Below are 83611 nucleotides of genomic sequence, written 5' to 3'. Positions count from 1 at the left end.
CCCCCACCACCGCCCCCGCCCGAGCCGGAACAACCGGTGGAAGACGAGGACGCGGTCAAGCCGCCGCCCAAACCGGTGGAGAAACCCAAGCCGATCGAAAAACCGAAACCGGTCGAGAAACCCAAACCGGTGAAAAAGGTCGAGCCGCCGAAAGCGCCGCCCGCCCCTGCGCAACCGACTGCACCTGCCACCCCGGCCACTCAGAGCGCGCCACCGGCACCTGCGGCGGCACCGGGTCCGGTGAAAGAGACGGCGGCGATTTCCGGCCTCGCCAGCCTCGGCAACCCGCCGCCGGAATACCCGTCGCTGGCCCTGCGGCGCAACTGGGAAGGCAGCGTGGTGCTGCGGATTCAGGTGCTGGCCAACGGTCGCGCGGGCTCGGTGACGGTGACCAAGTCCAGCGGCAAGCCGCAACTGGATGACGCAGCGGTCGCGGCGGTGAAGGCCTGGAAGTTCATTCCGGCCAAGCGCGGCGACACACCGATCGACGGCTTCGCCACCCAGACCATCGATTTCAAATTGCCGCAATGACGGCGCGACAACCGAACTCACAACCGAACTCACAACCGATTAACGCAAGCGAGGTGTAGCCATGAACGATTCTTTGTCTTCGATGATTGTCCCCGGCGTGCTCTGGGGGCTGGTGCTGTTTTCCGTGGTCAGCTGGGCGATCCTGCTGGTCAAGTCGGCGCAATACCTGCGCCAGAAAACCCAGAACCGGCAGTTCAGCAAAGCCTTCTGGGGCGCGCCGGATTTGCTCACCGCCGCCGAACACGCCAGCCAATATCCGGGCTCGCTCGCGCGAATCGCCAGCAGCGGTTTCGAAGCCCTGCTGGTGGAAGAATCCCCGCGCACCACCCAGCAACTGGCGCACACCATCAACCGTTCCGACCGACTGGAACGCAATCTGCGCCAACAGATCCAGAAGGAACGCCGCTCGCTGGAAAACGGCCAGGCGATTCTCGCAAGTATCGGCAGCACCGCGCCGTTCATTGGCCTGTTCGGTACCGTGTGGGGAATCATGGAAGCCCTGCAAAGCATCGGCGCCAGCGGTTCGGCCAGCCTGGAAACCGTGGCCGGGCCCATCGGCCACGCGCTGATCGCCACCGGTGTGGGGATTGCCGTCGCGGTGCCGGCGGTGCTGATTTACAACTTCTTCCTGCGGCGCCTGAAGCTGGCCTCGGCTGACATGGATGACTTCGCCCACGACTTCGATGCCCTCGCCTCGCGCAGCGCGTTTTCCATCAGCCGCCAGGCTATCGCCAAATCCACGGCCGCCGTGCGGGAGGCCAGCTGATGTCCTTTTCCACTCAAGACAGCGATGAAGTGCTCAGCGAAATGAACGTCACGCCGCTGGTGGACGTGATGCTCGTGCTGCTGGTGGTGTTCATCGTCACCGCGCCGCTGATGACCAACGCGATCAAGGTCAACCTGCCGAAAACCGACGCCGTCGCTCCCGCCGAAAAGAAAGATCCGGTGGTGGTCAGCGTGGATCAGGACGGCAAGTTCTTCCTGGCCAAAACCGAGCTGGCGCCGGAATCACTGGAGGCCAGCCTCAAGGAGGTCAAGGCCAAGGACGCCGAAGTACGCGTGCAGCTGCAGGCCGACTCCGCCGTGAATTACGGCCAGGTCGCCAAAGCCATGGCGTCCATCGAGCGCTCGGGCATCACCAAGATATCGGTGATGACCACCCGCTGACGGCGGTGCCGGGCGCGCAGTGAGGGACGCGCCCGGCACCGTTGGCTGAATCCCGTCGCAATCGGCCGACCGAAAAAACGCAACGCGTCTTCGGAGGGGATCGGCTTGCTTGAAGAAAGTGGTTTTCGCGGCGCGGCACCACCGTGCTCCGCGCAAAGAGGGCTCACAAGGCCATTTCGATAAACGTCTAACAAAGTCGGAAACAACCATGCTGATGAACACTCCACGCTTCACGCTCAAACCCTTGGTGGCGACGATTTCCCGCCACCGTTTCGTTCCGTTGTACCTGGTGGCCATGGGGATGGGCGCCGGGGTTCAGGCGGCCGAGGACGACAACAACGTCCCGGCCGCCGCTGCGGTGGTCGCACCGACCACGCAACTGCAACGGGTCGAGGTGACCGGTTCGGCGATCCGTCGGGTCGACGCGGAAACGGCGGTGCCGATCACCGTGCTCAAGGCCGATGAGCTGCGTAAACAGGGCGTGACCACCACCGCCGAACTGGTGCAGCGCATCACCGGCAGCCAGTCGATCAACAACAGCGCAGGCTCGGTCGGCGCGGCCACCGGCGGCGCCTCGTTCGCCGACATGCGCGGCATCGGCGCGAACAAGACGCTGGTGCTGCTCAACGGTCGCCGGCTGGCCAACAACGCGCTGTCGGGCACCAACTCGGCCGGCGGCGCGGTGGATCTGAACATGATCCCGTTTGCCGCGATCGAGCGCGTGGAAGTACTGCGCGACGGCGCCTCGGCCCTGTACGGCACCGATGCCATCGGCGGCGTGATCAATTTCATCACCAAAAAATCCATGACCGACGGCCAGCTCACCCTCGGCGGTGAAACCCCGACCCACAGCGGCGGCGGTGCGACCAAGGACATGAGCGCCAGTTGGGGCTACGGCGACCTGGAGCAGGACCGCTTCAACGTGCTCGGCGTGTTCAACTACAACAAGCAGCAGAACCTCGACGCCAACGACCGCTCCTTCGCCCGCGACTACGTGCCCGGCCGTGGCCTGGACCAGACCTCAGGCACCGCGTTCCCCGGCAACTACAGCCAGAATGGCAACGCCACCAATCCACTGGCCAACAGCAATTGTAACGGCCCCAACCTGGTGGCCCGTGACGGCCTCTGCCGCTTCAGCACCCGCGAATACATCGACCTGGTGCCGCAGACAGAGAAGACTTCGTTCTTCGGCAAGACCACCGCCAAACTGGCCGACGATCACAACGTCAACCTCGAATACTTCTGGTCGCGCAATAACAACGCCACCGCCGTGGGACCTGCGCCATTGACCGGCCTGAGCCTGGATTCGTCCTCGCCCTACTACCCCGGCAACGGCATCACCCCGGCGCCCACCGGTTTCGCCCTCGACCCGACGCAACCGGTGGACGTGAACTGGCGCGAAACCGCCGCCGGCCCCCGCGAATCGAAAGACCAGAACACCAGCCAGCGCTTTTTGCTGAGCTTCGACGGTCTGGTCGGCGGCTGGGACTACAACGTCGGCGCCTCGTACAACCAGAACAAGATCGTCTCCAGCGTCACCAGCGGCTACGTCAGCGATCAGGCGATGATCAGTGGTCTGGCCAGCGGCCTGCTCAACCCGTTCGGCCCGCAGACCAGTGCCGGTCAGCAGTACATCGACCAAGCCATGTACCACGGTGCCTATTCCACGGCAGTCGGTCGGGTCGCCGGTTTCGACGGGCGGATCAGCCGCGAGATCGGCGACTGGTTCGGCGCCGGCCCGGCCGGTCTGGCACTGGGCGGCGAATACCGCAAAGAGAAATTCCATCAGGACTTCGAGTCGTTCGCCGGTGATATCCAGAGCCTGGGCATCGACCCGGCCGGCAGCGTCGAGGGCGACCGCAGCGTGAAAGCCGCCTACGCGGAAATCAACGTGCCGGTGCTCGACAGCCTGGAACTGTCCGCCGCCGTGCGTCACGACAAATACAGCGATTTCGGCAGCACCACCAACCCGAAATATTCGTTCCGCTATCAGCCACTCAAGGAACTGGTGGTGCGCGGTGCCTACAGCGAAGGCTTCCGCGCACCGTCGCTGTATGAGCTGTATTCACCGCGCAGCATCACCTACACCCAGGGCTACTACAACGACCCGGTGCTGTGTACCGGCGGCGTGGTGCAACCGGGCGGCAACGGCGGGCGCGATTGCGGTCAGCAGTTCCTCAACCAGATCGGCGGCAACGAAGACCTGGCACCGGAGAAAGCACGCAACGTGACCTTGGGCTTCGTTTATCAGCCGGTCAACAATCTGTCCGTGGGCCTGGACTTCTGGTGGATTCACATCTCCAACCAGATCCAGCCGTTCCCGGAGTCCACCGTGTTCGATCAGGCCGGCAGCTACCCCGACCGCTTCGTGCGCAACGCCGACGGCACGCTCAATTACATCGTCACCGGTAACGCCAACCTGGGCATCGTCGAAACCAACGGCGTTGACGTGTCGCTGGACTATCGCTTCCCGAACACGCCGTACGGTCAGTTCGGTCTGGGCCTGCAAGGCACTTATGTCGACGAGTACGACTTTCAGAGCACAATCAAGGGCCCGTTCACCGACAAGGTCGGCGACTTCAAGGGCGATGGTGTGATTGCCCGCTGGAAACACAACCTGACCGGTTCCTGGACCTTCGGCGCGGCCCGCGCGGCACTGACCAACCGCTTCACCACCGGCTACAACGACTACGACCGCGAGACCAACGCACGGGTCGCGTCGTACTCGGTGTGGGACCTGTCGGCCGGCTACACCTTCGACAAGGTGCTGGACGTGGATGCGGGAGTGAAGAACCTGTTCGACCGCGACCCGCCGTTCACCAACCAGGCCTACAACTTCCAGAGCGGCTATGACCCGCGCTACACCGATCCGCTGGGCCGCACGCTGTTTGCGCGCATGACGTACCACTTCTGAGTCCCGGTCGGGGCCGCGCAAGACTCCGGCCGGCCCCTTCCCCTTGCGAATTCGCATCCCGCAGCGGCCACCCGCCGCTTCGGGTTTTTCCGGCTCAGAGGAACGACTTCATGACAATCATGCGCAACATGGCCGGCCTGCTGCTCGGCAGTGCGCTGCTGTGCAACGCGGCATCCGCGCTGGCCGGCGGCAGCTACGCGATGACAGTGTATGGCGAGGCGCCAAAATACCCCGCGGGTTTCCAGCACTTCGATTTCGTCAATCCCGACGCCCCGAAGGGAGGCTCGCTCAGCCGCGCCTCAATGGAAATCGGTCAGTACAACTACATCACCCCGTATGCCGATCAGGGCATTTCCGTGGTGCAGGTCAACGACTGGGTGTATTCGCCGCTGGCGTTCCGCTCGTTGGACGAGCCCTACACCGTCTATGGTCTGGTGGCGCAAACCATGGAGCGCGATACCGACGGTCTTTGGGTGCGTTTCAACCTCAATCCCGAGGCACGTTTCGCCGACGGCACACCGATCACCGCCGAGGACGTGCGCTACACCTTCGAGCTGTTGATGACCAAGGGCAGCCTGAGTTATCGCCAGCAATACGCCGATGTGCAGGACGTGCTGATCGAAGGCCCGCGACAGATTCGCTTCACCTTCAAGAACAACCTCAACCGCACTCTGGCGCTGGATCTGGCATCGCTGCGGCCAGTGCCCGAGCACTGGTGGAAAACCCGTGATTTCGCCAACGGCGGCGGCTTCGAACCACCACTGGGCAGCGGCCCGTACCGGGTGAGCAAGGTCGATGCGGGGCGCAGCATCGGTTTCCAGCGCGATCCGGATTGGTGGGGCAAGGACTTGCCGGTCAGTCGCGGGATGTACAACTTCGACAGCCTGACCGTGAACTTCTATGGCGACACCGACGTCGCCCGACAACTGCTGCAGGCCGGGGCGTTCGACTACAACCGCGAGTTTTCTTCATCCGGCTACGTGGTCGGTTACGACAGCCCGGCCCTGCGCGACGGTCGCCTGCAACAGGCGATTCTCGCCCCGGACAAACCGACCAGCGCCCAGGGGTTTGTGTTCAACCTGCAGAACCCGCTGTTCAAGGATCGCCGCGTGCGTCAGGCGCTGAGCCTGCTGTGGGATTTCGAGTGGACCAACAAGCAGATGATGCGCGGCTTCTACGTGCGCCAGAACAGCTACTGGCCGAAGAGTGAAATGGCCGCCACCGCCCTGCCCGACGCCGGAGAACTGGCGATCCTCGAGCCGCTGCGCGGACAGATCCCGGACGAAGTTTTCAACCGGGTCTATCAGGCGCCGAAAACCGATGGCAGCGGCTACATCCGCGACAAGCAGTTGCAGGCGCTGAAACTGCTGGCGGAGGCCGGATGGACGCCGAAAAACAACCGCCTGGTAAACGCCGCCGGAGAGCCATTCGAATTCACCTTCCTCGACGGCCAGGGCGGCTTCGACCGCATGCTGCTGCCCTACAAACGCACCCTGGCGCAGATCGGCATCACCCTGAATCTGCGGCGCATCGATTCGGCGCAATACATCAACCGGCTCAACGCCCGGGACTACGACATGATCGTCACCAGTTTCCCCCGCAGCGGCGATCCGATCGTCTCGCCGGGCCGCGAGTTGTACAGCCTGTATGCCTCGCAGAGCGCCACACAAGTCGGCAGCTCCAATTCGATGGTACTGGCGGACCCGGCGGTAGACCGGCTGATCGACGGCCTCGTCCAGGCCAATACCCGCGACGCCATGGTGCGTTACGCCCGCGCCCTCGACCGGGTGCTGCAATGGGGTGACTACATGATTCCCAACTACTACTCCAAAGGCACGCCGACGGTGTATCAGAACCGCTTCGGCAGGCCGTCGGTGCAACCGATTTACAGCGAAGGCCTCGACACCTGGTGGGAGGTCTCGGCCAAGCCGCTGACCAACCAGCAGATGAGTGCCCTGCACCAACTCGCGGGGGGCCAGTGACATGTGGCGTTATCTGAGTCGACGTCTGTTGCTGATCATCCCGACGCTGCTGTGCATTCTGGTGGTCAACTTCGTCATCGTGCAGGCGGCGCCCGGCGGTCCGGTGGAGCAGGCCATCGCTCGCCTGCAAGGCTTCGGCGGGCACAGCATGGGCGGCGCCAGCGAAGTGACCGCGATCGGCGGTGCCGGGCGCAGCAGCCGAGGCCTGGACCCGGCGCTGATCGAAGAGATCAAGCACCACTACGGTTTCGACCGACCGATGCACGAACGCCTGTGGCTGATGCTCAAGAACTACGCGCAACTGGACTTGGGCAGCAGCTTCTTTCGCGGTGCGAAGGTGACCGATCTGATCGTGCAGAAACTGCCGGTGTCGCTGTCCCTTGGCCTGTGGGCGACCTTGATCACCTACCTGATTTCGATCCCGTTGGGGATCCGCAAGGCGATCAAAAACGGCAGCGCGTTCGATGTCTGGAGCAGCACGGCAATCATCGTCGGTTACGCGATGCCGGCGTTTCTGTTCGCGATTCTGTTGATCGTGGTGTTCGCCGGTGGCAGTTACGTCAACTGGTTTCCGGTACAGGGGCTGGTCTCGGACCACTTCGACAGCCTGAGCCTGTGGGGCAAGGTCGGCGACTACCTGTGGCATCTGGTGTTACCGGTGACGGCGCTGGTGATCGGCGGTTTTGCGACGTTGACGATCCTGACCAAAAACAGCTTCCTCAACGAGATCAGCCGTCAGTACGTGATTACCGCACGCGCCAAGGGCCTGACCGAAAGACGTGTGCTCTACGGCCATGTGTTTCGCAACGCGATGCTGCTGGTGGTGGCTGGTGTGCCGTCGGCATTGATCGAGGTGTTTTTCGCCGGTTCCCTGCTGATCGAAACCATCTTCAACCTCGATGGCCTCGGGCGCATGAGCTACGAAGCGGCGGTGTCACGGGACTACCCGGTGGTGTTCGGCACGCTGTTCCTGTTCACCCTGTTCGGCCTGTTGATCAAGCTGATCGGCGACCTCTGCTACACCCTGCTTGACCCGCGCATCGACTTCTCGGCGAGGACTGCCTGATGTTCACACTTTCCCCTATGGGCCGGCGGCGCATCGCGCAATTCAAGGCCAACCGTCGCGGGCGCTGGTCGCTGTGGCTGTTCGTCGGACTGTGCCTGATCTGCCTCGGCGGCGAACTGATCGCCAACGACAAACCGCTGGTGATCCGCTACCACGACGCTTTTTACTTCCCGATCCTCAGCGATTATCAGGAAACCGATTTCGGCGGCGAATTGCCGTTCCAGCCGGATTACGCCAGCAATTACGTGCACCAACTGATCGAGGATCAGGGCGGCTGGATGCTGTTCCCGCCGATCCCGTTCAGCTACGACACAGTCAATTACGACCTTACGGAACCGGCGCCGAGCCCGCCATCCTCCAGCAACTGGCTGGGCACCGACGATCAGGCGCGGGACGTGTTGGCGCGGGTGATTTTCGGCACGCGGATTTCGATTCTGTTTGCGCTGATCCTCACCGCCGTCAGTGCGCTGGTCGGCATCGTGGCCGGGGCGTTGCAGGGTTATTACGGCGGCTGGGTCGACTTGCTCGGGCAGCGGGTGCTGGAGATCTGGTCGGGGCTGCCGGTGCTGTACCTGCTGATTATTTTGTCGGGGTTCGTCTCGCCGAGTTTCTGGTGGCTGCTGGGGATCATGGCGCTGTTTTCCTGGCTGGCACTGGTGGACGTGGTGCGCGCCGAGTTCCTGCGCGGGCGCAGCCTGGAATACGTCAAGGCCGCACGGGCCCTGGGCCTGACGGACAGCGAGCTGATGCGCCGGCACATTCTGCCCAACGCCATGACCTCCACCCTCACCTACCTGCCGTTCATTCTGACCGGCGCCATCGCCACCCTCACCGCGCTGGACTTTCTCGGCTTCGGCATGCCCGCCGGCACCGCGTCGCTGGGTGAACTGATCGGCCAGGCCAAGCGCAATCTGCAAGCGCCGTGGCTGGGGCTGACGGCGTTTTTTGCCCTGGCGCTGATTCTGTCCTTGCTGGTGTTTATCGGCGAAGCCTGCCGTGACGCATTCGATCCGCGATCCTGATCCCCGGAGCTGAAATGACCGACAACCTGATTGAAATTCGCGACCTGCGCGTCGCCTTCGCCGGGCATGAAGTGGTGCACGGCGTGAACCTCGACATCCGCCGTGGCGAGTGCCTGGCACTGGTCGGCGAATCCGGCTCGGGCAAGTCGGTGACGGCGCACTCGATCCTGCGTTTGCTGCCAACCAAGACCGTCAGCAGCACGGGCAGCATCCGCTACAACGGCGTGGACTTGCTGCACGCCAGCGAACAACAGCTGCGCGGCTTGCGCGGCAACCGCATCGCGATGATTTTCCAGGAGCCGATGACCTCGCTGAACCCGTTGCACACGGTGGAGAAGCAGATCAGCGAAGTGCTGGAGATCCACAAGGGGCTCAAAGGTCGCGCCGCGCGCCAGCGCACGCTGGAGCTGCTGGAACTGGTGGGCATTCGCCAACCGTTGCAACGGTTGAAGGCCTATCCGCACCAGCTCTCCGGCGGCCAGCGACAACGAGTGATGATCGCCATGGCGCTGGCCAACGAACCCGAATTGCTGATCGCCGATGAGCCGACCACGGCGCTGGACGTGACCGTGCAGCAGAAGATTCTCGAGCTGCTGATCGAGTTGCAGCAACGCCTCGGCATGTCGCTGCTGCTGATCAGTCATGACCTCAATCTGGTGCGGCGCATCGCCCAACGGGTGTGCGTGATGCGCCACGGGGAAATCGTCGAACAGGCCGATTGCGAAACGCTGTTCCGCACCCCGCAGCATCCTTACAGCCGCCTGCTGATCGAGGCCGAACCATCCGGCGCGCCGGTGCCAAGCTGCTACGATCACAACCTGCTGGAGGTGGACGATCTGAAAGTCTGGTTCCCGCTGCCCAAGGCGCTGTTCAGCCGCACCCAGGAATACATCAAGGCGGTAGACGGCGTGAGTTTTCGTCTGCAACGGGGCAAGACCCTGGGCATAGTCGGCGAGTCCGGCTCGGGCAAGTCGACGCTGGGCCAGGCGATTCTGCGGCTGGTGGAATCCGAGGGCGATATTCGGTTCGGCAACAAGCAATTGAGCCTGCTCAATCAGCGTTTGATGCGCCCGTTGCGCCGGCAGATCCAGGTGGTGTTCCAGGACCCGTTCGGCAGCCTCAGCCCACGGATGTCGGTGCAGCAGATCATCGCCGAAGGCCTGCTGACCCACGGTATCGGCACGGCCGAGGAACGTGAGGCGGCGGTGATCCGCGTGCTGGAGGAAGTCGGCCTCGACCCACGGAGCCGCCATCGCTATCCCCACGAATTCTCCGGCGGCCAGCGCCAGCGCATTTCCATCGCCCGGGCACTGGTGCTGGAACCGGCGCTGATACTGCTCGACGAACCGACCTCGGCGCTGGATCGCACGGTGCAGAAACAGGTGGTGGAATTGTTGCGGCAATTGCAGATCCGTCACGGCTTGACGTACCTGTTCATCAGCCATGACCTGGCGGTGGTGCATGCGCTGGCGCACGACTTGATGGTGATCAAGGATGGAAAAGTGGTGGAACAGGGATCATCGCGAGAGATTTTTGCAGCGCCGCAGCACGCTTATACGCAAGCGTTGCTCAAGGCTTCGGGTTTGGTACAGGTACAGAGTGCCGAGCGAATGGCTGTGCTTTGAGAACCATCATCGGCGTCGATGTTCACCATCACGTCAATGAAGTTCTCATAAAAAATCCCGGGCGTAACATCGGCTCCATACCAACCAATAACACCCCGGAGCACAAAATCATGAAACGCCAAGTCATCCTCAGCATTGCCCTTTCGGTTCTGGCCTTCAACGCTTTTGCCGCCAAACCTGCCCACACCATGATCGCTGAAGGCGGTTCGGATCGGTTGATCGAACAGCGCGTCGCTGAAGGTGGTTCGGATCGCCTGCTGGAACGCCGTGTTGCCGAAGGTGGCTCGGATCGCCTGCAAGAACGTCGCGTCGCTGAAGGTGGTTCGGATCGTCTGCAAGAACGTCGCGTTGCCGAAGGTGGTTCGGATCGCCTGCAAGAACGTCGCTTTGCCGAAGGTGGTTCGGATCGCCTGCTGGAACGCCGTGTTGCCGAAGGTGGTTCGGATCGTCTGCAAGAACGTCGCGTCGCTGAAGGTGGCTCGGATCGTCTGATCGAACGCCGCGTTGCCTGAATGAATGGCTCCACCGCAGTAACCCAGAGAAAACCCGGCTCCCGTCAGCCGGGTTTTTTTACGCCTTTTTTCCTCGTCAGTCCTTGGCCATGCAACGTCGATAGCGCTCGTCGACCCGCTTGGCGAACCACGCGGTGGTCAGTTTGCGGGTGATCTTAGGGCTCTGCAGAACGATCCCAGGCAACACCGCCCGTGGCAATGATTTGCCTTCTGCCTTATCCGCCAGTTCGAAGACCCGTTGATACAGTTTGGTCTCCTCGAATCCCAAGGTGTTGCCCTTTTCCAGTTGCTCGCGGATCACCGGATTACGCATACCCAATGACTTACCGAGTTTGCGCACCGCCAGTTCGGTGGTGCCCGGCATGATCGAGTCGTAGCGGATCAGGTCACCATCCAGCGCCAGCGGAACGCCCGAGACGCGACTGACTGCATTCTGAAACGCCGCATTGCGACTGGCGTACCACCCTGCATTGAAGTCGGCAAAACGGTACAGCGGTTCGCGATAACTCACCGGATAACCCAACAAATGGGCGATGCCGAAATACATGCCGCCTCGGCGGGTGAACACTTCGTGGCGAATGGTGCCGTTCACCGGATACGGATACCCCTTGGCGTGCTGCTCGGCGAACTCGATGCTGACCTGCATCGGCCCGGCGGTGTGCACCGGGTTGAAACCGCCAAACAGCGTGCGCCCCATCGGCACCATGCCGATGAAGTCATCGAAAATGGCGCTCAGGTCTTTCTCGGTACGTGCTGCGCTCAGGCGTTCGCTATAGCTCTTGCCGTTGGGCGAGCGCACCTGCAAGGCGCCGCTGACCAACAGGCTCGGGATGTGCACTTTGGCGGCTCGGCGGTCGATCTCGTCGCGGGCGATCTTGCCCAGGCCGGGTACCGGTGGGTCGACTTGAAAGTTGGATTCCTGCTCGGCGACGGCCAGCACCGAACACAGGTTTTGCGTGGTCGGGCTGATGCCCTGGGCGGCGAACGCGGTGTAGATGTCCGTGGCCCAGCCCTGGCGGTCGGCGGTTTTCGCCGGCAGCAGGCGCACGATCTGCGCCTTGACCTCGGCCGGCGCGCGCGGGGCCGGCTCCTGGCTGCGCTGCCCGGCGCAACCGGCCAGCATCAGCAGCGCGGCGAGGCTGAGAAATAATCGAGGGCTTTGCATAACGCTCCATGAAGTCCGTTGAGCCGGGTTTACCCTACGCCCAATCCCGGGTTGCAGGATAGGACTACGGGCCGGCGACGCTGTTCCATCGCCCCGTCTGGCAGGCCGACTGGCCGTGCCCGCCCGCTGATCCATACTTGCTGCTGCACACTCAGTGGCAAAGGGCACGCGAGGAGGACAGACCATGAACCGCAGTGACGTTCTGATCATCGGCGCAGGCCCCACCGGATTGGTACTGGCCCTGTGGCTGAGCAAACTGGGCGTGCGCGTGCGCATCATCGACAAGAGCTCCGCGCCGGGCACCACTTCTCGGGCGCTGGCGGTGCAGGCGCGCACCCTTGAGCTGTACCGACAACTGGATCTGGCCGACGCGATCGTGCGCAACGGACACCGGGTGGCGGCGGCGAATTTCTGGGTCAAGGGCAAGCCCGTGGCGCAGCTGCCGCTCAATCGCATCGGCGAAGGCCTGACGCCTTACGCCTTCCTGGAAATCTACCCGCAGGACGAACACGAGCGACTGTTGATCGACCGCCTCGAAGACTACGATGTGACCGTCGAGCGCAATACGACGCTGGAGAGTTTCACGGAAAACGGCGACGGCCTCACCGCGCATTTGCGCCTGCCGGATGGCGAGCAGGAAATCTGTCAGGCCTGCTATCTCGCCGGGTGTGACGGCGCCCGTTCAGTCGTGCGCAAAACCCTCGACACCGGTTTTCCCGGTGGCACTTATCAGCAGATTTTCTACGTCGCCGATGTGCGGGCCAGCGGCCCGGCGCTCAACGGCGAGTTGCATCTGGATCTGGACGAAGCGGACTTTCTCGCGGTGTTCCCGCTGGCCGGCGAAGGTCGCGCGCGACTGATCGGCACGGTGCGCGACGAACGTGCGGATCGCGCCGAAACCCTGGAGTTTTCCGATGTCAGCAGCCGCGCCATCGAGCATTTGAACGTGCACATCGAGGACGTCAACTGGTTCTCCACTTACCGCGTGCATCATCGGGTGGCGGATCACTTTCGCAAGGGCCGGGCGTTTCTGCTTGGCGACGCGGCCCACGTGCACAGCCCCGCCGGCGGTCAAGGCATGAACACCGGCATCGGCGATGCGATCAATCTGGCGTGGAAACTCGCGGCGGTGCTCGGCGGCGCAGCCACGCCAAAGCTGCTCGACAGCTACGAAACCGAGCGCATCGCCTTCGCCCGGCGGCTGGTGTCGACCACCGACAAGGTCTTCAGCTTCGTCACCGCCGAAGGGCGAATGGCCGACCTGTTGCGCACAAGGCTGGCACCGTTCGTGATCCCGAAAATGGCCTCATTCGAGACCAGCCGCGAATTCCTGTTTCGCACGGTGTCGCAAATCACCGTCAACTATCGGGGCATGGCGTTGAGTGAAGGCGTGGCCGGGCATGTCCACGGCGGTGATCGCTTGCCGTGGGCCCATGATGGCGAAGGGGATAATTACGAACCGCTGCGCAATCCATGCTGGCAGGTGCATGTCTACGGCGACACCAGCGACGAGATGATCGCCTGGTGCAATGAACATCACCTGCCGCTGAACGTGTTCGACTGGCGTCCGGCATTTGAAACGGCGGGACTGGGGCGCAATGGCTTTTACCTGTTGCGCCCGGATACCTATGTGGCGATTGCCGACAACAGCGCGGATCCGAAGGTGATCGAGCGGTATTTGCGAGATCACGGGATCCGTCCGTTTTTCAATTGCCCCTGAAGGATCAGATCCCGGCCAGGGCCAGATCCATCGCAAAGTAGGTGAAGATCAGATCCGCACCCGCGCGTTTGATCGCACCGAGGCTTTCGCGCACTACGCGATCTTCGTCGATGGCCCCGGCCTGGGCGCCGAACTTGATCATCGCGTACTCGCCGCTGACCTGATACGCCGCCAGCGGCAGGGTCGAGACTTCGCGGATGTCGCGGATGATGTCGAGGTACGCGCCGGCCGGTTTGACCATCAGCGCATCGGCGCCTTCCTGCTCGTCGAGCAACGATTCGCGCAGGGCTTCGCGGCGGTTCATCGGGTTCATCTGATAGCTTTTGCGGTCGCCCTTCAGTGCGCTGCCACCGGCCTCGCGGAACGGGCCGTAAAGCGCCGAGGCGAATTTGGTCGAGTAGGCCATGATCGGAATCTGCGTGAAGCCGGCATCGTCCAGCGCCCGGCGAATCGCCCGCACCTGGCCGTCCATCGCGGCCGACGGCGCGATCACATCGGCACCGGCACGGGCCGCAGCCACAGCTTGCTTGCCGAGGTTGATCAGGGTCTGGTCGTTGTCGACCTCATGGTTGTGCATCACGCCGCAATGGCCGTGATCGGTGTATTCGCAGAAGCAGGTGTCGGACATCACGATCATTTCCGGCACCGCGTCCTTGGCGATCCTCGACATGCGCGACACCAGCCCGTTTTCGCGCCAGGTGTCGCTGCCGTTGGCGTCCAGGTGATGGGACACGCCGAAGGTCATCACCGACTTGATCCCGGCCCGGGCATAACGCTCGATCTCGCTGGCCAGTTTGCGTTCCGGAATGCGCATCACGCCGGGCATGCTCTTGATCGGCACGAAGTCGTCGATCTCTTCTTCGACGAAGATCGGCAGCACCAGATCGTTGAGGGAAAACTCGGTTTCCTGGAACAGGCTGCGCAGGCTCGCATTGCGACGCAGACGGCGTGGACGTGCTTCGGGGAACTGACTGGACATGGGGCCTTTCCTGAAAACAGCGGATGAGACGAAAGTCGTAGGGGGCGAAGCTTATGCCTTGCGGGGGATAAGGTACAAACTTGGATCAATCAAGAGTGCATTACCGGGGGCGCAACAATCGCCGGCCTTTGCGCCGGCGAATCTGGCTTTCAAAGCCGCAATTGCCCCTCAATGCACGTGACCACGGAGCCGCCGATCCAGATCTCGTCCCCGAGCCGGTTTATCCGCAGCTGTCCCGCCCGGCCCATGCTCAAGCCCTGGCTGACGGTATAGGAATCGGGCGCCAGCCCCTCCGCCAATAACCATTGGGCAATCCCGGCATTCAGGCTGCCGGTGGCCGGATCCTCGGGCATGCCATCACCGGAAATAAACGCACGCACCTCAAATTGGGCTGCGTCACCGTCGCGCTCGGAATCCCACGCCGCGATGATGCCCACCGCCAGGCCCTGCATCTGCGAATGATCCGGTTGCAAGTTCAGCACCTGCTGCCGATCCTTGATCATCACCGCGAGCCACCCCGCGCCGTTGTCCACCCATTGCGCGCGGACAATCTCGTCACGGGTGATTCCCAGACCGCGCTGCACCCGCTCCATGACGTCGGTCTCAACCGGCCCGGACCTCAGGAGCGGCGGCGCGAGGAAAGCGAGTTCCGATCCGTCGCGCCTTATTCTTACCAGCCCCACGCCGCACTCCTGAACGATCTCCGCTCCCTTGGGCACGCCGCCCGCTTCCAGCCAGGCGTGGCAGGTGCCCAAGGTCGGATGCCCGGCAAATGGCAGTTCGCTCAGTGTCGTGAAGATCCTCACGCGATAGTCGGCGCGAGGGTCCTGTGGTTCAAGAATGAAGGTGGTTTCACTCAGGTTGGTCCAGTTGGCAAAGGCCGCCATGCGCTCATCGCTCAGGTTACCGGCATCAAAGACTACCGCCAGCGGATTGCCCTTCAGAGCAGTGTGGCTGAAAACATCGACTTGCTTGAAATGGAACGAATCCATGCACCGTCCTTATTGAGGAATCGTCAGACCACGCACCACCGCCGGCCGCGCCAGAAAGCGCTCCAGCACCCGGGTGACGTTCGGGAAGTCCTTGATGCCGACCAGATCGCCCGCCTCGTAGAACCCGATCAGGTTGCGCACCCACGGGAACGTGGCGATGTCGGCGATGGTGTAGCGCTCGCCCATGATCCAGTCGCGCCCTTCGAGGCGGGTATTGAGGACGCTTAGCAGACGTTTGCTTTCGTCGACGTAGCGGTCGCGGGGACGCTTGTCTTCGTAGTCCTTGCCGGCGAATTTGTTGAAGAAACCTAGCTGGCCGAACATCGGGCCGATGCCGCCCATCTGGAACATCAGCCACTGAATGGTTTCGTAACGCAGCGCGCCTTCCTGGGCCAGCAACTGGCCGCTTTTGTCGGCGAGGTAAATCAGGATCGCGCCGGACTCGAACAACGGCAGCGGTTTGTCATCCGGGCCATGGGGATCGAGGATCGCCGGGATCTTGTTGTTCGGGTTCAGCGACAGGAATTGCGGGGACATCTGATCGTTGGTGTCGAAGCCCACGCGGTGCGGCTCGTAGGGCAGACCGATCTCTTCAAGCATGATCGAGACCTTGACGCCGTTGGGGGTCGGCAACGAATAGAGCTGAATCCAGTCAGGGTACTGCGCCGGCCATTTCTGGGTAATCGGGAACGCGGACAGATCGGTCATGTGTAGCATCCAGTCACAAAATGAAAGGCCTGAGCATAATCCACGTTTTCCGCGCTGGCTCGGGTTCTTTTTTCCGTGGACACCACGCTTACTTAATTCCGCAACATCCTGTCGCTAACCTTCCCTCAAGCCTTTGGGCGATGCCATTAGAGTGCACCCCGGCAAGCGGATCGAACCAAAAGGCCTGCGGGGGCTCCAAGAAAGCCAATCAAGACAGGGAAAAACACCCGGCCCCGGCAGCCCGCGGTGTAGAGGTTTGTCAGCCTTAACCGAACACGCTGAAGAATCCTGATCTCATGACGAACTTGATGAAAGTCGCCAGACGCTTCAAACATCGCGCCTATGTGGCCCTGCCCTCGCTGCTGGCGGTGAGCGCGCTGTTCCTGTCCCTCGAATCCAGCGAAAGCCGCGCGCAACCGGTGGACGGCACCCAGACCCTGATCTTCCTGCGTCACGGGGAAAAACCCGCGGGCGGGCTCGGCCAGCTCAACTGCCAGGGCCTGAACCGCGCCATCGAGCTGTCGACCCTGCTGCCGGAGAAGTTCGGCAAGGCCGACTACGTGTTCGCCGCCAACCCGACTCGCAATGTCGAGGAAGGCGAGCTGGACAACTCCTACAGCTACATTCGCCCGCTGATGACCATCAGCCCCGCCGCCATCAAGCTCGGCCTGCCGGTGAACATCGAGTTCTCGGCCAACGACACCAGCGACCTGGCCCGGGAACTGACTGCCGACAAGTATCACAACTCGACCATCTACACCGCGTGGTCGCACGGCTACCTTCCTGAATTGATCAACAAGGTTGCCGGCAAGGCAGTGGGCGAAAAACAGACCATCACCGAGGATTGGGCGTCTGGCGACTATGACTCACTGTACGTGCTGACCCTGACCTGGCACAACGGCAAGGCCAGCCTGCAGAGCCACAGCTACAAACAGGGGCTGGACAACGGCAAGGTCACATGCCCGACCTGAGTGCCTTGGAGCCCCTGCCGGGGCTCTCGCTTCAGCGTTTCTGACTCAACCGCTGGCGCAGATACTCGATCACTGCCCCACGCTCTCCGGCAAACTCGATCCGCGCGCCCTTCTTCTCGCGTTGAAACACATACATCGGGTCGTAATATTCACGCAGCAAGCCTTCGATCCAGCCCCGGTGCAAATCCACCGCGCCGCTGCGCGCCTGCTCGGCCAGTGCGTCTTCCATCAACAGCAGCATCCGTCGATGGCGTTCGCCGCCCAGACGTTTCTGCACATTGTTCAGGCTCTCGAGCAAGCGTTCAGAGAACAGCGCAAAACCCTGCTCGCCATGCACCGCCGAAAACTCGGCCGACAGATCCACCACGTAATCACGCAGGATGCGCTGCACCCGATCGTCAAAACTGTCTTCCAGCCAGACCATCGGGTAGTGCTGCATGCCCTGATACAACGGCAGCGGCAGCGCGCAACTGCCCACCACCCGGCTCTCGTCTTCGAGGACGAACTGGTCGATACCGGCGTCGCGTTTCTTGAGGAGGTCGATGGCCAGGCGGTTTTCGAAGTCGATGTTCGATGGCTGGCCGGTGGCGCGCTTGCCGAAGCTGGAGCCGCGATGGTTGGCGTGGCCTTCCAGATCCAGACCGTTGCGCAATTGCACCAGCAGTTCGGTCTTGCCGGTGCCGGTCATGCCGCCCAGCAGCACGAAATCACATTGGGTCACCGCTTGTTCGAGGGTGTCGATCAGGAAGTTGCGCAGTGCCTTGTAACCGCCACCGATGCGCGGATAGTCGATCCCGGCCTCGCTCTTGAGCCACTGCTGGGTGATCTGCGAGCGCAGGCCACCACGAAAACAATAGAGATAACCGTCAGGATGAGCCCGGGCGAACTCGGCCCAGGCCTCGATGCGTTCGGCCTTCACCGCACCGGACACCAGATGGTGGCCCAGTTCGATGGCCGCCTGCTGACCATGCTGTTTGTAGCAGGTACCGACCTTTTGTCGTTCGAGGTCATTCATCAGCGGCAGATTGACCGCCCCGGGGAACGCGCCCTTGTGAAACTCGACCGGCGCGCGGGCATCCATCAGCGGCCGGTCGTTGAGGAAAATGTCGCGGTAATCGGTGCAGTCGCGGAGCATCAAATCACCTCGACTGCGTGGGTCTGTCGCTCGACCAGTTCGCCGATCGGCGCCAGATTCAGGCCCAGCTCTGCGGCCACGGCGAGGAATTCGGCGTTGCCTTCCGGGGTCACGGCCAGCAGCAGGCCGCCGCTGGTCTGCGGATCGCACAGCACCCGCTTGTGCAGTTCCTGCACGCGCCCGAGCTTGCTTGAGTAGCTGTCGAAATTGCGCAAGGTGCCGCCCGGTACGCAGCCCTGATCGAGGTAGTACTCGACGCTGTCCAGACGCGGCACCCGGTCATAGGCGATGCGCGCGGTGAGGTGGCTGCCGTCGGCCATTTCCACCAGATGCCCGAGCAGGCCGAAACCGGTGACGTCGGTCATCGCGGTCACGCCGGCCAGTTTGCCGAAACGGCTGCCGGGCTTGTTCAGCGTGCACATCCAGTCCCGAGCCACGCCGATGTCGGCGTTACGCAGCTTGCCCTTCTTCTCCGCGGTGGTGAGGATGCCGATGCCCAGCGGTTTGGTCAGGTACAGCAGGCACCCGGCGGTGGCGGTGTCGTTGCGCTTCATGAAGCGTTTCTCCACCAGACCGGTGACGGCCAGGCCGAAGATCGGCTCCGGCGCATCGATCGAATGGCCACCGGCCAACGGAATACCCGCCGCGTCGCACACCGCGCGACCACCGCGAATCACTTCCCGCGCCACTTCCGGCGCCAGCACGTTGACCGGCCAGCCGAGGATGGCAATGGCCATCAACGGGTCACCGCCCATGGCGTAGATATCGCTGATGGCGTTGGTCGCTGCGATCCGGCCGAAGTCGAACGGATCATCGACGATCGGCATGAAGAAGTCGGTGGTCGACACCACACCGCGTTCGGCATCGATTTCATACACCGCCGCGTCATCGCGCGAAGCGTTGCCGACCCACAGTTTCGGGTCGAGGTTCTGTGCGCCGCTGCCGGCAAGGATCACTTCCAGCACCTGCGGCGAAATCTTGCAGCCGCAACCGGCACCGTGGCTGTATTGGGTCAGACGGATGGGTTCGCTCATGGGGCAACCTCTGGCTGGGAATGGGGCGGATTCTAGCAGAGGGGATTGCCGAGCAAAAAAAACCGCCCTTTCGGGCGGTCAAAGTGCTTCGACCATGATCAGAAGCTTTGGCTGAAGCTGATGGTCATTGCGCTGTCGTTGTTGTCGCTGGACACCTGGCCCGAATAGCCGATGCCGAGCTTGCCGGTCGGGCTGATCTGGAAGTCCACGCCGGCTTCGAGCAGTGCGCTGTCCTTGGCGATCGGCACGCCCTGGGTGCTGAACGAGGCACCGCCGTCGATGAAGGTCAAATCGGCATCCGGCTTGGTGTCGCCGTAGGCATGCCGCCAGCCGATGGCTGCGCGCGGGGTCAGTTGACTGCCGTTGGCCAGGGTCACCAGCTTGCCGATGCGCACACCGAGGGTCGAGTAAGTGATGTCCTGATCGGCATCGCCTTTCAGACGCCCCACCCCGCCTTTTTCCTTGGCGGTGTCGCTGTCGTAGTTGACGTAGGCCAGGCCGGCGAACGGTTCGATGGCCACGCCTGCCGCATTGATGGCGTAACCCACCTCACCGAACACCTGGGCACTGCGGGCATCGTAGTCAGCCTTCAGACGGTCGTTGTAGCTGCCGACGCTGACGTCGCGTTTGGTCTCGATGCTGTGCCAGCTGTAGGCCGCGCCGAGGCGCACGGCCAGTGCATCGAACTGCGAACTCAGGTACGCCGCCAGGTGGTAGCTGTCGACCTTGGCATCGGAGTTGCGATCGTGGGCGTTGAGATTGCCACGGGTGTAGCCCGCGGCCATCCCGGCACGCCACTGATCGTCCAGTTGCTTGTCGGTGCCGAGCATGAAACCGCCGAGGCTGCGATCGACTTTCGCCGTGTTGCTGTCGCCGCCCATGTCGCCCCAGGCGCCGATGGCGCGGGCCCAGCCGACCATTTCACCGTGGCAACCGTTGCTGCTCAACTGGGTATCGCTCGGTGCCAGAGTCCGGCGTGGATCGTCCGACACGCTGCAAGTCGGTTGACGCATCCGGTCGTTGACCGCTTCACGCACGAAACGTGAATCTTCAAGAACCGCACTCGCAGTGCTGGCATGGATCTCCCCGGACAGACTGTCGAAGGCGTGACGCGCACCGGCCACGCTGAGGTTGACGATTTCGTTCTGCAACGCAGCGCCCGCCGGACCGTTGCGCATCAACGCCGAAGCAGTGTTGCGCTGGTTGCCGGTGGCGGCGACGTCGGCGAACGAGTTGCCGTTGCGGCTGACCACCAGGTTCACCGCGTCAGGGCTGTATACCAGCGCCGCGTCGAGGAACGCATATTGCGGTAGATCGGCTGCGCTGAAGGTGCCGGTCACCCCTCCGCCAGCAGTGATCAGCGAATACACGGTGTTGCCGGTGAACGGCGCCAGGCTGTTCACTTGCAGGCCACCGCCCAGGGTTGCCGTGCCGCCGACGGCCAGAGGCGTAGCGGTTGGCGAACTGACGGTCAGGGCCAGCACACCGTCGGCTGCATTGGTCAGATTGCCCGCCACACTCAAGGTGCCGTCACCGCCACCGGAGGCCACCACGCCGTGGTTGACCACCGAACCGACGCTGCCGTTACCGCTCAGTCCCGCGCCGTTGGCCACGGTCACTTGCCCGCCCAGAGAAGCCCGCGCCGCACGACTGCCGACCTGCAGCACGCCTTGATCCACCGAAACGGCGCCACTGAACGGCTGATCGCCGGTCAACAGCAAGGTTCCGGTACCGCGTTTGGCCAGCGCACCGGTACCGCTTAGGCGACCGTTGAACTTGCCATCGGCGTTCTGCTGGAACACCAGCGCCGCGTTGTCGATGATGTTGCCTTGCAGGCTGGTGCTGTTACCGATCAGCGTACCGCCGCTGACGGTGGTGCCACCGCTGTAGGTGTTGGCTGCGGTGAGGATCAGCGTGCCGGCGTCGAGCTTCTCGATACCACCAGTGCCGATCAACGGCACATCGATTTGCGCGCTGGCACCGGCGTTAACGCGGATCGGTGCCGGTGTACCGCCCGCGCCGTTGACCGGCGTGAGCGTATCGCCGGCGTCCGGCACCAGGCTGTATCCGTTGACAAGGAATTGCAGCCCCGTGAATTGCTGATTGCCCTGCACGGTGACCGTACCACCCTGCCCGCCGAACACCGCGAATTGACCACTGGAGCCCTGTGCCTGGGTGCCGGTCGGGTCGGTCCAGTTGGTGCCGGGTCCCCACACGCCGTTGCCACCACCGATGGTGCCATCCGGATTGGTTTTGCCACCGTTCCAGAACTGCACCTCACCCGGCGCATTCTGCACCAACAGGTTGATCTGATTGGCCAGTGCGGTTTGCAGGGTCAGGTTGGCTGCCGAAACCGGCAGGCTGCCGAAGACCAGACCGTTGTTGGTCAGGTTGCCGCCGTAGGTAAACAGTTGGTAGACCCCGGTGCCGAAGCCGCCGGCATTGCTGATGTTCAGCGTACCGTCGAGGGTCAGGTTGCCGGCGACGTTGACCACGGTGGTGGAGCTGGCGGCCGAGCCGAGGCTGAAATCCAGGTTGGTTCCCGACGACAACGCCAGCGAACCGACGGACAACGGCGTCGTGCCGCTGCCACCGAGCAGCGTGGCACCGTCGGCCAACTGCACAGCCCCGCCGAAATGACCGCTGCCACCGATTTTCGCTCCACTGGCGACATTGACACTGGCGCTGTTGAGCACACCGTTGACGTTGAGCGTACCGGCCTGCACCGCCGTGTTGCCGGTAAAGGTGTTGTTGCCGGTCAGCAGCAACGCGCCGGTACCGGTTTTGGTCAGACTGCCGGCGCCGGTGAGATTGCCGGTGTAGCTGCCATCGCTGTTCTGCTCGAAGGTCAGCGCCGCGTTGTTGACGATAGCGCCTTGCAGGCTGCTAGTGTCGCCACGGGTGTTGCCGCCGTTCAGCGTGGTGCCACCGCTGTAGGTGTTGGCACCGCTGAGCAACAGGTCGCCGCTGCCGTTTTTCACCAGACTGCCGCTGCCGGTGATCGCACCGATCAGCGTGGTGTTCTGGTTGCCGGCCAGGGTCAGTTGCGCACCGAGGTTGATGGCGTTGGACAGTTGCAGCGCCGAGGTGCTGTCGAGAGTGCCGTTGCCCGACACACTCAATGCACCGCTGCTGATCGCGCTGTTGTTGCCCAGAATCAGCGTGCCACCGGCGAGCTGAGTACCGCCGCTGTAGGTGTTGCTGCCATTGAGGGTCAGGCTCGATGGACCGGTCTTGATCAGGCTGCCGCTGCCGCTGACCACACCGCCGAGAGTCAAGGCGTTGGAACCGGCGACGGTGAGCCCGCCATTGAGCACCACATCGTTGGCCAGGCTGACGGCCGTGTTGCTGTCCAGCGCCGTGCCGTTGGCGGCGGTCAATACGCCAGTGCCAAGGGCCGCGTTGTTGCCGACCACAATCTTGCCGCCGTTGAGCGCGGTGCCGCCGGTGTAACCGTTGGCGGCGTTGAGCACCAGAGTGCCGGTGTCGTATTTGCCCAGTGTGCCGGCGCCGTTGAGCGCGACGCCAATGGTCGCCGTAGCGTTCGGATCGACCCGCACGGTGGCATTGCCCAGCGAACCGTTGACCAGATTCAGCGAACCCGCCGTACCGTTCTGCAGGCTGTAGCCGTCGGTGACGAACTGCATACCGGTGATGGTCTGGGCGCCGTTGACGGTCACGTTGCCTGCCGCGCCCTGGAACACCGCGAAGTTGTTGGTCCAGGCCTGGTTGGTGGTGCCGTTCACATCGGTCCAGTTGGTGGTCCCAGTGCCCCAGATGCCGCTGCCGCCATCGACCGAACCGTTGGCAACAAGCTGGTTGCCGTCCCAGAACTGCACGGTGACGCCCGGTGCGGTAACCAGCAGGTTGATCTGGTTGGCCAGTGCGGTTTGCAGGGTCAGGTCGCCCGGCGTGACACTGCCCGGCACGGTGCCGATCAGCATGCCGTTGTCGGTCAGGCCGCCGGTGTAGTTGATCAGGCGATACACGCCGCTGCCGAATCCGCCGATATCGCTGACGTTGAGGGTACCGTCGAGGGTCAGATTGCCGCCGACGTTGACCAGCGCGTTACCGCCGCCGGAAACCGGTGCGCCGAGGCCAACATCGAAGTTGGAGTTGGCGTTGAACACCAGCGAGTTCACCGACAGGGTGCTGCCGGTGGCGCCGGCCAGATGACCGCCATCCGCCACGGTCACCGCCCCGCCGAGCGAGCCGCCGCCGGTCAGGGTGCCGCCGCTGTTAACCAGTACGCTGGCGCTGTCCAGCGAACCGCTGACGTTCAAGGTGCCGGCGTTGACCGTGGTGTTGCCGGTCAGGCTGTTGAGGCCGGTCAGGGTCAGCGTTCCGGTGCCGAGTTTGCTCAGTTCGCCGGTGCCGGTGAGCACACCGTCGAAAATGCTGCTGGCGTTGTTGCCGCCAATGCTCAGGGTGTTGCCGCCGCCGATCAATGCGGTACCGCTGCCGGTCAGGCTGGCGAGGCTGCCGGAGCCGCCGAGGTTGAGGGTCGCCGCAGCGCCGAGATTGACCCCGGCGTTGCTGCCCAGTGCCGAGTTGCCCAGGGTGGTGAGGCTGCCGGCCTGCACGTCGAAGGTGCCGCTGAAGGTGTTGTTGCCGGTCAGCGTCAGGTCGGCCAGACCGTTCTTGGTCAGTGTGCCCGCGCCGGCGATCACGCCGCCGAGCGTCAGGTTGTTGTTGCCGGCCACGCTCAGGTTGGCATTGACGTTGAGGTTGTTGGCCAGCACCAGCGGCGCCGTGGTGTCGAGGGTCGACGCACCCGCCACGGTCACCGCACCGGAACCCAGGCCCGCCGAGCTACCGAGGGTCACGGTGCCGGCATTCAGCGTGGTGCCGCCGCTGTAGGTGTTGATGCCGTTGAGGGTCAGGTTGGACGCGCCATTTTTGATCAGGCCACCGGTTCCGCTGACTAAACCACTGAGGGCCACGTCGCTGTTGCCGATGTTGGTCAGGTTGGCGTTGAGCACCACGTTGTTGCCCAGCGACACCGAGGTGTTGCTGTCCAGCGCCGACGCACCGGCCACCGTCAGGTTGCCCAGACCGAGGGCGCCGTTGCTACCGGCGGTCAAGGTGCCGGCATTGAGGGTGACGCCGCCAAGGAAGTTGTTGGACCCACTCAGGATCAGGTTGGCCGCGCCGTTCTTGGTCAGGCTGCCGGCGCCGTTGATCGCACCGCTCAACGTCAGATCGTTGCTGCCGACGATGCCAAGGTTGCCCGCCAGGTTGATCGCGTTACCCGCGCTGAAGGCGCCGCTGGCATCCAGAGTGGTGCCGTTCGCCGCGTTCAGGGTGGCCGAGCCCAGCGCGCTGTTCGACGCCAGAATCAGACCGCCCGCGTTCAGTGCCACCGGCCCGAGGAAAGCGTTGTTGCCGCCGAGGGTCAGGCTGGCCGCGCCGTTCTTGATCAGGCCGCCGGTACCGGAAATGACACCGTTGATGGTCAGCGCATTGCTGCCCAGCAGGGTGAGGTTGCCATTGAGCGTGGCAGCGTTGGCCAGGGTCACGGCGGTGTTGCTGTCCAGTTGTGTACCGGCATTGGCGATCAACGCGCCAGTGCCCAGGGCGGTATTGCTGCCGACCACCAGGGTGCCGCCATCCAGTTGCGTGCCGCCGGTGTAGCTGTTGGCGCCGTTGAGCACCAGGGTGCCGGCGTCGAGTTTGTTGAGGATGCCGCTGCCGTCGATGTTCACACCGACCGTGGCGGTCACGCCCGGATCGACCCGCATCGCCGTGGTGCCGCCGGTACCGTTGACGGCGGTCAGCAAGCCCGACGAACCGTTGATCACGTTGTAGCCATCGGTGAGGAATTGCATCCCGGTGAACAGTTGCGTGCCGTTGACCGACACCGTGCCGGCCGTGCCCTGGAACACCGCGAAGTCGCCGGCCCAGGTCTGATTCAGCGTGCCGTTGGAATTGGTCCAGTTAGTGCCGCCGGCATCCCAGGTGCCAGTGCCGCCATCCACCGTGCCGTTCGGAATTGTCTGGCTGCCGTCCCAGAAACGCAGGTTGGTATTCGGCGCCGACACCACCAGGTTGACCTGGTTGCCAAGAGTCTGCACGAGGATGTCGCCGAGGCCGTAACCCACCGGCACGCCGGCCACGGTCAGGCCGTTGTCGGTCAGTGCACCGATGAAGTTGAACAGGCGATAGACGCCGACACCGAAACCGCCGGCATCGGTGACGTTGAGATTACCGTCGAGGGTCAGGTTGCCGCCGATGTTCATCAGCGAACTGGTCGATGGCGTGGCGAGGCTTGCGTCGACGTTGCTGTTGGCGGTGAGCACCAGCGACGCGGCCGACAAGGTGTTGCCTGAAGACAACGCCAGATGGCCGCCATTGTTGATGGTGATTGTGCCCAGCGCAGAACCGCTGCCTGTCAGGGTACCGCCATTGTTGACGTTGACCTGATTGCTGGCCAGCGAACCACTGAGATTCAGCGTACCGCCATTGACGTTGGTGTTGCCGGTGATGCCGTTGGTGCCGGTGAGGTTCAGTGTGCCGGTGCCGACTTTGGTCAGGCCGCCACCGCCGCCGAGATTACCGTCAAAGGTACTGGTGCTGCTGACACCACCCACGGTCAACGTGTTGCCGCCACCGATCTGCACGCTGCCGCTGCCGCTCAGTCCGTTCAGGCTGCCGTTGCTGCCCAGGTTGAGACTCGCGCCGGCACTGATGTTGGCGCCGGAAGTATTGCCGAGTGCGCCGCTGGTCAGGGTGCTGACGCTGCCGGAGAGGATATTCAGCGCACCGGTAAAGGTGTTGGTGCCGCTAAGTGTCAGATCATCCAGGCCACTTTTGATCAGGTTGCCGGCACCGTCGATCACACCGCTGAGGTTCAGACCGTTGTTGCCGGCCACGGTCAGGTCGGCATTGAGCGTGATGTTGTTGCCGAGGCTGAGCGGACTGCTGTTATCCAGCGTCGCCGCACCACCGACGGTCAGGCCGCCACTGCCCAACGCAGCGGCCGAACCCAGTGTCAGCGTACCGGCGTTGAGGGTGCTGCCACCGCTGAAGGTGTTGGTGCCGTTGACGGTCAGGTTGGCCGCGCCGTTCTTGATCAACTGGCCGGCGCCGCTGATCACGCCGCCGAGGGTCAGATCCTGAGTGCCGCCGACGCTCAGTGCCGCATTGAGCACGACCGCGTTGGCCAGACTGACCAGCGGCGAACTGCTGTCGAGGGTTGCTGCGCCGCCGACGGTCAAGGCGCCGGTGCCGAGGGCCGAACTGTTGCCGGCAGTCACTGTACCGGCGTTCAGCGTGGTGCCGCCGACGTAAGTGTTGGTGCCGTTGAGGTTCAGGTTGGCCGCACCGTTTTTCACCAGGCTGCCGGCACCGGCGACGGTACCGGTGAGGCTCAGGTCTGCGCTGCCACCCACGTTCATCGCACCGGCCAGGTTGACCTGGTTGCCCAGCGTGACGGCGGTGTTGGTGTCCAGCGTGGTGCCCGCCGCTGCGTTCAATGCGCCGCTGCCGAGCGCGGTATTGCTGCCGACAATCAGCTTGCCGACGTTGAGTGCAGTGTTGCCGAAGTAGGTGTTGGCGCCGTTGAGAATCAGGTCGGCGGGGCCGCTCTTGGTCAGGCCACCGACACCGGAGACCACGCCCGCGAGGGTCAGCGCGTTACTGCCGCCGATGGTCACGTTGCCGCCGAGGTTGACGTTGTTAGCCAGGCTCGTTGCGGTGCTGGCGTCCAGTGTGGTGTTGTTGCCAGCGTTGAGCACGCCGGTGCCGAGCGCGGTGTTGGAGCCGACGACCAGTGTCCCGGCGTTCAGCGACGTAGCACCGGTGTAGGTATTGTTGCCGGTCAGGGTCAGGGTCGAAGAACCGGTCTTGATCAGGTTGCTGCCACCGCTGATCACGCCGCCGAGGGTCAGCGGGTTGCCGCCGCCGGCAGTCAGGTTGGCGTTCAGCGCAATCGCGTTGTTCAGCGTCACGTTGGCGCTGCTGTTGAGCGTTGCGCCCGCCCCGCTCACGGTCAGCGTGCCGGTACCGAGTGCCGCACCGTTGCCGACGGTCAGACTGCCGGCGTTGAGCGCGGTGCCGCCGGTGAAGGTGTTGGCGCCGTTGAGGGTCAGGTTGGCGGTGCCGTTCTTGATCAACTGACTGGCGCCACTGAGCACGCCGCCCAGGATCATGCCGTTGCTGCCACCGATGGACAGGTTGCCGTTGAGGGCAACGTTGTTGTTGAGAATGACCGAGGTGTTGCTGTCGAGGGTCGCGGCATTCGCGACGGTCAGGTCGCCGCTGCCCAGTGCGGCGGCGTTGCCAACGGTCAGGGTGCCGGCATTCAGCGTGGCACCACCGCTGAAGGTGTTGGCGCCGTTGAGAATCAGGTTGGCCGCGCCGTTCTTGGTCAGTCCGCCGCTGCCGCTGACCACGCCGCCAAGCGTCAGGTTGGCGTTGCCGGCGATGTTCAGGTTGCCACCGAGGGCGACGGCGTTGCTCAGCGCCACGGTGGTGCTGGCATCGAGGGTGGTGCCCGCCGCCGTGGTCAGCGCGCCGGTACCCAGCGCGGTGTTGGAGCCGACGATCAGCGTCCCGTTGTTCAGCGCCGTACCGCCGGAGAAGGTGTTGTTGCCGCTGAGGGTCAGGTTCGCGGTACCGCCCTTGATCAGGTTGCCGGCGCCGCTGATGACGCCGCTCAAACCAAGTGCCTGGGTGCCGCCGATGGTCAGCCCGCCCGCCAGCGCCACAGCGTTAGCCAGCGTCACCGCCGTGGTCGCATCCAGTGTGGTGCCGGCCGCAGCGTTCAATGCGCCTGTGCCGAGGGCGGTGTTGCTGCCGACGAACAAGGTGCCGCCGTTGAGCGCGGTGGTGCCGCTGTTGGTGTTGTTGCCGGTCAGGGTCAGGCTGGCGCTGCCGCTCTTGGTAATCGCGCCAGTGCCGGAGACGATGCCAGCCAGGGTCAGGGCATTGCTGCCGAGCACGTTCAACGCACCGGTGATACCGACGTTGTTGGCCAGGGTCACGTTACCGGTACTGTCCAGACTGGTGCCGGCGGCGGTGTTGAGCACCCCGCTGCCCAGAGCGTTGTTATTGCCCACGTGCAAGGTGCCGGCGTTCAAGGTTGTGGTACCGCTGTAACCGGTGTTGGCGCCGCTGAGCGTCAGACTGCCGCTGCCGGTCTTGGTCAGGCCGCTGGCGCCGCTGATCAGCCCGCCCAGTGTCAGGGCCCCGGTGCCGGTCGCCGTCAGTGTGCTGTTGAGGGTGATCGCGTTATTCAGCGAAATCGGGCTCGATGCCGAAATGCTGGAAGAGCCGCCAACGGTGATGCCGCCGGTACTGAAGGCCTGGTTGTTCCCCACCTGCACCACACCGCCATTGAGTACGGTATTGCCGGTGTAGGTGTTGATCCCGTTGAGGTTGAGCTGGCCGCTGCCGACTTTGGTCAGGCCGCCGCTGCCGGACAATACGCCGCTGAGCGTGGTGGCGTTCACGCCCTGTACCGTCAGACCACCAGCGCCAAGGGAAATCAGGTTGCTGATGTTCAATCCGGCATTGCTGGCCTGCAGGATCCCGCCATTGGACGTCAGCACACCGCTGCCGAACGCGCCGTTGTCATTGAACAGCGCCACACCCCCATTGAGAGTGGTGGCACCGCTGACCAATGGCCCCTGCAAAGTCCAGGTACCGCTGTTGAGGGTCAGGTTGTTGAAGTTGACGTAAGTCGCGCTGGATGCCGTACCGGTCCCGGTGGTTCCGCCGCCGACACCGATCGGGTTTTGCAGGATCAGGGTATTGGTGCCACCCGCACCGCCATCGATCGTGCCGGTCGGAGCGAAAGTCAGGTTGATACCGATCAGGCCACCGAGGCCGACGGTGACTTGCACACCGTCGCCGACGTTAACGCTGGAACCGGTGATTGCGTAGAACGTGTTGGTGCTGCCCGCCCCCATCGACACGCCGCCGGTGATGTTGCCGGCGTTGGTGAAGGTGTTGCCCGCCGCCGACGTTTCGAACGCGATCCGGCCATTGATCGTGCCGCTGGCGCTGTTGGTCATGTTGACTTGCGAACCGCCATACACCCCGACCACCGGGGTATCGGCCAGGGTAATCCCGCCGACTGACAGCCCGGTCGAGGTAATCGTGCCGTCGTTGGTGATGGTCGTAGTGCCCGCCGCCGCATTGTTCACCGCAAGCCCCAGACCGTCGATGCTGGTCAGGTTGAGGCCGAGCAACATGCCGGTGCCGCGGATGATCCCGGTAGTGTTGTTGGCGATGCTCACCGTGCTGGTCGCGCCGGTGCCGATGAACGCACCGCCGCTGAGTACCGAAACCAGCCCCAGCAATGCCGGGTCGAGGGTACCGGAGTTGTTCAGGCTGACGTTCACCCCGGTCAAGTCCATCACGTGGCCGCCGAGGGTCGCGTTCATCTGTGCACCGGAATTGACATTGACCGTCAGGCCATTGGCGGCACTGCTGAAATTGTTCAGGAACAACGGCAGGCTCGGCACCCCGCTACAAGTCACCGTCGAGCCGGCAGTGGAACAGGTGGCCAGCGCCGGCATGCTGACGCCTGCGAAGAGGAACCCGGCGACACTCAAGTGCACTGCAAGGGAAAGTGGGGAAAAACGCGAGACGAGATCGACACCAAACCTTGCTTCCACGGGCGACTCCTTTCGTGGCCAGTTTCATCCTTGAAAAGCGTGCAGCAACGGTGAGCACCAACAACGCACACACGCCAATCAGGTGTATGACAGTCATCAGATAACTGCCGCGTTCCAGACACACGCTAGTTGATGCCCTCCAATGGGGCACCGGTTAAATAGTGTTAATACTTTTGTGCGATAAGCCCTCGCAGTGATACTTCGGACTGTTCTGAGCATGGGTTTTCGGCCTTTTCACGGAAGGCCGACGGCACTTGACCGAGTGGCCAGATAAATCTTCGATTTGGCCGTTTTTTCAGCGTATTGCGCAATCTGGTACGGCTTGTGCAAACGTTTGCTATTCGCTGTTGAGCGCATTTTCGTTACAAAACCATATAGGCCCAGTCATTCCGGGCCCGGATTCGCAAAAAGGACTTTGAATGCACGCATCTTTCTGCCGCCGACGTCGTGGTGCGCACCCGTTTGCTGTTTCTTTTCTACTGGCTGGCGTTACCGGATTTCTCAGTCACAGCGTACTTGCCCAACCTGCCCTGCCCGAAGAATCGGCCCAGGGCGAAGCCCTCAGCCCCGAAGCCAGCCCGCCGAAAAAAGGCGCGTACCTGTCGGACTGGTACAACCAGGACCTGATGCTGATCGGCAGCAAGGACATCAGCTTCGGCCCGCAACCGGCCGACGATATCTACCTGGAATATGAATACTTCGGGCGTAAAGGGCCGTTCGAGCTGTACGGCTACATCGACATTCCGAAGATCTTCAACATCGGCAACAGCCACGACAAAGGCGTATGGGACCACGGCTCACCGGTGTTCATGGAACACGAACCGCGCATCTCCATCGACTACCTCGCCGGCCGCAGCCTGGCCATCGGACCGTTCAAGGAATGGTACGTGGCGTTCGACTGGATCTACGACCACGGCAGCCGCAAGGAAAACCGCGCCAACACGCTGTACAGCGGTTTGGGTACCGACATCGACACCCACTCGCGGGTCAACCTGTCGGCCAACCTGTACGGGCGCTACCAGTGGGAAAACTACGGCGCCAGCAATGAATATTCGTGGGACGGCTACCGTGCGCAGCTCAAGTACATCGTGCCGATCGACAAATTCAGCAACGGTGCCTCGCTGACCTACATTGGTTTCACCAACTTCGACTTCGGCTCGGACCTGCACAAGGACAACCCGGCACGCACCGCCAATGCCACAGTGGCGACCAACGTATTGCTGTACTCGTTCACCCACCTGCGCTTCACCCTGGTCGGCCGTTATTTCCACAACGGCGGCAACTGGGAAGACGGCAGCGAGCTGAACTTCGGCGACGGCAATTTCCGCGCACGTTCCAATGGCTGGGGTTACTACGCCGGCATCGGTTATCAGTTCTGAATCCAGGAGCCATCATGAAAGCAATGACGCATGTATCACTGGCCGCTGCGGCCCTGCTCTCCTCCTCCGTCTGGGCGGCCGAGGCACCTATTCAACCGAAAGTGGTGCTGATCACCATGTTCGCCCCGGAAGCGCAAAACTGGATCGAGCGCCTCGAACTCAAGCAGGAAATCCGCGTGCCAGGCCTGTCGGCCGAGTACCCGACCATCCGCTGCAACACGCAGCAGGTGTGCCTGATGACCACGGGCATGGGCCAGACCAACGCCGCCGCTTCGACCCTGGCACTGGCGCTGTCACCGAAGTTCGACCTGCGCAAAAGCTACTTCCTGATTGCCGGGATTGCCGGCATCAGCCCCAAGCACGGGACCATCGGCACCGCCGCCTGGGCGCATTATCTGGTCGAGTTCGGCACTCAGTGGGAACTGGATTCGCGCGATGCGCCATCGAGTTGGCCGACCGGTTACCTCGGCATCAACACCAAAGGCCCGAACGAAAAACCACCGCTGGACTACAAGACCGAAGTCTTCGAACTCAACCCGAAACTGCAAGCCAAGGCCTTCGCCCTGAGCCACAAGGTCGGACTGAGCGAGAGCAAGGAGTCGGCCGCGTGGCGCCTGAAATACCCGGCAGCACCGGCCAATCAACCGCCGGTGGTCACCCGTTGCGACACGCTGGCGGGCAACACCTGGTTCTCCGGCACACGCCTGAGCGAACGCGCCGAGGTCTGGACCAAATTGCTGACCGACAACAAGGGCGAGTACTGCACCACCCAACAGGAAGACAACTCCACCTACGAGGCTTTGTTGCGCGCCAGCCGCGAGGGCCTGGTGGACGTGCAGCGTCTGGCCGTGGTGCGCGCCGGCTCTGACTTCGACCGTCCGGCGCCGGGCGGCAGCGAAGTGGACAACCTGCTCAAGTACGCCGATCAGGGCGGATTTGTGCCGGCCCTGGAAAACCTCTACCGCGCGGGCAATCCGTTGGTGCAGGACATCCTGAAGCACTGGTCGGCGTGGGAAAACGGCATCCCGCAGTCCTGAAACCCACAAAGCCCTGTGGGTGCGAACGCGCTCCCACAGGGCTTTGTGATGACATGGATAACAGCGAAGGTCAGGGGATAAGAATCACTTTGTCACCGCTGCCCTGATTCACATCCGCATAGCGCGCCAGCCCTTCGGCCAACGGTGCTTCGACCAGTCCTTGCGGCAGTGGCAGCAGGTCTTCGTCGAAGAACCGGCCGAACTGCTCGAGCATCGCCGCACAGGCTTCAACGCCGTACAGCAACGAGTTGATGCCGACCACGGAGCCACCCTTGCGATACAGGGCCAGCGCCGGCAGTTGTACATGGCCGTCCACTGGCGCAGCGATGATCGCGATCCGCCCGAAGGGCGCCAATGCCGCGACTGAGACCGGCAGCCAGAAACCGGTGGTGTCGAAGATCACATCGGCGCCACCGCGGTACACCGCGTTGACCTGTGCACCCAGATCTTCGGGTTTATCCAGCTGAATCGTCTGATAACCCTGAGCCTGCAAGTCCTTGACCTGCTCCGGCCGCCGCGCCGCCGCCAGCAACTGCGCGCCACGCACTTTGGCCAGCGCCAGAGCCGCCGTCGCCACCGCCCCGCCGCCGATCACCAGCAAACGGGTTTCAGCGCTGACCAGACTGCGTTCCAGCGCATCCCACGCCGTGGTGTAAGGCACGCCGAGGCTGGCAGCCTGAGTGAAGCTCAAATGCGAAGGCTTGTGCGCCACGCCATTGGCCGGCAGTTTGACGAACTGCGCATGGGAGCCATCGGCGAAAAAGCCCAACTCACGCCCAGTGCCCCAGACTTCCTGACCGATCAACGCCTGCGGCCCTTCGACCACGACACCGGCAAAATCCCGACCGGGAATACGTGGCAGCGTGGTGTACGGGAAGCGCCCGAGCACGTTCTTCACGTCGCTGGGATTGAGGCCCGCCGCCTTGATCTGCACCAGCACCTCGTCGGCCCCCGGCACCGGCGTCGGCACCTCGACGAAGCGCAGGGACGACAGCTCGCCGGTTTTATCGAATTGCAGTGCTTTCATGAGTTCATCCACCGAATGAAAAAGGAAATTCAGGACAGCCAGCCACTGACCAATTGCCGGCCCATCGGCCACAACTGCTCGCCCGCCAGCATGCCCAACAGGCCGACCAGCGCGATGGCCGGCGGTGCCGGGGAACGGAAATCCAGCGCGCCATACAACAGGCCGACGCCCAGACCGATGCCCAGGGAAATCAGGTAGTTCATGGGATCACTCCACCACATAAAGGGAATGGGCAAAGTCTAGGAAAGGCTGTGCGAAAGCACCGGCCAAGGACTTCTGAATTTCGGCCAAATCAGCCTGAAAGCTGACCGGCACCGAACTGCGAAGGCGCGACACCCAGCTCCCGGCGGAACATGTCGCTGAAACTGCTCGGCGAATAACCCAGCTCACGGGCAATCACACTGACCGGCACGCCCTGAATCAACTCGGCCACTGCCGTCGCCAACTGCACCTGACGCCGCCACTCGGCAAAGCCCATGCCCAGCCCTTCCTTGAACAACCGTGCAAGCGTACGCACGCTGGCCCCGGCGTTTTCGGCGTGCTGCTCAAAAGGAATATCCAGCGACGGCGCGGCCATCACCGCCTGACACAGACTCATCAGCCGCCGGTCAGCATCATCCGGCAGAGGGATCTTCAACTGTGAACGCCTTGCGCGTTTCAGCTCCAGCAACGCCAGCCCGACCAGCGCTTCGTAATATTCGACATCGCCGCTGTCGCCCTGCGCCACCAGCCCGACGATCAACTCACGCAGCAGACCACCGACCTCAATCACCTGCACCGTCTGATCCAGCGTCGCCGCCAGTGCCGGACGCAGGTAGATATTGCGCATCTGCAAATCCGACACCACCCGAATCCCGTGGGGCACACCCGGCGGCAACCACACCGCCCGCTGCGGTGGCACCACCAGCGCCTCGTGCGGGGTCTCGACCCACATCACACCGCTCATCGCATACAGCAACTGCCCCCAGACATGCTCGTGCGGCTCGATGAACAAACCACGCGGATAGGTGCGCGCCAGCGGCTGCACCGGCACATCGGTATCACTCAAATCAGGGGGCGCAGCGAGGGCCATGGCGAACGTTCATCGGAGTTGGCGAAGGCGTCATGGTAACCAGTGCACCCGGTCTCTCGCCATTGATAGATACCGTCGGACAATCCGAGTGAATTTTCCCGGTGCGCCACGATCCTTCTATTACCACAGGGAGGAAGATGGGCTTTATGAACAACGCAAAACTTTACGTCATCGATTACACCCTTCACGGCGCGCCAAAGTCGTTCATTATCCGCTCGGACAAAATGGACAACACCGAGGCGTGGCACTGGGCAAGCTGCGACGCCGGGGTGGGCCGCATCCCGCGCTTCGGCCGGGAAAAAGTGCAAAAGACCAGCAAGCCGATGGCAGAAAAATTCGGCGTGGAAAACGTCACGTGGCGACCGGCAAGCTAAGCTTGCGCGCAGACGGGGACTATTTCGGGGGAACATACATGACAACCATCAGCAGCCCGGCGCACCTGGACTATGGCCTGGACACCCTCTTCGGCCGCCTCACCAAAAGCGTCGATTGCCCGGTTGGCCTGGAACCTGTCGAAAACGATCCCTACCGCTTCGCCCTGCGCGTCCCGGCCCCCTTGCCGGAAGACCTTGAAAAGGCCAAGACCATCGTCGTCAACGTTGAAGGCCGTCGGCTGCAAGGTACTGTCCGCCATATCGAACGCCTGGACGACGACAGCCTGAAACTGGAAGTGGAGCCTGACTAGGCTCCAATTTTTCATGCAGACCGTTATTTCGGGTGAGCGCAATGGCAACCCTTGCCGGAGCACTCCTCACCGCCCTTGTGGTGATGAGCGCAGGCCTCACAGCAATAGTGCTTGCCGTGCGCCACGTAGGAATGCTCGCCTTCCTTGATCTTGCAGCTACATCCCGGGCAATCGCATTTTCTATCGGCCATGGAACAGACTCCTTTGGTGGTGGTTGTCTGAGGCTGAAGGAACAAGCCGTGCTACCAGTGTAGAAGCTGAAAAGCACTCAACAACCCAACAACCAAACCACTCACTCCCCATCCCCCAACATTCACCACGATGAGCGTTAGCTCGAGTAAAGCTTTTGATCTCAAGGCCCGTCGGCAGGCTGAGTGGAGGGATTGATCCGGGGGTGGGAGCGCAGCGACCGTGCGGCGCAGCCGCATGCATCGAGAGGAGGTGCAGCGAAGCAAACCGTAGGCGATGCCCCCGGATCAATCCCGGAGCGAAGGAACCCGAGCCACAGCGAGGGCCGTACGTCAGGGCACAGACCTTTTGGTTACTTTTGGGGCGTTTGCCAAAAGTGACTCGCTGTAAGAGCGAAACCGCCAGCGGCAGCACCCGAAGAAACGGATATACACCCAAAACCCAAGAGCCTGGCCGGCCCACAGGCCGCCACGGTCAAACAGCCTGACGCACACTACTGCGATACATGAACACCAGCGCCAGCCCCAGGCAGACCATTGCCAAAACCCGCGCCCCCGACAGCTCGATGGCAGGGTTACCCAGCCAGCCAAAGTTATCGATCAGCATCCCCATTCCAAGCTGCCCGACAATCACCGCCACCGTGGCCACGGCCGTACCAACGCGCTGCACCGCACCGACCATGACCATCATATAAACCACACCGAACAAAGCACCGCTGAGCTGCCATTTCGGCACATCCAGCAGGCTGACGGCATGAGCAGGCTCGAAAAACAGGATCAGGAGAGCCGTACTCACCGCGCCGACCACGAAAGTCAGAAGGCTGCTGCGCAACACCCCAACAGTCTCCCCCAACCGCCCATTGATCGCCGCCTGCACACTCAACACCGCACCGGCCAACACCACCACCGCCAACAAAATCACCAGACTCATCACCTCACCCCCGCGCAATCAAAACCAGTGCCGCCACAATCAACCCCAACGCCAGCCAACGCTCGGCATTGACCTTCTTGCGCGCAGCCCCAAACCAGCCGAAATGGTCGATCAGGACACTTTTGCCAACCTGCCCCGACAGAATCGCGATCATGGTCATCGCAATCCCGATATGCGGCGTCGCCAGCGTCAACACCACCACATACATCGGCCCCAGAAACCCGCCGATCAACTGCCAGCGCGGCAGATCGGTCAGCGCCGGGCCCTTCTGTGGCCCCGCAAACAGCAACAGCAAAAACAGAATCGCCGAGCCAACCCCGAAGATGCTCAAAGTCGCCCACAGGTGCCCGACCTGCTCACCCAGCGGCCCCAGCAACCCGGCCTCCACCGACAACCCCATGCCGGCCAGAATCACCAACGGCAACAGCAACAAGCGCAAACCCGGCCGGGCGACAGGTGTCGGCGCAGTACTCACTTCATCAAACGACTGCATCTGAAAAACCTCTGAAGGAAACGATGGCGCGGATTATCGGCTGGCGCGGCTGTGCGATAAATGGGAGCATCCGGACAACACTTTTGCGCAACTCGCACAGCAGGATGATCCATGCACGGGCTCAACGAACTGGGATTCAAGGCGCTAAGGCTGTTTGTGGCGGTACTCGACCACGGCAGTTTTTCCGAAGTAGCCCGCCGCGAGGGAGTGACGCCCTCCTCGATTTCCCGGCAGATCCAGTTGATGGAACACGCGCTGAACCAGCAACTGCTTTACCGCCACACCCGCGCGGTAACACCCACCGAAGCCGGACGCATGCTCGGCCACCACGCACGGCTGGTGCTGGTGCAACTGGAGGAAGCCGAACAGGCGTTGCAGGAACAGCAAAGCGAGCCCACCGGCCTGGTGCGAATCAACGCCCCGGTGGTGTTCGGCCAACGTCATCTGACGCCATGGCTGGGCCGTCTGTGCGAGCGCTACCCAAAGCTGCAACTGGACATCCAGCAGACCGATCACTACATCGATCCGCTGCAGGAAGGCGCCGACCTGCTGTTCCGCATCGGCCCATTGCACGACTCGAGCATGCAGGCGCGAATCCTCGCGCCGCACCGCTTTCAGGTCGCGGCCAGCCCAGCGTATCTCAAGCGTTTCGGCACGCCACAGCATCCCGAAGACCTCGCGCGCCATCAATGTCTGGCCTACAAGGGCGCGACCGGTCAGCAGCGTTGGTTCTTCCGTCAGGATCAGGGCGAGTGGACGCCGTATTCAGTGAAAGGCCCGATTACCGGCAATCATGCGGACACCCTGACCCAGGCCGCCGAACAGGGTTTGGGGCTGGTGATGTTTCCGTCATGGCTGATCGGCGAGGCGGTGCGCGAGGGTACGCTGGTGCCGGTGTTGGGGGAGTATCAGGTGTCGAACAGCGTTGAGCCGCAGCAGATTGCGGTGCTGTGGCCGGGGAGTCGGCGGTTGTCGGTGAAGGTGCGGACAGTGATTGATTTCTTTGTTGAGTGTTTTGGGGAGGTGCCGTATTGGGACAGACCCTGACGGTCTGCCCCGACAGCGCCATCAGATCCGGAACTGACCGACCAGCTTGCCCAACCGCTGCCCCAAATCCGCGAGACTGCGCGACGTCTGCGCCCCCAACTGGGTTTCATCCGCCACGTTATCCACCGCCACCGCGATCTGATGCACGCTTCGGTTGATCTCCTCAGCCACGGCCGTCTGCTCTTCGGCAGCACTGGCAATCTGTGCGTTCATCGAGTTGATGGTGGCGATCAGATCCGCCATGGCATCCAGCGATGCTCCGGCCTGATTGGCCTGAGCCGACGTACCGTCACCCGCCTCGCTGGACCGGCGCATCGCCTCGACCGCCGACTGCGTACCTGCCTGCAAACGGTCGATCATCCCCTGAATTTCCTGAGTGCTGATCTGCGTGCGCGACGCCAGCGCCCGCACCTCATCCGCCACCACCGCAAACCCGCGCCCCGCCTCGCCGGCCCGGGCCGCTTCAATCGCTGCGTTGAGTGCCAGCAGGTTGGTCTGTTCGGCAATCGAGCGGATCACCCCGAGCACGCCAACGATCGACGACACGTCCTGTTGCAAGCTGTCGAGGGACAAACCGCTGCTACGGATATCGTCCACCAGCGCATGAATCTGCTTGATGCTGCCGGCCACCACGCGTTTGGCGGTCTGGCCTTCTTCGTCGGTCTGCTGCGCGGCGACGGCGGCGTTCTGTGCACTCTTGGCGACTTCTTGCGCGGCGGCGGACATTTCGTTGATCGCCGTCGCCACCTGATCGGTCTCGTGACGCTGACGTTCCATGGCCTGATCGGAGCGCTGGGCCTGATCCGACACTTGCGTCACTAGCCCAGTCAGTTGCGAAGTCATTTCAGTGATCTGCCGCACCAGACCGTGGATCTTGTCGACGAAACGGTTGAACGAGCCGGCCAGTTCGCCGAGTTCATCCTGACTGGTGATGGTCAGGCGACGGGTCAGGTCGCCCTCACCCGCCGCGATGTCGTCAAGGTTGGCTTTCATCAGAGTCAGCGGCCGCAGAATGGTATTTGCCAGCACCAGCCCCGCCACCGCGATCACCAGCAACACGATCACCGCCACGCCGACGATGCTCAACACCACGCCTTCCATACGCTCCTGAACCTGGGCCTGAACCAGCGCCACTTGCGCCTCGATGCCATCGAGGTTGACCGACGTACCGACCGCCATGTCCCACTTCGCCAGGTATTCGGTGTAGCCGAGTTTCGGCACCAGCACCTGCGCATTGCCCGGCAGCGGCGAGCTGTATTGCAGGTAGTGAGTACCGTCCTTCGCCACTTTCACCAGGTCGCGGTTGACGTAGACGCCGTTCGGGTCGCGGTTGTCCTTGAAACTCTTGCCCACGCCTTCGGGATCGGTGGACTTGAACAGGCGCACGGTCTCGGAGTCGTAGCCGAAGAAATAGCCATCCTTGCCGTACTTGATGCCTGACAGCAGCTTGATCACCTGCGCCCGCGCCTCGGCGTCACCGGGGGTGGCGGCGTCGTACAAAGGTTTGATGGTGGTCATGGCCACGGCGACGTAGCTGGCCAGGGTAGCCTTGGCGTCGCCGAGCAGGCGCTCGCGGGTCTGTTCGACTTCCTTGTGCGCCTGCTCCTGGAGAATGAACAGCGTGGTCAGGCTGATCACCAGCGCAAAGAGCAAGACCGGAAGGACGGCAAGGGACAGGACTTTAGCCTTGAGACTCAGGCGCATTGGGGGCTCACTCTTTTGGTTTTATTGGCGTGGTTAAAGGCGTTAACGGCACGCGAAAGCAAAAGTTGAGCTGAGGTCTAACCAGATCGTTACCACGTTCTGAGCAGTAACGATCCGGTTTGGGGTGTTACAAGACCATCGCGGCCATCCAGCCCGCCGCCAGCAACGGCAGGTTGTAATGCAGGAAGGTTGGCACCACGGTGTCCCAGATGTGGTGGTGCTGACCGTCGATGTTCAAGCCGGAGGTCGGGCCGAGGGTCGAGTCCGAGGCCGGCGAACCGGTGTCGCCCAAAGCCCCGGCAGTGCCGACGATGCAGACGATCGCCATCGGGCTGAAACCCAGCTGTACGCACAGCGGGACGAAAATCGCCGCGAGGATCGGCACCGTGGAGAAGGACGAACCGATACCGATGGTCACCATCAGCCCCACCAACAGCATCAGCAACGCGCCAATGGCCTTGCTGTGATCGATCTGCGCCGCCGCGCTTTCGACCAGCGTGCGCACCTCACCGGTGGCCTTCAATACTTCGGCAAAACCCGAGGCGGCGATCATGATGAAGCCGATCATCGCCATCATTTTCATGCCTTCGGTGAACAGGCCGTCAGTCTCGCGCCACTTTACGATGCCCGACGCCGAGAAAATCAGGAAACCGGCCAGCGCCCCGATAATCATCGAGTCCAGCAGCAGCTGGATAATGAAGGCTGCAGCAATAGCCAGACCGGCAATGCCAATGGTCATCGGGTTGTAGGCGACGCTGACCTGTTCAACCTGCTCAATCTTCTCCAGATCATAGACACGCTTTTTGCGGTAGCTGAAGAACACCGCCATCAACAGCCCAAACACCATACCTGCGGCCGGAATGGCCATCGCGTGCATGACGTTAACCTGGCTGATATCGACGCCGGCCTTGCTGACGTTGGCCAGCAGGATCTGGTTGAGGAAGATGTTGCCGAAACCGACCGGAAACACCATGTACGGCGTGATCAGGCCGAAGGTCATGACGCAGGCGATCAGCCGGCGATCCAGTTGCAGCTTGGTCAATACATATAGAAGCGGCGGCACCAGCAATGGAATGAACGCAATGTGGATCGGCAAGATGTTCTGCGAAGCGATCGCCACCACCCACAGCAAGCCGATCAGCAGCCATTTGACGCTGCCGCCACCGGATGCGTGCTGACGATCGACCATCGTCAGGGCCTTGTCAGCCAGCGCATGGGCCAGGCCCGACTTGGCAATCGCCACGGCGAAAGCGCCGAGTAACGCGTAGGACAACGCCACTGTCGCCCCCCCGCCCAGGCCACTGTTGAACGCCTTGAGCGTGGCGTCGATGCCCAGGCCGCCGGTCAGGCCACCGACCAGCGCACCGACGATCAACGCGATTACCACATGCACTCGGGACAGGCTGAGGATCAGCATGACGCCGACCGCAGCAATCACTGCATTCATTTCACTACCTCAAAAACACGACGGTAAAGCCATTCACCGCCAGACAGGATGAGTCCGGCCGGCAAGCCACGAGGGTCGCCAGCGGATTTGCATAGAGGGTCTTATTAGAAGGGCGCGCACTGTGCCGCAGAGCGGGCGCAGTGTCAAAGCGACGGGGCGTGCCACTGTGTAACTTTCCATGATCAAACTGCTGAAGATGGCATATCCGCCACAACGTGCGTCAATTCGCCATATTGCATTTGCACCATAAAGAAAGTCGAAACGCGGCCGTTACAGTGCAAAGTCTCAGATATTTATCGAATAAGGACGTCTCCATGTCGCTCAGACAACTTTCCATCCAATGGAAAATCACCCTGCTCGCCGGGCTCTGCCTGGCCGGTATCGTGACCCTGTTGGTGGGTCTTTCGCTGTATCGCATGGAGCACAGTTCTGAACTGGTCAAAGCCTCCAGCATGGAGATGCTCACCGAATCGGCTCAGGCGCGCATCGAATCCCAGGGCGAAGTTCAGGCGGCGGGCATTCGCCAGCAGTTCATGGACGCCTATCAATATGGCCATGGTTTTTCGCGTCAGGTGCTGTTCCTGCGCGAACAGGCCGAGAAGCGCTTTCTCGATGCCTTCGACCTGCGCGAAGACATGACCCGTCAGGTGAAATCGGCGCTACAGGCCAACCCGGAATTGCTCGGCCTGTCGCTGGTGTTCGAAGCCAACGCGCTGGACGGCAAGGATGAACTGTTTGCCGGCCAGGCCGAACTGGGCAGCAACGACAAGGGCCGTTTCGCCCTGTACTGGTCGCAGCCGACGCCAGGCAAAGTGACCTCGATGGCACTACCGGAAAGCGACATGGCCGACACCAGCACCGGCCCCAGTGGCCAGGCCGCCAACGCTTGGTTCACTTGCCCGCGCACCACGCTCAAGCCGTGCGTGATCGAACCGTACTTCTATGTGATCGACGGGCAAAAGGTGCTGATGACCAGCATCGTGTTCCCGCTGATGGTCAACGGCAAAGTGATCGCCTCGCTGTCGGTGGACATCAACCTCAACAGCCTGCAGGCGATCAGCCAGGGCGCCAGCAAGAAGCTCTATGACGGCCAGACCGCCGTGAGCATCATCAGTCCCGCCGGACTGCTCGCCGGCTACAGCCCGGACGCCAGCAAACTCAGCCAGCGCCTGGATGCCGTGGACACCACCAGCGGCACCGAACTGCTGCGCCTGCTCGCTTCGAGCAAAACCGTCAGCAGCCTGCACAGCAATGCACAGCTGAAAGTGCTGTCGCCGTTCCAGCCGATTCCCGGTGGTCCGTCGTGGGGCGTACTGCTCGACGTGCCGGAGAAAGTCCTGGTCAGCCGCGCCGAAGCGCTCAAGCAGCAACTGGATGCCAGCAACACCTCGGGCACCCTGATCGAACTGAGCCTGGGCGTGCTCGCCGCGCTGGTCGGCCTGCTGCTGGTGTGGCTGATGGCACGCAGTGTGACCAAACCGATCCTCGGCGTGGCCCACATGCTGGAAGACATCGCCAGCGGCGAAGGCGACTTGACCCGTCGTCTGGCCTACGACAAGAAAGACGAACTCGGTCAACTGGCCGGTTGGTTCAACCGCTTCCTCGACAAGCTGCAACCGATCATCGCCGAGGTGAAACGCTCGGTGCAGGACGCGCGCAACACTGCTGACCAGTCCTCGGCCATCGCCACCCAGACCAGCGCCGGCATGGAGCAGCAATACCGTCAGGTCGACCAGGTCGCTACCGCGTCCCACGAAATGAGCGCCACCGCCCAGGACGTGGCTCGCAGCGCCGCACAAGCGGCCGAAGCAGCGAAAGATGCCGACCGTGCTACCCGTCAGGGCCTGACCGTGATCGACCGCACCACCGCCAGCATCGACACCCTCGCCGCCGACATGAGCGCGGCGATGGTGCAAGTCGAAGGCCTGGCTGCCAACAGCGAGAAGATCGGCACCGTTCTGGAGACCATCCGCGCCATCGCCGAGCAGACCAACCTGCTGGCCCTGAACGCCGCCATCGAAGCTGCCCGTGCCGGTGAAGCCGGACGCGGTTTTGCCGTGGTCGCTGACGAAGTGCGCAACCTCGCCCGCCGCACTCAAGAATCGGTGGAAGAAACCCGCCAAGTCATCGAGCAACTGCAAAACGGCACTCAGGACGTGGTCGGCTCGATGGGCAACAGCCATCGCCAGGCTCAGGGCAGCGTCGAACAGGTTGGTCAAGCGGTTACCGCGCTCCGCCAGATCGGCGATGCGGTCACGGTGATCAGCGACATGAACCTGCAGATCGCCAGCGCCGCTGAAGAACAGAGCGCGGTGGCTGAAGAGATCAACAACAACGTGGCGACGATCCGTGATGTGACGGAGTCGCTGTCGGGGCAGGCGAATGAGTCGGCGCGGGTGAGTCAGTCACTCAATAGTCTGGCGAATCAGCAGCAGAGTCTGATGGATCAGTTCCGGGTCTAAGGTCCACGCAAAGTCCCTGAGAGAGCTGGCTTGCTAGCTCCCTCAGGGACTTTGGAGTGACAGGAGTCAGCGTTTAGGCAATTCGATCACCACCTTCAAACCGCCCCACTCACTCTCGCCCAACACCAGCAACCCACCCCACGTCTCCACGATATCCCGCACAATCCCCAGCCCCAAGCCATGCCCATCGGTCTGCTCGTCCAGTCGCGTACCACGACTGAAGACCTGAGCACGCTGCAATTCGGGAATCCCCGGCCCGTCATCTTCAACGCTCAGGGCGAAGCCATCCGTGCGCTCGATCACGCTCAGCCGTACCTCGGCATCGGCCCATTTACAAGCGTTGTCCAGCAGGTTACCGAGCAGTTCCAGCAGGTCTTCACGATCCCACGGCAATTGCAGGCCCGGCGGAGACACGTAGCTCAGTTCAAGGTGTTCACCATGGATCATGTTCAACGTCGACAACAGCCCCGGCAGCTCTGCATCACAATCGAACAACGCCCCCGGCAGCGCATCGCCGGACAGGCGTGCACGATTGAGTTCGCGGTTCAGCCGTTGTTGAACCTGCTCCAGTTGTTCCTTGAGGATCTTGCGCAACTCGGGATGGGCATCGAGCTTCTCGCTCGAGGCCAGGCTCAGCAGCACCGCCAGCGGGGTTTTCAGCGCGTGCCCGAGATTGCCCAGGGCATTGCGCGAACGTTTGAGGCTATCTTCGGTGTGGGCCAACAGGTGGTTGATCTGCGCCACCAGCGGCTCCAACTCTTCAGGCACCTGTTCGTCGAGCTGCGAACGCTGGCCTTGCTGCAATTGGGCGATCTGTTCACGGGCTCTTTCCAGTGGGCGCAAAGCACGACGCACAGTGATCCGCTGCAAGATCAGAATCAGCAGCAACCCGGCCAGCCCGAGACCGAGGCCGATCTGGCGCATGCGCTGGAAGCTCTCGCGCACCGGCGTGTAATCCTGGGCCACGCTGATCGAAATCGACTGGCCGAGCCGTCGATAGTCCGAACGCAGCACCAGCAACTGCTGGCCGTCCGGCCCCAACTGCAGGTTGCTGTGCAAACCGGGTCGTTCAAGCAGCGGCAAATCCTGATCCCACAAGGATCGGGAACGCCAGTGGCTTTCAGCGAAGTCGATGCGGAAGTAATGCCCGGAAAACGGTCGCTGATAAGCCGGCGACAAGTGTCGCTCATCCAGCTGCAAGCCTTGCGGACCACGGACCAGTGCCACCAGCAGGCTCTCGCTGTCGTTACGCAACCCGGCTTCGAGATAGCGCTGCAAACCCGCTTCGAACAACCACAGGCTGGTTTGTGCCAACAGCACGCCGACGACCACCAGCACGCTGATCAACCCCAGGCTCAAGCGGCGCTGGATCGATCTCACGAAGCCTGTCCGCCAAACAGATACCCCTGACCTCGCCGGGTTTCGATCACGCTCTTGCCGAGCTTGCGCCGCAGGTGATTGACGTGGACTTCAAGCACGTTGGAATCGCGCTCGGTTTCGCCGTCGTAGAGGTGTTCGGCGAGGTGGCTCTTGGAGAGGATCTGCTCCGGGTGCAGCATGAAGTAGCGCAGCAGACGGAATTCGGCAGCGGTCAGCTGAATGTCGGCACCGTCGCGCACGACACACTGACGGCCCTCGTCCAGATGCAGGCCGGCGGCCTTGAGCGTCGGCTGGTTGGCCTGACCTTTGGAGCGGCGCAGCAGCGACTGGATGCGCAAATACAGCTCTTGCGGGTGGAAGGGTTTGGTCAGGTAATCGTCGGCGCCGGCCTTCAGGCCTTCGATGCGCTCGGCCCATGAATCGCGAGCGGTGAGGATCAGCACCGGAATCGTCAGACCGCCGGCACGCCATTGCGCCAGCACCTCAAGCCCCGGCACGCCGGGCAGACCGAGGTCGAGGATGATCAGGTCATAGGGCTCGCTGCTGCCCTGATAAACCGCATCGCGCCCGTCCGCCAGCCAGTCCACCGCGTAGCCCTGACGTTGCAGGCCAGCGAGCAATTCGTCGGCCAGCGGTACGTGGTCTTCCACCAGGAGCAAGCGCATCGGTCAATCTTCCTTGTCTTTCACGAGTTCACCGGTGTCCGCCTTCAGGTGCAGCTCACGGGCCACGCCTTCGACGGTCAGCAACTCGACTTCATAAATGTAGACGTCGTGTTTTTCTTCCAGCTCGACTTCCAGCAGTTTCGCGCCGGGATAACGGTCCATCGCCTGCTGCAGCACTTGCTCCAGCGGCAGGATCACACCCTGCTTGCGCAAATTGAGGGCTTCGTCGGGACCCAGGTCACGAGCCATGGCCGTCGAGCAAAACATCACCAGCGCCAATGCCGTACGGCGGGTGGCGCGAACATTAACCTTCATTACGTATCCTGATGATCCTTGAGCACTTGCCCGCTGACCGCGTCCAGTTCCAGATCCCATTCCAGCCCCTGCGGATCACGCAGTTCGATCTGGTAGATGTACTTGCCGTACTGCTCTTCCAGCTCGGTGTCGGTGATCGTCGAACCCGGGTGTTTGGCCAACGCGGTGGCGTTGAGCTTCTCGAAGGAGACGATAGTACCAGCGTCGCGCAGGCGCAGGGCTTCATCCGGGCCGAGATCGCGGGCGTGAACGGTGCTCGCGGTAAGGCCGATGATCGAGGCAAGGGTCAGGGCAGTCAGGGTTTTCATGGTGTCTCCGTATTTTTATGTGTCGCTACGGGCGGCACCTTAACGGTGCGAACTTAACTGAAACTGAATTGCCATCATGGGGTCTGCTCCCGCTGCCATAGCAACATGTGCTTATAATCTTTCGCTTGCTAACGATCGAGACCGGTATGACAGCCATCCACATCAAGTTCCCTGCCCTCACCCTCAAGGCCGGCCCTCGGGCCATGGCGCGCATTCGTGCCCAAGGCCTGAACGCCGCCGACGTCGGCACCTTGCCCGGCGCTGCCGGCGGGCCCAAGGCGCTGGGGATTCAGGGGCTGGATCTGGCGCTGTTCGGTGAGTGGTTGCCGGCCGCGCCGCGTGAGCGTTCGCTGATCGGTGCGTCGGTCGGTTCCTGGCGGTTCGCCAGTGCCTGTCTGCCGGACGCCGCCGAAGGCATCCGTCGCCTCGGTCAGTTGTACACCGAGCAGAACTTCAACAAAGGCGTGACCATCAGCGACGTCAGCCGCAGTTCGCAGCGCATGCTCGATGACCTGCTCGACGGGCGCGACGCCAGCCTTCTGACCAACGCCCATTACCGCTTGAATATCATGGTGGTCAAAAGCCACGGCGGGCTGGCGGACGACCATCGTGGCCGGCTGGGGCTGGCGCTGGGTTCGGTAATCGCCGACAACTTGCGCGGCCGTGCGCGGCTGTCGCGGCATTTCGAACGGCTGATCATCCACGACCCGCGTCTGGCGCCGCCGGTGCATGCGCTGAATGACTTTCCGTCGCGTTTCGTCGCCCTCGATGCCACAAACCTGCGTCAGGCGCTGCTGGCCTCGGGTTCGATCCCGATGGTCATGGAGGGCGTGCGCGACCTGCCGGGCGCCGGTGCCGGCACCTTCCGCGACGGCGGCTTGCTGGACTATCACCTTGACCTGCCCTACAGCGGCGACGGCATCGTGCTCTATCCGCACTTCACCGACCGGGTGATCCCGGGCTGGTTCGACAAGACCCTGCCCTGGCGCAAAGCCTCGGTGGAACGCCTGCAGGACGTGCTGTTGCTGGCGCCGTCGAAGGAATACCTGACGCGTCTGCCGTACGGCAAACTGCCCGACCGTAACGACTTCAAGCGCTTCATGGGGGATGCACCGAGCCGGCAGAAATACTGGCGCGCAGCGATGGACGAGAGCCGCCGGCTGGGCGACGAGTTCCTTGAACTGACTGCCAATGGTCGCCTCGCCGAGCGCTTGCTGACCCTTTAGTCAGCACAGCCCTGGACAAGCTGGTAAACTCGCCGCCTGCCCGAATTCGCTGCGGCGAACGCCATCTGAACAGAGCTGAAATCACTGTGGAAATTTTCAAAGAGTTCACCTTCGAATCCGCCCACCGCCTGCCCCACGTACCGGACGGCCACAAGTGCGGACGTCTGCACGGTCACTCGTTCAAAGTGGCGATTCACCTAAGCGGCGACCTTGATCCGCACACTGGCTGGATCCGTGATTTCTCCGAGATCAAGGCGATTTTCAAGCCGCTGTACGAGCGTCTGGATCACAACTACCTGAACGACATTCCGGGCCTCGAAAACCCGACCAGCGAAGTGCTGGCCAAATTCATCTGGAATGAATTGAAGCCCCTGCTACCGGAACTCAGTGCGATCCGCATCCACGAGACCTGCACCAGCGGTTGCATCTATCGCGGCGAGTGAATCCCGCGACACAAAAAAACCACCGAGACCGGTGGTTTTTTTACGCCTATGCTTTTTGGCTCGAACCCGCCAAGAGGACAGGCCCATGACGGACTGGCTGCTGGATCAGGTCTTTGATTTCAACGGGCGACAGATTCGCCACGGGGTGTGCGGCGACGGCCCGCCGTTGGTGTTTGTGCATGGCACGCCCTTCTCTTCCTACGTGTGGCACCGGATCGCGCCGCACTTTTTCGCCACGCATCGGGTGCATTATTTCGACTTGCTGGGCTACGGACGATCCGAGCAACCGGACGCCGACGTCTCCCTCGGCGTGCAGAACGAATTACTCGCGCAGCTGCTGGATCACTGGGGCCTGCAACGCCCGGACGTGGTTGCCCACGACTTCGGTGGCGCCACCGCCCTGCGCGCGCATCTGCTCAACGGTAAGGATTACCGCACCCTGACGCTGATCGACCCGGTGGCACTGACGCCCTGGGGCTCGCCTTTCGTGCAGCACGTGCGCCAGCATGAAGCGGCGTTCAGCGGCCTGCCCGACTACATCCAGCGCGCCATCGTCCCGACCTACATTCGCGGGGCCATTCACCGGGATATTCCCGACGATGAACTGGCGCCTTACGTGCAGCCGTGGATCGGTGATCCGGGGCAAGCGGCGTTCTACCGGCAAATCGCGCAAATGGATCCGCGTTACACGCAGGAAGCGCAGCCGCTGTACCCGACGATCCGTTGTCCGGTGCAGATTCTCTGGGGCGAGGAAGATCAGTGGATTCCCATTGAGCGCGGACGCGAGTTGCACAAGTTGATTCCGGGATCGCAGTTTCACCCGATTCCGAACGCCGGGCATCTGGTGCAGGAGGATGCACCGGAGGCCATCGTTGCCGCCCTGATGCGCTTTCTCTGAGCCGAAAAGCAACCTGTGGGGACCGGCCTGATGGCTCCCACATTGTGCTTCAGCGCAGGCAGGCGCACTGCTTTCGCGCCAAATCCACTTCCTCGTCTATACATAACCTCGCCAATCGGTAACTGGCACGACCGCTGCAACCTCCTCGCGTCCTCCCCTTTCCAGCAAGGAACGCCCGCCATGACGCAGAACGATCCCGGCAACGACTACCCACTCAGCGAAGTCCCTATGCACGCCCGCAAAGGCCTGGCCTCGACGGCCATGGTGCTGCTGGGCTTCACGTTTTTCACCGCGACCATGTTTGCCGGCGGCAAGCTCGGCGTGGCGTTCGACTTTGGCGAGATGATGGCGGTGATCATCATCGGCAATCTGCTGCTGGGCCTGTACGCCGCAGCGCTGGGTTACATCGCCTTCAAGAGCGGCCTGAACTCGGTGCTGATGGGGCGCTTCTGCTTTGGCGAAGTCGGCAGCAAGCTCAGCGACCTGATCCTGGGTTTCACCCAGATCGGCTGGTACGCCTGGGGCACCGCCACGGCAGCGGTGGTGCTCGGCAAATATTTCAACCTGGACGACGGCACGGTGCTTGGGCTCATGGTGCTGTTCGGCCTGGCGTTCTGCGCCACGGCGTATGTCGGTTATCGCGGCCTTGAGATTCTGTCGTACATCGCGGTGCCGGCCATGATGTTGCTGCTGATGCTGTCGATGTGGGTGGCCACGGTGAAGGTCGGCGGCCTCGATGGTTTGCTGGCCGTGGTGCCGACCGGTTCGCTGGACTGGTCCACCGCCATCACCCTGGTGTTCGGCACCTTCGTCAGCGGCGCGACCCAGGCCACCAACTGGACGCGTTTCTCGCGTTCGGCGCGGGTCGCGGTGCTGGCCAGCCTGATCGGCTTTTTCATCGGCAACGGTCTGATGGTGCTGATCGGTGCCTATGGCGCGATCGTCTATCAGCAGCCCGACGTGGTTGAAGTGTTGCTGCTGCAAGGTTTCGCCATGGCGGCGATGGCCATGCTGTTGCTGAACATCTGGAGCACCCAGGACAACACCATCTACAACTTCGCGGTCGCCGGTTGCAACCTGCTGCGCACCGGACGCCGCAAGACCGTAACCCTGGCCGGTGCGGTGATCGGCACGCTGCTCGCGCTGTTGGGCATGTATGACATGCTGGTGCCTTATCTGATCTTGCTCGGCACCGTGATTCCGCCGATTGGCGGCGTGATCATGGCGGACTTTTTCTTCCGCTGGCGCGGTCACTATCCGCGCCTGGCCGACGCACGGCTGCCGGCCTTCAACTGGCCGGGGCTCGGGGCCTACGCGGTTGGCACCCTCGCGGCGTTTCACTCGCCGTGGATCGCGCCGCTGGTGGGGATCGCCGCTGCCGCGCTAACGTATGTCATCGTCACCGGCCTGCTGGGCGCCCGCCGCGCCAGCGCGCCACTACAAGACCTATAAGAAGGATTTGCCTGATGCACATCATCAACGCCCGCCTGCGCAACCAGGAAGGTCTGCACGAACTGCACCTGGAAGACGGCCTGATCCGCAGCATCGCGCGCCAGACCGAAGCGCCGACCCTGGGCCCCGACGACCTCGACGCCGGCGGCAATCTGGTGGTGCCGCCCTTCGTCGAGCCGCACATTCACCTCGACGCCACCCTGACCGCCGGCGAGCCGCGCTGGAACATGAGCGGTACGTTGTTCGAAGGCATCGAATGCTGGGGCGAGCGCAAGGTCACCATCACCCAGGAAGACACCAAGACCCGGGCGAAGAAAACCATCCAAACCCTCGCCGCCCACGGCATTCAGCATGTGCGCACCCACGTCGACGTCACCGACCCGCAACTCACCGCGCTCAAGGCGATGCTCGAAGTGCGCGAGGAAAGCCGTCACCTGATCGACCTGCAAATCGTCGCGTTCCCTCAGGAAGGCATCGAATCGTTCCGCAATGGTCGCGAGCTGATGGAAGAAGCGATCCGCATGGGCGCGGATGTGGTCGGCGGAATTCCGCATTTCGAATACACCCGCGATCAAGGCGTCAGCTCGGTGAAGTTCCTGATGGACCTGGCCGAACGCACCGGCTGCCTGGTGGACGTGCACTGCGACGAAACCGACGACCCGCACTCGCGCTTCCTTGAAGTGCTGGCCGAAGAGGCCCGCAGCCGCGATATGGGCGCCCTTGTGACCGCCAGCCACACCACCGCGATGGGCTCCTACGACAACGCCTACTGCGCCAAACTGTTCCGCCTGCTCGGGCACTCGGGCATCAGTTTCGTCTCCTGCCCGACCGAAAGCATTCACCTGCAAGGGCGCTTCGACAACTTCCCGAAACGCCGTGGCGTGACCCGCGTGAATGAATTGCTTGAGGCCGGGATGAACGTCTGCTTCGGTCAGGACTCGATCGTCGACCCGTGGTATCCGCTGGGTAACGGCAACATCCTGCGGGTACTCGAAGCCGGGCTGCACATCTGCCACATGCTCGGTTACCGCAACCTGCAAAGCGCCCTGGATCTGGTCACCGACAACAGCGCCAAAGCCATGCACCTCGGTGAGCGCTATGGCCTGGAACAGGGTCGCCCGGCCAACCTGCTGATCCTGTCGGCGGACAGCGATTACGAAGTCATCCGCAGCCAGGGCCTGCCGCTGTATTCGATCCGTGGCGGCAAAGTGTTGGTGAAACGGCAGATGCCGGTGGTGGAGTTCGTCGAGGGGTGAGCGGCGGTTATGGTTCGCGGCGGTTTTATCGCAAAACGATAGAGTCGCCCTGTCAGATCTGACAGGCGACAACCGCAGCGAACCGGCTCACAGTGAAGTCCAAGGGATCCATCGTTCCCGGGGGGACGATCATGAAAGGGACTTCACCTTTTTGTCTGATGCGCGGTGCCGAACAGGCGCACGCCGGTCAGATCACCGCCCTGTTCCTCCAGTAATACCGGTGCCGTCCCGCCCGGCATGACCACCTGCACCTCACCTGCCGACACCCAGCCTGCCCGCCACGCCGCACACGCCACTGCACTGGCGCTGGTGCCGGAAGACGCCGTCGGGCCTTCGCCCCGTTCGAATACTCGTGCGGCGATGCGTTGATCGCCGGCGCGCATCGCCCATTGCAGATTGACCCCGGCCGGGCAGGGCTGGCCGGCGCCGACGGGCATGGCGAAGGCGATGGCGGTCAGGCTGTCGGCCAGCGGCGACTCAAGCATCTGCGCGTTGCTCGGCAGTGCGGCTTCGTCCTGCACCAGCGTCACGCAATGGGGATTGCCGATGCGCACGAACTGGCTGTGTTCCCAGGCAGGATCGAGTTGCGCCAATGGCCGGACGCGGCTGACTTCCACGTTGTTGAACTGCACGGGCTCAACGCCGACTGCACCGACGGCTGCCGGACCGAATCCGGGTTTCCCGAGTTCCAGCCAGAAGCCTTGTACACCCGCCACCTCAGCCGGTTTGACGGCAACGGGCACCGGCGATGACGCATCCAGCTTGTCGTGATGCACCTGCAACGATGCGCCCAGCTCCGGCATCAGCCCTTGCTCAAGCAGTGCCTGAGAGAAAATCGTCAAGCCGTTGCCACTGCGCTCGGCCAGCGTGCCATCGGTATTGACGATCAGCAGATCGAAAGGAGGCGAGGATTGAAACGGGCCGATCAGCAAGCCATCGCTGCGGTGGGACTTGCTGCCGGCAGGTCGCTGATCGTCGGACCAGTCGCAACACCGGGTGATCGCGGCGCGGCTCCACGCCTGTCGGGACAAGGCTCATTGCGCGGCATCGGTGGGCAGGTCGATGCCCGACTCCCGCAGCGCCCGGGGTGAAATCACTCCGTAGATATTGCCCCGTGCATCGTAGAACTGCGTCATGAACCGCCCCGTGTTTTCCTGTTTTCTGAAGCGCCACTTTAAAACGCAATTCCCTGTGGGAGCGAGCTTGCTCGCGATGGCGATGTATCAGTCAGGCTCGCTCCCACAGAAGAGCTGTGCAAGGATGTCCCCTGCTGAAACGTTTTTTGCCAAGGATTCCAATGACCAGTCTTACGCCCAACGACACCTTCGTCCCCGGACGCCTGCAACAGATGTCCACGCGCATCGCCTTCTTCATCGCCGGGCTCGGCATCGCCGCATGGGCGCCGCTGGTGCCGTATGCCAAGGCACGGGCCGGGCTCGATGAAGGGACGTTGGGTCTGTTGCTGTTGTGTCTGGGTGTGGGTTCGATTCTGGCAATGCCGCTGGCGGGGATTCTGGCCACGCGGTTCGGCTGTCGGCGTGTGGCAACCGGCGGCACCTTATTGATCTGCGCGGCATTGCCGTTGCTGGCAACGGTGTCGTCGATCCCGGCGTTGATCGCTACGTTGTTCATGTTCGGCGCCGGGCTCGGCACGGTGGATTCGACGGTGAACCTGCAAGCGGTGATCGTCGAGCGGGCCAGCGGCAAGAACATGATGTCGGGGTTTCACGGCCTGTTCAGCCTCGGCGGGATCGTCGGCGCGGCAGGCGTCAGCGCCCTGCTCGGCCTTGGTTTGTCGCCATTGGCGGCGATGCTGGTGGTGGTCGCGGTGCTGATCGCAGCGCTGTTCAAGGCTGTGCCGCACATGTTGCCCTATGGCAGTGAAAGCTCGGGGCCGGCGTTCGCGATCCCTCACGGAATCGTGCTGTTCATCGGCGGCATGTGCTTCATCGTGTTCCTCACCGAAGGCGCGGCGCTGGACTGGAGCGCGGTGTTTCTGGCGCAGGAACGCGGGATCGATACGGCCTATGCAGGGCTGGGTTATGCCGCGTTCGCGCTGACGATGACTGCAGGCCGTTTGACCGGTGACCGGATCGTTCGCGCACTGGGTGCGACGCGGATCATTCTGTTCGGCGGCCTGCTGGCGGCGGCAGGTTTGTTTCTGGCGACGTTCGCCCCGAGCTGGGAAGCGGCACTGGTCGGTTATGCACTGGTCGGCGCCGGATGTTCGAACATCGTGCCGGTGCTGTACACGGCGGTGGGCAAACAGACGGTGATGCCGGAAAGCATCGCCGTGCCGGCGATCACCACGCTGGGATACGCGGGAATTCTGGCTGGGCCGGCGGTGATCGGGTTTGTCGCCCATGCCAGCAGCCTGAGTTTTGCTTTCGGGTTGATGGCGACGCTGCTGGTGGCGGTAGCAATTGGCGGGAAAGCGCTGAAGGTCTGAGCCAGCTCGTTCCCACGCAGCGTGGGAACGAGCCAAACAGCGTCAGAAACCGACGCTGGCCTGCACGAAGAACGTACGCGGCGCGCCGACATACATTCCTGAGTTGTTGTCGCTGGAACGGGTGAAGTACTGCTTGTCGAAGATGTTTTTCACCCCCGCGCCGAGCTTCAGGTTCGACAGCTGCGCACCGAAGTCATAGCCTCCGCGTACGTTCCAGGTCACATAACCCGGGATGTCGCCGTACTGCCCGTCCGCCGTGCCTTCGGTGATGTAGTTGTTGCTGAAGCTGCCGTCGGCATTCACGCCGGTGCCCGGCGAGCGCTGTTTGGATTGGGCGAAACCGTCGATGTTGTAGGTCCAGCGATTGATGTCGTAGCGCAGGCCGATCGTTGCCACCTGACGCGAGTAGAACGGCAGGTCACGGCCCTTGAAGCCCGGAATCTCCCCTTCATACGTGGCGCGGGTGTAGGTGAAACCGGCGTTGGCGGTCAGGCCATCGAGGCGCGGATCCAGCGCCGCCATGTCGTAGTGCACCGAAGCCTCGATACCCTGGTGTTTGGTCGCGCCGAGGTTGGTCCAGCCTATGTCGTTGCTGATGTATTGCAGCTCGTCATCGAAGTCGATGTAGAACAGCGTCACTTCACCGCCCCACACATCATCGTTGTAACGGGTGCCGATCTCGTAGGTCTTGGCCTTTTCCGGCTCCAGGCCATTGGCCGTCTGGTCACCCGAGCCGCCCTGCCCCAGTTGGAAATACTGCAGGCTGCCGAACGAGGTTTCGTAGTTGGCGAACAGCTTCCACGCGTCCGACAAGTGATACATCACGCTCAGCGCCGGCAGCGGTTCGTTGCTCTCGATGCTGCGGTTTTTCTCCGGCACGCGTTTGCCGGCGGTGTCGAGCACGGCGCGGTCGTGCCAGTCGGTGTTGATGTGCTCGAAGCGAATGCCCGGGGTGATGGTCCATTTGCCGACGTCGATCTTGTTGTCGACGTAGACCGAGTTGGCCTCGGTGCCGCCGGTACGGTCCTGGAACACATGGCCGTCGGAAGTCTTGGTGATCACCGGCTCATTATTGACCAGCGCCAGACGGCTCGACTGCTCGTGCATGGCCTCTTTCAGGTAGCGATAACCGACGCTGACTTCCTGAGTGGTCGGGCCGACATCGAATACCCGCGAGACGCGTGGTTCAATGCCCAGGGTGTAATAGGAGCGCGGGTACGAGCTCAGGGTTTTCTGGTCGCGGGCGGCGATGGTGCTGCCACGGAAGCTGTCGGTGTAATAGGTCAGCACTTCGGCCTGAGTGCGTTCGTCGATCTGGCGGATCCACTTGAACGACACGTCCTTGCGGCGGCCGCTGAAGTTGTCGTAGTCGCGCACCGAGTCATACGGCTTGTCATCGTACTGCTTCTGCGTCAGGCCGCCGGGCATGTCGGCGCTGGCATCGTAGTAGTGGAAATTGAGACTGAAATCGTCCTGATCGGTCGGCGCCCAGTGGGTTTTGAGCAGCACGTCGTCGATGTCGTTGCCGTTGTTGCGCTCGCGGTAACCGTTGCCATTGACGCCGGAGTACAACAGCGCCACGCCCATGCCGTTGTCGGCGGTGCCGCCGAGGAAAGCAGTGTCGATGTGCTTCCAGCCGCCATAACGGGTGGTTTCCAGGGTGGTGCCGATTTCACCGGTGGCTTTTTCCGGGATCGCACGGGTCACGAAGTTGATCACTCCGCCGACGTTCTGTGGCCCATAGCGCACGGAACCGGCGCCGCGCACAACGTCGATGCTGTCGAGGTTGCCGGAGGAAATCGGTGCCATCGACAGTTGTGGCTGACCATACGGCGCGAACGCTGCCGGCACGCCGTCGATCAGTACGGTGGAGCGAGGCGACAAGCGCGAAGTCAGGCCGCGTACGCCGACGTTCAACGAGATATCGCTGCCACCGGTGCCGTTGGAGTCCTGCACCTGCACACCCGGCACACGCTTGAGGACGTCGCTGACGTTCATTGCGCCCTGCTCGACCATGGCTTCGCGGCGAATTACAGTCCGCGCGCCCGGATGGTTCTGCACCACGGCGGCATCAGCATCGCCGAGCCAGTCACCGACTACTTTGATGTCGGTCACGCCCAGTTCCAGCGGGCCGTTGGCGGCTGCGGTCGGCGCTGGCGACAGGGTCACCGAGCCTTCATTGATCTGATAGTTCAAGCCACTGCCCTGCAGCAACTGGCGTAGCGCATCCTCCGGCGAAAGATTGCCATCGACGGCCGGAGCCTGTTTGCCGGCGACCAGGTCCGGGCTGAAAAACACCTGCAGCGAGGTTTGCTGACCCAGTTCGCTCAGCGCCTGGCCCAGTGGCTGCGCGCGGATATGAATGGCATCGGCGGCGAATGCCAGCGGCATCGCAGCGTTGACCGCCAGTGCGAGCGCCAGCGGTAACCAAGGGGATTTTTTGTTGTTGGCAGTGGTGTTTTTCACGTCGAACGGAGTCCTGTGGATCGCAAGAGTGTGCGGCTGTTAATGCAAACCAGTTGCAGTTGAACAGGAAGACGACGAACTCGAAAAAAACCTGAATTTTATTTTGAAATTATTTCCTGGCTGCCGTCGGCGTGGGTACGCACGGCCACCGGAAGAATGTTCGGCAAGGCCTTGAGCAAGGCGTCGGTGTTGTCGGACTTGAACACGCTGGTCAGACGCAGATTGGCCACCGTCGGGTTGGCGACGGTCAGCGGCCTCTCGCGATAACGAGACACTTCATCGACCACTTCACTGAGACTGGCGTTGTTGAACACCAGTTTGCCGCTGCGCCACGCCGTGAGTTCCGCCGGGTTGACTGCATAGGCCTGGGCCACCACGCCATGGGCATCGACATGGGTGCCGAGGCCGGCCGTCAGGTTGATGAACTCGTTGTCCGGCGCATTCCGCCCCTGCACCTTGACCGTCCCCTGCTCTACCGCGATCCGGGTTTGCGTCACGTCGCGGCGCACATCGAACCGAGTACCGGTGACCGTGACCCTGCCGCTACCGGCGTCGACCACGAACGGCCGCGAGGTATCGTGTTCGACGCTGAACATCGCCTCGCCTTCGGTCAGCTCGATGAGCCGCCGATCTTTCTCGAAACGCACCTGCAAGCGGCTGCGGCTGTTGAGATCGATCACCGAGCCGTCCGGCAATGCCACATGGCGACGCTCGCCCAGCGCCGTGGCGAATTCGGCGCTGTAACCTGCCGGGTGATTCAAGCCACTGAACAGACCGAGCCCGAGAGCCACCGCGACCACACTGGCCGCCACCGCATACCGCAGCAACGGACGGCGCTCACGACGCGCCGGCGGGGTTTCACACAGAGCCTTCAGCCGTGGCGCCGGCAGCAGATCCGCCGCCGTCCACAGGCCTTGCAGCAACTGGAATTCGTCTCGGTGCTGCGGATGTTCGTTCAGCCAGGCTTCGAAGTTCCGATATTGTTCGGCGTCGACAGCAGGCTCCTGCAAACGCACAAACCAGCGTGCCGCCTCATCGCGCACCGTTGTTTGCCCGCACGCGCAATCACGAGTATCCATCATGGAATGTCCTGTTTGGCTGGGGATGAAAAGACGCCGCGGCTCATGATTGCGCCCCGTCCAGGCGATCACGCAGATGCCGCAGGGTGCGGATCATATACTTTTCCACCATGTTCTTGGACAGGCCCAGGCGCTCGGCGATTTCCGCCTGGGTCAGGCCTTCGATCTTCTGCCAGACGAAAATCCGCCGGCAGTTGACCGGCAACTCGGTGAGCGCCCGTTCGATGGAATCGGCCAGCTGGATCGCATGCATGTAATGCTCCGGGTCACCGGTCGGCGACTCACTGAGATCGATCGCCTCCGACTCCATGGCACCCCGCCGGTCCTCACGCCGATAACCGTCCACCGCGATGTTGCGCGCGGTCTGGTGCAGATACGCCCGGGGCTGCTGCACCGCCGACGAATCGGATTCGAGCACACGCACAAAGGTGTCGTGCGCCAGATCCTCGGCCTGCGAGCGATTGCGCAGGCGACGGGTCCAGGTGCCGATCAACTCTTCGTAATGCTCGAGAAAGCCGGGTCTGCGGGGCAGCATGGGAATCATTGCGGCGTGCTGAGGAAAGGGGAGAGAATGGTAATACTTCCCATTAAGCCCGGCAAATCATTCCTGGGCCCTTCGACAAGAGGATGCAAACACCCTATTTGCCTTTGACCTTGCCGATACCTTTTCCCTGATCCGGATCGACAATCCCGAAGCAGCCCACCGGTGGGTGCAGGTACTGATACAGGGGATTGACCAGCAGGTGCGCATCACCGCAAGTAATCAAGTGCATGTGGTCACGGTAAGTGTCGATGAGGTGCTGGATCGAAGGCGCGATGTAGGGATGAATGCCAGTGCGCAATCCCATGCCGGCCTTCACGTAGTTCGAATAGAGTTCCTTGAACTTGCCACCGTCCTTGGCTGACAGCCGCGTAGTTGGCGATGGGGGAGCACTGAACAGATCCTGAAACTTCTCGAACCCCGTCCTCTCTCCCACGTAGGGCCTGGCAAAATCTGTGAGGGCCTTGTACTCGGCCTTTAGAAATCCCATGTCCGCGACTTTTTTGCAGTCGTCCAGCATGCCTTGGACGAATGCAACCATGACATTGGCGGGAAAGTCTTGCGCTTTGTTGTAGTAATTCTTCATCAGGTTTTCAAGGATCGGGAAAACCGAGTGCTCCCAGCCGAAAACCTTGCCCCGGTCGAAAACCGGCGCGAATAACGGCGGCACTGACTGACGCGTGACGTCCCTTGGATACTGCTCGACATGGCAGACGATCTTGTTGTCTTCGATCAGCGGTCCGAAGAAGTCTGCCCATACACCCTGAGCCGCCCACTGAAACGGCGGTTCCCGGTGGGCATCGCCGGTGAGAAAGATCATCGGGTCGTACTCATCCGGAAAATGTTTGGCGGCCGCTGCAAGATCCTCCGCCCGCTCATCCGACATCAACACCCCTTCATCAATCCACCAACTGCTGCCGAACTTCTTGCCCATGAAATTGCACTCCGTCAGTCCCTTGCAGTGAGCATCCGTTTCATGACGCTAGCCGTCATCCGGGATTTTTCCAGTAGCCCACGACACCTCCAGCGCTCTAACCCGCGACAACCTCCGCTTTGCGCAAGCAAAACCACCCATGCATCAACCCCGCCTGAAAGAACTGAACCGGCGCCTCGAACCCCGCCGACTCGATCAGTCCTGCGACCTGTGGCGCCGGCAGGATCGCCACATCGCTGGCATACGCGGCACGCGCTCGTTCGAGCATTTGCGGCGGCACCTGGGCCGAAGCCATCAGCGTCATCCAGTGACGCAGCAATGCTTCGTAGGCCGGCGACGCGGTGTCAGAGGCGAGATCAGCATTCGCCAGACCCCCTCCCGGCAGCAGACGACGGGCAATCTCGTGAAAAAAGCCGATACGGGCCTGCGGATCGAGCAAAAACTGCGACACCAGAAAACAGGTCGCACCGTCATAACCGGGCTCATCCGTCAGCGTATCGAGATAACCTTCGTGAAAACGGCAACGGGCCAGGAAGCCGCCTTCAGTTGCTCTTTGACGGCACACATCGAGCATCGCACCCGAAGGGTCGACCCCAGTGAATTGCCAGCCGGGAAACCGCTGCGCCAGATGCGCCATTTCCACACCGGTGCCCACACCGACACAGAGAATCCGGGCATTCTCCGGCAGGCCCGCGAACACCGAATCCAGCAGCAAATAAAGAGCATCACGAATGGGCGCCATGCCGCTCCACTGTTTGTCATAGACAGCGGACTGCTGGTCGAACAAGGCCTTGAGCGCTTGATTGTCCATGGAGAAATTTCCTCTGCATCGTGATGGCGGTGAAGTTTCATTATCGCAGGGCTGTCAAGGCCTCCACGGTCCAGCGTGCGATTGATCATTCCGTCCAGCAACTGGTCGCAATCCATCAACCCCCACACCGTCCAGCACCCTAGATTAGATCCCACAACAACAAGCCGTGGAGATCGCCTCATGCACAGTTTCCAGACCCGCAAGCAGCACAGCCCGGTCGACGCCTGGGATCAGCAGGATCCGGAGCAGGCCTTCACCCTGCCCTCGCGTTATTTCTACGACGACAGTCTGTTCCGTGCCGAGCGCGACAACATTTTCATGAAGGCCTGGCATGTCGCCGGGCATGTGAGTGAGTTCGCCGAGCCGGGGCAGTTTGTGGTCACCGATCTGTTCGATCAGAGCGTAGTGGTGGCGAAGAACCGGCAGGGGCAAATTCATGGTTTTCACAACGTCTGTCAGCATCGCGGCAATCGCTTGCTCGAAGAACGCCGTGGTACTACCGGCGGCGTGGTGCGCTGTGCCTATCACTCGTGGTGCTACCAGATGGACGGCAGCCTGCGCGGTGCGCCCCGTTGCGAGCGGATGAAGAATTTCGAGCTGGCGCAGTTCAACATTCCGCAGGTGCGCACCGAAGAACTCGGCGGCTTCGTCTACTTCAATCTCGATCCGAATGCACCGTCGTTGCGGGATCTGTTCCCCGGTGCCGACGAAGAAATGCGCCGGGTGTTTCCGGATCTGGCCGACATGCGCCTGATTGAGGAACAGGACGTGATCGTGCCGGCCAACTGGAAAGTGATCATGGACAATTCCATCGAGGGCTATCACTTCAAACTGTCCGGCCCGTGCCACATCGACCTCGCCAAACTGATCGATTTCAAGGGCTATCAGTTGATCAAACGCGACAACTGGTGGACCTACGCTGCACCGGCCAACCTGTCGGCGACCGAGGCCTATGGCGTGCCGCTGAAAAGCGAGCCGAACCCGCAGGAATGCTTTTTCAACATCGGCATGTGGCCGAACAACACCTTCTACACCTTCCCGTTCTCCGAGTTTCTCGGCTCGTTCATCATGATTCCGCTGGATGCCGAGCGCTCGCTGCTGCGCTTCGGTTACTACTCCAGCAATCCCGAGACCGCCGTCGTCAGCACCGCATGCATGAAGTGGATGAACGAAGACCTCGGCCCCGAGGACATCGCCCTGAACATCTCGGTGCAAAAGGGCCTGCACTCGCTCGGCTATGACCAGGGCCGCTACATGATCGACGCCCAGCGCAGCAATGAAAGCGAGCATCTGGTGCATCACTTTCATCGCTTGGTGTTCAACGGCATTCACGGCCATTGCGTGGACTGATCCGCCCTTTCCTCGTCATTTGTCAGAACGGAGCAAACCATGGACGAAACCGGGTTTGATTACCTGATCGTGGGCGCCGGCTCGGCTGGTTGCGTGTTGGCCAATCGCCTGAGCGAAGACCCGAACGTGCGCATCCTGCTGCTGGAAGCCGGGCCCGAGGACAAGAGCTGGACGATCGACATGCCGTCCGCCGTGGGCCTTGTTGTGGGTGGCTCGCGCTACAACTGGAGCTATCAGTCGGAGCCGGAGCCGTACCTCGACGGCCGCCGAATCGGCACGCCGAGAGGCCGCACCCTCGGCGGTTCATCGTCGATCAACGGCATGGTCTACATCCGTGGCCATGCCAGGGACTACGACAGCTGGGCTGAACAGGGCTGCATTGGCTGGAGCTATCGCGAGGTGCTGCCGTACTTCAAGCGTGCGCAGACTCACGCCGATGGCGGCGATGAATATCGCGGTGCCCGCGGCCATTTGCACGTCACTCCCGGCGATGTCGAAACACCGTTGTGCGCGGCGTTTATCGCGGCCGGTGCCGAGGCCGGTTATGGGGTCAGCGAGGACTTGAACGGTTTCCGTCAGGAAGCTTTCGGCCCGGTCGACCGCACCACATGTAACGGTCGGCGCTGGAGCACTTCGCGCGGTTATTTGAGCGAAGCATTGGCACGGGGCAATGTGCGCGTGATGACCGATGCGTTGGCTCTGCGCATCCTGTTCGAAGGGCGGCGGGCGGTCGGGATTGAATATGAGCAGAACGGTGAAACGAACACCGTTCGCGCCCGCCGGGAAGTGCTGCTGACCGCCGGGGCGATCAACTCGCCGCAGTTGCTGTTGCTCTCGGGGGTGGGTCCGGCTGCAGAACTGCGCGACCTCAGCATCAGCGTCGTGCACGACCTGCCGGGCGTCGGCAAACGCCTCAACGATCACCCGGATGCGGTCGTGCAATTTCGCTGCAAGCAACCAGTGTCGCTGTATCGCTGGACCACCGCGCCAGGCAAATGGTGGATCGGCGCGCGCTGGTTCGTGCGCCACGATGGCCTGGCGGCGAGCAATCATTTCGAGGCCGGCGCCTTTCTGCGCTCCCGGGCCGGCGTCGAACACCCGGATCTGCAGCTGACTTTCATGCCGCTGGCCGTGCAACCGGGCAGTGTCGAGCTGGTGCCGGCCCACGCGTTCCAGATCCATATCGACCTGATGCGCCCCACCAGCCTCGGCAGCGTGACGTTGCAAAGCGCCGAACCCCGACGGCCGCCGAGGATTCTGTTCAATTACCTGAAGACCGCGCAGGACCGTGCCGACATGCGCGCCGGGGCACGGCTGGTGCGCGAGATCATCGAGCAACCGGCAATGGCCCCGTTCAAGGGTGAAGAACTGGTGCCGGGCCGTTCGGTGCAGACCGACGCCGAACTCGACGCCTGGGCGCGGCAGGTCACGGAAACCGGCTACCATGCCAGCGGCACCTGCAAGATGGGCCCGGCGGACGATCCTGAAGCGGTGGTCGACCCGCAATTGCGAGTGCACGGCCTCGACGGCTTGCGCGTGGTGGACGCGTCGATCATGCCGGTGATCGTCAGCGGCAACACCAACGCACCGACGGTGATGATCGCGGAAAAGGCCAGCGACCTGATCCGTAACCTCGCGCCGTTGCCAGCCCTCGATGTACCGGTGTGGATCAACCCGCACTGGCAGACCGAACAACGATGAAGCCGAGATGGCGATGACCCGATCCGCTGAAGCTGTACCGCGCAATGAAGCACCGCTGCGAGTGGCGGTGCTGTTGTTGCCGGCGTTCTCCAATTTCGGTCTGGCGGCGGTGCTGGAGCCGCTGGCCATCGCCAACTGGCTGAGCCAGCGCACGCTGTTCGAGTGGACGTTGTTGTCCTTGCAACCCGGCCCGGTAGCCGCCAGCAACGGTCTGGCGAGCATCGCCGATGACGGCTTGAACACCGAGCAGGCCTTCGACGCCTGCGTGGTGCTGGCCAGTTTCGAGGTGCATCAACACAGCCGCAATCCGGCGCTCAAGAGTTGGCTGCGCAAGCAGGCGCTGTTCGGCGCGGTGTTGATCGGCGTGGAAACCGGCACCGAACTGCTGGCCGCCGCCGGTGTGCTCGACGGCTACGAAGCGGCGGTGCATTGGGACAACCTGCAGGCTTTTCAGGAGAGTTACCCTAAAGTCCACGCCCGACCACAGCTCTACACCCTCGAACGCCAGCGCCTGACCTGCGCCGGTGCGACCACCATTCTCGACATGCTGCTGGGCTGGATCGGCCAGCGCATCGATGCGGACCTGGCCCGAGAAATCGGCCTGCACCTGTTGATGGGCCAGATGCGCGCCCCGGCGGACAATCAGCTCGACGGCGGCCTGGGCAACAGCGGGATGTACGGCAACAAGATCCGCCACGCCGTGCAGTTGATGGAAAAGGCTCTGGAAGAACCGTTGGACTGCGAGGCGATTGCCAGCGAGGTCGGCCTGTCGCGGCGGCAACTGGAGCGCCAGTTCAAACATCAGACCGGGCTCTCGCCACTCAAGTACTACATCACCCTGCGCCTGGCCCGGGCGCACAACCTGCTGCAACAGACGCAAATGAGCGTGGCCCAGGTGGCGGCGTGTTCAGGGTTTGGCTCGCTGGAGCATTTCTCCCGCACTTACCGCGCACGTTTCGGCTGCCCGCCGAGCGAGGACCGGCGTCAGGCGTGGAGCGCTCCGGTGATGCGCCAGCCGTTGAGCAAGACGCACTTATCGCAAGAATGAGTCACTGTCGGTACGCCGGTTCTTCCTCATCGAGGATGCTCATCAATGCGTTGAAATGCTTGTCGGCAAACCCCGGATAATCCAGCCATTGTCGACACGTCTTGCGCGCCACTTCATCGCTGACCACACGCAATTCGCGCCCGGTCGCCAACGCGGTGATGTACACCTCGCAAGCCCGCTCGAAGTAATACAGATCATCAAACGCCTGGGCCACGCTCGGTGCCGCGACCAACAAGCCGTGATTGCCCATCAGCAGGATCGGTTTGTCGCCGAGCAACCGACTGACCCGCTCCGCCTCATCGCCAAGGCCCATCCCGTCAAAGCTGTCATCGATCGCCACCCGCTCGAAAAACCGCATGCTGTTCTGCTCGATCGGTGGTAGCCGCGAATCCTTCAGACAGGCCAGCGTCGTCGCGTATTTGCTGTGGGTGTGCAGGATGCAACGGGCCTGGGGGTGATTGCGGTGCAAGGCGCTGTGCAAGGCCCAGGCGGTGATGTCCGGGGCGTCCGGGCGGTCGAGACTGGCCGGTTCGTCCGCGTCGAGCAGCAGCAGATCACTGGCGCGGATACGCGAGAAATGTTTGCCGTAAGGGTTGATCAGAAACTCGCGACCGTCCGCTGAAGTGGCCACGCTGAAATGGTTGGCGATGGACTCGTGCAGGTTCAGACGCGCGGCCCAGCGCAGGGCGCAGGCCAGCTGGGTTCGCAGGTGTTCGACGTTGTTGCTTTGCATGGCGCGGCCTCCCGGTTTCACCCGAGTTTAGAGCGCGTGCATTCATCGACTTGACGGGAAACGACAATGGCTGCCGTTTTGAGCGGGGTGTCCATTAGAAGCGGGAGCGAGCAGGCTCGCTCCCGCCGGTTTCACTGACGGTGAATCAACCTTTTTCGTCGATCCCCGCTTGCAGGGACTGACTGTCCAGATAACCGCTCAGGGTCACCGGTCCGACTTTCAGGTTGCCGTTTTCAAGCGACACCTTCGGCGCGTTTTCTTCGGTTTTGTGCGGCAGATCCAGGCCGGCTTTCACGCCGTAATCACGGTTGCTCAGATCGCTGCTGCTGACCTTCGAACCGCCCAGGTCGACTTTGCCTTGCTCTGCCGACACCCGCGCACCGGTCAGTTGGGTAGCACCACCGACGGTGAGGTTCACACCCTGACTACCGCTGATGCCGGAGGCCTGTTTCACGCTGTCCTTGTGCGCGTATTCGCCGTCGACTTTCAGCGTTGGCTTGTAGTCGGTGCCCGCGAGTTTTCCCTTGTCGTCGGCCGGGGTCCTCTTGGCAGTCAGACCCAGATCGACATCGACCTTGGCGTGAGTGCTGGAGTCCTGACGGCTTTCGACCGACAGATCACCGGCCACGTTGCCGCTGACGTTGCGCACATCGATCCGCGCACCGTTCAGGCTCGCATCGCCCGCGCTGTTCAGCGCCACAGTGTCAGCCTTGATCTGGCTGTTCTGTTGGGTGGTGCCTTGCAGGTAATCCACGCCGACCTTGGCACCGGCATTGAAACCGTGATCGCTGCTGACTTTTTCATCGGCGGTGGTCGGTGTGCTTTTGCTCAGATTGCCACCGGCATTCAACGCCACATTCCAGTTGTTGCGGCTGTCGGTGGACTGCGCGGACTCCTGCACGAAACCGCCCTTCTGCGCATCGATGCCGACGTTTGGCGCGCTGACCTGAGTGCCTTGCAGGTGAACCGAATCACCGCTCAACGTGATGTCGTTCTGGCTGTTGAGCTGGCCGCCGCTGAGGGTCTGCGTGTTCTCGTTGACCCGACCGATGTTGAAGTTGCCGCTGAGGTTGCCGCCCTGATCGCGGCTCTTCTCGCTGCTGGTTTTGCTGCCGCCGGCCTTCAAACCGCCGCCGAGATTGCTGCCGGTGGCGACGTGCGAGTCGGAGGCCGCTTGCAGGTCGAGCTTGCCGTCAGCCTTAAGGTCGATAGCGCCAGCGCTGTCGATCTTGGTGCCTTGCTGCACCTGATTGCCGCCGCTGCTCAATTGCACCGAGCCGTTACCGCTGAGGCTGGCGACGTGCGCCTGGGTGTCGGTGGTCTGGTTGCCTTTGTGATCGAGCTGAAAACCCGCGCCGAGATCGACGTTGGTGCCCTCGGTGCCCGGCAAGGTGCCGACGGTCAGCGAGCCGTTGCCGCGCAGGCTGGAGCTGTCGCTGCTCTGACTATCGTTGGCCTGATTCAGGGCCAGATCACCGCCAGTCTTGATGCTGACGCCGCCCTGCCCGCCGTCGAAACGGCTGCCTTCGAACTGGGCATTGCCGCCGACATTGATGTTCACACCCTGGCTACCGGCGTAACCGCCGACCACCGCCGTGGAGCTGCCCTTGCTCGACTGACTGCTGCCACCCGCGCCGCTGCTGGCCACGTTCACGTCTTCACCGGTCTTGGTGTAGACGCGCACATCGACCTTGGCATCCACCGAATTCTCGGTGCTGCTGCGGGTGTTGCTGGCCGCGTCGGCCACCAGTTTGTCGGCGCTGATGTTCACTTTGCCGGCGCTGGCGTTGTACTGGGTGCCCTGATCGTGCAGCGTGCCGCCGACCTTCACGTCCACGGTCTTGCCATCGAACCGGCTGACCACCGCGTTGCTGCTCTGCCCGGTTTTATCGGCGCTGGCATGACCGATTGCCACGTCGATACCGACGTTCGGCTGACCGAGATTGGCCAGTGCGTCCTTGTCCGGCACCTTGCCGTCGAGCACGTCTTTCACGGCGCCGGCAATCGGCCGGGCGATGTCTTTGTACTCGACGTTGGCGCCGATGTCCGCCGACCAGTTGCTCTCGCTGTGAGTGCTGCTTTCGGTGTGGCTGGCGGCACGGTTGTCGACTTCGTTGGCGACGACGTTCAGACCGTTGCCGGACTTGAGTTGCGCGCCCTCGGTGGCGAGTTTGTCAGCGTTGATGTTGAGGCTGCCGCTGCTCTGCACGCCAGTGGTTTGTGCGGTGGTTTTGCCGGTGGTGTCTTGCGAGGTGCTGTGCGAGAAATCCACGCCGCTGCCCGCGCGGTCGAGGCCGCCGGTGTAGTAGAAACCGCCGCCGGTGCTGCGGGTTTCAGTCGAGGTGCTGTGGCTGTCCTGCTCGGCCAGCAACGAGACGTTTTTGCCGCTCAGGGTGGTGTCGCCAACAGTGGATTTCACCTCGGCACCCTTGAGCGTCACATCGCCGCCCGCCTTGACCTGCACGCTGCCGCCGCTGAGGCTGGAGCCCTGCTGGGTGACGTCGTTGGCAGTGACGGTTTGCGCCTTGTCTTCGTAATGCACGCCGGCGCGGTACTGCTCCGCCGTCTGCTCCTTGGCGTAGGCGTCGAAGCCACGGGTCTGGGTGCTGTTGCTGCTGTCGTGGGTGTTCTGCGTCGAATGCACATTCACATCACCGGCCGCATCCGCCGTCAGCGAACCGCCGGCCTTGACCGTGGAGCCGGCGACTTCGATGTCTTTGGCACTTTTCAGCTTGAGGTTGCTGTCGGAAGCCAGCTCGCTGCGCACCGTGGTGCTGTCCTTGCTGCTCTGGCGCGACTCGTCCTTGGTGATGCCAAAGAACTTGCTGTCCTTGTCATGGTTGTTGCTGTGCGAGGTGTCCTGCACGCCGTCGATGGTCAGCGAACCGTTGTCGCTGATCACGCTGGCGTCCTGGCCGCCGCGTACCTGGCTGCCGCTGATGCGCACGTCGTCGGCCTTGACCACCAGTTTGCCGGCGGCGTTGATCTTGCTGCCCTGATGCTGGGTCTGGCCCTTGTCGGCATCGCCGGTCTTGCCGAAGAAACCACCGCCGACCAGATCACCGGAATAGCGGTTGTCGCTGCTGCGGTTGGTGCGGGTCGCAGTGGTGATTTCCACCTGTTTACCGGCCAGTTGCAGATCGCCGGCGCTGTCGATTTCGGCGCCTTCGGAGCGCAACAGTGCGGCGGTTTGCAGGGCGATGTTGCCGCCCTTCAACTGGCTGGTGACGCTGCGCTGCTCTTCGCTGCTGCTGTCCCAGTCGGCTTTCCACAGGTGTTTGCGGTGCTTGCCCTGATCGGTCTGGGTGCGGCTTTCAGTGGCGGCAGTCAGGCGCAGGTCGCCGCCGCTTTGCACACTGAGGTTGTTTTTCGCTTCGACCTTGGCGGCTTTCAGTTCGGTGTCTTTGCCGGACGACAGTTGCGCGTCGCGGCTGGCGATGACCTGGCTGCCGTGCTGGCGCGAATCGCTATCGGTCTTGGTGCGCTCGTAGGTTTCCCAAGTGATGCCGATGGTGCTGTTGTTCCAGTTCTCGCGCTGCTCCTGGAGCTTGCGGCTTTCGACGGTGGTCAGGGTCAGGTTGCGCTTGGCATCGACCTTCACGTCGCGACCGCTGACGTCGGTGGCGGCCAGCGTCAGGTCCTTGCCGCTGTGCAGGCCAACGTCGCCCTGGCTGCTGCGAATGCCGGCACGGGTCAGGTCGAGACTGTCCGGGATCGCCTGGCCGCTGACGCTCAAGTCGCCAGCCGAACGGATCTGTACACCGTCACGCCCGGCGACTTGCACCGCGCCGACCTTCACGCCTGCACCTTCAGCGGTGCTGACGATGTTGATGCGCCCGGCCTGCATCGCGCCGAACAGGTTGGCGTCGATTCGTTGATCGGTGGTGTTGCCCGCTGGGTCCACGGCTTTCACTTGGCCGCTGGCGTAGTCGATCTGATTGCGCCCGACGGTGAGATTCAGTTGATCACGCGCAGTGATTGCACCCTGGCTATCGATACGCGGTGCGATCAGGTTGATCGAGCCTTCGCCATTGCGCAGCCCACCGCTCTGGATCTGCAACTGACCGGTGGCGTCGCGGGTGCTCAGGGCTTGCAGCTTGCCGTCGTTCAGCTCGGGACGGCCGACCACCAGATTGGCGTTCGGCGTGTTGATGAAACTGCCGCCGTTCACCGAAATGCCGTTCGGGTTGGCGAGCACGTAGTCGGCGGCGCGACCGAAGATTTCCTGGGCGCCGTTGATGGCCGACGGGTTGCGGCTGATCACTTCGTTGAGGATCACGCTCGCCGCCTGCCCCTGCAATTGCGGGTTGGCCGCCAGTTGCCCGGCGAGCTGCGATTGCCCGGCCTGCAAGGCGTTGTTCAGGACCAGGCCCTGACGGTCGACGTTGTAGTCGAGGAACTGGTTGTGCGACAGACCCGAGCCATTCGGCGCAACGATGTTGACGATCGGGACGCCGCCCTGGGTTTGCAATTGCGCGGTGCCGCCGGGGCCGGGCGCGACCACCACACCGCCAGCCATGGCGCCCGGCAGGTGAGCGACCAGGAATAGACTGGCGATGGCCCAGCGCAGTTTGCCCCGTGGGGAAAGATGAAACGCAAAGGTATTCATTGGCATAAAAAACTCTCCATGTAGTGCGGCATCACGTTGCGCGTTGAGTTGAAGGCCACGGCTGTCGCGCTCAGGTCCGATGGCTGTTGTTCACTGACGTTCATATCTGTAATCCGACCCGCATCAGCCAGGTTTCAGGCTCGCAGTGCAGGCCGGTCGGGGTGTTGAGGCTGCGTTGGTAATCAACATCCACTTGCAGGTTTTTCCAGCCCAGATTGAGACCGATGCTGGCGCCGCTCAGGCGTTGAATCGAGGCACCGTGATCGGCCTTGATCCAGCCGTGGTCGACGCCGACGCGCGGGGTGAGCTGCACCGGAAAATCGTTGCGCAATGGCAGACGCAAGGTGTTGCGCCAGATCGCACCGCTGGCGCCCGACGCACTGCTGACCCGGTAACCGCGCACGGCGGAATCGTCGGTGCCGAGCAGTTGTTCGATGGCCGGCAGCGGATCGGGGCTGTACTGCAAATTGAGTTGGCTCTGCCATTGCCAGGCTTGCGCGCCGAGTTGACCGTTGCGCCATTGGCTGAGGCCGGCGCGGTATTTACGAAACTGCGCTTTGGGCAGGTTCTTGACCTGGCGATCGGCATCGTCGTCGGCGCCGAGCCAGCGCAAACCCTGGGCGTAGTTGAAATCCAGGTTCCACACCGCACGATCGAGCCAGAACAGATTGAGCCCGGCCTCGGCCACGGTCAGGGTTGGGCTCTGGACGCCGAGACGGACGTTTTCCAGGTAACTGTCGACATCCTTGTGCGCCAGTTGCAGGTTGGCGCTGAGCTGATGGCTCTGGTCGCGCCACAACACGCGGTCGGCGCGCAGGCTGAGCTGATCGGTGATGCCGGTGCTGTGCAGGGTCGCCGCGCTGAGCTTGAACGGCGCGCGATATTCGGCGTGGCTGGCGAAGGTGCTGAACGTCCAATAGCCGTAGGGAATTGCGTAATAGAGGCTGGCGTTGCGGTTGTAGCGATCACCCCGGTTGAGGGTGTCGCTGGCACTCACGCTCAACAGGTCGTTGAGTTCCAGCGGACTGTCGAGGCTCAGACTCAGCGTGTTGCGGTCGCGCCCGGTGCTGGCGCTGCCAAGGTTGTCGAAACCGACGCCAAGGGTCCAGCGCGACGGCCCCAAGGTCCGTGAACGCAGGATGATTTTGGACGCACCGGGCTGGCTGCCGGGAGCGATGTCGGCGGTCAGATCAAGCGAGCGCAGACGGTTCAATTGATCCAGCCCCTGCTCCAGATCCCGCAGGTTCAGCGGCTTGCCGAGCATGCCCGGAAACGCACCGCCGAGGGACACCGGCAGGCTCTGGTCGGCCAGTTCGATGGACTCGATGTAGCCTTCGTCGATCAGGATATCCAGCGACTGCCCCGCTGCCGGTGCACTGCTCAGGTACGGACGGCTGGCGATGTAGCCCTTCTCCACGTAGAGCGCAGTGATAGTCGCCAGCAAATGGTTGATCTGGCCGACACCCATGCACGGCGCCAGCAGCGGCTGGATGCGGGTATTGAGCTGGTCTTTGTCGATCAGCGTGACGCCGCCGATGCGCGTGCCGCTCAGGGGCCAGCAGCGTTCGTCGGGTTTGATCGAATCGGGAATGGCCGGGGTGGCAGGCGTCGGGCCGAACGCGCCGCGCTCCAGTTGCCGCTTGCGCTGTTCAAGTTGCAGTTGTTGCAGATCGCGCTGTTGCTGTTGCTGCTGGCGCAACACTTCCTGGCCTGGATTCGACAGTTCGGCGGCAAGAACGCTGGGCGCACACACACTCAACAACAAGGCCGACAACAGCGGGCGAGGCAGAAAACTACAACGGGTAACAGCGCGAATCGAATACGGCACTCAACATCCTTGCAATCAAATGGCTTAATGCCATCCCATCAACTGCAGTGATAGTCAGAGCCTTCCTACACAATTGCAAGACGCTTCCTACATTGCTTACATTTCTTAAACAAATGCCTTTTTAGCGCGGATCGCCAGCGATAACGCGAGCAAGTTGCAGATCATCAGGGTTTCCCCGAGGGCCTGAGACCACGCTGCCAACATCAACCCCGCCCCGATCAGCAGGTAATAAAACAGCCCCAACAATGCACCGGCGGTGCCCAGACGATCCGTGTAATTGCGCAAGGCTGCGCCGAGAATATTCGGGATCGCCATGCCGAACGCCAGTACCACCAGCAGCATCGGCAGTACGAACCAGACATACGCCTGCAGCAGCCACACGCCGATGCCACCGAACAAACCGGTGAGCGCTGCCAGGCGAATCAACTGCAGAGGACGGCAACCGATTTGCAGCAATCGTTTGTTCAGCCATGCTCCAAACCCTGAGGCCAATGCGAGCACCACGCCGCTGTAGCCGAACCACTCGCCACTCAGGCCGAGACGTTCGAACCGGAAAGGCCCGAGGCTGTAATAGCTGAACAACGCGACATTGAACGATGCAATCCACAGCGCCGAACGCCAGATGCCGGGATCGCGCAACATGTCGCCCATGGTTACGAACAGGCCAACGGAGGTGAGTTGCGACGGACGGGTTTCCGGCAAGGTGCGCCAACTCCAGATCCACAAGATCGAAGCCAGCAGCAGCAACGCAACGAGCACGCCGCGATAGCCGAAGCCCTGAACCAGGCTCGCACCGCTGAACAAACCGATGGCCGGGCTGGCAGCCAGTGCCATGCCCACCAGAGAAAACACCTGGGCCAGTTCGGTCCCGCGATAGCGGTCACGCAATAACGTCTGGGTCACCACCGAGCCAACGGCGGCGCCGAATGCCGCCAGCGCCTGAGCCATCAACAGACCGTTGAAGCTGCGAACGCTCAAGCCCAGAACGCAGGCAAGCGCATAAATCGCCAGACCGGAGAGCATCGAAGGCCGCCGGCCAATCCGGTCACACACCCGCCCCCACGTCACCACGCCAAAGGCAAACGCCAGGAAGTACACCGACAATGTCTGCGCCGCCGCTTGCGGACCAACATCGAACGCACGGCCGATATCCCCCAGCGCCGGGCTGAACAACGTCTGGGCGATCTGCGGAAACATCAGCAGTGCAATCGCCAACATCAAAAAAGTTCTATGACTCATCACCATGACTCTTCAACAAAAACGCCGAGGAGTTTAAAAAGCCGTGGCTGGCGTATTATCCGAACCCTGACAATTTATCGTTGAAATCGGACAACTCATGGCCTGGCTCGAAGCCCACGACCGTTTTGACCCGGATCGCTTCCCGGCGCCGGTAGTCGGCATCGCTTCCACCCTCGGCGATCACGACTCCGGCCTGCATCGTCATCAGCGCGGGCAACTGCTCTACACCCGACAGGGCTGCACGCGCATCACGCTGGCGCAGCAGCTGTGTCTGCTGCCGCCGTCGCGGGCGGCTTGGATTCCCGGTGGCGTCACGCATCGGGCGGTGATGCAGCAAAGCGTCGACTATCGCTCCATCTACCTGACGCCCGAGTTGTGCCGCGAGCTGCCGCAACAAGTCTGCGTGATCGAGGTCAGCCCGCTGCTGCGCGCCGTGCTTGAACCGATGGCGATTGCTGATTTCGCCACCGATTGGCAGCAGGGCAAATTCGTCCACTTGCTGGGGCTGTGCCTGAGTGAAATCCGTGACGCGGCGCAGCAACCGATGCTTTTGCCATTGCCGCAAGACAAGCGTCTCGCCCCCCTGCTTGCACAGCCCGATCAATTGCCACCGGAGCTGCAAGTGCTGGAGCAACAGATCGGCGCCAGCAGCCGCACCATCGGCCGGATCTTCCAGCGCGAAACCGGCATGAGCTATCAACAATGGCGTCAGCAATGGCGATTGATGCGCGCCATGGAGTTGCTCGCCACCGGGCGCAACCTCGGCTATTGCGCGTTTGAACTGGGCTTCGCCAGCGACAGCGCATTCATTGCGTTCTTCAAATCCATTACCGGCAGCACACCCGGCACCTGGCTCAGGTAAGCAACTGACGACCGGCGATAAAAATCAATTGCCACAAAATATTACTCACGTCATATTACAGCCGTAATAACACCCTCGCTTCGCAGGATTACGCCATGACCAGCATGCCCACCGTTGAACCCGACCTCGCCGTTCCGGTCAGCACTCCCAAACCTCCCCTGCTCAAACGCCTGCTGTTGCCCACTGCGGGGCTGACCGCGCTCGTGTTCGCCGGGCTGTATGCCGTGCATTGGTGGGGCGCCGGACGCTTTCTCGAAGAAACCGACGATGCCTACATCGGCGGTGACGTCACGGTGATCGGGCCGAAGGTGGCCGGTTACATCGAAGAGGTGCTGGTCAGCGACAACCAGTCCGTGAAGGCCGGCGACGTGCTGATCCGCCTCGACGCGCGCGACTATCGCGCCAATCTGGCCAAGGCCGAAGGTGCGGTCGCCGCCGAAGAAGCGCTGCTGGCCAACCTCGACGCCACTGAACAACTGCAAGAAGCGGTGATCGGTCAGGCCCGCGCCGGCATCGATGCTGCCGGTGCCGAAACCGCCCGTTCACGGGACGACAACGCCCGCTACAAGCGTCTGGTGACCACCAACGCAGTCTCGGTGGAAAGCGCGCAACGGGCCGACGCTACCTTCAAGACTGCGCAAGCCTTGAGCGCCAAGGCTCAGGCCGAATTGCTGGCTGCGCAACGCCAACTCGCAGTGATCGAAACCCAGAAACAACAGGCCCGCGCCGCCCTCCAGCAAGCCCGGGCCGAACGTGACCTGGCACAACTCAACCTCGGCTACACCGAACTGCGCGCCCCGGTCGACGGCGTGATCGGCAACCGCCGCGCGCGGGTCGGCGCTTACGCCCAGGCCGGCTCGCAACAGTTGTCGGTGGTGCCGGCCAGCGGCCTGTGGGTCGATGCCAATTTCAAGGAAGACCAACTGGCGCGGATGAAACCCGGCCAGCGCGTGAGCATCCACGCCGACGTGTTGTCCGGCCAGGAATTCCACGGCCGCCTCGACAGCCTCGCCCCCGCCACCGGTTCGCAATTCAGCGTGCTGCCGCCGGAAAATGCCACTGGCAACTTCACCAAAATCGTCCAGCGGGTGCCGGTGCGGATCCTGCTCGACCCCGCCGACAGCGTGCTCGGCCACCTGCGTCCGGGCCTGTCGGTGACCGCTGAAGTCGACACCCGCCAGCCCGAAACCACCGCCGTGGCCAGCGCGCCATGAGCCGCGCCCTCGCCGTCCCTGCGCAGCCGTTCAATGCCGCCGAGATGGCGACGGCGACCAAAGTGTTCGCCTTCGCCACCATGTGCATCGGCATGTTCATCGCGTTGCTGGACATTCAGATTGTCTCGGCCTCGCTGCGCGATATCGGTGGAGGGTTGTCCGCTGGCACCGATGAAACGGCGTGGGTGCAGACCAGTTACCTGATCGCCGAAATCATCGTGATCCCGTTGTCGGGTTGGCTGTCACGGGTGTTTTCTACACGCTGGCTGTTCTGTGCTTCGGCAGTCGGTTTTACCCTCGCCAGCCTGTTGTGCGGCGCGGCCTGGAACATCCAGAGCATGATCGCCTTTCGGGCGCTGCAAGGGTTTCTCGGCGGCTCGATGATTCCGCTGGTGTTCACCACGGCGTTCTTTTTCTTCACCGGCAAACAGCGGGTAATCGCCGCCGCGACCATTGGCGCCGTGGCCTCGCTGGCACCGACATTGGGCCCGGTGATCGGCGGCTGGATCACCGATATTTCGTCCTGGCACTGGCTGTTCTACATCAACCTGGTGCCGGGGATTTTCGTCGCCGTGGCGGTGCCGATGCTGGTCAAGATCGACCAGCCGGAACTGTCGCTGCTCAAGGGTGCGGACTATCTGAGCATGGTGTTTCTCGCGCTGTTTCTCGGCTGCCTGGAATACACCCTCGAAGAAGGTCCGCGCTGGAACTGGTTCAGCGACCAGACCATCCTCACCACCGCGTGGATCAGTGCCCTGGCCGGCTTGGCGTTCGTCGGTCGCACGCTGCACGTGGCCAATCCGATCGTCGACCTGCGCGCCCTCAAGGATCGCAACTTCGCCCTCGGCTGCTTCTTTTCCTTCGTCACCGGGATCGGCCTGTTCGCGACGATTTACCTGACGCCGCTGTTTCTCGGCCGGGTGCGCGGCTATGGCGCGCTGGACATTGGTCTGGCGGTTTTTTCCACCGGAGTGTTCCAGATCATGGCGATTCCGCTGTACGCCTTTCTGGCCAATCGCCTCGATCTACGCTGGATCATGATGGCGGGCCTGGCGTTGTTCGCGTTGTCGATGTGGGAATTCAGTCCGATCACCCACGATTGGGGTGCCGGGCAGTTGATGTTGCCGCAAGCCCTGCGCGGGATTGCCCAGCAACTGGCGGTGCCGCCGGCGGTGACGCTGACGTTGGGTGGTCTGGCCCCGGCGCGGTTGAAACACGCCTCGGGCCTGTTCAACCTGATGCGCAACCTGGGCGGCGCAATCGGGATTGCCGCGTGCGCGACCATTCTCAACGACCGCACCAACCTGCACTTCACCCGGTTGGCCGAGCATCTGAACAGCAGCAACGAAGCCTTGAACCAGTGGCTGGCCCAGGTCGGCGGCAACTTCGCCGCACTGGGTCAGAGCGGTGATGTCGGCATCACCGCCGGTCTGCATCAGTTATGGCTGCTGACCTACCGCGAGGCGCAGACCCAAACCTACGGCGACACGTTCCTGATGATCATGGTGTGCTTCGTGATCGCCACGGCGATGGTGCCCTTGATGCGCAAGGTGCAACCACCGGCCGCGCCGAGTGCCGATGCACATTGATCGATCAGGCCTGTGGGGTTTTGCGAAAGCCCACGGCCAGACGGTTCCAGCTGTTGATGGTGCTGATCGCCACGGTCAGGTCGACCATTTCTTTCGGCGAGAACTGGGCAGCGACGGCTTCGTAATCTTCATCCGGGGCGTGGGTCAGGCTCAGTTGGGTCAGGGACTCGGTCCACAGCAGCGCGGCACGTTCGCGGTCGGTGAAGAACGGCGCTTCACGCCAGGCGGTCACGGCGAACAAGCGACGTGGGGTTTCGCCACCCTTGATCGCGTCAGCGGTGTGCATGTCGATGCAGAACGCACAGCCGTTGATTTGCGAAGCGCGCAGTTTCACCAATTCGATCAGGGTCTTTTCCAGCGGCAGTTTCGAAACGGCGGTTTCCAGGGCGATCATCGCTTTCAGGGCGTCTGGGGAAGCGGTGTAGAAATCGGCACGAGGTTTCATGGTGACTCTCCGGGGCGAGTGAATGTGTGGCTACGTTAGTCCCGGGGGCGGACCAAACAAATAGCCAATCTCCCGGAAGACGGGTAGGCCACTTCTTTCTGGCGCCAGAAAAGAAAGTGCAACAGGGCAATTGCCAGCGCTCGTTCCGCGCCACTAGAATGCGATCAATTCTTAATTGCACTCTAATTGCAGCCAGGCATCGGATGCCCGCAATGAGTATCTGCCGCCCATGTCGCCTTTCGATCCGCCATTGAATCAGCAAGTCCAGACGCTCTACAGCGAACACCACGGGTGGCTGCAAGGCTGGTTGCAGCGCAAGTTGGGTAATCGCTGTGATGCGGCCGACCTGGCGCACGATACGTTTCTGCGCCTGCTCAGCCGTCAGGTGGTCAAACCGCTGGGCAGCGAACCCCGGGCACTGCTGACGCACATTGCCAAAGGTCTGGTGATCGACCGCTGGCGGCGTCAGGACATCGAGCGCGCCTACCTGGAAACCATCGCCAGCCTGCCCGCCGCCGAGGTGCCGTCGCCGGAAACCCGCTACCTGATTCTCGAAACCCTGTGGCGCATCGAAGCGTTGCTGCGCGAGTTGCCGGCGCAGACCCGCGACACTTTCCTGCTGTCGCAGATCGAAGGCCTGACCTATGCGCAGATCGCCACACGCCTGAATGTTTCGCTGATTACCGTCAAACGCCACATGCGCGCCGCGTTCATTGCCTGCCTGAGTGTCGCCTGATGAGTTCGTCGATGATCAATCCGCAGATTCTCGGTGAAGCCGCCGACTGGCTGGTGCAGCTGCATTCGGGCACCGCCTCGCCGTCCGATCATCAGGCCATCGCCCAATGGCGCAGCCGCAGCGCCGAACACGCCATCGCCTGGCAACGGGCCGAAGCTCTGCTCGGTGATTTGCGCAGCGTGCCGGCCAATGTGGCGATCCAGACCTTGCAACGGGCTTCACGCAAAGAAGGCCTCAGCCGTCGCCAGACGGTCACCCGCCTAGGCCTGCTGTTGATAGCGGGACCGCTGGGCATCGCCTCACAACACGTTCCGTGGCAGCAATGGACCGCCGACCAGCGCACCACAGTCGGCGAGCAAAAAACGCTGCAACTGCCGGACGGCACTCAACTGCTGCTCAACACCGATAGCGCCGTAAACATCGCCTACAGCCCGGTCGAGCGCCGAGTCTTGTTACTCAACGGCGAAGTGCTGATCAACACCGCCAGCGATGCTGCCGCCCGCCCGTTCATTGTCGAAACCCCGCAAGGCCTCGCTCGTGCACTCGGCACGCGGTTCTGTGTGCGCACCGAGGGTTCGCGCAGCCTGGTGTCGGTGCTGGAGGGCCAGGTGCAAATCACCCCGGAATTGCTCAAGCAAAACGCGATCATCAAGGCCGGCGAACGCCAGCGCTTCAAGCTGAACGGCTTCGACAGCGCCGAAACTTTCGACACTGCGAGCCTGGCCTGGGACAAAGGCATGCTGCTGGCCAGCAACATGCGTCTGGACGAATTGCTCGGAGAGTTGAGCCGATACCGTCGGGGCGTCTTGCGCTGTCATCCGGATGTCGCGGCAATGCGCGTGTCCGGGGCATTTTCCCTGCGCGACACCGATTCCAGCCTGCGTTTGCTCAGCGACACCCTGCCGCTGAAGATCAACAGCCTGACCCGCTATTGGCTGTCGGTGGAACCCCGTGTCTGAGCCCGGCGAGATTATTTTCGATGGTCGCTGATACCTTTTCGCGTCTCGTTCGGTGAGTGGATAGACCTTTTAATTCCACGCGCTCGACAGGATCGCCGAATGACCGCATTGCCCACGCCCCGCCCTGCTTCTTTCCCGCTCAAGGCCCTGAATCTGAGCCTCGCCCTGGCCTTTCGGCGCGCTGCTGCCAACCCTCGGCCACGCCGCCGACAGCGTTAGCGAAAGCACCAGCCAAAGCGTCAACATCGGCCCTGGCCTGCTCAACCATGTGCTGGCGCAATTTGCGGTCAGCGTCGGCGTGCCGCTGTCGTTCGATCCGTCGCAACTGGGCAATCGCCAGAGCCCGGGCCTGCAAGGCAATTACACCGCGCAAAGCGGCTTTGCCCGGTTGCTGGAAGGCAGCGGCTTCGAACTGATCAGCACCGGCCACAACGGTTACACCCTGGCCCCGAAAGTCGCAGCGGACGGCGCGCTGGAACTCGGCGCCACCAATGTCACTGCCTTGCGCGACGACAGCGGCGACACCTACGGCGGCGAACAGGTCGCCCGCCGCGCTCAAGTCGGCATGCTTGGCAATCAGGCAGTCAACGACCTGCCCTTCAGCGTCACCAGCTACACCGCCAAGACCATGGCCGACCAGCAGGCGCAAACCATCGGCGATGTGTTGCTCAACGACTCTTCGGTGCGCCAGTCCAACGGCTTCGGCAACTTCTCGCAGATGTTCATGATCCGCGGTCTGCCGCTGGCCTCCGATGACATTTCCTATAACGGTCTCTACGGCGTGCTGCCCCGGCAGATCATCGCCACTGAAGCGCTGGATCGCGTCGAGCTGTTCAAGGGCCCGAATGCGTTCGTCAACGGTGTCACCCCGAGCGGCAGCGGCATCGGTGGCGGGATCAACCTGCAACCCAAACGCGCCCTGGACACGCCGACCCGCAGCGTCACCCTTGATTACAGCGCCGACGGCCGGGTCGGCGGGCATCTGGACCTCGGTCAGCGCTTTGGCGAGGACAACCGCTTCGGTGCACGGGTCAACCTGATGCAACGCGAAGGCGACACCGCCGTCGATAACGAAGACCAGCGCTCGTCGCTGTTCAGCATCGGCCTCGACTATCGCGGCGAACGCCTGCGGGTCTCGACCGATTTCGGTTATCAGAAGCAGGTGATCAATCAAGGTCGCTCGGTGATCTATGTCGATTCGAGCCTGAAAAAAGCCCCCAAAGTACCGGACGCCAACGCCAGCTACGCCCAGAGCTGGAGCTATTCGCAACTCGAAGACACCTTCGGCATGGCCCGCGCCGAATATGACCTCAACGACAACTGGACCGCCTACGTGTCCGGCGGTGCCAAGCACACCCGCGAGAACGGTGTTTACTCATCGCTGACCGTCACGGACCTCAACGGCAATGCCCGCGGCGGCATGCTCTATTCGCCCCACGACGAAGACAACCAGAGCGCCATGGCCGGCCTCAACGGTCGCTTCGACACCGGCCCTGTCACCCATCAGTTGAACCTCGGCTGGGCTGGCATTTGGGGCGAGCAGCGCTCAGCCTACGAAACCATCGGCAATGCCTCGCGCTACTCCACCAATCTGTACAACGTCACCGACAAACCGCGCCCGCCGGCCACCTCGTTCGCCGGTGACATCAACGATCCGCGCGTCGTCGGCAAAAACACCCTGCGCAGCGAAGCGATTTCCGACACCCTCGGTTTCCTTGACGACCGCGTGCTGCTGACCCTCGGCCTGCGCCGCCAGCAAATGAAGGTCGATGGCTGGGCCACGGCCACCGGGGCCCGCACTTCGAGTTACGACGAATCGATCACCACTCCGGTCTACGGTCTGGTGATCAAGCCCTGGGAGCACGTGTCGTTCTACGCCAACCGCATCGAAGGTCTGGCCAAGGGGCCGACGCCGCCGACCACCGCAATCAACCGCGACGAAACCTTCGCGCCGGTGCGCAGCAAACAGGTCGAGGCCGGCGTGCGGCTGGACATGGGCAGCTATGGCGCCAGCCTCGGCGTCTACCGCATCGAGCAACCGTCGAGCTACACCCAGGACGGTATCTTCCGGGTCGACGGCCAGCAGACCAACAAGGGCGTGGAACTCAACGTCTACGGCGAACCGCTCGACGGCGTGCGCCTGCTCAGCGGCGCGACATTGATGAAGACGGAACTCGAAGGCAGCGCCAACGGCGTGAATGACGGCAACCGTGCCGTCGGCGTGCCGCGCTTCCAGTTCAACCTCGGTGCCGATTGGGACATCCCGGGGCTGGAAGGTGCAGCACTCAGCGCCCGTATGTTGCGCACCGGAGGCCAATACCTGAACGCGGCCAACACCCAGAGCATTCCAGCGTGGACCCGTTTCGATCTTGGCTCGCGCTACGCCTTCAAACTGGATGAAAAACAGATCACCCTGCGGGCCAATCTTGAAAACGTCGCCAACGAAGCCTATTGGGCCTCGGCCAATGGCGGCTATCTGACCCAGGGCGCACCGCGCACGTTGAAGGTTTCGGCCACCGTAGACTTCTGAGTACCACTGGTCACCCGATCGGCACCAAGCGAGGCACGCTTCAGACCAATATCAGGTAAATCCCCTTTCTGGAGACGTACCATGAAGACGCGCACATTGACCTCGATGCTGCTGGCCGGTTTGTTGGCCACAGCCTCCGCCGCCAGTTTTGCCGCCAACGACGGTGCCAACACATCGGGCACCCAATCCGGCGCCAACGGCGGAACGAGCATGCCACCGGACAACACCACTAACCGACCTAACGACGGCCCTTCCGACGGGATGAAAACAGGTACCGGAACCAACGGCGGCGCTAGTGGCTCAGGCTCGGGCGCCGGAGGCGGAACCGGTGCAGCGGGTGGCGGAACGGGGGGATCGGGGGCCGGCACCGGCAGCTGAACGAACAAGAACAGGCCATGGTGAGCGCATCATGGCCTGTGTCTGGACCTGTTTTCCGTCAGCGATCCGAACGCATCAACTCACCAACGCCGCCGTCCATGGACAACACTGCCGCGCGATTGCGGCCCGCGTTCTTGGCCTGATACAGCGCCGCATCGGCACGCTGGATGAACAGTTCCGGGCTGTCGTTGCCCAGCGGAATGAACGAGTAACAGCCCAGGCTCACGGTGAGGTAACCGGTGGGTGAGCCACTGTGGGTGATGTGTTTGTCCATGACGCTGCGGCGGATCTGCCCGGCAATTGCCAGGGCGCCGTTGATGTCGGTGTCCGGCAACAGCACTGCAAACTCTTCGCCGCCGTAGCGCACCGCCAGATCGGATTTGCGCTGACAGCAGTTCTTCACCACCAACGCCACTTGCGTCAGGCAATGGTCGCCGGCCACATGGCCGTAGGCATCGTTGTAGCGCTTGAAGAAATCGATATCGAGCATGATCAGGCTCACCGGGCTCGACTGTCGGGCGCCCCGGGCGAATTCGATTTCCAGCGACTGCTCGAACAGGCGCCGGTTGGCCAGCCCGGTCAGGCTGTCGTGGGTAGCAATCAGCTCCAGCGCCCGCTGGGCCTTGATCAGGTTTTTCTCGATCCGCTCGCCGTCGCGCACCTGATGAATGAACACCCAGCCGAACAGCCCCACACCGAGCATCACCAGCGCCACGATCACGCTGGACTGAAAGGCACGGTCATGCCAGCCCTTGAGAATCGTGTCCCGCGATGAAGAGGCAGACACCACCAGCGGATAACTTTCGAGCTGCCGATAGCCATAAAGGCGCGTGACCCCGTCGACTACCGAATCGATCATTGCCGTGCCTGCAGAAGCATTGGGGAGCAACGTCTGATAGATCTCGCCCTTGGCCAGAGAGGTGCCAATCAAGGACTCGTCGAACGGTCGGCGAGCGAGCAGCGTGCCGTCGGTCAGGCCGAGGAACATGGTGCCATTGTCGTCAAGGCTGAAGCTTTTGAAGAACTTGTCGAAGTACGACATCTTGATGCCGGCCAGCAGCACGCCCTGGAAATTGCCGGAGCGGTCATTGACCCGCTTGGAGATCGGGATGATCCAATCGCCGTTTTCGCGGCTGCGAATCGCCGGGCCGATGTGCGCCACGGCCGATACGTTCTGCTGGTGATATTTGAAGTACTCGCGATCCGCCACGCCGTTGCCGCGCGGCAGATCAGGGAATGAGGTGATCACCCACTGCCCTTTGCGATCGAACAGAAACATGCCGTGCAACTGCTCCAGTTGCTGCACCCGGCGTGCGAAGGTCCTCTGCAAACGCGGTTTCTGCGCCGCGCCATAGCCGTCTTCCTGAATCCAGTCGACCAGACTGGTCATCACCAGATCCGCCGCCAGAAAAGTATCTTCGGCCTGCTGCGCCATCGCCCGGGTCAGGTTGGCCGAAGACATCTGCGCGTTCGCCAGATCCTGCCGACGCGACTGCTCGATCTGCAAATACAGCAAACCGGACAGGCACAGACACACCGCAACAATGAACAGCACCGCCGCCTTGCGCAGCGGCAAACGCTTGAGTGTGCCGCCGGGGGCCTGATGCGGATCGTGAATGGGGATAGGCAAAAGCGTGTCCTGGGCAGGTACGACAGGGGCAAAGGCCCGAAACCCTTGTTTTTTGTGAGCGTAGCCCACCGGATAGTGCGGGGCAACCAAGTGCCACCGAGACAATCCTGACCCCGTTGATATCGGCGCGCAGTGGAAATGGATGACCTGCGCGGCGATTTATTTTTCAGGCCACACGCCTCAAGCCGGCTCAGGGCTTGTTGACTTCGCGCAGCAGGTCTGCGACCGGGAGGTTCATGGTGTTTGAGTAGTAGGGTTTGTAGCCGTAAGCGGTGACGACGACTTTGCAGGGGATTTGTTGTTTGCCTGAGAGGAGTTGGTTCAGCTCGCTTGTCGGTAAGTGCCTTTGTGAACTACGGTTGTTATAGGTTTCAACTAGAAACGCGTTAGTAATGTACGAAAAACTGCCATCTCGCCCTTTACCTTTGTCAGACTCAACCAAACCAACTGCAGAAAACTGGATCGCTTTATCAACCGAAAAATCCGTATCATCCGCCAAAGCGCACTCAAGACTTCCAGAAGCCATCCCGACTCTTTCTCCTCGGCCAAAAAGATCCAAAACATCAATATCAGATCTATACCTGATATTGTAAAGCAGCGATCCACTTTTCCTGTCGACAGATAGGAAGCTTAGAGTGGCGGGAGGCTTTAAATGATCTTTAGCACATCCCGCACAGGCGACCAAAAATACGAAAAGTATAAATTTATGCATTAAGAAAACTCTTCCATGATCGAATCATACAAAAGGTCGCTCGCTGATTTTGTTCCAGCTATCGGTGCGTTAAACAGCCACAGTGCATTTGCATGATTTGTGTCGACGCTCACGTTTAGTGAGGGGCCGCAGGACACTAGCCATTTCTCACCAAAGTCTGCCACGCCGTCTGATGGGTCTCTTTGACTGGGTGCCGCTTTGATGTTGA

Annotated in this window: 63 protein-coding genes and 5 pseudogenes (1 of these 68 cut by a window edge); 34 read left to right on the top strand and 34 right to left on the bottom strand. The window is 62.3% G+C overall.

Going from position 1 to position 83611, the window contains the following annotated elements; all coding sequences use genetic code 11:
- The 9 genes from CAF87_RS25295 to CAF87_RS25255 all read left to right on the top strand — a co-directional run.
- Positions 1 to 531 (top strand): energy transducer TonB (locus CAF87_RS25295; RefSeq protein ID WP_139832874.1); only part of this gene is annotated, 531 nt, incomplete at its 5' end.
- Positions 532 to 592: 61 nt separating this feature from the next.
- The gene (locus CAF87_RS25290) at positions 593 to 1297 is read left to right on the top strand and encodes a MotA/TolQ/ExbB proton channel family protein (RefSeq protein WP_007959058.1); all 705 of its coding nucleotides are present in this window, start codon (positions 593 to 595) and stop codon (positions 1295 to 1297) included.
- Complete coding sequence (locus CAF87_RS25285) at positions 1297 to 1698, top strand: biopolymer transporter ExbD (RefSeq protein ID WP_007959059.1); 402 nt, start codon at positions 1297 to 1299, stop codon at positions 1696 to 1698. Before CAF87_RS25290 ends, CAF87_RS25285 begins: the two co-directional genes overlap by 1 nt.
- A gap of 208 nt (positions 1699 to 1906) precedes the next feature.
- Positions 1907 to 4612: a TonB-dependent receptor gene (locus CAF87_RS25280; protein WP_085733583.1), complete on the top strand. Its 2706-nt coding sequence runs from the start codon at positions 1907 to 1909 to the stop codon at positions 4610 to 4612.
- Between the two features lie 110 nt (positions 4613 to 4722).
- A complete protein-coding gene (locus CAF87_RS25275; RefSeq protein ID WP_085733582.1) occupies positions 4723 to 6594 on the top strand; it encodes an extracellular solute-binding protein in 1872 nt (623 codons plus the stop codon).
- 1 nt (position 6595) lies between these two features.
- Complete coding sequence (locus CAF87_RS25270; RefSeq protein WP_085733581.1) at positions 6596 to 7660, top strand: microcin C ABC transporter permease YejB; 1065 nt, start codon at positions 6596 to 6598, stop codon at positions 7658 to 7660.
- The gene (locus CAF87_RS25265; RefSeq protein WP_085733580.1) at positions 7660 to 8682 is read left to right on the top strand and encodes an ABC transporter permease; all 1023 of its coding nucleotides are present in this window, start codon (positions 7660 to 7662) and stop codon (positions 8680 to 8682) included. Before CAF87_RS25270 ends, CAF87_RS25265 begins: the two co-directional genes overlap by 1 nt.
- Before the next feature lie 14 nt (positions 8683 to 8696).
- Positions 8697 to 10307, top strand: coding sequence for an ABC transporter ATP-binding protein (locus CAF87_RS25260; protein ID WP_085733579.1), 1611 nt, complete (start codon positions 8697 to 8699; stop codon positions 10305 to 10307).
- Positions 10308 to 10417: 110 nt separating this feature from the next.
- Positions 10418 to 10819, top strand: a complete 402-nt coding sequence (locus CAF87_RS25255; RefSeq protein WP_085733578.1) for a hypothetical protein — start codon at positions 10418 to 10420, stop codon at positions 10817 to 10819.
- A gap of 76 nt (positions 10820 to 10895) precedes the next feature.
- On the opposite strand, the gene CAF87_RS25250 is transcribed toward CAF87_RS25255, so the two are convergent.
- The gene (locus CAF87_RS25250) at positions 10896 to 11984 is read right to left on the bottom strand and encodes a DUF1615 domain-containing protein (protein ID WP_085733577.1); all 1089 of its coding nucleotides are present in this window, start codon (positions 11982 to 11984) and stop codon (positions 10896 to 10898) included.
- Between the two features lie 184 nt (positions 11985 to 12168).
- Here CAF87_RS25250 and CAF87_RS25245 point away from each other — a divergent pair, with 184 nt between their 5' ends.
- Complete coding sequence (locus CAF87_RS25245) at positions 12169 to 13704, top strand: FAD-dependent oxidoreductase (protein ID WP_085733576.1); 1536 nt, start codon at positions 12169 to 12171, stop codon at positions 13702 to 13704.
- Positions 13705 to 13708: 4 nt separating this feature from the next.
- On the opposite strand, the gene hemB is transcribed toward CAF87_RS25245, so the two are convergent.
- From hemB to CAF87_RS25230, 3 genes are all read right to left on the bottom strand, one after another.
- On the bottom strand, positions 13709 to 14683 hold the full coding sequence (gene hemB, locus CAF87_RS25240; protein ID WP_085733575.1) for a porphobilinogen synthase: 975 nt from the start codon (positions 14681 to 14683) through the stop codon (positions 13709 to 13711).
- A gap of 149 nt (positions 14684 to 14832) precedes the next feature.
- Positions 14833 to 15675, bottom strand: coding sequence for a PhzF family phenazine biosynthesis protein (locus CAF87_RS25235; protein ID WP_085733574.1), 843 nt, complete (start codon positions 15673 to 15675; stop codon positions 14833 to 14835).
- Between the two features lie 9 nt (positions 15676 to 15684).
- Complete coding sequence (locus tag CAF87_RS25230) at positions 15685 to 16383, bottom strand: glutathione binding-like protein (protein WP_085733573.1); 699 nt, start codon at positions 16381 to 16383, stop codon at positions 15685 to 15687.
- Between the two features lie 296 nt (positions 16384 to 16679).
- Here CAF87_RS25230 and CAF87_RS25225 point away from each other — a divergent pair, with 296 nt between their 5' ends.
- Positions 16680 to 17354: a histidine phosphatase family protein gene (locus CAF87_RS25225; protein WP_085733572.1), complete on the top strand. Its 675-nt coding sequence runs from the start codon at positions 16680 to 16682 to the stop codon at positions 17352 to 17354.
- A 31-nt stretch (positions 17355 to 17385) separates the two neighbouring features.
- On the opposite strand, the gene mnmH is transcribed toward CAF87_RS25225, so the two are convergent.
- The 3 genes from mnmH to CAF87_RS25210 form a co-directional block, all read right to left on the bottom strand.
- Positions 17386 to 18489, bottom strand: a complete 1104-nt coding sequence (gene mnmH, locus CAF87_RS25220) for a tRNA 2-selenouridine(34) synthase MnmH (RefSeq protein ID WP_085733571.1) — start codon at positions 18487 to 18489, stop codon at positions 17386 to 17388.
- A complete protein-coding gene (gene selD / locus CAF87_RS25215) occupies positions 18489 to 19523 on the bottom strand; it encodes a selenide, water dikinase SelD (RefSeq protein ID WP_085733570.1) in 1035 nt (344 codons plus the stop codon). The genes mnmH and selD overlap by 1 nt, the downstream gene beginning before the upstream one ends.
- A gap of 98 nt (positions 19524 to 19621) precedes the next feature.
- Positions 19622 to 30145, bottom strand: a complete 10524-nt coding sequence (locus CAF87_RS25210) for an autotransporter-associated beta strand repeat-containing protein (protein WP_085733569.1) — start codon at positions 30143 to 30145, stop codon at positions 19622 to 19624.
- Positions 30146 to 30564: 419 nt separating this feature from the next.
- Between CAF87_RS25210 and CAF87_RS25205 the strand changes: the two genes are divergently transcribed.
- Both CAF87_RS25205 and CAF87_RS25200 read left to right on the top strand, forming a co-directional pair.
- Positions 30565 to 31524 carry a nucleoside-specific channel-forming protein Tsx gene (locus tag CAF87_RS25205; RefSeq protein WP_085733568.1) on the top strand — a complete coding sequence of 320 codons (960 nt, stop codon included), beginning with the start codon at positions 30565 to 30567 and terminating at the stop codon, positions 31522 to 31524.
- A 14-nt stretch (positions 31525 to 31538) separates the two neighbouring features.
- Positions 31539 to 32561, top strand: coding sequence for a purine nucleoside permease (locus tag CAF87_RS25200; RefSeq protein WP_085733567.1), 1023 nt, complete (start codon positions 31539 to 31541; stop codon positions 32559 to 32561).
- Between the two features lie 70 nt (positions 32562 to 32631).
- Here CAF87_RS25200 and CAF87_RS25195 read toward each other — a convergent pair whose 3' ends face one another.
- The 3 genes from CAF87_RS25195 to CAF87_RS25185 all read right to left on the bottom strand — a co-directional run bounded on the left by CAF87_RS25195 (position 32632) and on the right by CAF87_RS25185 (position 34660).
- The gene (locus CAF87_RS25195) at positions 32632 to 33588 is read right to left on the bottom strand and encodes a zinc-binding alcohol dehydrogenase family protein (protein ID WP_085733566.1); all 957 of its coding nucleotides are present in this window, start codon (positions 33586 to 33588) and stop codon (positions 32632 to 32634) included.
- A 29-nt stretch (positions 33589 to 33617) separates the two neighbouring features.
- Positions 33618 to 33791, bottom strand: a complete 174-nt coding sequence (locus CAF87_RS25190) for a DUF1427 family protein (protein ID WP_085733565.1) — start codon at positions 33789 to 33791, stop codon at positions 33618 to 33620.
- Between the two features lie 89 nt (positions 33792 to 33880).
- Positions 33881 to 34660 (bottom strand): helix-turn-helix domain-containing protein, encoded by a 780-nt coding sequence (locus tag CAF87_RS25185; protein WP_085733564.1) that lies wholly within the window; start codon positions 34658 to 34660, stop codon positions 33881 to 33883.
- 146 nt (positions 34661 to 34806) lie between these two features.
- On the opposite strand from CAF87_RS25185, the gene CAF87_RS25180 reads away from it, so the two are divergent.
- Both CAF87_RS25180 and CAF87_RS25175 read left to right on the top strand, forming a co-directional pair.
- Complete coding sequence (locus CAF87_RS25180) at positions 34807 to 35034, top strand: DUF6555 family protein (RefSeq protein WP_011335095.1); 228 nt, start codon at positions 34807 to 34809, stop codon at positions 35032 to 35034.
- Between the two features lie 38 nt (positions 35035 to 35072).
- Entirely contained in the window at positions 35073 to 35345 is a 273-nt protein-coding gene (locus CAF87_RS25175) for a hypothetical protein (protein WP_085733563.1), read from the top strand.
- A gap of 23 nt (positions 35346 to 35368) precedes the next feature.
- Here CAF87_RS25175 and CAF87_RS25170 read toward each other — a convergent pair whose 3' ends face one another.
- The 3 genes from CAF87_RS25170 to CAF87_RS25160 form a co-directional block, all read right to left on the bottom strand.
- Positions 35369 to 35536 carry a metallothionein gene (locus CAF87_RS25170; RefSeq protein ID WP_085686659.1) on the bottom strand — a complete coding sequence of 56 codons (168 nt, stop codon included), beginning with the start codon at positions 35534 to 35536 and terminating at the stop codon, positions 35369 to 35371.
- 472 nt (positions 35537 to 36008) lie between these two features.
- Complete coding sequence (locus CAF87_RS25165; protein ID WP_085733562.1) at positions 36009 to 36464, bottom strand: DMT family transporter; 456 nt, start codon at positions 36462 to 36464, stop codon at positions 36009 to 36011.
- A gap of 4 nt (positions 36465 to 36468) precedes the next feature.
- Positions 36469 to 36957 (bottom strand): DMT family transporter, encoded by a 489-nt coding sequence (locus CAF87_RS25160; RefSeq protein ID WP_085733561.1) that lies wholly within the window; start codon positions 36955 to 36957, stop codon positions 36469 to 36471.
- 111 nt (positions 36958 to 37068) lie between these two features.
- Here CAF87_RS25160 and CAF87_RS25155 point away from each other — a divergent pair, with 111 nt between their 5' ends.
- Positions 37069 to 38004 (top strand): LysR family transcriptional regulator, encoded by a 936-nt coding sequence (locus tag CAF87_RS25155; RefSeq protein WP_085733560.1) that lies wholly within the window; start codon positions 37069 to 37071, stop codon positions 38002 to 38004.
- Positions 38005 to 38025: 21 nt separating this feature from the next.
- On the opposite strand, the pseudogene CAF87_RS29785 reads toward CAF87_RS25155, so the two are convergent.
- The 3 genes and pseudogenes from CAF87_RS29785 to CAF87_RS25145 form a co-directional block, all read right to left on the bottom strand.
- Positions 38026 to 38619: pseudogene (locus tag CAF87_RS29785) on the bottom strand (methyl-accepting chemotaxis protein); the annotation flags it as partial.
- Positions 38620 to 38931: 312 nt separating this feature from the next.
- Positions 38932 to 39708 (bottom strand): annotated as a pseudogene (locus CAF87_RS29780) (cache domain-containing protein); the annotation flags it as partial.
- Between the two features lie 127 nt (positions 39709 to 39835).
- Positions 39836 to 41155 (bottom strand): Na+/H+ antiporter family protein, encoded by a 1320-nt coding sequence (locus tag CAF87_RS25145; RefSeq protein ID WP_085733558.1) that lies wholly within the window; start codon positions 41153 to 41155, stop codon positions 39836 to 39838.
- Positions 41156 to 41469: 314 nt separating this feature from the next.
- On the opposite strand from CAF87_RS25145, the pseudogene CAF87_RS29775 reads away from it, so the two are divergent.
- Together CAF87_RS29775 and CAF87_RS29770 are read left to right on the top strand one after the other, a co-directional pair.
- A pseudogene (locus CAF87_RS29775) lies at positions 41470 to 42759 on the top strand (HAMP domain-containing protein); the annotation flags it as partial.
- Between the two features lie 102 nt (positions 42760 to 42861).
- Positions 42862 to 43617 carry a methyl-accepting chemotaxis protein gene (locus tag CAF87_RS29770; protein WP_371807414.1) on the top strand — a complete coding sequence of 252 codons (756 nt, stop codon included), beginning with the start codon at positions 42862 to 42864 and terminating at the stop codon, positions 43615 to 43617.
- Between the two features lie 66 nt (positions 43618 to 43683).
- On the opposite strand, the gene CAF87_RS25135 is transcribed toward CAF87_RS29770, so the two are convergent.
- Genes CAF87_RS25135 through CAF87_RS25120 form a run of 4 tightly spaced genes read right to left on the bottom strand, consistent with a single transcriptional unit; the run spans position 43684 to position 46285 of the window.
- Positions 43684 to 44997, bottom strand: a complete 1314-nt coding sequence (locus tag CAF87_RS25135; protein WP_085733556.1) for a sensor histidine kinase — start codon at positions 44995 to 44997, stop codon at positions 43684 to 43686.
- Positions 44994 to 45662 carry a response regulator transcription factor gene (locus CAF87_RS25130; RefSeq protein WP_085733555.1) on the bottom strand — a complete coding sequence of 223 codons (669 nt, stop codon included), beginning with the start codon at positions 45660 to 45662 and terminating at the stop codon, positions 44994 to 44996. Before CAF87_RS25130 ends, CAF87_RS25135 begins: the two co-directional genes overlap by 4 nt.
- Before the next feature lie 3 nt (positions 45663 to 45665).
- The gene (locus CAF87_RS25125) at positions 45666 to 45977 is read right to left on the bottom strand and encodes a PepSY domain-containing protein (RefSeq protein WP_039770259.1); all 312 of its coding nucleotides are present in this window, start codon (positions 45975 to 45977) and stop codon (positions 45666 to 45668) included.
- Positions 45977 to 46285 carry a PepSY domain-containing protein gene (locus CAF87_RS25120; protein WP_085733554.1) on the bottom strand — a complete coding sequence of 103 codons (309 nt, stop codon included), beginning with the start codon at positions 46283 to 46285 and terminating at the stop codon, positions 45977 to 45979. Before CAF87_RS25120 ends, CAF87_RS25125 begins: the two co-directional genes overlap by 1 nt.
- Before the next feature lie 146 nt (positions 46286 to 46431).
- Here CAF87_RS25120 and CAF87_RS25115 point away from each other — a divergent pair, with 146 nt between their 5' ends.
- The 5 genes from CAF87_RS25115 (at position 46432) to codA (ending at position 51560) form a co-directional block, all read left to right on the top strand.
- On the top strand, positions 46432 to 47511 hold the full coding sequence (locus CAF87_RS25115) for a hypothetical protein (RefSeq protein WP_085733553.1): 1080 nt from the start codon (positions 46432 to 46434) through the stop codon (positions 47509 to 47511).
- Positions 47512 to 47597: 86 nt separating this feature from the next.
- Positions 47598 to 47954, top strand: coding sequence for a 6-carboxytetrahydropterin synthase QueD (queD, locus tag CAF87_RS25110; RefSeq protein ID WP_007955941.1), 357 nt, complete (start codon positions 47598 to 47600; stop codon positions 47952 to 47954).
- Positions 47955 to 48039: 85 nt separating this feature from the next.
- Complete coding sequence (locus CAF87_RS25105) at positions 48040 to 48852, top strand: alpha/beta fold hydrolase (RefSeq protein WP_085733552.1); 813 nt, start codon at positions 48040 to 48042, stop codon at positions 48850 to 48852.
- 180 nt (positions 48853 to 49032) lie between these two features.
- Positions 49033 to 50304: a cytosine permease gene (codB, locus tag CAF87_RS25100; protein WP_085733551.1), complete on the top strand. Its 1272-nt coding sequence runs from the start codon at positions 49033 to 49035 to the stop codon at positions 50302 to 50304.
- 14 nt (positions 50305 to 50318) lie between these two features.
- A complete protein-coding gene (codA, locus tag CAF87_RS25095; RefSeq protein WP_085733550.1) occupies positions 50319 to 51560 on the top strand; it encodes a cytosine deaminase in 1242 nt (413 codons plus the stop codon).
- A 143-nt stretch (positions 51561 to 51703) separates the two neighbouring features.
- On the opposite strand, the pseudogene CAF87_RS25090 reads toward codA, so the two are convergent.
- Positions 51704 to 52696 (bottom strand): annotated as a pseudogene (locus CAF87_RS25090) (diaminopimelate epimerase).
- Positions 52697 to 52857: 161 nt separating this feature from the next.
- Between CAF87_RS25090 and CAF87_RS25085 the strand changes: the two are divergent.
- On the top strand, positions 52858 to 54009 hold the full coding sequence (locus CAF87_RS25085; RefSeq protein WP_085733549.1) for an MFS transporter: 1152 nt from the start codon (positions 52858 to 52860) through the stop codon (positions 54007 to 54009).
- A 42-nt stretch (positions 54010 to 54051) separates the two neighbouring features.
- Here the strand turns inward: CAF87_RS25085 and CAF87_RS25080 are convergent, their stop codons facing one another.
- From CAF87_RS25080 to CAF87_RS25060, 5 genes are all read right to left on the bottom strand, one after another.
- Positions 54052 to 56475, bottom strand: coding sequence for a TonB-dependent receptor (locus CAF87_RS25080; RefSeq protein WP_085733548.1), 2424 nt, complete (start codon positions 56473 to 56475; stop codon positions 54052 to 54054).
- Positions 56476 to 56573: 98 nt separating this feature from the next.
- On the bottom strand, positions 56574 to 57557 hold the full coding sequence (locus CAF87_RS25075; RefSeq protein ID WP_085733547.1) for a FecR family protein: 984 nt from the start codon (positions 57555 to 57557) through the stop codon (positions 56574 to 56576).
- A gap of 40 nt (positions 57558 to 57597) precedes the next feature.
- Positions 57598 to 58098, bottom strand: a complete 501-nt coding sequence (locus CAF87_RS25070; RefSeq protein WP_045121794.1) for a sigma-70 family RNA polymerase sigma factor — start codon at positions 58096 to 58098, stop codon at positions 57598 to 57600.
- Positions 58099 to 58192: 94 nt separating this feature from the next.
- Positions 58193 to 59029 carry a hypothetical protein gene (locus tag CAF87_RS25065; RefSeq protein WP_085733546.1) on the bottom strand — a complete coding sequence of 279 codons (837 nt, stop codon included), beginning with the start codon at positions 59027 to 59029 and terminating at the stop codon, positions 58193 to 58195.
- 97 nt (positions 59030 to 59126) lie between these two features.
- Positions 59127 to 59840: a class I SAM-dependent methyltransferase gene (locus CAF87_RS25060; RefSeq protein ID WP_085733545.1), complete on the bottom strand. Its 714-nt coding sequence runs from the start codon at positions 59838 to 59840 to the stop codon at positions 59127 to 59129.
- A 180-nt stretch (positions 59841 to 60020) separates the two neighbouring features.
- Between CAF87_RS25060 and CAF87_RS25055 the strand changes: the two genes are divergently transcribed.
- From CAF87_RS25055 to CAF87_RS25045, 3 genes are read left to right on the top strand one after another with little or no spacing between them, the layout of a single operon-like run.
- A complete protein-coding gene (locus CAF87_RS25055; RefSeq protein ID WP_085733544.1) occupies positions 60021 to 61190 on the top strand; it encodes an aromatic ring-hydroxylating dioxygenase subunit alpha in 1170 nt (389 codons plus the stop codon).
- 39 nt (positions 61191 to 61229) lie between these two features.
- Positions 61230 to 62891, top strand: a complete 1662-nt coding sequence (locus tag CAF87_RS25050; protein WP_085733543.1) for a choline dehydrogenase — start codon at positions 61230 to 61232, stop codon at positions 62889 to 62891.
- A 13-nt stretch (positions 62892 to 62904) separates the two neighbouring features.
- Positions 62905 to 63939: a GlxA family transcriptional regulator gene (locus CAF87_RS25045; RefSeq protein WP_085733586.1), complete on the top strand. Its 1035-nt coding sequence runs from the start codon at positions 62905 to 62907 to the stop codon at positions 63937 to 63939.
- Position 63940: 1 nt separating this feature from the next.
- Here the strand turns inward: CAF87_RS25045 and CAF87_RS25040 are convergent, their stop codons facing one another.
- From CAF87_RS25040 to CAF87_RS25025, 4 genes are all read right to left on the bottom strand, one after another.
- A complete protein-coding gene (locus CAF87_RS25040) occupies positions 63941 to 64672 on the bottom strand; it encodes a class II aldolase and adducin N-terminal domain-containing protein (protein WP_085733542.1) in 732 nt (243 codons plus the stop codon).
- A 145-nt stretch (positions 64673 to 64817) separates the two neighbouring features.
- Entirely contained in the window at positions 64818 to 69287 is a 4470-nt protein-coding gene (locus tag CAF87_RS25035; RefSeq protein ID WP_085733541.1) for a hemagglutinin repeat-containing protein, read from the bottom strand.
- Positions 69288 to 69381: 94 nt separating this feature from the next.
- Positions 69382 to 71109, bottom strand: coding sequence for a ShlB/FhaC/HecB family hemolysin secretion/activation protein (locus CAF87_RS25030; RefSeq protein ID WP_085733540.1), 1728 nt, complete (start codon positions 71107 to 71109; stop codon positions 69382 to 69384).
- A gap of 105 nt (positions 71110 to 71214) precedes the next feature.
- Complete coding sequence (locus CAF87_RS25025; protein WP_085733539.1) at positions 71215 to 72348, bottom strand: MFS transporter; 1134 nt, start codon at positions 72346 to 72348, stop codon at positions 71215 to 71217.
- Positions 72349 to 72445: 97 nt separating this feature from the next.
- On the opposite strand from CAF87_RS25025, the gene CAF87_RS25020 reads away from it, so the two are divergent.
- From CAF87_RS25020 to CAF87_RS25010, 3 genes are all read left to right on the top strand, one after another.
- Positions 72446 to 73210 (top strand): helix-turn-helix transcriptional regulator, encoded by a 765-nt coding sequence (locus tag CAF87_RS25020; RefSeq protein ID WP_085733538.1) that lies wholly within the window; start codon positions 72446 to 72448, stop codon positions 73208 to 73210.
- A 95-nt stretch (positions 73211 to 73305) separates the two neighbouring features.
- On the top strand, positions 73306 to 74424 hold the full coding sequence (locus CAF87_RS25015; protein ID WP_085733537.1) for an HlyD family secretion protein: 1119 nt from the start codon (positions 73306 to 73308) through the stop codon (positions 74422 to 74424).
- Positions 74421 to 76013: a DHA2 family efflux MFS transporter permease subunit gene (locus CAF87_RS25010; RefSeq protein WP_085733536.1), complete on the top strand. Its 1593-nt coding sequence runs from the start codon at positions 74421 to 74423 to the stop codon at positions 76011 to 76013. Before CAF87_RS25015 ends, CAF87_RS25010 begins: the two co-directional genes overlap by 4 nt.
- A 4-nt stretch (positions 76014 to 76017) precedes the next feature.
- On the opposite strand, the gene CAF87_RS25005 is transcribed toward CAF87_RS25010, so the two are convergent.
- Positions 76018 to 76458: a carboxymuconolactone decarboxylase family protein gene (locus CAF87_RS25005; protein WP_085712558.1), complete on the bottom strand. Its 441-nt coding sequence runs from the start codon at positions 76456 to 76458 to the stop codon at positions 76018 to 76020.
- 229 nt (positions 76459 to 76687) lie between these two features.
- On the opposite strand from CAF87_RS25005, the gene CAF87_RS25000 reads away from it, so the two are divergent.
- The 4 genes and pseudogenes from CAF87_RS25000 to CAF87_RS29350 all read left to right on the top strand — a co-directional run bounded on the left by CAF87_RS25000 (position 76688) and on the right by CAF87_RS29350 (position 81061).
- Positions 76688 to 77194 carry a sigma-70 family RNA polymerase sigma factor gene (locus tag CAF87_RS25000; RefSeq protein ID WP_085712559.1) on the top strand — a complete coding sequence of 169 codons (507 nt, stop codon included), beginning with the start codon at positions 76688 to 76690 and terminating at the stop codon, positions 77192 to 77194.
- Positions 77194 to 78153, top strand: a complete 960-nt coding sequence (locus CAF87_RS24995; RefSeq protein WP_085733535.1) for a FecR domain-containing protein — start codon at positions 77194 to 77196, stop codon at positions 78151 to 78153. Before CAF87_RS25000 ends, CAF87_RS24995 begins: the two co-directional genes overlap by 1 nt.
- A gap of 99 nt (positions 78154 to 78252) precedes the next feature.
- Positions 78253 to 80683 (top strand): annotated as a pseudogene (locus CAF87_RS24990) (TonB-dependent siderophore receptor).
- An 81-nt stretch (positions 80684 to 80764) separates the two neighbouring features.
- On the top strand, positions 80765 to 81061 hold the full coding sequence (locus tag CAF87_RS29350) for a hypothetical protein (RefSeq protein ID WP_085733534.1): 297 nt from the start codon (positions 80765 to 80767) through the stop codon (positions 81059 to 81061).
- A gap of 58 nt (positions 81062 to 81119) precedes the next feature.
- Here CAF87_RS29350 and CAF87_RS24980 read toward each other — a convergent pair whose 3' ends face one another.
- From CAF87_RS24980 to CAF87_RS24970, 3 genes are all read right to left on the bottom strand, one after another.
- Entirely contained in the window at positions 81120 to 82691 is a 1572-nt protein-coding gene (locus CAF87_RS24980) for a sensor domain-containing diguanylate cyclase (RefSeq protein ID WP_085733533.1), read from the bottom strand.
- Positions 82692 to 82881: 190 nt separating this feature from the next.
- Positions 82882 to 83403 carry a hypothetical protein gene (locus CAF87_RS24975; RefSeq protein ID WP_085733532.1) on the bottom strand — a complete coding sequence of 174 codons (522 nt, stop codon included), beginning with the start codon at positions 83401 to 83403 and terminating at the stop codon, positions 82882 to 82884.
- On the bottom strand, positions 83403 to 83611 hold the final stretch of the coding sequence (locus tag CAF87_RS24970) for an alpha/beta hydrolase (RefSeq protein ID WP_085733531.1). It continues 520 nt past the right edge of the window; 209 of the gene's 729 nt are visible here — the last part of the coding sequence; the start codon falls outside the window, past its right edge; the stop codon is at positions 83403 to 83405. The genes CAF87_RS24975 and CAF87_RS24970 overlap by 1 nt, the downstream gene beginning before the upstream one ends.

Origin of the sequence: Pseudomonas sp. R38(2017) (assembly GCF_002112395.1) — a bacterium.
In the GTDB taxonomy this organism is placed as follows: Bacteria; Pseudomonadota; Gammaproteobacteria; order Pseudomonadales; family Pseudomonadaceae; genus Aquipseudomonas.
This window is presented reverse-complemented; position numbering and strand designations above follow the sequence as displayed.

Coding starts and splice junctions, on each gene's coding strand:
- CAF87_RS24995 (WP_085733535.1), top strand. CDS start 77,194: ATGAGTTCGTCGATGATCAATCCGCAGATTCTCGGTGAAGCCGCCGAC.
- CAF87_RS25260 (WP_085733579.1), top strand. CDS start 8,697: ATGACCGACAACCTGATTGAAATTCGCGACCTGCGCGTCGCCTTCGCC.
- CAF87_RS25255 (WP_085733578.1), top strand. CDS start 10,418: ATGAAACGCCAAGTCATCCTCAGCATTGCCCTTTCGGTTCTGGCCTTC.
- CAF87_RS25065 (WP_085733546.1), bottom strand. CDS start 59,029: ATGGGCAAGAAGTTCGGCAGCAGTTGGTGGATTGATGAAGGGGTGTTG.
- CAF87_RS25165 (WP_085733562.1), bottom strand. CDS start 36,464: ATGAGTCTGGTGATTTTGTTGGCGGTGGTGGTGTTGGCCGGTGCGGTG.
- CAF87_RS25280 (WP_085733583.1), top strand. CDS start 1,907: ATGCTGATGAACACTCCACGCTTCACGCTCAAACCCTTGGTGGCGACG.
- CAF87_RS25050 (WP_085733543.1), top strand. CDS start 61,230: ATGGACGAAACCGGGTTTGATTACCTGATCGTGGGCGCCGGCTCGGCT.
- CAF87_RS25075 (WP_085733547.1), bottom strand. CDS start 57,557: ATGATGGATACTCGTGATTGCGCGTGCGGGCAAACAACGGTGCGCGAT.
- CAF87_RS25005 (WP_085712558.1), bottom strand. CDS start 76,458: ATGAAACCTCGTGCCGATTTCTACACCGCTTCCCCAGACGCCCTGAAA.
- CAF87_RS25105 (WP_085733552.1), top strand. CDS start 48,040: ATGACGGACTGGCTGCTGGATCAGGTCTTTGATTTCAACGGGCGACAG.
- CAF87_RS25285 (WP_007959059.1), top strand. CDS start 1,297: ATGTCCTTTTCCACTCAAGACAGCGATGAAGTGCTCAGCGAAATGAAC.
- CAF87_RS25270 (WP_085733581.1), top strand. CDS start 6,596: ATGTGGCGTTATCTGAGTCGACGTCTGTTGCTGATCATCCCGACGCTG.
- CAF87_RS25015 (WP_085733537.1), top strand. CDS start 73,306: ATGACCAGCATGCCCACCGTTGAACCCGACCTCGCCGTTCCGGTCAGC.
- CAF87_RS25170 (WP_085686659.1), bottom strand. CDS start 35,536: ATGGCCGATAGAAAATGCGATTGCCCGGGATGTAGCTGCAAGATCAAG.
- CAF87_RS25000 (WP_085712559.1), top strand. CDS start 76,688: ATGTCGCCTTTCGATCCGCCATTGAATCAGCAAGTCCAGACGCTCTAC.
- CAF87_RS25175 (WP_085733563.1), top strand. CDS start 35,073: ATGACAACCATCAGCAGCCCGGCGCACCTGGACTATGGCCTGGACACC.
- CAF87_RS25235 (WP_085733574.1), bottom strand. CDS start 15,675: ATGGATTCGTTCCATTTCAAGCAAGTCGATGTTTTCAGCCACACTGCT.
- codB (WP_085733551.1), top strand. CDS start 49,033: ATGACGCAGAACGATCCCGGCAACGACTACCCACTCAGCGAAGTCCCT.
- CAF87_RS25070 (WP_045121794.1), bottom strand. CDS start 58,098: ATGATTCCCATGCTGCCCCGCAGACCCGGCTTTCTCGAGCATTACGAA.
- CAF87_RS25145 (WP_085733558.1), bottom strand. CDS start 41,155: ATGAATGCAGTGATTGCTGCGGTCGGCGTCATGCTGATCCTCAGCCTG.
- CAF87_RS25180 (WP_011335095.1), top strand. CDS start 34,807: ATGAACAACGCAAAACTTTACGTCATCGATTACACCCTTCACGGCGCG.
- CAF87_RS25155 (WP_085733560.1), top strand. CDS start 37,069: ATGCACGGGCTCAACGAACTGGGATTCAAGGCGCTAAGGCTGTTTGTG.
- CAF87_RS25265 (WP_085733580.1), top strand. CDS start 7,660: ATGTTCACACTTTCCCCTATGGGCCGGCGGCGCATCGCGCAATTCAAG.
- CAF87_RS25225 (WP_085733572.1), top strand. CDS start 16,680: ATGACGAACTTGATGAAAGTCGCCAGACGCTTCAAACATCGCGCCTAT.
- CAF87_RS25025 (WP_085733539.1), bottom strand. CDS start 72,348: ATGAGTCATAGAACTTTTTTGATGTTGGCGATTGCACTGCTGATGTTT.
- CAF87_RS25190 (WP_085733565.1), bottom strand. CDS start 33,791: ATGAACTACCTGATTTCCCTGGGCATCGGTCTGGGCGTCGGCCTGTTG.
- CAF87_RS25115 (WP_085733553.1), top strand. CDS start 46,432: ATGACAGCCATCCACATCAAGTTCCCTGCCCTCACCCTCAAGGCCGGC.
- CAF87_RS25160 (WP_085733561.1), bottom strand. CDS start 36,957: ATGCAGTCGTTTGATGAAGTGAGTACTGCGCCGACACCTGTCGCCCGG.
- CAF87_RS25045 (WP_085733586.1), top strand. CDS start 62,905: ATGACCCGATCCGCTGAAGCTGTACCGCGCAATGAAGCACCGCTGCGA.
- mnmH (WP_085733571.1), bottom strand. CDS start 18,489: ATGCTCCGCGACTGCACCGATTACCGCGACATTTTCCTCAACGACCGG.
- CAF87_RS25205 (WP_085733568.1), top strand. CDS start 30,565: ATGCACGCATCTTTCTGCCGCCGACGTCGTGGTGCGCACCCGTTTGCT.
- CAF87_RS25250 (WP_085733577.1), bottom strand. CDS start 11,984: ATGCAAAGCCCTCGATTATTTCTCAGCCTCGCCGCGCTGCTGATGCTG.
- CAF87_RS25055 (WP_085733544.1), top strand. CDS start 60,021: ATGCACAGTTTCCAGACCCGCAAGCAGCACAGCCCGGTCGACGCCTGG.
- CAF87_RS25275 (WP_085733582.1), top strand. CDS start 4,723: ATGACAATCATGCGCAACATGGCCGGCCTGCTGCTCGGCAGTGCGCTG.
- CAF87_RS25130 (WP_085733555.1), bottom strand. CDS start 45,662: ATGCGCTTGCTCCTGGTGGAAGACCACGTACCGCTGGCCGACGAATTG.
- CAF87_RS25245 (WP_085733576.1), top strand. CDS start 12,169: ATGAACCGCAGTGACGTTCTGATCATCGGCGCAGGCCCCACCGGATTG.
- CAF87_RS25290 (WP_007959058.1), top strand. CDS start 593: ATGAACGATTCTTTGTCTTCGATGATTGTCCCCGGCGTGCTCTGGGGG.
- selD (WP_085733570.1), bottom strand. CDS start 19,523: ATGAGCGAACCCATCCGTCTGACCCAATACAGCCACGGTGCCGGTTGC.
- codA (WP_085733550.1), top strand. CDS start 50,319: ATGCACATCATCAACGCCCGCCTGCGCAACCAGGAAGGTCTGCACGAA.
- CAF87_RS25060 (WP_085733545.1), bottom strand. CDS start 59,840: ATGGACAATCAAGCGCTCAAGGCCTTGTTCGACCAGCAGTCCGCTGTC.
- CAF87_RS25020 (WP_085733538.1), top strand. CDS start 72,446: ATGGCCTGGCTCGAAGCCCACGACCGTTTTGACCCGGATCGCTTCCCG.
- CAF87_RS25085 (WP_085733549.1), top strand. CDS start 52,858: ATGACCAGTCTTACGCCCAACGACACCTTCGTCCCCGGACGCCTGCAA.
- CAF87_RS24975 (WP_085733532.1), bottom strand. CDS start 83,403: ATGCATAAATTTATACTTTTCGTATTTTTGGTCGCCTGTGCGGGATGT.
- CAF87_RS25120 (WP_085733554.1), bottom strand. CDS start 46,285: ATGAAAACCCTGACTGCCCTGACCCTTGCCTCGATCATCGGCCTTACC.
- CAF87_RS29770 (WP_371807414.1), top strand. CDS start 42,862: ATGGAGCAGCAATACCGTCAGGTCGACCAGGTCGCTACCGCGTCCCAC.
- hemB (WP_085733575.1), bottom strand. CDS start 14,683: ATGTCCAGTCAGTTCCCCGAAGCACGTCCACGCCGTCTGCGTCGCAAT.
- CAF87_RS25200 (WP_085733567.1), top strand. CDS start 31,539: ATGAAAGCAATGACGCATGTATCACTGGCCGCTGCGGCCCTGCTCTCC.
- CAF87_RS25010 (WP_085733536.1), top strand. CDS start 74,421: ATGAGCCGCGCCCTCGCCGTCCCTGCGCAGCCGTTCAATGCCGCCGAG.
- CAF87_RS25185 (WP_085733564.1), bottom strand. CDS start 34,660: ATGGCCCTCGCTGCGCCCCCTGATTTGAGTGATACCGATGTGCCGGTG.
- CAF87_RS25195 (WP_085733566.1), bottom strand. CDS start 33,588: ATGAAAGCACTGCAATTCGATAAAACCGGCGAGCTGTCGTCCCTGCGC.
- CAF87_RS29350 (WP_085733534.1), top strand. CDS start 80,765: ATGAAGACGCGCACATTGACCTCGATGCTGCTGGCCGGTTTGTTGGCC.
- CAF87_RS25125 (WP_039770259.1), bottom strand. CDS start 45,977: ATGAAGGTTAATGTTCGCGCCACCCGCCGTACGGCATTGGCGCTGGTG.
- CAF87_RS25035 (WP_085733541.1), bottom strand. CDS start 69,287: ATGCCAATGAATACCTTTGCGTTTCATCTTTCCCCACGGGGCAAACTG.
- CAF87_RS25230 (WP_085733573.1), bottom strand. CDS start 16,383: ATGACCGATCTGTCCGCGTTCCCGATTACCCAGAAATGGCCGGCGCAG.
- CAF87_RS25040 (WP_085733542.1), bottom strand. CDS start 64,672: ATGCAAAGCAACAACGTCGAACACCTGCGAACCCAGCTGGCCTGCGCC.